This is a genomic window from Micromonospora sp. NPDC005707 (genome assembly GCF_040631005.1).
Classification (GTDB): Bacteria; Actinomycetota; Actinomycetes; order Mycobacteriales; family Micromonosporaceae; genus Micromonospora.
The window spans coordinates 223,877-338,205 of record NZ_JBEXYR010000002.1; the positions used below are offsets into that span (position 1 = coordinate 223,877).

At 73.4% G+C, this 114,329-nt stretch carries 99 protein-coding genes (1 of these 99 cut by a window edge); 40 read left to right on the forward strand and 59 right to left on the reverse strand.

The annotated features are described in order from the left end of the window. Positions 1-83: 83 nt before the first annotated feature. From ABZ452_RS03590 to ABZ452_RS03605, 4 genes are all read right to left on the reverse strand, one after another. Positions 84-794: an ABC transporter permease gene (locus tag ABZ452_RS03590; protein ID WP_357938555.1), complete on the reverse strand. Its 711-nt coding sequence runs from the start codon at positions 792-794 to the stop codon at positions 84-86. Positions 795-861: 67 nt separating this feature from the next. Further along, positions 862-1,815 carry an ABC transporter ATP-binding protein gene (locus ABZ452_RS03595; RefSeq protein WP_357938557.1) on the reverse strand — a complete coding sequence of 318 codons (954 nt, stop codon included), beginning with the start codon at positions 1,813-1,815 and terminating at the stop codon, positions 862-864. Continuing rightward, positions 1,812-2,693, reverse strand: coding sequence for an ABC transporter permease subunit (locus ABZ452_RS03600; protein ID WP_357938559.1), 882 nt, complete (start codon positions 2,691-2,693; stop codon positions 1,812-1,814). Before ABZ452_RS03600 ends, ABZ452_RS03595 begins: the two co-directional genes overlap by 4 nt. Beyond that, positions 2,686-3,600, reverse strand: coding sequence for an ABC transporter ATP-binding protein (locus ABZ452_RS03605; protein ID WP_151464732.1), 915 nt, complete (start codon positions 3,598-3,600; stop codon positions 2,686-2,688). Before ABZ452_RS03605 ends, ABZ452_RS03600 begins: the two co-directional genes overlap by 8 nt. Positions 3,601-3,850: 250 nt before the next feature. Between ABZ452_RS03605 and cysC the strand changes: the two genes are divergently transcribed. The 3 genes from cysC (at position 3,851) to galT (ending at position 7,389) form a co-directional block, all read left to right on the forward strand. Next, on the forward strand, positions 3,851-5,380 hold the full coding sequence (gene cysC / locus ABZ452_RS03610) for an adenylyl-sulfate kinase (RefSeq protein ID WP_357938561.1): 1,530 nt from the start codon (positions 3,851-3,853) through the stop codon (positions 5,378-5,380). A 150-nt stretch (positions 5,381-5,530) separates the two neighbouring features. Then, a complete protein-coding gene (locus tag ABZ452_RS03615) occupies positions 5,531-6,319 on the forward strand; it encodes a DeoR/GlpR family DNA-binding transcription regulator (RefSeq protein ID WP_357938563.1) in 789 nt (262 codons plus the stop codon). Beyond that, entirely contained in the window at positions 6,316-7,389 is a 1,074-nt protein-coding gene (galT, locus tag ABZ452_RS03620) for a galactose-1-phosphate uridylyltransferase (protein ID WP_357938565.1), read from the forward strand. The genes ABZ452_RS03615 and galT overlap by 4 nt, the downstream gene beginning before the upstream one ends. Positions 7,390-7,647: 258 nt before the next feature. Here galT and ABZ452_RS03625 read toward each other — a convergent pair whose 3' ends face one another. Further along, the gene (locus ABZ452_RS03625) at positions 7,648-8,865 is read right to left on the reverse strand and encodes an NADP-dependent isocitrate dehydrogenase (protein ID WP_151464737.1); all 1,218 of its coding nucleotides are present in this window, start codon (positions 8,863-8,865) and stop codon (positions 7,648-7,650) included. A gap of 135 nt (positions 8,866-9,000) precedes the next feature. Between ABZ452_RS03625 and ABZ452_RS03630 the strand changes: the two genes are divergently transcribed. Then, on the forward strand, positions 9,001-9,816 hold the full coding sequence (locus ABZ452_RS03630) for an MBL fold metallo-hydrolase (RefSeq protein ID WP_357938568.1): 816 nt from the start codon (positions 9,001-9,003) through the stop codon (positions 9,814-9,816). Positions 9,817-9,952: 136 nt separating this feature from the next. Here ABZ452_RS03630 and mdh read toward each other — a convergent pair whose 3' ends face one another. Both mdh and ABZ452_RS03640 read right to left on the reverse strand, forming a co-directional pair. Next, entirely contained in the window at positions 9,953-10,903 is a 951-nt protein-coding gene (gene mdh / locus ABZ452_RS03635; protein ID WP_357938570.1) for a malate dehydrogenase, read from the reverse strand. A gap of 100 nt (positions 10,904-11,003) precedes the next feature. Then, the gene (locus ABZ452_RS03640; protein WP_357938572.1) at positions 11,004-11,867 is read right to left on the reverse strand and encodes a bifunctional methylenetetrahydrofolate dehydrogenase/methenyltetrahydrofolate cyclohydrolase; all 864 of its coding nucleotides are present in this window, start codon (positions 11,865-11,867) and stop codon (positions 11,004-11,006) included. A gap of 411 nt (positions 11,868-12,278) precedes the next feature. Here ABZ452_RS03640 and ABZ452_RS03645 point away from each other — a divergent pair, with 411 nt between their 5' ends. The 5 genes from ABZ452_RS03645 (at position 12,279) to ABZ452_RS03665 (ending at position 18,055) form a co-directional block, all read left to right on the forward strand. Beyond that, positions 12,279-13,886 (forward strand): ABC transporter substrate-binding protein, encoded by a 1,608-nt coding sequence (locus tag ABZ452_RS03645; RefSeq protein WP_357938574.1) that lies wholly within the window; start codon positions 12,279-12,281, stop codon positions 13,884-13,886. A 146-nt stretch (positions 13,887-14,032) separates the two neighbouring features. Further along, positions 14,033-14,971, forward strand: a complete 939-nt coding sequence (locus ABZ452_RS03650) for an ABC transporter permease (RefSeq protein WP_357938576.1) — start codon at positions 14,033-14,035, stop codon at positions 14,969-14,971. A gap of 72 nt (positions 14,972-15,043) precedes the next feature. Further along, positions 15,044-16,000: an ABC transporter permease gene (locus ABZ452_RS03655; RefSeq protein ID WP_357938578.1), complete on the forward strand. Its 957-nt coding sequence runs from the start codon at positions 15,044-15,046 to the stop codon at positions 15,998-16,000. Between the two features lie 5 nt (positions 16,001-16,005). Next, the gene (locus ABZ452_RS03660; RefSeq protein ID WP_357938580.1) at positions 16,006-17,043 is read left to right on the forward strand and encodes an ABC transporter ATP-binding protein; all 1,038 of its coding nucleotides are present in this window, start codon (positions 16,006-16,008) and stop codon (positions 17,041-17,043) included. Beyond that, a complete protein-coding gene (locus tag ABZ452_RS03665) occupies positions 17,027-18,055 on the forward strand; it encodes a dipeptide ABC transporter ATP-binding protein (RefSeq protein ID WP_357938582.1) in 1,029 nt (342 codons plus the stop codon). Before ABZ452_RS03660 ends, ABZ452_RS03665 begins: the two co-directional genes overlap by 17 nt. A gap of 69 nt (positions 18,056-18,124) precedes the next feature. Here the strand turns inward: ABZ452_RS03665 and ABZ452_RS03670 are convergent, their stop codons facing one another. The 4 genes from ABZ452_RS03670 to purN form a co-directional block, all read right to left on the reverse strand. Beyond that, positions 18,125-20,758, reverse strand: a complete 2,634-nt coding sequence (locus tag ABZ452_RS03670) for a glycosyl hydrolase (protein ID WP_357938584.1) — start codon at positions 20,756-20,758, stop codon at positions 18,125-18,127. Positions 20,759-20,936: 178 nt separating this feature from the next. Next, positions 20,937-21,326, reverse strand: coding sequence for a hypothetical protein (locus ABZ452_RS03675; RefSeq protein ID WP_357938586.1), 390 nt, complete (start codon positions 21,324-21,326; stop codon positions 20,937-20,939). A 259-nt stretch (positions 21,327-21,585) separates the two neighbouring features. After that, entirely contained in the window at positions 21,586-23,157 is a 1,572-nt protein-coding gene (gene purH / locus ABZ452_RS03680; protein WP_357938588.1) for a bifunctional phosphoribosylaminoimidazolecarboxamide formyltransferase/IMP cyclohydrolase, read from the reverse strand. Further along, a complete protein-coding gene (gene purN / locus ABZ452_RS03685; RefSeq protein WP_357938590.1) occupies positions 23,154-23,774 on the reverse strand; it encodes a phosphoribosylglycinamide formyltransferase in 621 nt (206 codons plus the stop codon). The genes purH and purN overlap by 4 nt, the downstream gene beginning before the upstream one ends. A gap of 250 nt (positions 23,775-24,024) precedes the next feature. On the opposite strand from purN, the gene ABZ452_RS03690 reads away from it, so the two are divergent. Further along, positions 24,025-24,609, forward strand: coding sequence for a hypothetical protein (locus ABZ452_RS03690; RefSeq protein WP_357938592.1), 585 nt, complete (start codon positions 24,025-24,027; stop codon positions 24,607-24,609). Between the two features lie 60 nt (positions 24,610-24,669). On the opposite strand, the gene ABZ452_RS03695 is transcribed toward ABZ452_RS03690, so the two are convergent. After that, positions 24,670-26,010 (reverse strand): DUF6350 family protein, encoded by a 1,341-nt coding sequence (locus ABZ452_RS03695; RefSeq protein WP_357938594.1) that lies wholly within the window; start codon positions 26,008-26,010, stop codon positions 24,670-24,672. A 159-nt stretch (positions 26,011-26,169) separates the two neighbouring features. Between ABZ452_RS03695 and ABZ452_RS03700 the strand changes: the two genes are divergently transcribed. Continuing rightward, the gene (locus tag ABZ452_RS03700) at positions 26,170-26,439 is read left to right on the forward strand and encodes a DUF4190 domain-containing protein (RefSeq protein ID WP_357938596.1); all 270 of its coding nucleotides are present in this window, start codon (positions 26,170-26,172) and stop codon (positions 26,437-26,439) included. Between the two features lie 57 nt (positions 26,440-26,496). Here the strand turns inward: ABZ452_RS03700 and sucD are convergent, their stop codons facing one another. The 3 genes from sucD to ABZ452_RS03715 all read right to left on the reverse strand — a co-directional run bounded on the left by sucD (position 26,497) and on the right by ABZ452_RS03715 (position 30,262). Next, on the reverse strand, positions 26,497-27,384 hold the full coding sequence (sucD, locus tag ABZ452_RS03705) for a succinate--CoA ligase subunit alpha (RefSeq protein ID WP_357938598.1): 888 nt from the start codon (positions 27,382-27,384) through the stop codon (positions 26,497-26,499). Positions 27,385-27,386: 2 nt separating this feature from the next. Further along, positions 27,387-28,565 (reverse strand): ADP-forming succinate--CoA ligase subunit beta, encoded by a 1,179-nt coding sequence (gene sucC / locus ABZ452_RS03710; protein ID WP_151465740.1) that lies wholly within the window; start codon positions 28,563-28,565, stop codon positions 27,387-27,389. Positions 28,566-29,857: 1,292 nt separating this feature from the next. After that, the gene (locus ABZ452_RS03715) at positions 29,858-30,262 is read right to left on the reverse strand and encodes a cobalamin B12-binding domain-containing protein (protein WP_357938600.1); all 405 of its coding nucleotides are present in this window, start codon (positions 30,260-30,262) and stop codon (positions 29,858-29,860) included. Between the two features lie 386 nt (positions 30,263-30,648). Between ABZ452_RS03715 and ABZ452_RS03720 the strand changes: the two genes are divergently transcribed. Then, on the forward strand, positions 30,649-31,359 hold the full coding sequence (locus ABZ452_RS03720) for a M23 family metallopeptidase (protein ID WP_357938602.1): 711 nt from the start codon (positions 30,649-30,651) through the stop codon (positions 31,357-31,359). A 250-nt stretch (positions 31,360-31,609) separates the two neighbouring features. Then, positions 31,610-32,392, forward strand: coding sequence for a M23 family metallopeptidase (locus tag ABZ452_RS03725; protein WP_357938604.1), 783 nt, complete (start codon positions 31,610-31,612; stop codon positions 32,390-32,392). 61 nt (positions 32,393-32,453) lie between these two features. Here the strand turns inward: ABZ452_RS03725 and pcrA are convergent, their stop codons facing one another. Beyond that, positions 32,454-34,898 (reverse strand): DNA helicase PcrA, encoded by a 2,445-nt coding sequence (gene pcrA, locus ABZ452_RS03730; RefSeq protein WP_357938606.1) that lies wholly within the window; start codon positions 34,896-34,898, stop codon positions 32,454-32,456. A 289-nt stretch (positions 34,899-35,187) separates the two neighbouring features. Between pcrA and ABZ452_RS03735 the strand changes: the two genes are divergently transcribed. Next, positions 35,188-35,541 carry a chorismate mutase gene (locus ABZ452_RS03735; RefSeq protein ID WP_357938608.1) on the forward strand — a complete coding sequence of 118 codons (354 nt, stop codon included), beginning with the start codon at positions 35,188-35,190 and terminating at the stop codon, positions 35,539-35,541. 83 nt (positions 35,542-35,624) lie between these two features. Here the strand turns inward: ABZ452_RS03735 and ABZ452_RS03740 are convergent, their stop codons facing one another. The 5 genes from ABZ452_RS03740 to ABZ452_RS03760 form a co-directional block, all read right to left on the reverse strand. Beyond that, on the reverse strand, positions 35,625-36,641 hold the full coding sequence (locus ABZ452_RS03740) for a dipeptide ABC transporter ATP-binding protein (protein WP_357938610.1): 1,017 nt from the start codon (positions 36,639-36,641) through the stop codon (positions 35,625-35,627). After that, complete coding sequence (locus tag ABZ452_RS03745; RefSeq protein ID WP_357939086.1) at positions 36,634-37,662, reverse strand: ABC transporter ATP-binding protein; 1,029 nt, start codon at positions 37,660-37,662, stop codon at positions 36,634-36,636. The genes ABZ452_RS03740 and ABZ452_RS03745 overlap by 8 nt, the downstream gene beginning before the upstream one ends. A 25-nt stretch (positions 37,663-37,687) precedes the next feature. Next, positions 37,688-38,671, reverse strand: coding sequence for an ABC transporter permease (locus ABZ452_RS03750; RefSeq protein ID WP_357938612.1), 984 nt, complete (start codon positions 38,669-38,671; stop codon positions 37,688-37,690). Beyond that, the gene (locus ABZ452_RS03755; RefSeq protein ID WP_357938614.1) at positions 38,664-39,590 is read right to left on the reverse strand and encodes an ABC transporter permease; all 927 of its coding nucleotides are present in this window, start codon (positions 39,588-39,590) and stop codon (positions 38,664-38,666) included. Before ABZ452_RS03755 ends, ABZ452_RS03750 begins: the two co-directional genes overlap by 8 nt. Positions 39,591-39,737: 147 nt before the next feature. Beyond that, entirely contained in the window at positions 39,738-41,381 is a 1,644-nt protein-coding gene (locus ABZ452_RS03760) for an ABC transporter substrate-binding protein (RefSeq protein WP_357938616.1), read from the reverse strand. Positions 41,382-41,834: 453 nt separating this feature from the next. Between ABZ452_RS03760 and ABZ452_RS03765 the strand changes: the two genes are divergently transcribed. Further along, positions 41,835-42,545: a PIG-L deacetylase family protein gene (locus ABZ452_RS03765; protein ID WP_357939088.1), complete on the forward strand. Its 711-nt coding sequence runs from the start codon at positions 41,835-41,837 to the stop codon at positions 42,543-42,545. A gap of 21 nt (positions 42,546-42,566) precedes the next feature. On the opposite strand, the gene ABZ452_RS03770 is transcribed toward ABZ452_RS03765, so the two are convergent. Then, entirely contained in the window at positions 42,567-43,247 is a 681-nt protein-coding gene (locus ABZ452_RS03770) for a response regulator transcription factor (RefSeq protein ID WP_357938618.1), read from the reverse strand. 2 nt (positions 43,248-43,249) lie between these two features. Then, a complete protein-coding gene (locus ABZ452_RS03775; RefSeq protein WP_357938620.1) occupies positions 43,250-44,491 on the reverse strand; it encodes a PspC domain-containing protein in 1,242 nt (413 codons plus the stop codon). Positions 44,492-44,680: 189 nt separating this feature from the next. Here ABZ452_RS03775 and ABZ452_RS03780 point away from each other — a divergent pair, with 189 nt between their 5' ends. From ABZ452_RS03780 to ABZ452_RS03790, 3 genes are all read left to right on the forward strand, one after another. Further along, positions 44,681-46,492, forward strand: a complete 1,812-nt coding sequence (locus ABZ452_RS03780; protein WP_357938622.1) for a PspC domain-containing protein — start codon at positions 44,681-44,683, stop codon at positions 46,490-46,492. Continuing rightward, positions 46,489-47,124 carry a hypothetical protein gene (locus ABZ452_RS03785; RefSeq protein ID WP_357939111.1) on the forward strand — a complete coding sequence of 212 codons (636 nt, stop codon included), beginning with the start codon at positions 46,489-46,491 and terminating at the stop codon, positions 47,122-47,124. The genes ABZ452_RS03780 and ABZ452_RS03785 overlap by 4 nt, the downstream gene beginning before the upstream one ends. A gap of 172 nt (positions 47,125-47,296) precedes the next feature. After that, entirely contained in the window at positions 47,297-48,544 is a 1,248-nt protein-coding gene (locus tag ABZ452_RS03790; protein ID WP_357938624.1) for a phosphatidylserine decarboxylase, read from the forward strand. Positions 48,545-48,601: 57 nt separating this feature from the next. On the opposite strand, the gene ABZ452_RS03795 is transcribed toward ABZ452_RS03790, so the two are convergent. The 3 genes from ABZ452_RS03795 to ABZ452_RS03805 form a co-directional block, all read right to left on the reverse strand. Next, positions 48,602-49,540, reverse strand: coding sequence for a CDP-alcohol phosphatidyltransferase family protein (locus ABZ452_RS03795; RefSeq protein ID WP_357938626.1), 939 nt, complete (start codon positions 49,538-49,540; stop codon positions 48,602-48,604). A gap of 345 nt (positions 49,541-49,885) precedes the next feature. After that, complete coding sequence (locus ABZ452_RS03800) at positions 49,886-50,797, reverse strand: NUDIX domain-containing protein (RefSeq protein WP_357939091.1); 912 nt, start codon at positions 50,795-50,797, stop codon at positions 49,886-49,888. 149 nt (positions 50,798-50,946) lie between these two features. Next, the gene (locus ABZ452_RS03805) at positions 50,947-51,894 is read right to left on the reverse strand and encodes an NUDIX domain-containing protein (protein WP_357938628.1); all 948 of its coding nucleotides are present in this window, start codon (positions 51,892-51,894) and stop codon (positions 50,947-50,949) included. 144 nt (positions 51,895-52,038) lie between these two features. On the opposite strand from ABZ452_RS03805, the gene ABZ452_RS03810 reads away from it, so the two are divergent. Continuing rightward, positions 52,039-52,398: a PspC domain-containing protein gene (locus tag ABZ452_RS03810; protein WP_357938630.1), complete on the forward strand. Its 360-nt coding sequence runs from the start codon at positions 52,039-52,041 to the stop codon at positions 52,396-52,398. A gap of 7 nt (positions 52,399-52,405) precedes the next feature. On the opposite strand, the gene guaA is transcribed toward ABZ452_RS03810, so the two are convergent. Beyond that, on the reverse strand, positions 52,406-53,959 hold the full coding sequence (guaA, locus tag ABZ452_RS03815) for a glutamine-hydrolyzing GMP synthase (RefSeq protein ID WP_357938632.1): 1,554 nt from the start codon (positions 53,957-53,959) through the stop codon (positions 52,406-52,408). A 68-nt stretch (positions 53,960-54,027) separates the two neighbouring features. Then, positions 54,028-55,725 (reverse strand): GMC family oxidoreductase, encoded by a 1,698-nt coding sequence (locus ABZ452_RS03820; protein WP_357938634.1) that lies wholly within the window; start codon positions 55,723-55,725, stop codon positions 54,028-54,030. A 142-nt stretch (positions 55,726-55,867) separates the two neighbouring features. Between ABZ452_RS03820 and ABZ452_RS03825 the strand changes: the two genes are divergently transcribed. Next, positions 55,868-56,980 carry an LCP family protein gene (locus tag ABZ452_RS03825; protein WP_357938636.1) on the forward strand — a complete coding sequence of 371 codons (1,113 nt, stop codon included), beginning with the start codon at positions 55,868-55,870 and terminating at the stop codon, positions 56,978-56,980. 1 nt (position 56,981) lies between these two features. On the opposite strand, the gene ABZ452_RS03830 is transcribed toward ABZ452_RS03825, so the two are convergent. From ABZ452_RS03830 to guaB, 4 genes are all read right to left on the reverse strand, one after another. Continuing rightward, entirely contained in the window at positions 56,982-58,439 is a 1,458-nt protein-coding gene (locus ABZ452_RS03830) for a M1 family metallopeptidase (protein WP_357938638.1), read from the reverse strand. 91 nt (positions 58,440-58,530) lie between these two features. Next, the gene (locus ABZ452_RS03835; protein WP_357938640.1) at positions 58,531-59,925 is read right to left on the reverse strand and encodes a M1 family metallopeptidase; all 1,395 of its coding nucleotides are present in this window, start codon (positions 59,923-59,925) and stop codon (positions 58,531-58,533) included. 73 nt (positions 59,926-59,998) lie between these two features. After that, positions 59,999-61,117, reverse strand: coding sequence for a GuaB3 family IMP dehydrogenase-related protein (locus ABZ452_RS03840; RefSeq protein ID WP_357938642.1), 1,119 nt, complete (start codon positions 61,115-61,117; stop codon positions 59,999-60,001). A gap of 30 nt (positions 61,118-61,147) precedes the next feature. Beyond that, positions 61,148-62,710, reverse strand: coding sequence for an IMP dehydrogenase (gene guaB / locus ABZ452_RS03845; RefSeq protein WP_357938644.1), 1,563 nt, complete (start codon positions 62,708-62,710; stop codon positions 61,148-61,150). 197 nt (positions 62,711-62,907) lie between these two features. Between guaB and ABZ452_RS03850 the strand changes: the two genes are divergently transcribed. Beyond that, positions 62,908-63,312: a DUF5319 domain-containing protein gene (locus ABZ452_RS03850; RefSeq protein WP_357938647.1), complete on the forward strand. Its 405-nt coding sequence runs from the start codon at positions 62,908-62,910 to the stop codon at positions 63,310-63,312. Between the two features lie 9 nt (positions 63,313-63,321). Here the strand turns inward: ABZ452_RS03850 and ABZ452_RS03855 are convergent, their stop codons facing one another. Next, on the reverse strand, positions 63,322-64,137 hold the full coding sequence (locus ABZ452_RS03855; RefSeq protein ID WP_357938649.1) for a response regulator transcription factor: 816 nt from the start codon (positions 64,135-64,137) through the stop codon (positions 63,322-63,324). A gap of 256 nt (positions 64,138-64,393) precedes the next feature. Here ABZ452_RS03855 and ABZ452_RS03860 point away from each other — a divergent pair, with 256 nt between their 5' ends. Next, the gene (locus tag ABZ452_RS03860) at positions 64,394-64,777 is read left to right on the forward strand and encodes a WhiB family transcriptional regulator (RefSeq protein WP_357938651.1); all 384 of its coding nucleotides are present in this window, start codon (positions 64,394-64,396) and stop codon (positions 64,775-64,777) included. A 364-nt stretch (positions 64,778-65,141) separates the two neighbouring features. Here the strand turns inward: ABZ452_RS03860 and ABZ452_RS03865 are convergent, their stop codons facing one another. The 3 genes from ABZ452_RS03865 to groES form a co-directional block, all read right to left on the reverse strand. Beyond that, positions 65,142-66,827, reverse strand: a complete 1,686-nt coding sequence (locus ABZ452_RS03865) for a molybdopterin-dependent oxidoreductase (protein WP_357938653.1) — start codon at positions 66,825-66,827, stop codon at positions 65,142-65,144. A gap of 124 nt (positions 66,828-66,951) precedes the next feature. Next, positions 66,952-68,595: a chaperonin GroEL gene (gene groL / locus ABZ452_RS03870; RefSeq protein WP_357938655.1), complete on the reverse strand. Its 1,644-nt coding sequence runs from the start codon at positions 68,593-68,595 to the stop codon at positions 66,952-66,954. Between the two features lie 70 nt (positions 68,596-68,665). Next, complete coding sequence (gene groES / locus ABZ452_RS03875; protein ID WP_018222648.1) at positions 68,666-68,980, reverse strand: co-chaperone GroES; 315 nt, start codon at positions 68,978-68,980, stop codon at positions 68,666-68,668. Positions 68,981-69,292: 312 nt separating this feature from the next. Here groES and ABZ452_RS03880 point away from each other — a divergent pair, with 312 nt between their 5' ends. Further along, positions 69,293-70,519 carry a methyltransferase domain-containing protein gene (locus ABZ452_RS03880; RefSeq protein WP_357938657.1) on the forward strand — a complete coding sequence of 409 codons (1,227 nt, stop codon included), beginning with the start codon at positions 69,293-69,295 and terminating at the stop codon, positions 70,517-70,519. A 1-nt stretch (position 70,520) separates the two neighbouring features. Here the strand turns inward: ABZ452_RS03880 and ABZ452_RS03885 are convergent, their stop codons facing one another. After that, the gene (locus tag ABZ452_RS03885; RefSeq protein ID WP_357938659.1) at positions 70,521-70,787 is read right to left on the reverse strand and encodes a helix-turn-helix transcriptional regulator; all 267 of its coding nucleotides are present in this window, start codon (positions 70,785-70,787) and stop codon (positions 70,521-70,523) included. 64 nt (positions 70,788-70,851) lie between these two features. On the opposite strand from ABZ452_RS03885, the gene map reads away from it, so the two are divergent. From map to ABZ452_RS03920, 7 genes are all read left to right on the forward strand, one after another. Next, complete coding sequence (gene map, locus ABZ452_RS03890; RefSeq protein ID WP_357938661.1) at positions 70,852-71,667, forward strand: type I methionyl aminopeptidase; 816 nt, start codon at positions 70,852-70,854, stop codon at positions 71,665-71,667. Positions 71,668-71,677: 10 nt separating this feature from the next. After that, on the forward strand, positions 71,678-72,157 hold the full coding sequence (gene ybaK, locus ABZ452_RS03895) for a Cys-tRNA(Pro) deacylase (protein WP_357938664.1): 480 nt from the start codon (positions 71,678-71,680) through the stop codon (positions 72,155-72,157). A gap of 222 nt (positions 72,158-72,379) precedes the next feature. Next, positions 72,380-73,480, forward strand: a complete 1,101-nt coding sequence (locus ABZ452_RS03900; protein ID WP_357938666.1) for a substrate-binding domain-containing protein — start codon at positions 72,380-72,382, stop codon at positions 73,478-73,480. A 107-nt stretch (positions 73,481-73,587) separates the two neighbouring features. Continuing rightward, positions 73,588-74,403, forward strand: coding sequence for an ATP-binding cassette domain-containing protein (locus tag ABZ452_RS03905; RefSeq protein ID WP_357938668.1), 816 nt, complete (start codon positions 73,588-73,590; stop codon positions 74,401-74,403). Then, entirely contained in the window at positions 74,400-75,659 is a 1,260-nt protein-coding gene (locus ABZ452_RS03910; RefSeq protein ID WP_357938670.1) for an ABC transporter permease, read from the forward strand. Before ABZ452_RS03905 ends, ABZ452_RS03910 begins: the two co-directional genes overlap by 4 nt. Before the next feature lie 26 nt (positions 75,660-75,685). Continuing rightward, positions 75,686-76,867, forward strand: coding sequence for an ROK family protein (locus tag ABZ452_RS03915; RefSeq protein ID WP_357938672.1), 1,182 nt, complete (start codon positions 75,686-75,688; stop codon positions 76,865-76,867). Positions 76,868-76,991: 124 nt separating this feature from the next. Next, on the forward strand, positions 76,992-77,729 hold the full coding sequence (locus ABZ452_RS03920; RefSeq protein WP_357938674.1) for a DUF4142 domain-containing protein: 738 nt from the start codon (positions 76,992-76,994) through the stop codon (positions 77,727-77,729). Positions 77,730-77,780: 51 nt separating this feature from the next. Here ABZ452_RS03920 and ABZ452_RS03925 read toward each other — a convergent pair whose 3' ends face one another. The 12 genes from ABZ452_RS03925 to ABZ452_RS03980 form a co-directional block, all read right to left on the reverse strand. Then, positions 77,781-79,535 carry an ABC transporter ATP-binding protein gene (locus ABZ452_RS03925; protein WP_357938676.1) on the reverse strand — a complete coding sequence of 585 codons (1,755 nt, stop codon included), beginning with the start codon at positions 79,533-79,535 and terminating at the stop codon, positions 77,781-77,783. Beyond that, positions 79,532-81,238 carry an ABC transporter ATP-binding protein gene (locus tag ABZ452_RS03930; protein WP_357938678.1) on the reverse strand — a complete coding sequence of 569 codons (1,707 nt, stop codon included), beginning with the start codon at positions 81,236-81,238 and terminating at the stop codon, positions 79,532-79,534. Before ABZ452_RS03930 ends, ABZ452_RS03925 begins: the two co-directional genes overlap by 4 nt. A 72-nt stretch (positions 81,239-81,310) precedes the next feature. After that, positions 81,311-81,565, reverse strand: coding sequence for a hypothetical protein (locus ABZ452_RS03935; protein ID WP_357938680.1), 255 nt, complete (start codon positions 81,563-81,565; stop codon positions 81,311-81,313). Positions 81,566-81,582: 17 nt separating this feature from the next. Beyond that, a complete protein-coding gene (gene tsaD, locus ABZ452_RS03940) occupies positions 81,583-82,629 on the reverse strand; it encodes a tRNA (adenosine(37)-N6)-threonylcarbamoyltransferase complex transferase subunit TsaD (protein WP_357938682.1) in 1,047 nt (348 codons plus the stop codon). A 5-nt stretch (positions 82,630-82,634) separates the two neighbouring features. Next, positions 82,635-83,087, reverse strand: a complete 453-nt coding sequence (gene rimI, locus ABZ452_RS03945) for a ribosomal protein S18-alanine N-acetyltransferase (RefSeq protein WP_355348082.1) — start codon at positions 83,085-83,087, stop codon at positions 82,635-82,637. Beyond that, positions 83,084-83,761, reverse strand: a complete 678-nt coding sequence (tsaB, locus tag ABZ452_RS03950; RefSeq protein ID WP_357938684.1) for a tRNA (adenosine(37)-N6)-threonylcarbamoyltransferase complex dimerization subunit type 1 TsaB — start codon at positions 83,759-83,761, stop codon at positions 83,084-83,086. The genes rimI and tsaB overlap by 4 nt, the downstream gene beginning before the upstream one ends. A 144-nt stretch (positions 83,762-83,905) precedes the next feature. Beyond that, positions 83,906-84,607, reverse strand: a complete 702-nt coding sequence (gene ung / locus ABZ452_RS03955; RefSeq protein WP_357938686.1) for a uracil-DNA glycosylase — start codon at positions 84,605-84,607, stop codon at positions 83,906-83,908. Positions 84,608-84,669: 62 nt separating this feature from the next. Next, positions 84,670-85,152, reverse strand: coding sequence for a tRNA (adenosine(37)-N6)-threonylcarbamoyltransferase complex ATPase subunit type 1 TsaE (tsaE, locus tag ABZ452_RS03960; protein WP_357939093.1), 483 nt, complete (start codon positions 85,150-85,152; stop codon positions 84,670-84,672). A 26-nt stretch (positions 85,153-85,178) separates the two neighbouring features. Further along, on the reverse strand, positions 85,179-86,270 hold the full coding sequence (locus ABZ452_RS03965) for an alpha/beta hydrolase (RefSeq protein WP_357938688.1): 1,092 nt from the start codon (positions 86,268-86,270) through the stop codon (positions 85,179-85,181). Positions 86,271-86,502: 232 nt separating this feature from the next. Continuing rightward, on the reverse strand, positions 86,503-87,621 hold the full coding sequence (gene alr / locus ABZ452_RS03970; RefSeq protein WP_357938690.1) for an alanine racemase: 1,119 nt from the start codon (positions 87,619-87,621) through the stop codon (positions 86,503-86,505). 73 nt (positions 87,622-87,694) lie between these two features. Beyond that, positions 87,695-89,164, reverse strand: a complete 1,470-nt coding sequence (locus ABZ452_RS03975; protein ID WP_357938692.1) for an NAD(P)H-hydrate dehydratase — start codon at positions 89,162-89,164, stop codon at positions 87,695-87,697. 64 nt (positions 89,165-89,228) lie between these two features. Beyond that, positions 89,229-89,597, reverse strand: coding sequence for a holo-ACP synthase (locus tag ABZ452_RS03980; protein ID WP_357938694.1), 369 nt, complete (start codon positions 89,595-89,597; stop codon positions 89,229-89,231). Positions 89,598-89,760: 163 nt separating this feature from the next. Here ABZ452_RS03980 and ABZ452_RS03985 point away from each other — a divergent pair, with 163 nt between their 5' ends. Both ABZ452_RS03985 and ABZ452_RS03990 read left to right on the forward strand, forming a co-directional pair. Next, positions 89,761-90,057: a type VII secretion target gene (locus ABZ452_RS03985; protein WP_357938696.1), complete on the forward strand. Its 297-nt coding sequence runs from the start codon at positions 89,761-89,763 to the stop codon at positions 90,055-90,057. Between the two features lie 215 nt (positions 90,058-90,272). Then, positions 90,273-91,907: an alpha/beta hydrolase gene (locus tag ABZ452_RS03990; protein WP_357938698.1), complete on the forward strand. Its 1,635-nt coding sequence runs from the start codon at positions 90,273-90,275 to the stop codon at positions 91,905-91,907. 65 nt (positions 91,908-91,972) lie between these two features. On the opposite strand, the gene glmS is transcribed toward ABZ452_RS03990, so the two are convergent. Continuing rightward, positions 91,973-93,886, reverse strand: a complete 1,914-nt coding sequence (glmS, locus tag ABZ452_RS03995; protein WP_357938700.1) for a glutamine--fructose-6-phosphate transaminase (isomerizing) — start codon at positions 93,884-93,886, stop codon at positions 91,973-91,975. An 841-nt stretch (positions 93,887-94,727) separates the two neighbouring features. On the opposite strand from glmS, the gene ABZ452_RS04000 reads away from it, so the two are divergent. The 3 genes from ABZ452_RS04000 to ABZ452_RS04010 are packed head-to-tail and all read left to right on the forward strand — an operon-like array spanning position 94,728 to position 97,579. Then, on the forward strand, positions 94,728-95,225 hold the full coding sequence (locus tag ABZ452_RS04000; protein WP_357938702.1) for an MmpS family transport accessory protein: 498 nt from the start codon (positions 94,728-94,730) through the stop codon (positions 95,223-95,225). A gap of 60 nt (positions 95,226-95,285) precedes the next feature. Next, complete coding sequence (locus tag ABZ452_RS04005) at positions 95,286-96,473, forward strand: pyridoxal phosphate-dependent aminotransferase (RefSeq protein WP_357938704.1); 1,188 nt, start codon at positions 95,286-95,288, stop codon at positions 96,471-96,473. Beyond that, positions 96,470-97,579, forward strand: a complete 1,110-nt coding sequence (locus tag ABZ452_RS04010) for a beta-eliminating lyase-related protein (RefSeq protein ID WP_357938706.1) — start codon at positions 96,470-96,472, stop codon at positions 97,577-97,579. The genes ABZ452_RS04005 and ABZ452_RS04010 overlap by 4 nt, the downstream gene beginning before the upstream one ends. A gap of 162 nt (positions 97,580-97,741) precedes the next feature. Here ABZ452_RS04010 and ABZ452_RS04015 read toward each other — a convergent pair whose 3' ends face one another. Next, a complete protein-coding gene (locus tag ABZ452_RS04015; protein ID WP_357938708.1) occupies positions 97,742-98,347 on the reverse strand; it encodes a PadR family transcriptional regulator in 606 nt (201 codons plus the stop codon). A 98-nt stretch (positions 98,348-98,445) separates the two neighbouring features. Between ABZ452_RS04015 and ABZ452_RS04020 the strand changes: the two genes are divergently transcribed. After that, positions 98,446-101,271, forward strand: a complete 2,826-nt coding sequence (locus ABZ452_RS04020; RefSeq protein WP_357938710.1) for an FtsX-like permease family protein — start codon at positions 98,446-98,448, stop codon at positions 101,269-101,271. 5 nt (positions 101,272-101,276) lie between these two features. Continuing rightward, complete coding sequence (locus ABZ452_RS04025; RefSeq protein ID WP_357938712.1) at positions 101,277-102,026, forward strand: ABC transporter ATP-binding protein; 750 nt, start codon at positions 101,277-101,279, stop codon at positions 102,024-102,026. Positions 102,027-102,086: 60 nt separating this feature from the next. On the opposite strand, the gene glmM is transcribed toward ABZ452_RS04025, so the two are convergent. From glmM to ABZ452_RS04065, 8 genes are all read right to left on the reverse strand, one after another. Then, the gene (gene glmM / locus ABZ452_RS04030) at positions 102,087-103,442 is read right to left on the reverse strand and encodes a phosphoglucosamine mutase (protein ID WP_357938714.1); all 1,356 of its coding nucleotides are present in this window, start codon (positions 103,440-103,442) and stop codon (positions 102,087-102,089) included. A gap of 116 nt (positions 103,443-103,558) precedes the next feature. Further along, complete coding sequence (rpsI, locus tag ABZ452_RS04035; RefSeq protein WP_088991922.1) at positions 103,559-104,023, reverse strand: 30S ribosomal protein S9; 465 nt, start codon at positions 104,021-104,023, stop codon at positions 103,559-103,561. Between the two features lie 20 nt (positions 104,024-104,043). Further along, on the reverse strand, positions 104,044-104,487 hold the full coding sequence (rplM, locus tag ABZ452_RS04040) for a 50S ribosomal protein L13 (protein WP_357938716.1): 444 nt from the start codon (positions 104,485-104,487) through the stop codon (positions 104,044-104,046). 191 nt (positions 104,488-104,678) lie between these two features. Further along, positions 104,679-106,052 carry a nitrate/nitrite transporter gene (locus ABZ452_RS04045; RefSeq protein WP_357938718.1) on the reverse strand — a complete coding sequence of 458 codons (1,374 nt, stop codon included), beginning with the start codon at positions 106,050-106,052 and terminating at the stop codon, positions 104,679-104,681. A 139-nt stretch (positions 106,053-106,191) separates the two neighbouring features. Beyond that, positions 106,192-107,148: a sulfotransferase gene (locus ABZ452_RS04050; RefSeq protein ID WP_357938720.1), complete on the reverse strand. Its 957-nt coding sequence runs from the start codon at positions 107,146-107,148 to the stop codon at positions 106,192-106,194. Between the two features lie 81 nt (positions 107,149-107,229). Beyond that, positions 107,230-107,523, reverse strand: a complete 294-nt coding sequence (locus ABZ452_RS04055; protein WP_357938722.1) for a hypothetical protein — start codon at positions 107,521-107,523, stop codon at positions 107,230-107,232. After that, complete coding sequence (locus ABZ452_RS04060; protein WP_355348026.1) at positions 107,513-107,773, reverse strand: DUF6364 family protein; 261 nt, start codon at positions 107,771-107,773, stop codon at positions 107,513-107,515. The genes ABZ452_RS04055 and ABZ452_RS04060 overlap by 11 nt, the downstream gene beginning before the upstream one ends. A 78-nt stretch (positions 107,774-107,851) precedes the next feature. After that, the gene (locus ABZ452_RS04065) at positions 107,852-108,547 is read right to left on the reverse strand and encodes a class I SAM-dependent methyltransferase (protein WP_357938725.1); all 696 of its coding nucleotides are present in this window, start codon (positions 108,545-108,547) and stop codon (positions 107,852-107,854) included. 146 nt (positions 108,548-108,693) lie between these two features. On the opposite strand from ABZ452_RS04065, the gene ABZ452_RS04070 reads away from it, so the two are divergent. The 3 genes from ABZ452_RS04070 to nirB all read left to right on the forward strand — a co-directional run. After that, on the forward strand, positions 108,694-110,802 hold the full coding sequence (locus ABZ452_RS04070) for a molybdopterin oxidoreductase family protein (protein ID WP_357938727.1): 2,109 nt from the start codon (positions 108,694-108,696) through the stop codon (positions 110,800-110,802). Next, positions 110,799-112,289, forward strand: a complete 1,491-nt coding sequence (locus ABZ452_RS04075) for an FAD-dependent oxidoreductase (protein ID WP_357938729.1) — start codon at positions 110,799-110,801, stop codon at positions 112,287-112,289. Before ABZ452_RS04070 ends, ABZ452_RS04075 begins: the two co-directional genes overlap by 4 nt. 76 nt (positions 112,290-112,365) lie before the next feature. After that, positions 112,366-114,329, forward strand: the 5' portion of a protein-coding gene (gene nirB / locus ABZ452_RS04080) for a nitrite reductase large subunit NirB (protein ID WP_357938731.1). 550 nt of this gene lie beyond the right edge of the window; only the first 1,964 of its 2,514 coding nucleotides appear in the window; its start codon is at positions 112,366-112,368; its stop codon lies beyond the right edge, outside the window.

Sequence of the window (114,329 nt, forward strand, 5' to 3'; positions counted from 1 at the left end):
GCGTCCACTTCGGACGCCGACACGGCGGGACCCCGCTCGACGCGCCCGGGTGGACGGCGTCGGGCGGGGCCCCGTCGTGCGGGTCAGCTCGTCTCGCCAGCCACGCTGAACGAGCGGAGGCGGTCCACCGCGAGGGCGGTGAAGCCGACCGCGATGAGCGCGCTCATCACGGCCGCGACCGGCACCGACACGTCCGTGGCGAGCATCTCGCTCGGCGCGATCCGGTCGGCGAGGGCGATCACGTACTGCTGGATGGAGAGCACCTTCGTGCCGCTCACGAAGTTGCCGAGCAGCCCCTCCCAGATCAGCACGTAGACGAGGCCGAGCAGCACCGGCCGCCGGGTGAGCAGGCTGAGCGCGACGAAGAACGCGCAGTACGCCAGCGACCCGATCGACGCGGCGACGGCGAGCGCCAGGCCGAGGCGTACCGAATGGGCGAGCACGCCCGCGACGTAGAGCGGCACGGCGACGGTGACCGCCGTGACGCCGGCGGCCACGGCCAGCTTCGGCAGGATGATCTGCCAGCGCGGCAACGGCTTGGTGAGGATGTGCACCACCGTGCCGTCGTCGATCTCCGCGCCGAGCACACCGGTGCCGACGATCAGCGCGACGACCGGCAGCACGACGGCCAGGCCGAGCCCGACCAGCACCGCCGGCCCCCACTCGCCCGGGTCGACGCCGAGCGAGCGGGAGAGGATCGCCAGCGCCAGCAGCAGCGCGGGCAGCGGGAGGAGCAGCAGGAACCGGCGCCGGCCGAACAGGCCGCGCGCGGTGATCCAGGAAACGGTCGACATCTCAGCCTCTTTCGTTCGTGACTGCGGGGCTCACTCGCTGCGCTCGTTCACTCCTCGCACTCACCGGTCAGCTCCCCACCAGGTAGGAGAAGACGCTCTCCAGCGATTCGTCCTCGGGCGTCAGTGACCGGACCCGGAGGCTCCGGGCCAGCGCGATCTTCGGCAGCGCCCGGGTGAAGGCGCCGTAGTCGCCGGCCTGCACGGTCAGCCCGTCCCGGCCCAGTTCCACGCCGGTCACCGACTCCTCGGCCATCAACGCGACCGCGAGGGCCCGGTCGTCGGTGGAGCGGACCCGGAACACGTGCGGCCGGTTGGTCATCAGCCGGCGGATGGTGCGGTAGTCGCCGGAGGCGGCCAGCCGGCCGGCGACCATCACCTGCACGGTGCCGGAGACCTGCTCGACCTCCTCCAGGATGTGCGAGCTGAACAGGATGGTCCGGCCGGCGTCGCCGAGCCGGTGCAGCAGGGCCATCATGTGCAGCCGCTGCCGCGGGTCCATCCCGTTGAACGGCTCGTCGAGCAGCAGCACCTGCGGGTCGTGCACCAGGGCGGCGGCCACCCGGGTGCGCTGCCGCATGCCCTTGGAGTAGGTGCCGATCTTCCGGTCCTGCGCGGCCTCCATCTCGACCAGCGCGATGGCCCGGCGGGCGGCTGCCTCCGGGTCGGGCAGCCGGTGCAGTTTGGCGCTCGCCAGCACGAACTCGTACGCGCTGAGGAAGCTGTGCACCGCCTCCCGCTCGCTGACCAGGCCGAGCCGCCGGTAGACCTCCGGGTTGCGCCAGGTCGGCGCGCCGTCGAGGGTGACCTCGCCCCGGGACGGGGAGAGGAAGCCGGCCATCATGTGCAGCAGGGTGGTCTTGCCGGCGCCGTTCGGGCCGAGCAGGCCGGTCACGCCGGGCCCGAGCCGCATGGTGACGTCGTTGACCGCCACCACGTTGCCGTACCAGCGGGAGACGCCGGCCAGGTCGAGGGTGGAGGCGGGGGTGGCCGGGGCCGCCGGCTCCGCGCTGATCGTGGTCATCGGGCGGCCACCTTCCGGTATCGCAGCAGCAGCAGGGTGACGCAGCCGGCCACCAGCAGCACGGCGGCGGCCACGTAGACCGGCCCGAAGCCGCCGATCTTGTAATCGGCCCCCCCGTTGGGGACGAGCAGGTCGCCGAGGGTGTACTCGCCGACGGCGTGGATCAGGGCGGTGGGCGAGCCGAGCATCGACAGCTCGTTGACCGTGCGGGACGGCATGATCGACAGGATGCCGACGATCGGGGCGGTCATCAGGAACACGGCCACGATGCCGCCGGCCGCGAACGCCCGCTTGCCGGTGAGCGAGGCGATGAGCAGCCCGACCGAGGCGAAGACCACCGCCCAGAGCGCCGCGTAGAGCAGGCCGGGCAGCAGGTCGAGCAGCTCGTCCCAGACCCCGCCCAGCCCGTCCTTGGTGGTGAACGCGGCGCCCAGGAACATCACGAGCTGCGGCGCCCCGAGCAGCAGCCAGAGCGCGGTGATCAGCGACCCGAGCTTGGCCAGGGCGTAGTCGCCGCGCGGCAGCGGGCGGGAGAAGTAGAGCGGCAGCACGCCGCTGTGCAGGTCGCGGGAGACCAGCTCCGGCCCGACCACTGCGACGAAGAAGATGACCAGCCAGCTCATCGCGTCGGCGAACTGGGCGTACGTCATGACGACCTGGCCGGTCTGGGTGCGTACGGCGGTCAGCCCGGCGGCGACGATCAGCACGATGCCCATCACCAGCCAGGGAAAGATCTTCGCCTTGGCGGAGCGGCCCAGCCCGAAGGCGGTGCGCAGGCCGTGCAGGTAGAGCGCGCCGAACACGTGCCGGCGGCCGAGCCGCGGGCCGGTGTAGCGCTGGTAGCCGATGTCGTGGATGACGCCGGTCGGCTCAGACATGGCTGGGCTCCCTCGTGGCGAAGAGTTCGGCCACCCGGTGCCGCCGCTGGTCGAGCCGGTGCAGCGGCAGGTCCAGCTCGGCGACCGCGCCGATGATCAGGTCGTAGGTGGCGTCGTCGGCGAGCGGGACGAGCAGCAGCCGCCCCTCCCGGGACACCGGCAGGTCGAGCGCGGCGAGCCGGGCGGCCAGTTCGTCCGTACCCTCGCTCACCTCGACGGCGAGCACGTCGGTGGCGGTGGTCATGGCGGAGATCCGGTCGGCGCGCAGCAGCCGGCCGCCGTCGATCGCGACCAGGGTGTCGCAGATCCGCTCCACCTCCCCGAGCAGGTGCGAGCAGACCACCACCGAGATGCCGAACTCGGTGCCGATCCGGTGGATCAGGGCGAGCATGGCGTCCCGGCCGGCCGGGTCGAGGCCGTTGGTCGGCTCGTCGAGCAGCAGCAGGTCGGGGTCGTGCACCAGGGCCTGGGCGAGCTTCACCCGCTGCTTCATGCCGGTGGAGTAGCCACCGACGGCCCGGTGCCGCTCCTCGTGCAGCCCGACGTGGCGCAGCGCCTCGGAGGCCCGCTCGCGGGCGACCGTGCGGGGCAGCCCGCTGATCCGGCCGAGGTGGGTGACCAGTTCGGCGGCGGAGAGGTCGGGCGGGAGGGCGTCGTGCTCGGGCATGTAGCCGACCCGGGCGCGGACGGCCGCGGGGTCGGTGGTGGGGTCGAGGCCGAGCACGGAGACCCGACCGCTGGTCGGGGCGAGCAGGCCCAGGAGGATCTTGATCAGGGTGGACTTGCCGGCGCCGTTGGCGCCCACCAGCCCGATGATCCCCGGCTCGACCGACACCGTGAGGTCGGCCAACGCGGTGACCCGGCCTCCGTACGTCTTGGTCAGCGACTCGGTCGCGAGCAGTGTCACCCGGCAAGCGTAGGGAGCACGCGGCCCTCCTGGTATCGGGAAACGCTCGGGGTTGCCCCTGATTCCGCCCCGACGGGGGCCGACCGGCCGGGCGGACCGGTCCGTCCGGCCGGCGGAGCGCCGAGGACGGCCGCTGGCACCGCACCGGGACGGCCGGTTTACCGGCCGGTGACCGGGAGGTGGAGTGGCGCTCTCGACCGATCGCCGGTGGGCTGAGAAACTGTGTGCCGGCCGGTGAGTTGGGGGTTTCATGAGCAACGGGTGGGTGCTGCCCGAGGACGTTCTGCGGGATGCGCCGGCGTACGCGCCAAGGCCCGGTGAGCTGGCCGATCTGGAGTTGCTGCTGACCGGGGCGTACGCCCCGCTGGCCGGCTTCATGAGCCGGGCCGACCTGGCCTCGCTGGGCCGGCGGGGCCGGCTCGCCGACGGCACGCCGTGGCCGGTGCCGGTGACGCTGCAGGTGCCGGCCGCGCTCGCCGACGGGCTGGTGCTGGACGACCCGCTGCGCCGGGCGCTGGTGCTCACCGACGGCGAGGGCGCCCCGGTGGCCGCCATGGACGTCACCGACGTCTGGCCGGTGCGCGAGGGCGCGGCCGGCGTGGGTGGCGCCGTACGCCGGCTGGGCGACGGTGGGCACGGGCCGTTCCAGCGGCTGCGGCGCAGCCCGGAGGAGGTCCGGGGGCTGCTGCCCCCGGGGCGGGTGCTCGGCGTCTTCGCCGACCGTCCGCTGCACCGGCCGCAGCTCGCGCAGATCGCGCACGCCGCCCGGACGCTCGGCGCGCACCTGCTGGTGCTGATCCCGGTGGGCGAGGAGGCGACCGGCGGGCTGCCGGCCGAGGCGCTGGTTCGCAGCGTGTTCGCCGCCCGCGACCGGATGCCCCCGGCCACCCTCGTGGCGGTGCCGCTGGCGAAGCGGCGCGACGAGATCAGCGACGCGCTGCTCCGGGCCCGGGTCGCCGCCGCCTACGGGGTGACCCACCTGCTCTCCACCGAGGGCATGCTCTCCGGGGCGGGCCTGCGGGTGCTGGTGCCCCGCGAGCTGGCCTACGACAGCCGCGACGGGCAGTGGCGCTGGCGGGAGGACATCCCGCCGCGCAACCGGAAGCTGGCGCTCAGCCAGGCGGAGATCGACGACCTGCTGGACCGGGGCTTCCCGCTGCCCGAGTGGCACACCCCGCCGGCGGTGGCCAAGGAGCTGGCCCGGGCCCGCCCGCCGCGGCGGCACCGGGGTCTGGTGATCTTCCTGACCGGTCTCTCCGGCTCCGGCAAGTCGACCATCGCCCGCGGGCTGGCCGACCACCTGCGCGAGGGCGGCGACCGGACCATCACGCTGCTCGACGGCGACGTGGTGCGCCGGGAGCTCTCGGCGGGGCTGGGCTTCAGCAAGGCCGACCGGGATCTCAACGTGCGTCGGATCGGCTGGGTGGCCGCCGAGATCGCCCGGCACCGGGGGGTGGGCATCTGCTGCCCGATCGCCCCCTACGCCGCCGCTCGGGCCACCGCCCGGGAGATGGCGCACGCCGCCGGGGCCGGCTTCCTGCTGGTGCACGTGGCCACCCCGCTGGAGGTCTGCGAGCAGCGCGACCGCAAGGGCCTGTACGCGCGAGCCCGGGCCGGCCTGCTCACCGGGATGACCGGGATCGACGACCCGTACGAGGAGCCGACCGACGCCGACCTGGTGGTGGACACCACCGACATGACCGTCGAGGAGGCGGTCCAGCGGGTCATGGAGCACCTCACCGAGACGGGTTGGGTGGAGCCCCGCCTCCAGCCGGCCTGATCCGGCACGACCGACCGCCGCCGTCCCGCCCCGGGACGGCGGCGGTTCCGCGTTCGCTTCCGTTGTCCCCCGCTGCGCGGTAGTGTTCGTCTTTGTTGGAACACGTTCGACCACGTGGAGACGGGTCGGGATTCGGGGGGTGACGGCGGGGTGCTGGCGCGACAGCGGCAGGCGGTCATCCTGGAACGGGTCCGCGCCGCCGGAGGCGTCCGGGTCACCGAGCTGGCCACCGAGTTCGGCGTCTCGGACATGACCATCCGGCGCGACCTGGAGACGCTGCACGACCAGGGCCTGCTCGCCAAGGTCCACGGCGGGGCGACGCTGGCCGGCCCCGGCTCGACCGACGAGCCCGGCTTCCGCGCCAAGTCGGTCCGCCAGTCCGTCGAGAAGGCCGCCATCGCCGGCCGGGCCGCGGAGCTGGTCCGCCCCGGCGCCGCGATCGCGCTCTCCGCCGGCACCACCACCGCCGAGCTGGCCCGCCGCCTGACCGACGTACCCGGCCTGACCGTGGTGACCAACTCCCTGCCGGTGGCCGAGATCCTGCACGTCGGGGGCCGGCCGGACCAGACCGTCGTGCTCACCGGCGGGGTGCGCACCCCCTCGGACGCGCTGGTCGGCCCGCTGGCCGTGGCCGCGATCGGCGCGCTCCACCTGGACCTGCTGTTCCTCGGCGTGCACGGCATCAGCGAGCGGGCCGGGTTCACCACCCCCAACCTCATGGAGGCGGACACGGACCGGGCCCTGGTGGCGGCCGCCGACCGGCTGGTGGTGCTCGCCGACCACACCAAGTGGGGCACGGTCGGCATCTCCTCGATCGTCGGCCTGGACGCGGCGGACGTGCTGGTCACCGACGACCGGTTGGGCGCCGACGCGCGACGGGTACTCGAGGACAGGGTGGGCGAACTGGTGATCGTGCCGGGCATGGAGGGGGCGGAGTGAAGCGTACGCAGATCGAGCTGGCCGACGGCCGCGAGTTGATCTACTTCGACGAGCGGGACGACGCGGTCCGCGACCAGCCGGATCGGCGCGAGCTGCCACCGCCCCCGCACGCGTCGCAGCTCCGGTACGACCCGCTGACCGACGAGTGGGTGGCGGTCGCGGTGCACCGGCAGACCCGCACCTTCCTCCCGCCGGCAGACCAGTGCCCGCTCTGCCCGTCCCGGGGCGACCGGCTCAGCGAGATCCCCGCCCCCGACTACGACGTGGTCGTCTTCGAGAACCGGTTCCCGTCGCTGAGCCAGCGGGTCGCCGAGGAGCCGGCCGAGATCACTCCGTTCACCCCGGTCCGCCCCGGGCGCGGCAAGTGCGAGGTGGTCTGCTTCACCGACGACCACAACGCCTCGTTCGCCAGCCTCTCCCCCGGCCGGGTGCGGACCGTGCTCGACGCCATCGCCGACCGCACCACCGCGCTGGGCGAACTGCCCGGGGTGGAGCAGATCTTCCCGTTCGAGAACCGGGGCGTGGAGATCGGCGTGACCCTGCACCACCCGCACGGCCAGATCTACGCGTACCCGTTCGTCACGCCGCGGACCCGGACCATGCTGGCCGCCGCCCGCCGGCACTTCGAGCGCACCGGGGGCAACCTCTACGCCGACGTGCTCGCCGCCGAACGCGCGGCCGGCGACCGGGTCGTGGCGAGCAACGAGCACTGGACGGCGTACGTGCCCGCGGCGGCCCGCTGGCCGTTCGAGGTGCACGTGGCCCCGCACCGCCCGGTGCCGGACATCCCGGCGCTGGACGACGCCGAGCGGGACGCCTTCGGGCCGCTCTACCTGGACGTGCTGCGCCGCTTCGACGGGCTGTTCGACCTGCCGATGCCCTACATCGCCGCCTGGCACCAGGCCCCGGTGCACGTCGACCGGGAGTTGGGGCACCTGCACCTGCAGCTGTTCAGCATCCGGCGCGCCAAGGACAAGCTGAAGTATCTGGCCGGCTCCGAGTCGGGGATGGGCGTGTTCATCAACGACATCGCCCCCGAGCGGGCCGCGGAACTGCTCCGGGCCGCCTGACCTCCCGCCCCACAACAGGGCGCGGGGGGCCCGGGACAGGGCCCCCCGCAAGGGAAGGGACGGCTGGCTGTGCGTGACAGCCGGGAAGGCTGGCTGATCGGCGCTCAAGCCGCGAGGCGACCGCGGTCAACCTTCCTGGACGGGACTGGCATCACGTCCACCCTGCTCAACGAGGCGTGCCCGCCCCGGGTGACGCCACCGTACGGACACGACGGAGCCCGCCGGCAGGTGCCGGCGGGCTCCGGTCGAGCGTGCGGGTCAGGCCGACAGCTTGCGGGCCAGGTTCTCGTCGAGCGCGTTCATGAACTCGTCGGTGGTCAGCCACGGGGCGTCCCGCGAGATGAGCAGCGCGAGGTCCTTGGTCATCTGGCCGCCCTCGACGGTCTCCACGATGACCTGCTCCAGGGTGTTGGCGAACTCGGTGACCGCCGGGGTGCCGTCCAGCTTGCCCCGGTGGGCCAGGCCCCGGGTCCAGGCGTAGATCGAGGCGATCGGGTTGGTCGAGGTCTTCTCGCCCTTCTGCCACTGCCGGTAGTGCCGGGTGACCGTGCCGTGCGCCGCCTCGGCCTCGACGGTGCGGCCGTCCGGGGAGAGCAGGACGGAGGTCATCAGACCCAGCGAGCCGAAGCCCTGCGCGACGGTGTCGGACTGCACGTCACCGTCGTAGTTCTTGCAGGCCCAGACGTAGCCGCCCTCCCACTTGAGCGCGGCGGCGACCATGTCGTCGATCAGCCGGTGCTCGTAGGTGATGCCGGCGGCGTCGAACTCGGCCTTGAACTCGTTCTCGAACACCTCGGCGAAGATGTCCTTGAACCGGCCGTCGTACGCCTTGAGGATGGTGTTCTTGGTGGACAGGTAGACCGGGTAGCCGCGGTCCAGTCCGTACCGGAACGAGGCCCGGGCGAAGTCCCGGATCGACTCGTCGAAGTTGTACATGCCCATGGCGATGCCGCCGCCGGAGAAGTTGGCGACCTCCATCTCCATGGGCGCCCCGCCGTCGGCCGGCGTGTAGGTGACGGTCACCTTGCCGGGGCCGGGCACGACGAAGTCGGTGGCCTTGTACTGGTCGCCGTGCGCGTGCCGGCCGATGATGATCGGCTTGGTCCAGCCCGGGACGAGCCGCGGCACGTTCGACATGATGATCGGCTCGCGGAAGACCACGCCACCGAGGATGTTGCGGATGGTGCCGTTCGGCGACCGCCACATCTTCTTGAGGCCGAACTCCTCCACCCGGGCCTCGTCGGGGGTGATGGTGGCGCACTTGACGCCGACGCCGTGCTCCTTGATGGCGTTGGCGGCGTCGACGGTGACCTGGTCGTCGGTCTCGTCGCGGTGCTGGATCGACAGGTCGTAGTAGTGCAGGTCGACGTCGAGGTAGGGCAGGATCAGCTGCTCCCGGATCTGCTTCCAGATGATCCGGGTCATCTCGTCGCCGTCGATTTCCACGACCGGGTTGTTTACCTTGATCTTCGCCATCGGCCGGCGCTCCTCTCGGGGGACACGTGCTCAAGCAGTACGAGCGTACTGGAAACTGACCGGGGCTCCCCAGCCGGCCTCACCCCGCCGGAGAACGGGGTCGCCCGGGACGGGCCGCGGTGACATCCTTCCCGGATGCCGCTCACTCACACGGTCGGGTCTATCACGGTCACCGCCCTGGTCGACGGGGCGGGTCCCTTCTTCCAGCCGCGCGTCGAGGCGTTCCCGGACGCCACCGCGGAGCAGTGGCGCGAGGCCGACCGGCGGGACGCGGACACCGCCACCCCGGACGGTCGCTGGTGGCTGCCGTTCCGCGCGTTCGCGCTGCGTACCGGGGACGGGCCGGTCACCCTGGTCGACGCGGGGATCGGCCCGGCCGACGCGCTCGCCGCGAGCTGGGCGCCGGTGCCCGGCCGGCTGCCGGCCGAGCTGGCCGCCGCCGGCATCGACCCGGCCGACGTCCGCACCGTGGTGCTCACCCACCTGCACACCGACCACATCGGCTGGGCGGGCCCGCTCTTCCCGAACGCGGACCACCTCGTGCAGCGCGCCGAGCTGGCCGCGCTGGAGCTGTTCCACCCCGAGCTGCCGGCCCGGCTCCTGGGGCCGCTGCGCGCCGCCGGCCAGCTCCAGGTGGTCGACGGCGACACTACCCTGACCCCCGGGGTACGCGTGCTGAGCACCCCCGGGCACACCCCCGGCCACCAGTCGGTGCTGGTCGACGACGGCGACGACCGCCTCCTGGTGACCGGCGACCTCCTGGTCCACACCCTGCAACTGATCGACCCCACCCTGGCGTACGCCCACGAGGAGGACCCCGCAACGGCGGCCACCTCTCGAACGAACCTCCTGAACACCCTGGCCCCGGTAACCCTGGCCACCCCCCACCTGGGCACCCCCTTCACCCCCCACCCCGTCCCCGCGCCGCCCGCCCACCCCGACCCGCGTTGATCATGAAGTTATTGCCGCGACATGCCGGTGCGGACGGCAATAACTTCATGATCAACGCCGTGGGGCGGGGGCCGGCCTGGATGTGCGGAAGGGCGGGCCGGCGTCTGCCGGCCCGCCCTTCGGCGGTGGTTCTGGGTCACATGTTGGCTACGTCGGCCTGCTTCGCGCGGACGGCCTCGGCGGCCGCCTTGAGGGCGGCCAGCTCGTCGGCGTCCAGGTCGGTCTCGACGACCCGCTTGACACCCTCGGCGCCGATCTGGGCCTCGACGCCCAGGTAGACGCCGGAGATGCCGTACTGCCCGTCGACCCAGGCGCAGACCGGCATGACGTCGCCGGAGTCCTCGGCGACGGCCTTGGCCATCCGGGCGGCGGCGGCCGACGGGGCGTAGTACGCCGAGCCGGTCTTCAGCAGCGCGACGACCTCGGCGCCACCGTTGCGGGTCTTGACGACCAGCTCCTCGATCTGCTCGGCCGGCATGGCCTCGCGCAGCGGCTTGCCGTCCACGGTGCTCTTCGACGGGACCGGCACCATGGTGTCGCCGTGCGAGCCCAGGGTCAGGGTCTTCACCGACTTCACCGGTACGTTCAGCGCCTCGGCCACGAAGTTGGTGAACCGGGCGGTGTCCAGCATGCCGGCCTGGCCGAGCACCCGGTTCTTCGGGAACTGGGTGGCGAGCTGGGCCAGCGCGGTCATCTCGTCGAGCGGGTTGGAGACCACGATGACGACGGCGTTCGGGGCGTACTTGGCGACGTTCTCGGCGACCTGACGGACGATCTTGGCGTTGGTCTCCAGCAGGTCCATCCGGCTCATGCCCGGCTTGCGGGGCAGGCCGGCGGTGATGACGACGACGTCGGAACCCTCGATGGCCTCGTAGCCCTCGCCGTTCGGCCCGGTGGTGACGCCGACGACCTTGGTCTCGAAGCCCTCGACGGCACGCGACTGGTTGAGGTCCAGCGCGAGACCCGCCGGCTTGCCCTCCACGATGTCGGTGATCACGACGGTGTCGAAGACGTCGTACTCGGCCAGGCGCTGTGCGGTGGTGGAGCCGTAGAAGCCGGCCCCGACGACAGTGACCTTCTTACCCATGGTCGTCCCACTCCCTGATACCAGTCGGTTTTCCGGACCGTATCAGCCATCCTGGCACCGATCGGGCCAGGGGCGGACGGTTATGACGTGCCTGGGCGGCTCAGTCCTGCCGCTCGGCCCGCTCGACGACGTTGGTCAGCAGCATGGCCCGGGTCATCGGGCCGACCCCGCCGGGCATCGGCACGAGCTTGCCGGCGACCCCGGCCACCTCGGGGTCGACGTCGCCCGTGTAGCGGCCCTTGCCGTCGGCCCCGATCACCCGGGTGATGCCCACGTCGACCACTGTCGCGCCCGGGTTGACCATGTCGGCGGTGAGCAGCCCCGGCACGCCGGCCGCGACGATGACGATGTCGGCCTCGCGGGTCTGCGCCGCGAGGTCCAGGGTGCCGGTGTGGCAGAGGGTCACGGTGGCGTTCTCGCTGCGCCGGGTGAGCAGCAGGCCGAGCGGCCGGCCCACGGTGTTGCCCCGGCCGACCAGCGCGACCTTCGCGCCGCGCAGCGGCACGTCGTGCCGGCGGAGCAGCTCGACGATGCCGCGCGGGGTGCAGGGCAGCGGGGCGTCGTAGCCGAGCACCAGCCGGCCCAGGTTGACCGGGTGCAGGCCGTCGGCGTCCTTGTCCGGGTCGATCATCTCCAGCGCCCGCTGGGTGTCCAGGTGGGCCGGCAGCGGCAGCTGGACGATGTAGCCGTGGCAGCCGGGGTCGGCGTTCAGCTCGGTGAGCACCGTGTCGAGCTGCTCCTGGGTGGCGTCGGCGGGCAGCTCGCGACGGATCGAGGCGATGCCCACCTCGGCGCAGTCGCGGTGCTTGCCGTTGACGTACGCCTGGGAGCCGGGGTCCTCGCCCACCAGGACCGTGCCGAGCCCGGGGGTGATGCCGCGCTCCGCCAGCGCCTTGACCCGTGCCCGCAGTTCGTCCTTGATCTCCGCCGCGGTGGCCTTGCCGTCCAGGATGGTCGCCGTCACGAATGGATCGTCTCACGCCCCGCACCCGGGCCGGCCGACGACAGCGAAGGGTGACGAACTGTGACGTGGGCTAAGTCACGGACAGTCACCAATTGTGGATCGCACCACACGCCGGATCGGGCGGCCGGGACCGGATGGGACGGCCCGGACAGAGCCTGCGGATCCGCCCGAGCGCACCGCAACCGCACCGGACGGCGCGGCCGGGCGGTAGCAGAAGCCCTGGCAGCCCGTCTGCGAGGTATCGCGTAGCAGGCCGGTCCGCCGACGACAACCCCCGCCCGCACGTTCTGTTATCGGTTCGCAACGCTCTCGTTGTCGATCGGGTCGATCGCGACCTACCGTTACCGCTCGTTGCGCAGCGTCACCCAGCGCCGGGCCTGACTGCGCAGCGTGAGGAGATAAGGAGAGTTCATGCGTGTTCGTAGACTCGCCGCCTGGGCAGCCCTCCCGCTCGCGGTGACGCTTGGCCTGGCGGCCTGCGGCAGCGGCGGGAACGGCGGATCGAGCGGCAGCGGCCAGGATTCGGCGGTCAGCATCCAGATTTCCGAGCCGCAGCACCTGGTTCCGACCAACACCACCGAAACGTCCGGCTCGCAGGTGCTCGCCGGTCTGTTCAGCCCGCTCGTCGACTACGACGCGCAGAACAAGCCGTACGAGGTCGCGGCCGAGTCGGTGACGCCGTCCGACAACAACAAGGTCTGGACGATCAAGCTCAAGGACGGGTTCACCTTCCACAACGGCGAGAAGGTCACGTCCGACGACTACATCAACGCCTGGAACTACGGCGCGTACGCGCCCAACGGTCAGGGCGCCAGCTACTTCTTCGAGAAGATCGCCGGCTACCAGGACCTGCAGGGCGACAAGCCGAAGGCCAAGACGATGTCCGGCCTGAAGAAGGTCGACGACCTGACCTTCCAGGTGACGCTCTCCGAGCCGTACATCGACTTCAAGTCCATGCTGGGCTACACCGCGTTCTACCCGCTGCCGGAGGCCGCGTTCTCCGGGCCGGGCGTGCTCAAGGACTCGTACGAGCAGGCGCCGATCGGCCAGGGCCCGTTCAAGATGAAGGGCACCTGGCAGCACGACAGCAAGCTCGACGTCGAGCGCTACGACGCGTACCCGGGCGAGAAGCCCAAGGTCAAGGACGTCGAGTTCCGGGTCTACCAGCAGCTCACCGCGGCGTACTCGGACCTGCAGTCGGACAACCTCGACGTGCTGCCGACGATCCCGACCGAGAACCTGAGCACGGCGCAGAGCGACCTGGGCGACAACTACCAGACCAGCCCGATGTCGTCGTTCCAGTTCCTGGCCTTCCCCACCTTCGAGAAGGACTACAGCAAGCCGGACGTGCGCAAGGCGATCTCGATGGCGATCGACCGTGACGAGATCACCAAGTCGATCTTCAAGGGTTCGCAGCAGTCGGCCCGCTCGTTCGTCTCGCCGGTCCTGCCGGGCTACCGGGACAACACCACCGGTGCCGCGGGCCAGTTCAACCCGACCGAGGCCAAGAAGCTCTACCAGGCCGCCGGCGGCCCGTCGAAGATCACCATCTCCTACAACGGGGACGGCGGTCACAAGGACTGGGTCGACGCGACCTGCAACCAGCTCAAGGCCAACCTGGGCGTCGACTGCGTCGGCTCGGCCGAGCCGAAGTTCGCCGACCTGCTGACCAAGGTCGAGAAGAAGCAGCCGGTGGGTCTGTTCCGCATGGGCTGGGTCATGGACTACCCGTCCATGGAGGACTACCTCGGCCCGCTGTACAGCACCAACGGTTCGTCGAACTACTACGGCTACAGCAACCCGGAGTTCGACCGCCTGGTCAAGGAGGGCGCTGCCGCGCCCACCCAGGCAGAGGCGATCAAGAAGTACCAGCAGGCCGAGGACATCCTGGCCAAGGACATGCCGGTGATCCCGCTCCGCTTCGGCGAGAACGTGTACGGGCACTCCAGCAAGGTCCAGAACGTCCAGATGGACCTGTTCCAGCGGGTCAACCTCGTCAAGATCGAGGCGGCCAGCTGAGCTGACCACGGCACGGGCCACCCGGAGCGATCCGGGTGGCCCGAGCACGTGGCCGCCGGGGCCGGAGGGCACCGGCCGCCAACTTCCGGTACGCCAGAGATGTCATCCTGCGCCCCTTTCGCGCTTTTCCGGAGAGACTGGCAAGCATGTTCCGCTTCATCCTGCGGCGCCTCCTGCAGATGGTCCTCGCGTTCTTCGGGACCACGCTGATCGTCTATGCGCTGATGTTCGCCGGGCAGGGCGACCCGATCCAGGCCCTCGCCGGGGAGCGGCCGGTGACGGCGGCCCAGCGGGCATACCTGACGCAGAAGTACCACCTGGACCAGACCGGCGTGGGCGGCTTCTTCTACCGCTACCTCGACTACGTCAAGAACCTGCTCCAGGGCGACCTGGGCCAGTCGCTCACCGGCCGGCAGATCGGCGACATCCTTCAGCAGGCCTGGCCGGTCACCGTCCGGCTGGCGCTCATCGCGCTCGCCGTGGCCATCATCTTCGGCGTCACCGCCGGCGTGGTCGCCGGCATCCGGCGGGCAAGCATCTTCGACAACTCGACGCTGGTGCTCACCCTGCTCGTGCTGGGCATCCCGACCATCGTCCTGGCACCGATCGCGCAGTACTTCCTCGGCGTCAAGTGGCAGCTCTTCCCGCCCACCGCCGGGGCCCAACCGAGCCTCTACGCCCTGCTGCTGCCCGGCATCGTGCTCGGCTCGCTGTCGCTGGCCACCGCCCTACGGCTGACGCGCACCTCGGTGGCGGAGAACCTGCGCGCCGACTACGTCCGGACCGCCCGCTCGAAGGGCCTGGTCAAGCGGCGCATCGTCAGCGTCCACGTGCTGCGCAACTCGCTCATCCCGGTGGTGACCTTCCTCGGCGTCGAGCTGGGCAACCTGATGAGCGGCGCGATCATCACCGAGGGCGTGTTCAACATCCCCGGCGTGGGCTTCAACCTCTTCCGCGGCATCCGCACCGAGGACGGCCCGCTGGTGGTCGGCATCGTCAGCGTGCTCGTCGTGGTCTACCTGATCTCCAACCTGGTGGTGGACGTGCTCTACGCCGTACTCGACCCGAGGATCCGCTATGAGTGAGCGCAGCGAACGAATCGCCGACGCAGTGTGCCGGGTCGCTCCTGACCGCGCCGAGCCGAGCGAGGTGCGGGCATGAGTGACTTCGAGACTGTCGCGGCCACGGAGAACCAGGCCGCGCGGCGGGGCGTCTCCGGCGAGCCGGGCGCCCCCAACCAGGTCGGTGCGCCGCAGAAGCCGCGCAGCCTGGCCGGCGACGCCTGGCGGGACCTGCGCCGCAAGCCGATCTTCTGGATCAGCCTCGGCCTGGTCGTGCTGATCACCGCGATGGCCGCCGTGCCGTCGCTGTTCACCGCCAACGACCCGCGTGACTGCCTGCTCTCCCGGCAGCACGCCGGGCCGTCCGGCGGGGCCATCTTCGGGTACGACTTCCAGGGCTGCGACGTCTACGCCCGGGCGGTCTACGGCACCCGGGCCTCACTGCTGGTGGGTGCCCTGGCCGCGCTGGCCACCGGCGTGATCGCGCTGGTCGTCGGCATGGTCGCCGGCTACTTCGGCGGCTGGGTGGACGCGGTGCTCTCCCGCGTGATCGACATCGTGCTCGGCATCCCGCTGCTGCTCGCCGCGATCGTGCTGCTCAAGCGGCTGAGCACCAGCAGCGACAACGTCCGGCTGTTCGCGGTGATCTTCGTGCTGGCGGTGCTCGGCTGGACCACAGCGGCCCGGGTGGTCCGCTCCTCGGTGATCACGGCCAAGGAACAGGACTACGTGGCCGCGGCCCGGATGCTCGGCGCCGGCAACGGCCGGATCATGTGGCGGCACATCCTGCCGAACGCGCTCGCCCCGGCGATCGTGGTGCTCACCATCGCGCTCGGCTCGTTCATCGCCGCCGAGGCGACGCTGAGCTTCCTCGGCATCGGCCTGAAGGCCCCGACCATCTCCTGGGGCCAGGACATCGACGGCGGGCGCATCCACATGCGGGAGGCGGCGACCCCGCTGATCGTTCCCTCGGCCTTCCTGGCGCTGACCGTGCTCGCCTTCATCATGCTGGGCGACGCGATCCGCGACGCCTTCGACCCGAAGCTGCGGTGAGACCCATGACCCAGTCCGCTGTCCACCCCACGCCGGCTTCCCCCACCCCGCCCGGTGGCCACCTGCTCGAGGTACGGGACCTGCACGTCGAGTTCCGCACGACCGAGGGCGTGGCCAACGTGATCAACGGGGTGACCTACCACCTCGACGCGGGCGAGACCCTGGCCGTGCTCGGCGAGTCCGGCTCCGGCAAGTCGGTCACCGCCCAGGCGATCATGGGCATCCTGGACACGCCCCCGGCGTTCGTCCGCTCCGGCCAGATCCTCTACCAGGGCCGGGACCTGCTGACCCAGTCCGAGAAGCAGCGCCGGCAGGTGCGCGGCAAGGAGATCGCCATGATCTTCCAGGACGCGCTCTCCGCGTTGAACCCGGTCTTCCCGGTCGGCTGGCAGATCGGTGAGACGCTGCGCCAGCGCGAGGGGATGTCCCGGGGCGACGCCCGGCGGCGGGCCGTCGAGCTGATGGACCTCGTGAAGATCCCGGCCGCGGCGAAGCGCCTCGGCGACTACCCGCACCAGTTCTCCGGCGGCATGCGCCAGCGCGTCATGATCGCCATGGCGCTCGCCCTGGACCCGAAGGTGCTGATCGCCGACGAGCCGACCACGGCGCTCGACGTCACCGTGCAGGCCCAGATCATGGACCTGCTGGCCGACCTGCGCCGCGACCTCAACATGGCGATGATCCTGATCACCCACGACCTCGGCGTGGTCGCCGGCGTCGCGGACCGGATCGCCGTGATGTACGCCGGACGGATCATCGAGCACGCCGACGTGCGCTCGCTGTACCGGGCGCCGGCGCACCCGTACACCAAGGGGTTGCTGGAGTCGATCCCGCGCATGGACGTCCGCGGCCAGGCGCTGTCGACGATCAAGGGGTTGCCGCCGAACCTCATGCGGATCCCCTCCGGCTGCCCGTTCCACCCCCGGTGCCCGTACGTGCAGCAGGTCTGCGTGGAAGTGGTGCCGCACGACCTGGTCCTCGGCGACGGCCGGACCAGCGCGTGTCACTTCGCGCAGGAGGTCCGTGATGACAGCGCCCGCTAGCCCGACCAAGGTCCGCGGCGAGACGATCCTCTCCGTCGACAACCTGGTGAAGCACTTCCCGATCAGCCGGGGCGTGCTGTTCCAGAAGCAGATCGGCGCGGTCAAGGCGGTCGACGGGGTCAGCTTCGAGCTGCGCCGCGGCGAGACGCTCGGCGTGGTCGGCGAGTCCGGCTGCGGCAAGTCGACCCTGGCCCGGCTGCTCATGCGGCTGGAGACGCCGACGTCGGGCCGGGCCACCCTGGAGGGCCGGGACCTGTTCAAGGCGTCCGGCTCGGAGCTGCGCCGGCTGCGCCGCAACATGCAGATGGTGATGCAGGACCCGTACACCTCGCTGAACCCGCGGATGACGGTCGGCGACATCATCGGTGAGCCGTTCGAGATCCACCCGGACGCGACGCCGAAGGGCAGCAAGCGGAAGCGGGTGCAGGAGCTGCTGGACGTGGTCGGGCTCAACCCCGAGCACGTCAACCGCTACCCGCACCAGTTCTCGGGCGGCCAGCGGCAGCGCATCGGCATCGCCCGGGCGCTCGCCCTGCGCCCCGAGGTGATCGTCTGCGACGAGCCGGTCTCCGCCCTGGACGTCTCCATCCAGGCCCAGGTCATCAACCTGCTGGAGCAGCTCCAGGACGAGTTCGGGCTGTCGTACATCTTCATCGCGCACGACCTGTCGGTGGTCCGGCACATCTCGGACCGGGTCGCGGTCATGTACCTCGGGAAGATCGTGGAGATCGGCACCGAGGAGGAGATCTACGACCGGGCCACCCACCCGTACACCCAGGCGCTGCTCTCCGCCGTGCCGGTGCCCGACCCGGACGCCCGCGAGGAACGGACCATCATCCGGCTCGCCGGGGACGTGCCCAGCCCGGCCGACCCGCCCTCGGGCTGCCGGTTCCGCACCCGTTGCTGGAAGGCGCAGGAGGTCTGCGCCACCCAGGAGCCGCTCACGGTGCGCCGCGCGGCCGACCCGCACCCCTCGGCCTGCCACTTCGCCGAGGTACGCCCCGGCGCCTGAGCTCCCGTCCCGACGGAGGCCCCGTCCCCCGGAGGAAGGGGGGACGGGGCCTCCGCACGGGGTGCCCGGTCAGAGCTGGGCGAGGGGGAACGTCCAGATGCCGCGGCCGTGGGTCGCGACGTAGACCGAGTTGTCGGCCGCGTTGTACTCGACGTCCATGCCGACGGTCAGCGGCAGGCCGGAGCCGAGCCGCTGCCAGCCGGTGGCGCCGGGAGCTCGGTAGAAGGTGGCCAGGTCGGTGGCGAGCACCAGCGCGCCGGTGGACAGCTCCTTGATCGAGCTGGCCGGCACGTCCGGCAGGTTCGCCGAGACGTCCTTCCAGGTCGCGCCCGCGTCGGTGGTCTCGAAGACGTGGCCGATGCCGGCGCCCGGCCCCTCGGTGAACCGGCGGGAGAAGCCGTTCACCGCGAGGTAGGCGTGCGACGGGTTCGCCGGGTCGATCCCGACGCCCTGGAGGAACCGGTTGGGGAAGTCACCCGGCAGGGTGACCTGGTGCCAGCTCGCCGGGTCGGTGACCCTGCCGACCGCGAGGCCCCGGGCGAAGCCGGCGTTGTTGCACGGGCCGCACCAACCGACGTACGCCGTGCCGCCGGAGACCGCCACCGAGGTGGCGGTGTGGCCGGCGCCCAGGTCGAAGACGTTGGTCCAGCCCCTGCCGTCCTGGATCGCGTAGCCCTTGGTGTTGACCCAGACGTGCTGGCCGCCGGCGACCCAGACGTTCGCGTCGTGGTCGTCGGGCGCGAACGGCGCGATGAACCGGGCCAGCTCGTCGCCGGGCGCGTTGGTGTACGGCTGGATGTCCCGCGAGGTGGAGTCCGCCGGCGTGCCCGAGCCCGTGTTGGCGTTGCAGTTCTCGGTCACCCGCATGGCCAGGTTGGTGTACTCCTGGACCTGCCGGCAGCCGTTCGCCGGGTCGGCCTGGGAGTCGCCGCCGTCACCACCGAAGTGCGACCCCATCACGGTGTCGCCGGGGCGCAGGATCGAGGTGCCGTTGTCCTGCAGACCGCCGGAGACGACGGTGCCGGCCTTCGCCGGGTCCCTGCCCAGCGCCACCGAGTAGTACTGGAGGGCGTCGATGGTGCCGTCGTTGAGGCTCTGCCAGTCGGTGGCGTGCCCGTCCTTGTCGGTCTTCCCGTTGATCGGCCGCCGGTAGACGCCGCCGTCGTTGCCGACGTAGACGAAGCCGTTGCCCACGGCCACCGAGTGCTGGTCGGAGTGGGTGGTCTTGTTACAGGTGTTCTGGGCGTCGTGGATGTTCCAGCAGGCGAAGTTGAAGTTCCAGTACGGGCCGACCGTCTTCCAGTTGGCACCGGCGTCGGTCGACTCGTAGACCTCCTCCAGGCCCGCCCAGAGGTGGTTCGGGTTGGCCGGGTCCACCGCGAGGAACTGGTTGTACCAGGCCTGGATGCCCGGGCCGTAGCCCTTGCCCATCACCGTCTGCTTGAGCGCCGAACCGGAGTTGCCCAGCTTCGACGAGACGGCGATCTTGTTCCACGGGCCGGCCGGGTTGCCGGTGTTGGAGACGTAGATGCCGTCGAGGTAGCTGTTCACGTTGCCGGCGGGCTTGTTCAGCAGCTTCGGCGACTGGTTGATCGCGTAGAGCTTGCCGCCGTCGGCGGAGAAGGCGAACGTCACGTAGCCGATGTCGTCGGCCGGCATGGCGCCGGTCGGGTTGACCTTCGCCCAGCCGCCCGCCGTGTAGTCGGCGGTCTCGTAGAAGCCGTTGTACGTGTCACCGGACCGCCAGGCCGAGGCGACCACCACGTGCTTCGGGTTGCGCGGGTCCTGGGCCACGTCGTTGACGATGTTCTTGTACGCGGCGTTCGCGTCGCCCGCGTTCGCCCCGCCCGGCAGGTAGCTCGGGTTCGGCGCGAACTCCAGCTTCCAGGCGCCCGACGTGCTGCCCATCGCGTGCGAGAACAGGCCCCGGTTGGTGGCGACCCAGACCTTGCCGTCGAAGAAGCGCAGCTTGTTGATGACCGTGCTCTCCAGCTCGGTCCCGCCGACCCGGTCGGTCGCCTTGAACGCGCCCGACTTCGGGTTGGCCAGCCGGTAGACGCCGGCACCGACGTACGAGGTGCCGCCGGTGTTCCCCTCGCCGGTCGCGTACCAGAGCGAACCGTCGCCGGCCAGCACGATGTCGCCGCTCGACAGGGTGGGCAGCGCGTCCGTGATCGGCGTCCAGCTCCCGCCGCCGATCGAGGAACGCCACACGCCGCCGTCGGCGCCGGCCGCGTACACGTGGCCGCTGTTGTCCGACGCGAGGCCGGTGATCCGGCCGGTGACCAGGCCCGCGCCCCCGGACGAGTTGGACGCGTAGTCGCGGTAGCGCGGGTCGTCGCCGTCGTACCTGATGTTCGTGACCTCGCGCCAGCTGCCCTTTGTGGTGGGCAACGCGTTGAGCTGGCTCAACGCGTTGGCGTACGCCCCCGGCGCGACGATGCCCGGGGCGTAGCGGGCCTGGGCGAACTGCTCGGCGATGGTGCGGGCCTCGAAGGCCTCCTCGCCGGCCTCCTCCGACGACTCGCCGGCGGCCATCTCCATGAACTCTCTGGGGTGCCAGGGCATGTTGGCGCCCGGCTCGTCGGCCAGGCCCAGCTTCTCCTGCACCTCGTGGTTGGTGGCGACCACGCCACCGAGCGCGGCGGTGAGCACCAGCGCGCCCGCTATTGTCGCCGGCTTGCGCCAGCGGGATGTGGACATGTGAATCCTCCCGGATTCGAGGGGGGTGCCGGGCCGGCGGGCCGGGACCGAAGACGATGGATGGGTGGCGCGCTCCGGCGCCTACCGCGGTCGGACGGTCGCGTCCGCGAGGGACCCCGGGCCCGGCGGAACGCCCGGACGGACCTCGGGTCACGTCCGGTGGGCGGCGCGGGCAGAGTCAGGCGGAAGCCGGTGGGCCGCGGGTGGCCAGGGTGCCGCGCGGCGGCAACGGGAGGGCCTGCTGGCGGCAGGCGATCGCGACGGCCACCCGCTCGGGCGTGCCGCCGACTCGCGGGGGCTCGGCCGGAAGGACGTCGTCCGGTCCGTCGCCGGCGGTGACGCCGGCGCGGTGGTCACCGCAGGGTCCGCCGGAGAACTCCGTCCGCAGCTCCGACGGAGCGTGGCTGTCCGGTGGGAGGACGGCGTGGCCGCCGTGGTGGATCGACCGGTGCGCGGCGGTGACCACCGCGCCGGGGTGGTGGCTCTCCGCGCAGGCGGGCGCGCCCAGGCCGGCCAGGACGAACGCCAACGCGGCAACGACGGTGCTCAACCGGTCGAGTGCGCGCATGGGCAAACCTGTCCGAGGCGGAGGCCGCTCGAGCGGGCGGCGCGACGGCCGCGGGGCGGGAGCGAATCGAGCAGAGAACGGGGAGGATCGATCGCTTGCTGCGGGACAACGCTAGCAACAACCTTCACCACCCGGCAACGGTGGACGGTCGTCCTTTCGGCTGGTCAGCCGTCCACTCGTGACATCGCTCGGACCGGGGCGGGCAACACATGAAACAGGGGCGCGGCCGGCCGGCCGCGCCCCTGTTCCGGGTCGCGGATCAGTGGAAGAAGTGCCGGGTGCCGGTGAGGTACATGGTCACCCCGGCCTCCTTGCAGGCGGCGATGGTCTCCTCGTCGCGGATCGAGCCGCCGGGCTGGACGATGGCCCGGACGCCGGCCTCGATGAGGATCTTCGGGCCGTCGGCGAACGGGAAGAACGCGTCCGAGGCGCAGACCGAGCCGCGGGCGCGCTCGGCGCCGGCCCGGCTCACCGCGAGCTGCGCCGAGTCGACCCGGTTGACCTGGCCCATCCCGACGCCGACGGTGGCGCCCTCCCGGGCCAGCAGGATCGCGTTGCTCTTCACCGCCCGGACCGCCCGCCAGGCGAACGCCAGGTCGCGGAGGGTGGCCTCGTCGGCCGCCTCGCCGGTGGCCAGCGTCCAGTTCGCCGGGTCGTCGCCCGCGGCGTCGATCCGGTCCCGCAACTGCACCAGCACCCCGCCGGTGACCTGCCGCCACTCGGCCGGCAGCGGGTCGAACTCGGGGGCGCGCAGCAGGCGGATGTTCTTCTTGGCCCGGAGGATCTCCAGGGCGCCCTCGTCGAAGCCGGGCGCCACCAGCACCTCGGTGAAGATCTCCGCGACCTGCCGGGCCAGCTCCGCCGAGACCGGCCGGTTGACCGCGATGACACCGCCGTACGCGGACACCGGGTCGCAGGCGTGCGCCCGGCGGTGCGCCTCGGCCACGTCCGCCCCGACCGCGATGCCGCACGGGTTGGCGTGCTTGATGATCGCCACCGCCGGCTGCTCGGGGAAGTCGTTCGCGGCCCGCCAGGCGGCGTCGGCGTCGACGTAGTTGTTGTAGGACATCTCCTTGCCGTGCAGCTGCTCGGCCTGGGCGAGGCCGGCCGGGCTGGCCGGGTCGGCGTAGAGGGCGGCCGCCTGGTGCGGGTTCTCGCCGTAGCGCAGCACCGACTGGCGGCGCAGCGCCAGCCCGGCGAACGCCGGCCACCCGTCGGCGGCCGGCGCCAGATCCCGGGCGAACCACTCGGCGACGGCCACGTCGTAGTCGGCGATGTCGGCGAACGCGCGGGCCGCGAGGGCCCGGCGCTGGGCCAGGGTGAAGCCACCGTCGGCGAGCGCGGCCCGCAGCGCCGGGTACGCCGCCGGGTCGGTCACCACGGCCACCGATGCGTGGTTCTTCGCCGCGGCCCGGACCATCGCCGGACCGCCGATGTCGATCTGCTCGACGCACTCGTCCTGGCTCGCGCCGGACGCGACCGTGGCCTGGAACGGGTAGAGGTTGGAGACCAGCAGGTCGATGCCGGCGATGCCGTGCTCGTCGAGCTGGGCGACGTGCGCGTCCTTGCGCAGGTCGGCGAGAAGGCCACCGTGGATCTTCGGGTGCAGCGTCTTCACCCGGCCGTCGAGGATCTCCGGGAAACCGGTCACCTGCTCGACCGGGGTCACCGGCACGCCCGCGCCGGAGATCGTCGACGCGGTGCTGCCGGTCGAGACGATCTCCACCCCCGCCTCGTGCAGGGCCCGGGCCAGCTCGACCAGCCCGGTCTTGTCGTAGACGCTGACCAGCGCCCGCCTGATCGGGCGCCGAACGTCCTCAGTGGCACTCACGGGATGGTGACCTTTCTGCCGGTGATCGTCCAACCTTCACGGACCAGCCGACCGACGTGCTCGACGAGCTGGCGCCGCTCGGCGGACTTGATGCGCTCGGTGAGCGTCTCCTCGTCGTCGTCGTCCCGCACCGGCACGGCGACCTGGGCGACGATCGGGCCGGTGTCCATTCCGGCGTCGACGAAGAACAGGGTGGCCCCGGTGACCTTCACGCCGTACGCGAGCGCGTCCCGAGGGCCGTGGATGCCGGGGAACGCCGGCAGCAGGGTGTTGTGCGTGTTGAGGTAGCGGTCCCCGAACGCCGCCAGGAACTGCGGGCCGACGAGCTTGAGGAAGCCGGCGCTGATGACCAGATCCGGCCGGTGCTCGGCGACCCGGGCGGTCAGCGCCTTGTCCCAGTCCTCGCGCGCCGGGTGGTCCTTCAGCCGCTCGACGAAGGTCGGCACGCCGGCCGCCGCGGCCCGGTCCAGACCGGCGATCCCGTCGCGGTCGGCGCCAACGGCGACCACCCGGGCCCCGTACGCGGGGTCGGCGGCGGCGTCCAGCAACGCCTGGAGGTTGCTGCCGGAGCCGGAGACGAGGACGACGAGGCGGGCGACGGACGCGGGCTCGGTCACCCGGCAACCCTATCGGGCAGGCGGGGGCGTCCGACGCTCGGGCGGCGCAGCCGCTGGTGATCTCCCTCGTGGCGCCGGCACGATACGCTGCCGTCGCCCGGTGCCGTGCGTACGCCCGCCCGGGCGTCGGCATCGTGACTGACCCTGGTCCCGGGCCCGTGTGCCGCGGCGTCCCGTGTCCGGGCGGAATGATGAGCGGCTACAACCCGACCATGGACCGTCGACCCCCAGTTTGAGGAGCGCTCCGCACATGCAGCCCGGTTACCCCGGTCAGGACCCGCACGGCCAGCAGCCGAACCAGGACCCGACCTCCCCCCAGTACGACCCGTACGGCCAGCAGCCGCAGGCCCCGCAGTACGGGCAGCAGCCCACGTCGGGGCAGCCGTACGGGCAGGACCCGTACGCCCAGCCGCCGCAGGCGCCGCAGTACGGGCAGCCGACCTCGGGCCAGCCCTACGGCCAGCCGACCTCCGGCCAGCCCTACGGGCAGGACCCGTACGCGCAGCAGCAGCAGCCGTACGGCGCCGCGCCGCAGTACCCGCAGGCCGGCTACCCGACCGGCCAGGGCGGCCAGAACAACACCCTCGGCCTGATCGGCATGATCGCCGGTATCGCCTCGATCGTGCTCGGCCTCTGCTGCCCGATCATCGGCATCCCGGCCGGCATCGCCGGCGTCGTGCTCGGCGTGATGGGCCAGAAGAAGGTCCAGGCGGGCGAGGCGAGCAACGCCGGCCAGGCCAAGGCCGCCCTCATCTGCGGTGGCATCGGTGTGATCATCGGCATCATCAACGCCATCGCCGGCGCCGCGATCAACCTGAGCAACCTCGGTTCCTGAACCGGCTCCACGAAGGGGCGTCCGGCACCGCCGGTCGCCCCTTCGCCGTTTCCGGCGCGGTCAGTGCTCGTCGCGGCGGGGCGGCGCCTTCGGACGCGGCGGGGCGGGGGTGCGCGTGAGGCTGCGGCCGGCCGCGGCGCCGAGGAGGGCGCCGACGGCGACCACCACGGTGGCCACGCCCGCCACCGGCCAGGCCGCCGGACCGATCTCGGCCAGCCGGCCGCCGCCGAGCGGGCCGCCGGAGGCCGCCGCGGCCAGGCCCAGCAGCAACCCGGCGACCGGGCCGGCGAGCGCCGCCGGAACCAGCAGGGCGGACCACCGGACCGGCGCGCGGTCCTCGGCCGCGAGCCGCAGCAGCCGCCGGGCCAGCAGCCAGCCGGCCGCCATGGCCGCCAGCACCGGCACCGCGAGCAGCGCGGCGCCCAGCCCGTCCACCGGGCCGCGCGGCAGGCCGGCCAGCAACGGTACGGCCGGCAGCGCGCCCACGGAGACCTCGCTGGTGCGCACGGCGGTGTCGGTGCCGACCGCGAACCCGGGACCGAGCAGGTAACTGACCGACCAGACGGTGGCGTTGGGCGCATAGGCGAGGCTGACCAGGGTGATGCCCGCCTGACCGGCCACCCCGGTCCGGTACGCCCCGATCATGTCGGCGGCGTCGCCGCCGCCGGTGGCCACGGCCAGCCCGGCGGCCCCGGCGCCCGCGCCGAGCAGCAGCAGGACGGCGACCAGGCCGGTGCGCACGCCGTCGCGCAGCGCTGCCGGGGACCGGCGGGTCAGCAGCACCCAGACACCGGTGGTCCGTAGCGCGCCGACCAGGGCGGCGAGCCCGCCGAGGACCGCGAAGGTCAGCCCGGCCCGGAGCGGGGACACCCGCAGCCCGCCCGCGCCGACCGCGAGCGCGGCGAGGGCGCCGAGCACCCCGTACCCGATGCCGACCGCGACCGCGACGGTGAGCGCCCGGCCCGGCGAGCGGTGGCCCCGCGCGCCGATGGCCCTGCTCACGTGCACTCCGGCGCGGGTGAGCCGCCAGACGGCGAGCGCGGTGAGGGCGAGCGGCGCCAGGCCGAGCGGCCCGGCGGAGGTCTCCAGCGGCACCCCGTGCCCGAGCAGCCAGCCGACCAGGCCGGCGCGCAGCGCGCCGGGCAGCGCGCCGGGCAGCGAGCCGGCGTCCTCGCTGAGCTGGGCCAGGCCGAGCACCAGGGTGACCGGCAGCCACGACGTCACGGCGGCCCAGAGGGCCGCCACCCCGGCGGCGACGGGCAGCGGGGCCCGGCCGCGCGGCGGTTCGCCCGACCGGGGCGCGGGCACCCTCGGCGCCGGCCGGGCACGGCCGCTCGGCCGGGCGCCGGCGACGACCTCGTCGGCGGGGTGGCGGGGCTGGTCAGGGGTGACGCGTGACATCGGCTCTACTCTGGCATGCCGCGCGGGCAACGGCAGTCCGATACCGCCCCGGGACCGCGGCGAGTTCCCTGATCCACCGGCTCGACGGCGCCGATCCGGTTTAGCCTCGGCCCAGGACGCGACCTTTCCTGTCGCGGCACAGACCGCTCGGAGGAAGCCGTGAACGCTCCGTATCCGCCGCCCCAGCCGCCACCGGCCGCCGGCCGGGACCGCACCACCCTCTGGGGCGTCCTGGGGATCATCACCGGCCTGCTCTGCTGCGGCATCCTGGGCATCGTCTTCGGCTACCTGTCGATCCGGGACGCGAAGCGCTTCGGCAAGTCCCCGCTGCTCGGCTGGCTGGCCATCGCCTTCGGCGTCATCAACCTCATCGCCAGCGCCATCATCCGGTCCCGGGGCAACTACTACTCGCCCTACTGGTACCGGTAGGAAGCGTGAGGGGGCCGACCGGACCCGGTCGACCCCCTCGGCACGTCAGGCGACCGCTCAGCGGCCGGACATGATCTCCCGCATCAGCTTGGCGGTCTCGGTCGGGGTCTTGCCGACCTTCACGCCGACCGCCTCCAGCGCCGCCTTCTTGGCGTCGGCGGTGCCCGCCGAGCCCGAGATGATGGCGCCGGCGTGGCCCATGGTCTTGCCGGGCGGGGCCGTGAAGCCGGCGATGTAGCCGACCACCGGCTTGGTGACGTTGGCCTTGATGAACTCGGCCGCCCGCTCCTCGGCGTCGCCGCCGATCTCACCGATCATGACGATCGCGTCGGTCTCCGGGTCCGCCTCGAAGGCGGCCAGAGCGTCGATGTGGGTGGTGCCGATGATCGGGTCACCACCGATGCCGACGCAGGTGGAGAAGCCGATGTCCCGCAGCTCGTACATCATCTGGTAGGTCAGCGTGCCGCTCTTGCTGACCAGGCCGATCCGGCCGGAGCCGGTGATGTCGGCCGGGATGATGCCGGCGTTGGACGCGCCCGGCGAGGCGATGCCCGGGCAGTTCGGGCCGATGATCCGCGTCCGCTCACCCTGGGCCACGTTGTACGCCCAGAACGCGGCGGTGTCGTGCACCGGCACGCCCTCGGTGATCACCACGGCCAGGTCGATGCCGGCGTCGATCGCCTCGACCACCGCGGCCTTGGTGAACTGCGGCGGCACGAAGATGACCGTGACGTCGGCCCCGGTCTCCTTCATGGCGTCCGCGACGGACGCGAAGACCGGCAGCTCGGCGCCGTCGAAGTCGACCTTCTGGCCCGCCTTGCGCGGGTTGACGCCGCCGACGACGTTGGTGCCGGCGGCGAGCATCCGCCGGGTGTGCTTGGAACCCTCGGAACCGGTCATCCCCTGCACGATGACCTTGGAGTCCTTGGTCAGCCAGATAGCCATTGTCAGACCCCCGCAGCTGCCAGCTCGGCGGCCCGCTCGGCCGCGCCGTCCATGGTGTCGACCCGCTGGATCAGCGGGTTGTTCGCGCCGTCGAGGATCGCCCGACCGGCCTCGGCGTTGTTGCCGTCGAGGCGGACGACGAGCGGCTTGGTGGCCTTCTCGCCGCGCTGCTCGAGCAGCGCCAGGGCCTGGACGATGCCGTTGGCGACCGCGTCGCAGGCGGTGATGCCGCCGAAGACGTTGACGAAGACGCTCTTCACCGACGGGTCGGAGAGGACGATCTCCAGGCCGTTCGCCATGACCTCGGCGCTCGCGCCGCCGCCGATGTCGAGGAAGTTCGCCGGCTTGACGCCGCCGTGCCGCTCACCGGCGTACGCGACCACGTCGAGGGTGGACATGACCAGACCCGCGCCGTTGCCGATGATGCCGACCTCGCCGTCGAGCTTGACGTAGTTGAGGTCCTTCTCCTTGGCGGCCTGCTCCAGCGGGTCCACCGACGCCTGGTCGACCAGCGCCTCGTGGTCCGGGTGCCGGAACGCGGCGTTCTCGTCGAGGGTGACCTTGGCGTCCAGCAGCAGCAGCTTGCCGTCCTTGGTCGTGGCCAGCGGGTTGACCTCGACCAGCGTGGCGTCCTCGGCGACGAACGCCTGCCACAGCTTGACCGCGACCTCGACCACCTGGTCGGCGACCTCGGCCGGGAAGCCGGCCGCGCTGACGATCTCGCGCGCCTTGGCCTCGTCCACGCCGGTGTTGGCGTCGATCGGGGCCTTGACGACCTTCTCGGGGGTCTCGGCGGCGACCTGCTCGATGTCCATGCCGCCGGCCACGCTGGCGATGCAGAGGAAGGTGCGGTTCGCCCGGTCGAGCAGGTACGAGAAGTAGTACTCGTCGGCCACGTCCGCGGTCACGGTGATCATGACCTTGTGGACCGTGTGACCCTTGATGTCCATGCCGAGGATGTCGGTGGCGCGGGCCACCGTCTCCTCCGCGCCCTCGGCCAGCTTCACGCCGCCGGCCTTGCCGCGGCCACCGACCTTCACCTGCGCCTTGACGACAACCCGGCCGCCGAGGCGCTCGGCGATCGCGCGGGCCTCCTCCGGGGTAGTGGCGACGCCGCCGGCGAGCACGGGCAAGCCGTGCCGCTCGAACAGGTCCCGCCCCTGGTACTCGTACAGGTCCACGATTGCGCGTCCCGTCCCGTCTCCGCGGCGCGCCGTCGCGCCGCCACCAGCGTTGGAAAATCAGTTTGACGCCTGTCATCAGATGAGACAGGCCATTTGCCGCAGCCTAACGAGATGGGAACCGGCGGCAACCGAGCGGGTGCACGGTGTGCGGTAATGCACAACCACCACTGCCTCACGCCGGGGTCAGCCCACCCGGCAGCGACCGGCCGCGTACCCGACCACGGCTCGCATCATCGTCCTCGGTCCGGTCGGCGTGGTTGCTCGTCCGGGCTCCGGTCGGCGTGGTCGACCGTGGCGGGCCGGCCCCCGGAACGCGGGCCGTCAGCCGTCCGGGGGATGTTGGGGAAGGGGCGTAACCCCCTGTTCAGGGCGTCGTTGAGTCTGATGTCGGAGCGCTGGTAAGGCGCGACGACGGGAGCGGCCGATGCCCTGTCGGTCGAGGGGTGGCGGCGGGGCATCGTGCATAGAGGGGCCGGACGTGTGAGGGGTGCGTCCGGCCCCTCCCCCTGTCTGCATTACCCCCGACCCGGCCGCACATCGCCGCACATCGCCGACCGCAGCCCGGAAGTGGGCCTCACCGAGCCTGGCGGCCTCGGCATCAGCTCCTGAGCCGCTGCCAACTTGATGTCGTAAACGACTCACGCCTGGATCGCCCGCCGACGGCGCCGAGCCGAGCCGAGCCGAATGACATCAGCTCAGGCCCGTTGGAAGACGTGATGGCGCAACGGCGCACGCGCGGATAACCCGCGGACCGCCTGAGCGTCGATGACGTCAGCTCGAAAGGCTCCGAAGGAGAGCCACCGGGCCCGATCCGTTCACGTCATCAAGTTTGTAGCGGCCGACCGACGGCCTGAGGTTTGCGGCGGCCGGCCGACGGCCTGCACCCGACCGCATGGCCTGCCGGGCCGGCAGGGGCAGGGGCACGCACCCCATCCGCAGCGGGCCGACCGCATGGCCCGCCGGGCCGGCAGGGGCAGAGGCAGGGGCACGCACCCCATCGGCAGCGGGATGGAAGTCAACTCCTCCGAAGCCGCATCCGCACCGTTGGGAGGGACATCGCCAGTAGGAGACGCCAGCACAGACGTCGGACGCCACCAGGAAAGGCGAGCATCCTGGACACGCCGTCGCCGGCCGAGCAGCAGGTCAGTCCGGACGTCGCGCGCGGGCGCCGGCATCGGGGGACGCCAGCACGGACGCAGACGCCACCGGCGGGAGACGCGGAACGCCACCTCCGAGAGGAGACGCCCCGCGGGGAAGGGACACCGTCAGGGGGCGTCCGGGCCAAAGGGTCAGGCGACCGGCTGGGCGACGTTCTCCCGGACCCACTCCACGATCGACTGGGTGGTGGCGCCCGGCGTGAAGATCTTGGCGACGCCGAGCCGCTGGAGTTCCGGGAGGTCCGCGTCCGGGATGATGCCGCCGCCGAAGACGACGATGTCAGTCGCGTCGCGCTCGGCGAGCAGCTCGAGGACACGCTTGAAGAGAGTCATGTGCGCGCCGGAGAGCACCGAGAGGCCGACGGCGTCGGCGTCCTCCTGGATCGCGGTCTCCACGATCTGCTCCGGGGTCTGGTGCAGGCCGGTGTAGATGACCTCCATGCCCGCGTCGCGCAGGGCACGGGCGACCACCTTCGCGCCCCGGTCGTGGCCGTCCAGGCCGGGCTTCGCGACGACGACCCGGATACGAGAGCTCATCAGCGCACACCTTTCACCGGCTCCGGCACTCCTGACCTGAACGAACGGTAACCCGCCCCGCCCGGCGCCGGGAACCCGGGCTGCGCCTTACCGCCCGGCCCGTCGCGCGGGAAGCCGGACACCTCCGCCGAACGGTCACTGTCCGCGACGAACGGGCGGTTGTCGGGCCACCCGACCGGCGGCACGAGCTATGACAAGAAGGGATGGAAACGGACAGAACGAAACGCCAATTCGGCGCTTCAGCTTGTGACGGGAGTGGCAGTTGGCTAACGTGTCCACGGTTGTCATCAGGTCCACGGACGGGTGACGACGCGACACCGGAGGTTCGACCGAGCTTCACCGAACGGTCCGAGGTCGCATCGGATCCCCGACAACGGAGGGTGTGCGTGCGCCAGCGCCTGTCGTCTGAGCCCGATAGATATCGCGGCCGCCGCCGCGTACCCACCCCCCCGCGGAGCCGCTACGCGGCGGTGGTGACCACCGCCTTCGTGGGAGCCGGCATCGTCGCCCTCGGCGCGAACGCCCTCCCCGACGCCAAGAGCGTCAGCCCGTCGGTCCTCGACGAGCTCAAGCAGGCCTCGATCACCAGCCAGGACGCCGCGGCCCGGGCCGACAGCGCGGACCGCGCCAGCCGTGACGAGCGCGCCGGCAAGACGGCCGCCGAGCAGGACACCTGGCTGCTCCCCCTGCACGGCTACGACTTCCAGTCGCCCTACGGCATGCGTTGGGGCAAGCTGCACACCGGCATCGACCTGGTCGCGCCCGAGGGCACGCCGTACCGGGCGATTCACGACGGCCAGGTCACCAAGGCCGGCTGGTTCGGCGGCTACGGCTACGCGGTGATCGTCCAGCACGCGGACGGCAGCGAGGCCATCTACGGCCACTCCTCGGCGGTGAGCGTCAAGGAGGGCCAGCAGGTGAAGGCGGGCGACCAGCTCGGCCTGGTCGGCAACACCGGCCACTCCTACGGTTCGCACCTGCACCTGGAGATCCATGTCAACGGCGAGCCGCGGGACCCGGTGCCGTGGCTCAAGGAGCGCGGAGTGGACATCCAGCTCGAAGTCGAGGCAATCTACAGCGAGGTAGCCGCGTCCTGACGCTCCGCATCGCCCGTTGACCGCCCGGATCAGTCGATCCGGGCGGTTTCGTCTGTGCGGAAGTCTGCTGGGTCACAGCGAAGAATGTGGGCGGCGCCACAGCGTCGCATGATCCTTTTTGGCGGTAAATCGCCCAGCTCGGTGCAAACTCGGGCAGGTGTGGTCACGCGCCTCGCCCGTCCTCCGGAACCCCGTACCCGGCGCGACCCGGGCCGACACCAGTATTTCGAGGTCACGTGCCCCTCGACTGATGAAGGTTTCCGTGCAGGAAGACAGCTCCATCCAGAACGAGAACACCTCGGACATCGCTCCCGCCCGGCACCGGCGCCAGCGCCCGGCCCGGCGTACCGCATATCTGGTCCTCGGCGCGGTGGCCCTGCTGGGCCTCGGCGTCGGCGGCGTCTCCGTCGCCACCGCCGGGCACGGTGCCCCGACCCCCGCCGCGGTCGACTTCGACGCCCAGGCGCGCGCTGAGGCCGCCGCCCGCGCCGATCGTTCCGTCCGCGAATCGACCGCCCCGGTCACCCCCTCGGCCAGCGCGTCGCCGAGCCCGAGCGCGGCCAGCCCGAAGCCGACGAAGGCCGCCGCGGCCAAGCCGAAGCCGAAGCCGAAGAAGACCACCAAGCCGAAGCCGGCCTGGGTCATCCCGATGAAGGGCGCCGAGATCACCTCCTGCTACGGGCAGCGGTGGGGCACCCTGCACGCCGGCATCGACTTCGCCATGCCGTCGGGCACACCGATCCACGCCGCCGCGGCGGGCACCGTGGTCAAGGCGGGCGACGTCGGGGACGGCTACGGCAACTCGGTGTTCATCGACCACGCCAACGGCTACCTGACCCACTACGCCCACCAGAGCCGCCTGATCGTCGGCGTCGGTGACAAGGTGAAGGCCGGCCAGGTCATCGGCTACGAGGGCGCCACCGGTGACGCCACCGGCCCGCACCTGCACTTCGAGGTGCACAAGGGCGCCATGTGGAACCAGATCGACCCGGCGCCGTTCCTGCGCGCCCGGGGCATCAGCGTGGCCTGCTGACGGGCCACGGCACGAGGGAGGGGCCCGGTCCGGCACGCCGCCGGGCCGGGCCCCACTCAGCTCAGAGCTTGTCGATCGGGGCGTGCCGGAGGACCAGCCACATGGTCTGGTCGCCGAAGTCGATCTGCGCCCGCGCGCCCGGACCGTGCCCCTCCACCGCCAGCACCCGGCCGAGGCCGTAGCGCTGGTGGTTGACCCGGTCGCCCACGGAGACCTTGGGTGCCTGCTTCAGCTCGCTCGCGGTGGCCAGCCGGCTCGCGTCCACCCCGAGCCGATTGGCGAGCTGGGTCGCCTTGGGCGTCCCCCCGGTGAAACCGCCCCGCCCGCCGGGCGCGCGGTCCGCCCGGCCGCCGACGCCGCCGCCCCCGCCACCCCACGAGGTGTACGACCCCTCGGTGCGCTCCCAGCGGACCAGCTCGGTCGGCAGCTCCTCGAGGAAGCGCGACGGCGGGTTGTAGGCCGGTGCACCCCAGGCCGAACGGGTGACCGCCCGGGACAGGTAGAGGCGCTGCCGGGCGCGGGTGATGCCCACGTAGGCCAGCCGCCGCTCCTCCTCCAGCTCGCGGGTGTCGCCCAGCGAGCGCAGGTGCGGGAAGACGCCGTCCTCCAGGCCGCTCAGGAACACCACCGGGAACTCCAGCCCCTTGGCGGTGTGCAGCGTCATCAGAGTCACCACGCCCTGGTGGTCCGGGTCGTCGGAGGGGATCTGGTCGGCGTCGGCCACGAGCGCCACCTGCTCCAGGAAACCGGCCAGGGTGGCCCGCTCGTCCTCCTCGCCCAACGCCTCGATCCGCTCGGTGTACTCGCGGGCGACGCTGACCAGTTCCTGGAGGTTGTCCACCCGGCCGGCGTCCTGCGGGTCGAGGCTCTCCTCCAGCTCGGCCAGGTAGCCCGAGCGGGTCAGCACGGCCTCCAGCACCTCCTCCGGGGTGCCGCTGGCGGCCAGCTCACGCGCCTCGTCGAGCAGCGCGACGAACTCGGCGATGCCGTTGGCGGCCCGGGTGGAGATGCCCGGGGCGTCCTTGGCCCGGCGCAGCGCGGCGCCGAAGGAGATCCGGTCGCGCCCGGCCAGCGCCTCCACGCACGCCTCGGCGCGCTCGCCGATGCCGCGCCGCGGGGTGTTGAGGATCCGGCGCAGGCTGACCGTGTCGTCGTCGTTGACCACCGCGCGCAGGTAGGCCAGCGCGTCGCGGACCTCCTTGCGCTCGTAGAAGCGCACCCCGCCGACCACCTTGTAGGGCAGGCCGACCCGGATGAACACCTCCTCGAAGACGCGGGACATGGCGTTGGTGCGGTAGAAGACGGCCACGTCGCCCGGGCGGGTGTCGCCGGCGTCGACCAGCCGGTCGATCTCCCGGGCCACCCAGTCCGCCTCGGCGTGCTCGGTGTCGGCCACGTAGCCGACGATCTGCTCGCCGGCCCCGGCGTCGCTCCACAGCCGCTTGGGCTTGCGGGAGGTGTTCCGGTCGATCACGGCGTTGGCGGCGTTGAGGATGGTCTGGGTGGAGCGGTAGTTCTGCTCCAGCAGGATCGTCCGGGCGTCGGTGAAGTCGCGCTCGAACTCCAGGATGTTGCGGATGGTGGCGCCGCGGAACGCGTAGATCGACTGGTCGGCGTCACCGACCACGCAGAGCTCGGCCGGCGGGATGCCCTCGGTGCCGGAGACGAGCTCCTTGATCAGCACGTACTGGGCGTGGTTGGTGTCCTGGTACTCGTCGACCAGCACGTGCCGGAACCGGCGCCGGTAGCTCTCCGCGACGTGCGGGTGCGACTGGAGCAGGTGCACCGTCGTCATGATCAGGTCGTCGAAGTCGAGCGCGTGCGCCTCGCGCAGCCGCCGCTGGTAGAGCGTGTAGGCCTCGGCCAGCGCCCGCTCGTTGGGGCCCTTGGCCCGGCCGGCGAACTCCTCCGGGTCGACCAGCTCGTTCTTCAGGTTGGAGACCTGGGCGGCCAGGCCGCGGGCCGGATGGCGCTTCGGGTCCAGGTCCAGCTCGCGGGCGACCAGCTGCATGAGCCGGCGGGAGTCGTCGGCGTCGTAGATCGAGAAGGTGGACTTGAGGCCGGCGTGCTCGTGCTCGGCGCGCAGGATCCGGACGCAGGCCGAGTGGAAGGTCGACACCCACATCAACCGGGCGCGCGGGCCGACCAGGGCGGCCACCCGCTCCTTCATCTCACCGGCGGCCTTGTTGGTGAAGGTGATCGCGATGATCTCGCCGGGGTGCACGTCCCGCGCGGCGAGCAGGTAGGCGATCCGGTTGGTCAGCACCCGGGTCTTGCCGGAGCCGGCGCCGGCCACGATGAGCAGCGGCGAACCGGCGTGGGTGACCGCGTCCCGCTGGGGACCGTTCAGGCCGGCCAGGAGGGCCTGCGGGTCCGGCCGGGCCGACGGCCTCGCGGCGCGGCGCGGCGACGGGCCGGAGTCGTCGTGGGCCCCGGGCCGGTGCGGCGGGGTCGCCCCGGGCTCCGGCGCGGGCGGGGACGCGGGGATGTCGAAGAGAGGATGCATCGCACCGGAAGTCTATGCCGACCGCCGGACACTTCCCGCCCGCGCGGCCCCGACGGGACGGCGGCGTCACGTCCCACCTGTTGGCGGGTTTCCTTGCGCCGCGGGCCCGGAGGTCGGCATACTCGACGGCGTGTTCGGTCAGCGCTTCTACTTTTACTACGGCACCGGGAGTCCGGCAGCCGTGGGTCGCGCCTGATCACAGACCTACGAAAGCCCCGGGCTCCTGGAGCCCGGGGCTTTTCCGTCCCCGGGATCCGGGTACCGGGCCCGAGCCCCGAGGGGTACGACGATGATGACTGACGTGGTGGAGTCCAGCGGCAGCCTGGCGCCGCACGACCGGCCCGCCGGCGGTGACCCGACCGGGGCCGCGGCGGCCCGGACCGGCACCGACGACTCGGCGGCGGCCGAGCGGATCAGCGAGATCCGGGAGCGGATCGACGAGATCGACCGCACCCTCATCGCGCTCTGGCAGGAGCGGGCCGCGCTCTCCCAGGAGGTCGGGGCCACCCGGATGGCCTCCGGCGGCACCCGGCTGGTGCTCTCCCGGGAGCGGGAGATCCTGGAGCGGTTCCGCGAGGCGCTCGGCGCGGACGGCACCCAGCTCGCGCTCCTGCTGCTGCGCGCCGGCCGCGGACCGCTGTGAGGGGTCCCGGCGGCGCGGAGTCGCCGGATACGACGAACCGCCTGCCGGCGTCGAGCTGACGCCGGCAGGCGGTCCGGGGTGGGTCAGGCCGCCTCGTGGGTGGCGACGATCTCCCGCTTCTCCGCGAAGTGGCAGGCGCTCGGGTGGTCCGAGCCGCGCCGGATCTGGAGCAGCGGCACCTCCTGGGCGCAGACGTCCTGCGCCTTCCAGCACCGGGTGCGGAACCGGCAGCCCGAGGGCGGGCTGACCGGCGAGGGGACGTCACCCTGGAGCCGGATGATCGCCTTGCTCTCCCGCACGGTCGGATCCGGCACCGGCACCGCCGACAGCAGCGCCTGGGTGTACGGGTGGGTCGGGCGCTCGTAGATCTCGTCCTCGGTGCCGACCTCCACCATCTTGCCCAGGTACATCACGGCGACCCGGTCGGAGAGGTGACGCACGACCGACAGGTCGTGGGCGATGAAGACGTACGAGAGACCGAACTCGGCCTGGAGCTTCTCCAGCAGGTTCATCACCTGCGCCTGGATCGACACGTCCAGGGCCGACACCGGCTCGTCGCAGACGATGACCTCGGGCCGCAGCGCCAGCGCCCGGGCGATGCCGATGCGCTGCCGCTGGCCGCCGGAGAACTGGTGCGGGTACCGGTTGATGTGCTCCGGGTTGAGGCCGACCAGGTCGAGCAGCTCCTTGACCTTGTCCCGGCGGGACCGCCGCGGCGCCACCTCGGGGTGGATCTCGAACGGCTCGCCGATCAGGTCACCGACCGTCATGCGCGGGTTCAGCGAGGTGTACGGGTCCTGCATCACCAGCTGGATCTGCCGGCGCAGGCGCCGCAGCGCGCCGCCGGAGAGCTTGGAGATGTCCTGGCCCTTGTAGAGCACCTGGCCGGCGGTCGGCTTCTCCAGGTTCATCAGCACCCGGGCCAGCGTCGACTTGCCGCAGCCGGACTCGCCGACCACGCCGAGGGTCTCTCCAGCCTTCAGTTCGAAGGAGACGCCGTCGACGGCCTTCACCTGACCGATGGTCTTCTTGAACACCACACCCCGGGTCACGGGGTAGTGCTTGACCAGGTCACGGACCTCGATGATGTTCTCAGTCACGGTTCACGAGCTCCTCGGCGAAGTGGCAGGCGCTGGCCCGCCCGCGGCCCAACTGCAGCAGCGGGGGCACCTTCTCCCGGCACACCGGCTGCGCCATCGGGCAGCGCGGGTTGAAGGCGCAGCCCGGCGGGATGTTCATCAGGTTCGGCGGGAGGCCCTTGATGGTACGGAGCTCCTGCCCCTTCTCGTCCATCCGCGGGATCGAGTTGAGCAGGCCGAGGGTGTACGGGTGCGCCGGCTTGGCGTACAGGTCGTACACGTCGGCTTCCTCGACGATCCGGCCGGCGTACATGACCGCGATCCGGTCCGCGACGTCGGCGACCACGCCGAGGTCGTGGGTGATCAGGATCATGCCCATCTGCCGCTCCCGCTGGAGCTCGCCGAGCAGGTCCATGATCTGGGCCTGCACGGTCACGTCCAGCGCGGTGGTGGGCTCGTCGGCGATCAGCACCTCGGGGTCGAGCGCCAGCGACATGGCGATCATGGCGCGCTGCCGCATGCCACCCGAGAACTGGTGCGGGTAGTTGCTGTACCGGCCCTTGGCGTTCGGGATCTTGACCTGGTCGAGCATCTCGATCGCGCGCTTCTTGGCGTCCGAGCGGCTCATGCCGCGCCGGATGCGGAACTGCTCGGCGATCTGGAAGCCGACGGTGAAAACCGGGTTGAGGGCGGAGAGCGAGTCCTGGAAGATCATCGCAATGCCTTCACCACGGATCCGGCGCCGCTGCTCGGTGGACATCTTGAGCATGTCCTTGCCGTGGAAGCGGACCTGGCCTCCGGTGACGAAGCCGGGCGGGGTGTCGAGGATGCCCATGATGGTCTGCGCGGTGACGCTCTTGCCGGAGCCGGACTCGCCGAGCACGGCGAGGGTCTCCCCCGCCTCGACGTGGTACGTCACCCCGTTGATGACCTTGGCGACACCGTCCCGGGTGCGGAACTCCACCCGCAGACCGTCGACCTCGAGCAGGCGGCCGGAGGGGCGGCCGGATCCGTCGGCGCCCGGCGCGGACTGCTCGGACACGAGAATGTCGGACAACTCAGTTCCCCTATCGAAGCTTCGGGTCGAGGGCCTCGCGGACCGCCTCACCGAGCATCACGAAGCTCAGCACGGCGACGACGAGGAACGCGGAGGGGAAGAACAGCAGGAACGGCGAGACCCGGATGTAGTTCTGCGCCTCGCTGATCATGATGCCCCAGGAGACCACCGGGCTCTTCAGGCCGATGCCCAGGAAGGACAGCGTGGCCTCCGCACCGATGAACGAGCCGACCATGATCGTGCCGTAGACCAGCAGCGGGGCCAGGCAGTTCGGCAGCAGGTGCTTGAGGATGATCCGGCCGGTGCCGGCGCCCAGCGCGCGGGCCGCCACGATGTAGTCGGCCTCCTTGGTGGCGAGCACCGAGGAGCGCATGAGGCGCATCACGACCGGCCAGCTCAGCACGGTCAGGGACATGATGACCAGGCCCATGATCGTCCACTCACCGTTGTCGGTGCCCGAGCCGTTGAACGTGGTCAGGATGACGATCGAGCCGAGCACGAACGGCAGGCCGAAGAAGATGTCCGCGATCCGGGAGAGGAGCGCGTCCACCCAGCCGCCGCGGTAGCCGGCGATGATGCCCATCGCGCCACCGAACAGCAGGGTGCCGATGGTCGACAGCAGCGCCACCACGATCGAGGCGCGGGCGCCGTAGATCACCCGGGCGTACACCTCGCGGCCCTGCACGTCGTAGCCGAACCAGGCGTCGGCCGACGGCTCGACCCGGCTGCGGGACAGCGCGCCGTTGACGGCGTCGCCGGAGGTGAACAGCGACGGGAAGGCCGCCATCACCACGAAGAGCACGATGAACGTGGCGGAGATCCAGAACAGCGGCTTGCGGCGCAGGTCGCGCCAGGCGTCGCCGAGGAGGCCGCGGGGCTTCTCCCGCTTCGCGCTCTCCGGCAGGCCGGCGTTGACGGGTGCGCCGGAACCGGCCTCGGTCGGCATGGTCGCGGGCGGCGTCGAGACGATCGACGCGGTACTCGGGTCACTCATAGCGGATCCTCGGGTCCAGGGCGGCGTAGAGCAGGTCCACCACCAGGTTCATCACGAGATAGACGAGCACCAGCACCACCACGATGCCGACAACGGTAGCGCTCTCCTTGGTGACGATCGCCCGGAGCACCTGGCGGCCGATGCCGTTGATGCCGAAGATGCCCTCGGTGATGATCGCGCCGCCCATCAGGGCGCCGAGGTCGGTGCCGAGCAGGGTGACGACCGGGATGAGCGAGTTGCGCAGCAGGTGCACGCCGACGACCCGGCGCATGGGGAGGCCCTTGGCGATGGCGGTGCGGACGTAGTCGGCCCGCCGGTTCTCGGCGATGCTGGTTCGCGCCACCCGGGCGATGTACGCCATCGAGGCGCTACCGAGCACGAAGCCCGGCACGAGCAGCTCGCTGAACCGCATCTCGTTGGAAACGGTGGGGTGGATGATGCCCCACTTGACGCCGAGGAGCCACTGGAGCACGAAGCCGATGACGAAGACCGGCAGCGCGATCAGGAAGAGGGTGGAGATCAGGACCAGGTTGTCCAGGAAGCCGTTACGCCGGAGACCGGTGAGGACGCCCGCGCCGAGACCGATGATGGCCTCGATGGCGAGCGCGACCACCGCCAGCTTCAGGGTGTTCGGGTACGACGTGGCGATGATGTCGCTGATCTCGCGACCGCCGAACGTGATACCGAAGTCGCCCTGGAAAAGGTTCTTCATGTAGCTGGCGTACTGCACCCAGATCGAATCGTCGAGATGGTACTTCTCGGTCATCATGGCCCGGTAGTTCGGGGGGCAACCGCGGTCACCGCACTTGCCGGCGAAGGGGTCACCGGGCACCGACCAGACGAGCCAATAGATCAGGAACGTCGTACCGATGAAGACCGGCACGAGTTGCAGCAGCCGTCTCACAAGATAACGGCCCATGGGGTGGTCCTCCAGACAAGGGGGCGCGTCGGACGGCCGACACGGATGGTGACAACGTGCGAGGGGTTTGTTGTACACCCCCTCGCGGAACGGCCCCGGGTCGGGCTCACCGGTAGGCGAGCCCGACCCGGGGTCAGACCGTTCGGATCAGAGCTCGACCGAGGTGATGTCGAGCTCGCCGACGTTGGTCAGCTCCATCTTCTTGATCTTCTCGGAGTGGCCGGACTGCTGGCCACCGAAGTAGATCGGCATCGACGGGACGTCATTGTCGATGAGCTTGACGGCCTCGGCGAACTTCGCGTGGGCAGCCTTCAGGTCGGGGGCCGCGGAGGCCTCCTTCGCGAGGGCGTCCACCTGCGGGTTGCTGTACTTGCCGTCGTTCGAGGAACCGCCGGTCACGTAGAGCGGGTTGATCCAGTTCTCCACGTCCGGGTAGTCCTGCTGCCAACCGGCCCGGTAGGCACCGGTCATCTTGTAGGCGTTGATGTTCGCCCGGAAGACCGCGAAGGTCGGCACACCGACGGCGACGGCGTCGATGTTCAGGTTGGTCTTGATCTGCTGGGCGACGGCCTCCATCCACTCCTTGTGGCTGGCGTCCGCGTTGTACGACAGGGTCAGCTTGCCCGTGAAGCCACCGGCCTCCTGGAGCAGCTGCTTGGCCTGCGTCGGGTCGAACTTGCAGGAGGTGCAGTTGCCCGGCTCGGCGCCCGGGGTCAGCGGGTTGGCCCAGCTGTCGGCCGGCTTGCGGTTACCGAAGAAGATCTTGTCGGTGATCTCCTGGCGGTTGATCGACAGCGAGATCGCCTTGCGCAGCTTGGCGTTCTGGAAGCGCTTGTCGTAGATCGGGAAGGCGATGATGCCGGTCGACGGGGTGGTCGACGAGATCGCCCGGTCGCCCAGGTCGGTCTTCCACTTGTCACCGGCCAGCGAGGAGACCGGGACCTGCTGCTGGAAGTCCAGGTTGCCCGACACCAGGTCGTTGTAGGCCGCGGTGTCGTCCTGGTAGATCTTGACGGTGACGTCCTTGATCTTCATCTTGTCGCGCAGGCTGTAGTCGTCGAAGCGGGTGAGCTTGATCTCGACGTCGTCCTGCCAGGAGACGAGCTTGACCGGGCCGTTACCGATCGGCTTCTTGCCGAACTCCGCCGGGGTGGTGGAGAAGAAGGCGTCCGGCAGCGGCATGAAGGCGCTGTAGCCGAGCTTGGTCGGGAACACGGCGGTCGGCGCGGAGAGCGTGACCTCGAAGTTCCAGTCGTCGATGACCTTCAGGCCGGAGAGCTCCTTGGCCTTCGGCTCCTCGGCCTTCTTCGGGCCGTCCGGGCCGTCCGGGTCCTCGGTGTAGGTGTCGGCGAAGCCCTGGATGTCGGAGAAGAACGAGGCGTTCTGCGCGCCGTTCGGGCCGTACGCCGCCCAGTTCCAGGCCTTGACGAAGCTCTCGGCCTTGACGGTGGTGCCGTCGTGGAACTTGGTGTTCTGCTTGATCTTGATCTTGAAGACCTTGGAGTCGCTCGTCTCGATCGACTCGGCAAGCAGGTTCTGCGGCGCCCCACCGTTGTTGGGGTACTCGACCAGACCGCTCCACATCCAGTCAATGATCTTGCCACCACCGGTCTCGGTGGTGTTCGCCGGAACCAGGGGGTTCTCCGGCTGGGTGCCGTCGATGACGATCGCGCCGTCCTTGCTGGCGCCGGCGTCGCCACCGTCGTCGTTGCCGCTGGAGCAGCCGGACGCGATGAGCGCGAATGCCGCGCCCACCGCGAGCGCGCCGCTCGCCCGCTTCGAGACTCTCATTCCGAGGGGCCTCCTCTTTCTAACCTGGTTCCGTCGTGGGTTTCACGCACGTGTGGGGGTGACACCGCCGACGACCCGAACCACAGGGCGCCGGTTTACCGCAGAGGAAATCGGGACACCCCAGGGGTACCGATCCGCCGGGCGCCACACCCTTCGACGCAGACACCGCGCAGGGTCGACGGCCACGCGCGGCGCTAGGAGGCGGCGTCACGTGGTCGGTGGGCCCGACGGGGTGCCTCACACCGGGGGGTGAGGTGCTGCCACTGTGACACTCACCAGCCCTTTGCGTGAAGGTGCCGTTATCAAGACGTTAGTTGCCCGCCACGTTGCCGATACTTGAGAAAAGATCATGAAACGCCCGTGTCGCACCGGGCTGAACAGGTAAGACACGACCAGACGGGGCGAGACCACCCGCGTAGGCTCAGCGCCGTGAGCTTCCCCGCGTCCGCTCCGGTGCTGCCCGACGTCCGTCGGGCCCTCGCGGTTTTTGCCCATCCGGATGATGTCGACTTCGGCTGTGCGGGCACCATCGCCGGCTGGGTGGATGAGGGTATCGACGTGGCGTACCTCATCGCCACCCGGGGTGACTCCGGCGGCTTCGACGACACGCCGCGCGCGGAGATGCCGGCCCGGCGGGAGGCGGAGCAGCGGGCCGCGGCCGCCGCGGTCGGCGTGCACCGGGTCGACTTCCTCGACGGCCACACCGACGGCATCCTCACCGCCAGCCTGGCGCTGCGCCGGCAGATCAGCGCCGCGATCCGCCGGTTCCGGCCGGACCGGGTGCTGACCAGCTCGCCGCTGCGGCGCTGGGAACACCTGACCGGCCCGAGCCACCCCGACCACCTGGCCGTCGGCGAGGCGGCCACCTGCGCGGTCTATCCCGACTCGCGCAACCGCTTCGCCTTCCCGGAACTGCTCGACGAGGGGCTGGAGCCGTGGGTGGTCCGGGAGATCTGGTACGCGGGCGGGCCCGACCCGGACCACGCCGTCGACGTGACCGACCGGATCGACCGCAAGACAGCCGCGATGGAGGCGCACCGGTCGCAGACCGCCCACCTGGACGTGCCGACCTGGATCCGGGACCGGCTCACCACCGTGGCCGACAACGCCGGCCTCCCGTCCGGCCGGCTGGCCGAGGCGTTCACGGTGCTGCGCACCGAGTGACGCCCCGGCCCGGCGCGACGGTCAGACCAGGCGGCGGTCGGCGGCCCAGCGGGACAGCTCGTAGCGGTTGGACATCTGCAGCTTGCGCAGCACGTTGGAGACGTGCGTCTCGACCGTCTTGATCGAGATGTACAGCTCCCGGGCGATCTCCTTGTACGCGTATCCCCGGGCGAGCAGCCGGAGCACCTCGCGCTCCCGGTTGGTGAGCTGGTCCAGCTCGGGGTCGGCCACCGGCGCGTCCGGCCGGGCCGCGAAGGCGTCCAGCACGAAGCCGGCAAGCCGCGGGCTGAACACGGCGTCCCCGTCGGCCACCCGCCGGATCGCGTCGGTCAGTTCCTCCGGCGAGATGGTCTTCGTGACGTAGCCCCGGGCGCCCGCCCGGATCAGCCCTATCACGTCCTCGGCGGCGTCGGACACGCTCAGCGCGAGGAACCGCACCTGCGGGTGCGTACGCCGCATCGCCTCCAGCACCGCCCGGCCGCCGCCGTCGGGCATGTGCACGTCGAGCAGCACCACGTCCGGCTGCATGGCGGCGATCCGGCTGACCGCCTCCGCCACCGTGCTGGCCTCGCCGACCACCTCGACGCGGGCGCCGAGCTCGGCGCGGACGCCGGCCCGGAACATCGCGTGGTCGTCGACGAGGAACACCCTGAGCCGCCCGTCCCGGGGCGCCGCGCCCTCGACCGGTTCCTGCTCGGCCATGATCATCTGTCCCTTTCCGCCGTGGAGCCGGAGCCGCTGATCGGCAGGATCAGCCGGACCTCGGTCCCCTCTCCCGGCTCGGACCGGATCTCCGCCCGGCCGCCGTGCCGCTTCATCCGTCCGATGATCGAACCCCGGACACCGTGCCGGTGATCCTCCACCGTATCCGGGTCGAAGCCCTTGCCCCGGTCCCGCACGAAGGCGCTCACCTGCTCCGGCTCCACCTCGGCGTAGAGCGACACGGTGGTCACCTCGGCGTGCCGGGCCGCGTTGACCAGCGCCTCACGGGCCGCGGCGACCAGCGCACCGACGCGCTCGTCGGTCTCGCGGTCGCCGACCACCACCGTCTCCACGGTGATGGCGAACGTGTCCTCCACCTCGGCGGCGGCCTGCTCCAGGGCGGCCGCGAAGCGTTCGGTCGGTGACGCGGTCGGCTTGTAGAGCCAGTTCCGCAGCGACCGCTCCTGGCCCCGGGCCAGCCGCTGCACCGTCTTGACGTCGGTGGCGTTGCGCTGGATCAGGGCGAGGGTGTGCAGCACCTGGTCGTGCACCATGGCGGCCAACTCGGCCCGCTCCTGCTCCCGGATCCGCCCCTCGCGCTCCGAGCGGAGCTGGTTCCAGGTGCGCCAGAGCACCGGGCCGGTCACCACGCCCACCCCCGCCAGGCCGACGAGCGCGAAGATGATGCCGTTGAGCACCGCGTCGAAGTTCTGCGCCGGCGAGTAGACCGCCGCCACGCCGATGATGCCGACCGCGACGAGCACCCCGCCGCCGATGAAGCGCAGCACGAACGAGCGCCGGTCGCTCTCCTCCACCACCGCGCCCAGCCAGGGCACCGCCATCGAGCCGCCCCACTGCCGGCGACGCTCGGGCGCGGACTGGTGCCAGATCACCCCGGCGCCGACCGCGATGATGGCGACCAGCCAACCGGCGGTGCCGGCCGCGCCGACCGAGTCGAAGGCGACGACCTGGAGCAGCAGCACGCCCAGCCCGATCGCCACGAAGGGCAGCAGCTGGGCGAGGTCGCGGCGGGGCGGGACGGCGGTGTCGCCGGGCCGGGGCGGGACGACCGCCCAGAAGGCCGCGTAGAGCAGCAGCCCGAGCCCGCTCAGCCCGAGCAGCACCATGAAGGCCACCCGGACCCGGAGCACCGAGATGCCCAGGTGTTCGGCGAGGCCGGCGGCCACCCCCGCGGCCAGCCGGTGCTCGGTGGCCCGGTAGAGGCGCGGGGGGTGCGGGGTCACGGTGCTGCTGATCGGAGGCTCCCGGGTCGCGGACGGTGTGCCGGCGGCGGCCGACGAACCGATCGTCACACGGCCGGACCGCCGGGGACCACGGGGACGCCCCGGACATCCTCGGCCCCGGGATCTCAGGGTGGGGTCAGGGTCGGGTCCTGAGGACGCTCGGGCGGCCGGGGCAGCAGGATCGGAGTCATGACCGAGGAAGCTGCCCGTCCGCCCCGCCCCGGGGCGGCAGCACAGGACGGGCCACCGCCACCCCCGCCGGGGCCGGCGCCCACCGCCGCCGGCGCCACGGCGCCCCCGCCGTTCGGGTCGACCCCGCCGCCCACCGGCGGCGCGCCGTTCGCCGACCCGCCACCCACCGGGTACGCCCCACCGCCCGGCGCCGCCGGCTTCACCTCGCGGTACGGGCTGGTCCGCCCCCGCGAGGGCCGCTACCTGGCCGGCGTCTGCGCGGCGATCGGCCGGGCCACCAACACCGACCCGGTGCTGTGGCGGGTGCTCCTGGCCGTGCTGGGCTTCTTCGGCGGCATCGGCATCCTGGTCTACGTCACCGCATGGCTGATCATCCCCGGCGAGGGGGACACGGCCTCACCGGTCGAGTCGATGCTCGGCCGCGGCCGGTCCAGCATGTCCCCGATCACCGTGATCGTGCTCAGCATCGTGGTCGCGGTCGGCTTCGGCTACGTCGTCACCAACGGGTTCCGGGCGATCCTGCTCGGGGCGGTGATCCTGATCGGCGGCGCGCTGCTGCTCAACCGCGACCAGCGCGGCCCGGCGACCCGGATGGCGGCGCCCGGCGCACCCCCCGGACCGCCGCCGGGGCCGGTTCCCCCGGTGGCCTGGCCGGCGCCGCCGGCCGCCGCGCCCGCTCCCGACGTGCCGGCCGCCGCCGGACCGGTCCCGCCGCCCGCGGCCCCGTCGGCACCCTGGCCCGGCGCGCCGACGTCGGCCGCGCCGGCCCCGTGGTCCAACGAGCCGGCCGGGGCGTCGCCGTGGTCCGGCGAGCCGCCGGTCACCGCCCCGCCCGCCGCCCGCCCCGAGCCGGGGTACCCGCCCGCGCCGGTGTCCGCGGCGAGCTGGCCGGCGGCGAACGTCGCCCGGCCCGCCTGGTCCGAGCCGGAGCCCACCGCGGCGCGGCCGCCGGCCGTCCCGGGCAGCCGGGCCGGCGAGGCGTGGCCATGCGCCGAGGCGACCGCGGCGTGGTCCGCCGCGCCGACGGCCGGCCGTCCCTACGGCGAGCCCGTCGCCGTGCCGCCGCCCGCCCCGGTGGGCGCGCCACTGCCGCCGGGTGGCTACCGGCCACCGTTCGCCCCGCACGGCCCGTACGCCGGCTCGACCCCGCCCGCCCCGCCGGCGCCGGTGCGCCCGGCCCGGCCGCCGAAGCGGCCGAAGGAGCGCTCCGCGCTCGGCGCGGTCACCTTCTCGCTGATCTTCCTGGCGCTGGGCGTGGTCGCGATGCTCGACCTGCTCGACGTCTTCCCGGTCGGCGCGGCCGGCTACTTCGCCGCGGTGCTGGCCACCATCGGGCTCGGACTGCTCGTGGGGACCTGGTTCGGCCGGGCCCGCTGGCTGATCGCACTCGGTCTGGTGACCGCGGCGGCGCTCGGCATCGCCACCGTCGCCGACTCCTACGACCGGGTCCGCGGGATCGACGGGAACGTCACGTGGGCCCCGGCCGACTACCGCGACCTGGCCGACCGGTACGAGAACAACTTCGGCGACGCCGTGCTCGACCTGCGCGCGGTCGACTTCGACAAGAAGGACACCCAGGTGACCGTCGAGGTCAACTTCGGCAAGGCCACGGTGGTCGTACCGCCGAACGTCGACGTCACCACTGTGGCCGACGTGAACGCGGGTGACGCCAACGTCTTCGGCCGGCGGACCGGCGGGCTGAACGGCCGCCAGTGGGAGAACACCGACCTCGGGCCGGACGGCCGCGGCGGCGGCACGCTGCGCCTGCTGGTCCACGTGAACGCAGGAAATCTGGAGGTGACCCGATGAAGGCTCACCGCACCGACATCGTGTCGTTCGCCTTCGGGCTGGCCTTCCTCGGGCTGTCCGCCTGGTGGCTGCTGGCCCGGATCCTCGGGCTGGCACTGCCCCCGGTGGGTTGGTTCCTGGCCGGCGCGCTGATCCTGATCGGACTGCTCGGGTTGGTCGGCGCGCTGCGCTCGGGCCGGCACACCGAGGCGGCACCGGCGGAGTCGACCGTGTCCGCCCCCTACGAGACCGGCACGCCGGCCGGTGCTGGACCGGCCGGCGAGGCCGTCGCCCCCACCGGCGAGGAGGCGGACGAGTGGGCCACGGACGCCGTGGCCGACGCGCCGCTCGCGGCGCGGGAGGACCGCCCGTTCGACGAGGAGCCACGCTGGTCGCCCGGTGCGCCGGAGGTCGGGAGCGATCGGGTGACCCGCGAGCTGCCCCCCGTCGAGCCGGCGCCGCAGGACCGCGCCGAGCCGGCGACCCGCGAGCTGTCCGCCGCCGAGGAGCGCGACGGCACGACCCGCGAGCTGCCCGCCGCCGAAGAACGGGACGACACGGCCGGGCCGGCCACCCGGGAGCTGCCGGTGGTCGACGAAGCGGCGGACCGGCCGGGGGGCGGCCCGCGTACCGGTGGGGACGGACCGGGCTGACCGCGGCGGTGCGGGCCGTCGCCGGCGCCGCCTATGCTGGCTGGTGGAGATCTCGCCTCCGCCGGCCGGCCCAACCGTGGCGCCCCGGTCGCGGCCGGGGCGCCCGGTCGGCCGGGTCGCCCGGGTCGGTTCCGCCGCCTTCCGTCTCTACCTCGTCAGGAGCCCGTCCGAGATGACCCAGTCCCCCGCCGTACGCGTCACCGGTCCCGCCGGTGCGGTCCGCGTCGGCGAGCGCGCCGCCCGCACCCTCGTCAGTGAGTTCGCCCGGCGCAACGACGCGAAGGCCGGCCTGCTGGTCGGCGCGACCCCGGAGTCCGCGGTGCTGGCCGCGGCGATCGAGGCGCTGCTCCCCGGCGACCGGCTCACGGTCGTGCCGGCGGAGGGCGCCTCCGCGGCCGCGCTCCGCGCGCACGTGACGGCCCAGGGCCGCTGGGTGGCCGACCGGGTACGCGTGGTCGACACCCTCGCCGAGGCGGACGCCGCCGCGGTGGTGATCGCGGCCGAGCCGTTCACCGGCACCGCCGAGGAGGCCCGCACCGCCGTCGACGGGCTGGCGAAGTACCTCGCCGAGGGGGCCGTGCTGAGCGTGGCCGCGCCGCTGTTCCGCACCGAGGGCGCCGGCGCCGAGCTGGACCGGCAGGGCGTGCTGCACGGCGTCCGCACCGACCTGGTGCTGCGCAACTCCCCGCCGGTACGCGTGCACCACCTGCGCTCCACTCCGGCGCCGGCGGCGCTGGCCGCGTCGCTCTCCCCGGCGTACCGGCCGTCGAGCGTGCCGCTGACCCGGAGCATGCACATCGACTCCAACGGCGTGGCCGCCGCCGGCATCACCCTGGGCCTGGCCGCGCTGGCCCGGGCCGCCCGGCCGAAGTCCAAGCTCTGGCTGCTGCCCGCGCTGGCCGCCGCCCCGGTGGCGGCGTTCTTCCGGGACCCGGAGCGGGATGTGCCGGAGGACCCGTCGGCCGTGGTCGCCTCGGCGGACGGTCAGGTCCTCTCGGTGCAGCGGCTGCACGACGAGCGCTTCGGCGACGGTGAGTGGCTGCGTATCGCGGTCTTCCTGTCCGTGCTGGACGTGCACGTCAACCGCTCGCCGGTGGCCGGCAAGGTGGTCGACTACTTCGTGGCCGACGGCGGCTTCGTCAACGCCATGAAGCCGGACGCCGAGCACAACGTGGCCGCGTACACGGTGCTGGACACCGACCACGGCACGGTCGTGGTGGCGCAGCGCACCGGGCTCATCGCCCGCCGGATCGTGCAGCGGGCGCCGGTGGGCGCGCTGCTGGCCCGGGGCGAGCGGTTCGGCCTGATCCGGTTCGGCTCGCGCACCGACGTCTACCTGCCGGCCGACGCCGCCGAGCCGCTGGTCGGCCCGGGCGACAAGGTGGTCGGCGGTTCGACGGTCATCGCCCGCTGGAGCTGATCCCACGGACGCGAAAAGGGGCGCCGCTTTCGCGGCGCCCCTTTTCGGTGGTACGGGTCAGGCGGTGCGGCGCTGGCGCAGCCAGAGAACCGGGCCGCTGACCAGGTAGCCCACCACCACGAGGGCGAAGGTGAGCCGGATGTCGACCAGCGCGCCGACCACCGGGGCCAGCCAGAGCCACGGCGGCAGCTTCACCAGCCGGGCGAGCTTCGCGTAGGGGAAGCTGGAGACCATGGCGAAGGCGAGCAGCGCCACGCCGGCGACCATGACCAGGCCGGAGACCGGCACCCCGATCGCCACGGTCAGGGCGAGCACGGCGGCCGCCATGGTGGTCGGCACGCCGCAGAAGAAGCGGCCGTCCTTGGGCGAGACGTTGAACCGGGCCAGCCGGATGGCGGCGCAGGCCGCGACCAGGGCGCAGGCGACCGCGGCGGCCGCCGCCGGCACCGAGCCGGCCAGCGACGCGTAGACCACGACCGGTGCGGCGAGGCCGAACGAGCACATGTCGGCCAGCGAGTCCATCTGCGCGCCGAACGGGCTGGCCACGTTGAGCTTGCGGGCCAGCGCCCCGTCCAGGCCGTCGAACGCGACGCAGGCGATCAGGCAGATCGCCGCGACCCGGACCTCGCTCTGCATGGCCAGGAAGATCGCCAGCATGCCGAGCATGAGGCTGCTCAGGGTGCAGGCGTTGACCAGGGCGAACTTCGCCCGGCGGGCGGCGGTGCGCTCGCCCGGCAGCAGCGGGATCGACATGGCCGGCGACTCGTCGACCGGCGTGGCCGGGCCGAGCGCCGGGCTGACCGGCATCACGGCCTCGACCTCGGCGTCGTAGCGGACGGCCTCGACCTCGGCGTCGTAGCGGCCGTAGCGGCGACGCTGGCGGTCGGACCAGCGGTGGTCGGGGGTGACCAGGTCGGTCCCGGTGACGGCGCCGCCGTCCCGGCGGCCCACCCGGACCAGCAGCACCTGGCGGGCGAACGTGCTGCTGCGGCGCAACCGGCCCGCCCAGCGACGCCCTGCGGGGCGCGGACTGTCAGTCGTACGACGCCGGCGCCATGGGGCTCTCGGCACGTTTCCTCCATCACCGGATCGGGTGACCGCCACGCGGGCGGGTGTCCGGCTGTCTCGTGCCGGACCTTTCGGGCCCGGCAGCCCATTTGCGGAGTACACCATTGCACAGGGGATAGGGGGTTGGCGATAGCTGCCGGCGGTACTTATAACTCTCTTAACCGCGCGAACCGCTCAGTTATTCCCATCTCGGGCCTCATCGCCCGTTTTCGTCGGCCATTCCCTGTCACCGACTGTACCGGAGGCGGCCCACGGCGGCTCGGCGAGCGGGTGTCACCTACCCCGATGTCCGGTTGCCCGGGCCGCCACCTCGGTCATCCGCAGGCCGCTGACCTGGTCCGGCGCGAACCAGGCGGCGCGCGCCGTGGAGCCGCCCGCGAGCTCGGTCACCACGGCCTCGGTCGGAGCATCCACCCGGACGCGATAGACGACCCGTACGCCGTGCCAGTCCAGCGGCCGCCCCTCGGGACCGAGCGCCGCCGGGTTGTGCAGGTTGTCCACGGCCAGCAGGTCGACCACCCGGCCGAGCTGGCCGGCCTCCTCGACCAGTTCGCGGAGCAGGCCGGCGGCCGGCTGCTCGCCGTGGTCGGTCCCCCCGCCGGGCAGGTGCCAGCTCCCGGCGCCCGGATAGCCGTCGGCGATCATGGTGAGCAGCACCCGCCCGGCCGGGTCGGTGACCAGCCCGTACGCGGCGAAGCGCTGCCGCCGGTCGGCGTCCGGGACGACGGGACCGGGGGGCAGCTCCCGGGGCAGGCCCGCGGGCAGGGGCGACACCGGCACCCCGAGCAGCTCGGCGGTGAACGGCATCAGCGGCACCGCCGCCGCCTCGTCCGGGGTGAACCAGCCCAGCTCGTCGCTGCCGCCGGTCACCTCCGGCCGCAGGTCACCGCCGCGCACCTCGACCTCGAAGATCAGCCGGTCGGTGTGCATCGCGACACCGTCGGACGGAAAGACGGCCACGTCGGCGACCGCCGCCCGGACCCGGCCCGCCGCGACGGCCAGCCCGGTCTCCTCGGCGAACTCGCGCTCGACGGCCCGCGCCGGGTGCTCGGCGTGCTCGATCCCACCCCCCGGCAACTGCCACACCCCCGGGTACGGGCCGCGTTCCGATCCCCGCGCCAGCAACACCCGCCCGCCGCCGTCACGCAGCACCCCGTAAGCCCCGATCCGCCGCCGCTCCCGCACCCGCACCCGCTCCCCTCGTCCCCTCGTCCACTCACCCCGTCGATCATGAACTTATTGCCCGCCGGATCGGCGTGTCCTGGCAATAACTTCATGATCACCGAGCGGGGGCCGGGGGCCCGGGGTGGGGTGTGGGGTGGGGTGGGGTGGGGTTAGAGGAGGTGGGCGGCGTGGACGGCTTCGGCTGTTACCTCTGTCAGGCGGTCGGTGGGGAGGGCGCCCAGTTCCTCGCGGCGGAACCAGCGGGCCTCGCAGGTGGAGCCGCCGACGTCGGCCACCGTGGGCGGGGCGGGCTGGTCGACGACCACCCGGTAGAAGGCGCGTACGCCGTGCCAGTCGATCGGGTAGCCCTCCGGGCCGAGCGAGGCGGCGTCCCGGTGGCTGGCCACCCCGAGCAGCTCGACCAGGCGGCCGGTCTGGCCGGTCTCCTCGACCAGTTCCCGGATCAGCGCGGCGCCCGGCTGCTCGCCGTAGTCGGTGCCGCCGCCGGGCAGGTGCCAGCAGCCGGCGCCCGGGTAGCCGTCGGAGACCCGGGTGAGCAGCACCCGCTCCTCCGGGTCGGTCACCACGGCGTACGCGGCGAAGCGCTGCGCCCGGTGCAGCCCGTCCGGGCCGGGGACGGCGTAGAACGAGGGGAACTCGGGGACCTCCTCCGGCACGATGTCGTCGGTGGAGGTGGGCAGGCCCAGGGCGCGCGCGGCGAACGAGCGCAGCGGCAGCTCCCGGGCCTCGTCGAGGGTGAACCAGCGGGCCAGGTCGGTGGGGCGGTCGATCCGGTCGGCGAGCGTCCCGCCCCGCACCGACACCGTGTAGAGCAGCCGGTCGGTGTGGATCGTGATGCCGCGCTCGGGCAGCGCCCGCATGTCGGCGAGGACGTCCTGCAGGGCCGCGACGGCGACCGAGAGCCCGGTCTCGGCGGCGGTCTCCCGGACGACGGTGTGCTTGGGGTCCTCACCGTGGTCGACCGCCCCGCCGGGCAGCGACCACGTGCCGGGGGTGCCGGAGCGCTCCGATGCGCGGACCAGCAACACTCGGCCGTCTGAATCAGCACAAACTGCGTATGCCGCGATCCTGCGGAGCGGCTCCAGCAAGGTGGTCACGGGAGGAAATTCTCCCCGGATGCCGTGACCGACATCGAAAAGAGTCAGATTCCTGACTCTTGGCTGGCGCCTCAGGGACGCGTCAGGGTAGGAGTCCGGGCGGTCACCGAGGTCGCCCGCCGGACCGCGCGGGACCGTGGAGACATGACCTTCACGAACCCCTCCCAGGCCCCGTACAAGCAGCTCCGCCGGCCGGTCACGGACCGGATGGTGGCCGGCGTGGCCAGCGGCCTCGGCCGCTACTTCGCCGTCGACCCCACCCTCGTGCGGGTGGCCTTCGCGGTGGCCACCGTGCTCACCGGCGGGATCGCCGCGCTGGCGTACCCGATCATGTGGTTCCTGATGCCCGAGGAGCCGGCGGGCGCGCCCGCGTGGCCGCACCCCCCGGGCACCGCGCCCGGCTGGCCGCCCGTCCCGCCGACGGCCCCGGGGCCGCACGCGGCGCCGGCCACGCCGGAGCCGGCGCCCCGGCCGGCGCCTCAGCCGCCGATGCCGCCGGCCTGACCCGGCGTCACTCCCACTCGATGGTGCCCGGCGGCTTGCTGGTCACGTCCAGGACCACCCGGTTGACCTCGGCGACCTCGTTGGTGATCCGGGTGGAGATCCGGGCCACCACCTCGTAGGGCAGCCGGGACCAGTCGGCGGTCATCGCGTCCTCGCTGGAGACCGGGCGCAGCACCACGGGATGTCCGTAGCTGCGCCCGTCGCCCTGCACTCCGACGCTGCGCACGTCGGCGAGGAGCACCACCGGGAACTGCCAGACGCCCCGGTCGAGGCCGGCCGCGGTGAGCTCCTGCCGGGCGATCAGGTCGGCCTTGCGGAGCACCGCGAGGCGCTCCTCGTCGACCGCGCCGATGATTCGGATGGCGAGGCCCGGGCCGGGGAACGGATGCCGCCAGACCATCGCCTCGGGCAGCCCCAGCTCCAGACCGAGCGCGCGGACCTCGTCCTTGAACAGCGTGCGCAGCGGCTCGACCAGGGCGAACTTCAGGTCCTCCGGCAGCCCGCCGACGTTGTGGTGGCTCTTGATGTTGGCGGTGCCGGTGCCGCCGCCGGACTCCACGACGTCCGGGTAGAGGGTGCCCTGCACCAGGAACTCGACGTCGCCGTGCGCGGCGATCTCCCGGGCGGCGGCCTCGAAGACCCGGATGAACTCCCGGCCGATGATCTTGCGCTTCTGCTCGGGGTCGATCACCCCGGCCAGCGCGCCGAGGAACCGCTCGCGGGCGTCGACCACCTTGAGCTTGATCCCGGTGGCGGCGACGTAGTCCTTCTCCACCTGCTCGGCCTCACCCGCACGCAGCAGGCCGTGGTCCACGAAGACGCAGGTGAGCTGGTCGCCGACGGCCTTGTGCACCAGCGCCGCGGCGACCGCCGAGTCGACGCCGCCGGACAGGCCGCAGATGACCTCCTTGTCGCCGACCTGCGCCCGGATCCGGGCCACCTGCTCGTCGATGATGTTCTCGGGCGTCCAGGTCGGCGCGATGCCGGCGATGTCGTGCAGGAAGCGGGCCAGCATCTCCTGGCCGTGCGCGGTGTGCCCGACCTCCGGGTGGAACTGCACCCCGGCCCGGCGGCCGGCCAGGTCCTCGAAGGCGGCGACGGGCGCGCCCGCCGACTCGGCGGTGACCGCGAAGCCGGCCGGGGCCTCCGTGACGCAGTCGCCGTGGCTCATCCACACCGGCAGGTCGTCGGGGAGGTCGCGGAGCAGCACGCCGGCCTCGGGGCGGGCGTGCAGCGGGGTGCCGCCGTACTCGCGGTTGCCGGTGCGCGCCACGGTGCCGCCGAGCGCCTGCGCCATGGCCTGGAAGCCGTAGCAGATGCCGAAGACCGGCACCCCGGCGTCGAACATCCCGGCGTCGATCTGCGGGGCGTCCGGCGCGTAGACGCTGGACGGGCCGCCGGACAGGATGATCGCGGCCGGGTCCTTCGCCAGCATCTCGGACACCGGCATGGAATGCGGGACGATCTCCGAGTAGACCTTCGCCTCGCGGACGCGGCGCGCGATGAGCTGGGCGTACTGGGCTCCGAAGTCCACCACGAGGACGGGGCGAGGCGTGCTCATGTGCAGCAACCCTACCGACAGTCACCGCCGTGGCGGGCCGCGCCCCGCCGTGTCGTGTCCCGCACCGCTCAGGGACGCAGCGCGGCGGGGGCGTGGGCCGGTACGGCGGGCTGCTTCGGCGCCACCGGGGCGAGCCGGCGGTAGGGCGCGCCGAGCGGCGGCCGGGGGTCCTCCTCCCCCCGATTGGGCCAGAACGACATGGCCCGCTCCGCCTGCGCGGTGATCGTCAGCGACGGGTTGACGCCCAGGTTCGCCGAGACCGACGCGCCGTCCACCACGTGCAGCCCCGGGTGACCGTGCACCCGGTGGTACGGGTCGATCACCCCGCGCTCCGGGCCGTCGCCGATCACCGCGCCGCCGAGGATGTGCGCGGTCATCGGGATGTTGAACGGCTCGGTGACCGCCCCGCCGGGCGTGCCGTCGATCTCGTCGGCGAGCAGCCGGACCGCCTCGTTGCCGGCCGGGATCCAGGTCGGGTTGGGCGCGCCGTGCCCCGGGCCGGAGACCAGCCGCCGGCCGAACCGGCCCCGCCGGTAGCGGGTGGTGAGCGAGTTGTCGGCCGACTGCATGACCAGGGCGATGACGGTGCGCTCGGACCAGCCGCGCACCGAGAGCATCCGGGCCGCCAGCCCGGGTTGCCGGACGATGCTGCCCAGCCAGCGCCGGACCCGGCGGGGACCGCCGTCGACGAGCAGCGACTGGAGCAGCCCCATGGCGTTGGAGCCCCGGCCGTAGCGGACCGGCTCGATGTGGGTCTGCGGATCGGGGTGGAACGAGCTGGTGATCGCCACCCCCTCGGTGAAGTCGAGACCGCGCCGCCGGGCCTGGCCGGACCCGACCGAGGCGCCGAGGATGGCCTCGGAGTTGGTGCGGGTCAGCTCGCCGAGCCGGGGCGACAGGTGGGGCAGCGCCCCGGTCGCCTTCATCTCGTGCAGCAGGCGCTGGGTGCCCAGCGCGCCGGCCGCGAAGACCACCTGGTCGGCGTGGATCACCTGGCGGCGCTTGCGCGCCCAGGCGCCGGTGCGCTCGGTGTGCACCTCGTAGCCGCCGTCGCCGGCGGGGCGTACCGCGGTCACCGTGGTCAGCGGGTGGACCTGCGCCCCGAGCCGCTCGGCCAGCCAGAGGTAGTTCTTGACCAGGGTGTTCTTCGCGCCGTGCCGGCAGCCGGTCATGCACGAGCCGCAGTGGCTGCACCCCGTCCGGTCCGGCCCGACCCCGCCGAAGTACGGGTCGGGCACGCGCTCGCCGGGGCGGCCGATGTGCACGCCCACCGGCGTCGAGTGGAAGGTGTGGCCCACCCCCATCCGCTCGGCCACCGCCCGCATGGCCCGGTCCGCGGCGGTGTGCACCGGGTACGTGGTGACGCCGAGCATCCGCTTCGCCTGGTCGTAGTGGCGGGCCAGTTCGTCGCGCCAGTCGGTGATGTCCCGCCACTGCGGATCGGCGTAGAAGGCGTCCAGCGGCTCGTAGAGGGTGTTCGCGTAGACCAGCGAGCCGCCGCCCACCCCGGCGCCGGCGAGCACCAGCACCCCGCCGCCGGCCTTCCGGTCGGCCGAGCGGAGCAGGGTGATGCGCTGGAGGCCGTAACAGCCGAGCTTCGGGGCCCACAGGAACCGCCGCGCCTGCCAGGAGGTGCGGGGGAACTCGTCGTCGGCGAAGCGCCGGCCGGCCTCCAGGACCCCGACGGTGTAACCCTTCTCGGCCAGCCGGAGCGCGGTGACGCTGCCGCCGAAACCGGACCCGATGACGACCACGTCGTACCGCATGCACGCATCATTACCGACCGGTAGCTATAGCGCCAGCGAGAGTTTTTCGCAGATCATGCAGAGCGCTCGATGACACGGGATTCCCGCGCAACCAACAGCCCTCCGTCGCGCGTCGAGTGGAAGACGGGGGAAGGAGACCACGATGACGCGTCGACGGTTGCTGCTGGGACTGGCCGCCCTGGTGGCCGTGGTGCTGGTCGCCGCCGGCGCGGTGGTGACCACGCGGCTGGTCTCCCGCCCGTCGCCCGGCCCGGTCGCCGGGCCGGGCACCCCGAGCCCCTCCACCGCCGCGCCGACCACCCCGGCCCCGGTGACCTCCAGCCCCACCCCGCCGCCCGGCGCCGACCTGAAGGGGCCGCTCAACCTGCTGCTGGTCGGGGTGGACACCCGGATCAGCGTGCCGGGCTGGGAGCCGCACGCCGACTCCGTGCTGGTGCTGCACGTGCCGGCCGGCCTGGACCGCGCGTACCTCTTCTCGCTCCCCCGCGATCTGGTGGTCGACATCCCGGCCTACCCGAAGGCCGGCTACCGGGGCGGCCGCACCAAGCTCACGCACGCCATGAGCTACGGCAGCCGGGTCCCCGGCGACAAGAAGCACCCCAGCACGGCACAGGGGTACGAGCTGCTGCGCACCACGGTCAGCCGGTACACCGGGCTGCGCATCGACGCCGGCGCGGTGATCACCTTCGGCGGGTTCGACAAGCTGGTCGACACCCTCGGCGGCGTGGACCTCTACGTCGACCAGCGGGTCGCCTCCATCCACCGCCGGCCGGACGGGCGCTACCGGGACCGGGCCGGCAGCACCTACACCGGGCCGCAGATGGTCTACCAGCCCGGCAACCGGCACCTGACCGGCTGGCAGGCGCTCGACTACGCCCGCCAGCGCTACACGGCCGGCGGCGACTACACCCGGCAGCGGCACCAGCAGCAGCTGATCCGGGCGCTGGCCCGGAAGATCCTCGACCAGGGGCTGGCCCGCGACCCGGACCGGGTCGAGCAGGTGGTCGCCGCGCTGGGCAAGACCCTCGTGTACGTCGGCGGCGGCCGCCGGCTCGTCGACTTCGCGTACGCCCTGGGCGGCCTGCCGCCGGAGAAGTTCGTCCTGGTCGGCCTCCCCGGCGACGGGGTGGGCAGCGGCGCGTCCTACCGAGGCGAGCAGCTGCGCCCGGTGGGCCGGCAGTTCCTCGCCGCGCTGCGGGGCGGCGGCGCCGACGACTTCCTGGCCGCGCACCCCACGCTGCGGGTGAAGAACTGACTCAGAGCGGCTTCGGGGTCGGCGGGCGCTCGGTGCCGTAGAGCCAGGCGTCGAAGAGCTTGCCGAGCTTCTTGCCGGAGACCCGCTCGGCCAGCGCCACGAACTCGTCGGTGTTGGCGTTGCCGTTCTTCTTCTCCGCCGCCCAGGTGCGCAGGATGGTGAAGAAGGCGCTGTCGCCGACCGCCACCCGCAGCGCGTGCACGGACATCCCGCCCCGCTCGTAGACCGACCGGCCGAACAGGTTCGCGACCCCCGGCTTGCCCGGCGGCGTACGCCAGACCTGGCTCGACGTGGTCCCGTACTTCTGCTCGAAGGTGTGCTGGACGGTGGCCTCACCGGCGTGCTCGGCCCAGAGCCACTCGGCGTACGTGGCCAGCCCCTCGTTGAGCCAGATGTCCTGCCAGCGCTCGACGGAGACGCTGTCGCCGTACCACTGGTGGGCCAGCTCGTGCGCGACCACGCCGGTGTTGTCGCCCTGCCGGAAGAACCCGGCCGAGTAGACGGGCCGGCCCTGCGTCTCCAGCGCGTACCGGATCCGATCGTCGGCGACCACCACCCCGCCGTACGCGTCGAACGGGTACGGCCCGAAGATGCTCTCCAGGTAGTCGGCCACCTCGACGGTCCGCGCGATCGACCGGTCCGGCGCGCCCTCGGCCACCCGGGTGGTGACCGCGCTGTACACCGGCCGTCCCCTGTGCTCGCCGGTGGTGACCCGGAACTTCCCGATCGCCACCATGGTCAGGTAACTGGCCATCGGGGCGCCCTCGGACCAACGCCAGGTCGTCCAGCCGCCCTTGGTGCTCCGCCCCTTCGGGACGCCGTTGCTGACGGCGGTGAGCCCCTTCGGCACGGTGATCTCGAAGTCGTAGGTGGCCTTGTCGGAGGGGTGGTCGTTGAGCGGGTACCAGGTGCTCGCCGACTCGGGCTGGCCCAGCGCGATCGCGCCGTCGGCGGTGTGCAGCCAGCCGCCCTCACCGAGCACCTCGTTGTCCAGGGCGGCCGGCTGGCCGTCGTACCGGATCTCGGCGACGAAACCGTTGCCGGAGGTGAGACCGGTGGCCGGCGTGACGACCAGCTCGTCGCCGGACCGGCTGTGACCGGCCCTGGTCCCGTCCACGGTGACCGACCGCACCGTCAGCCCGGCCAGGTCCAGGTTGAACGCCGACAGGTTCGCGGTCGCCGTGGCCCGCAGCGTGGTGGTGCCGGTGAGCCGGTCCGTCGCCGGGTCGTAGCGCACCTGGACGGTGTAGTGGGCGACGTCGTAGCCGCCGTTGCCGTAGCTCGGGAAATAGGAGTCGCCGGCGCCGGGCGCGCCGGGCGCGAAGCTGCGCTCGGCCGTCGGGCTGGGCGCCGTGACCCCCGGCGTCGCCCGGTCCGACCCGGTCGCACCGCAGCCGGCGAGCAGCAACGCTCCACAGAGCAGCAGCCCGAGCCGTCGTCGTCCGCCGCGCCGCGCCATCGCTTCGATCCCTCCCGGAGCAGGTACCGTGGCGGCCCTGCCCGGGGCCGCTCCGCCCGCGGCAGCCTACCCAGGATCGATCACGTCCGCGTCACGGCAGGGCCGGCGGGCTCGCCCCGATCAGCCAGGCGTCGAAGAGGGGACGCAGCGGCTTCCCGGCCGTCCGCTCGGCGTACCCGATGAAGTCGGCCGTGGTGGCGGTGCCGTTCCGGCGCTCGGCGAGCCAGCCGCGCAGGATGCCGAAGAAGGTCGCGTCGCCGACCGCGCGGCGCAGCGCGTGCACGGCCAGCGCGCCGCGCTGGTAGACCGCGTCGCCGAACATCGCGGCGCGGCCCGGGTCCACCGTGGGCTTGCTCCAGTCGGTGACCGCGTACCGGTCGGTGAAGGCCCGCTCGACGGCGCGCCCGCCGTCGTGCTCCACCCAGAGCCATTCCGCGTACGTGGCGAAGCCCTCGTTGAGCCAGAGGTCACTCCACCGGGCCACCGAGACGCTGTCGCCGAACCACTGGTGGGCCAGCTCGTGCGCGACGACCTCCGTGTTCGGGCGGGTGCCACGGAAGAAGCCGGGCCCGTAGACCGGCCGGGACTGGGTCTCCAGCGCGTACCGGATGCGGTCGTCGGCCACCACGATCCCGCCGTACGCGTCGAACGGGTACGGCCCGAAACGGCCGGCCAGGAAGTCGGCGATCTCGCCGGTGCGGGCCACCGACGCGGCGGCCGGCCCGTCGGCGGGCAGGGCGGCGGCGACGGCCGTGATCATCGGTTTCCCGGCGTGGGTGCCCGTCGCCACCCGGTAGTTCCCGATCACCAGGGTGGACAGGTAGCTGGCCATCGGGCTGGCCTCGGACCAGCGCCAGGTGGTCCAGCCGTCCCTGCTCCCGGTCCCCCTGGGCACCCCGTTGCTCAGCGCGGCGAGCCCGTCCGGGACGGTCACCTCGATCTCGTAGGTGGCCTTGTCGGAGGGGTGGTCGTTGACCGGGTACCAGGTGCTCGCCGACTCCGGCTGGCCCAGCGCGATCGCCCCGTCCCCGGTGGCCTGGAAGCCGCCGTCGCCCAGCTCCGCGCTGGGCAGCGGCTCGGGCACCCCGCCGTACGTCACCTCGACGCTGAACCGCTGCCCGGCCGGCATTCCGTGCGCCGGGGTGACGATCAGCTCGGCGCCGTCGCGCCGGTGCTTCGCCGGGGCGCCGTCGACGCGTACCCGGTCGACGGTCAGGCCGGCCAGGTCGAGCTGGAACCGGGACAGGGCCCGGGTGGCGGTGGCGGTCAGGACGGCCTCGCCGGTGAGCCGGTCGTCGGCGGGGTCGTAGCGCACCTTCAGCGCGTAGTGCCCGACGTCGTAGCCGCCGTTGCCGGACCCCGGCACGTACGGGTCACCCACGTCCGCCGCGCCCGGGCGGAACCGCCCGTCGTCGTCCCCCGTGCAGCCGCCGGTCAGCACCGCGACGGCGAGCGCCGCCGCGCCCCACCGCCGGCCCCGCGTCATCCGCCGAGCCTAGACGCGCGACGGCGCGGGCGGGACCGGAACGCCCACCCGCGCCGTCGCGTCGCTCACCAGGTCAGCGGTCGAGGACCAGGCCGACCTTCTGGAACTCCTTGAGGTCGCGGTAGCCGCACTTGGCCATCGCACGGCGCAGCCCGCCGAACAGGTTGAGCTGGCCGTCCGGCTCGTCGGCCGGGCCGAAGAGCAGCTTCTCCATCGAGCCGAGCGGCTCACCGGCCGCCTCGAACGCGCCCCGCGGCAGCGACGGGTGGCTGGCGGCCGAGTGCCACCAGGCCCCGCCGGCCGGGGCCTCCTCGCAGAGCGACAGCGGCTCGCCGAGCATCACGGCGTCCGCCCCGCAGCCGAGCGCCTTGGCGATGTCGCCGGAGGTCTGCATGTCGCCGTCGGCGATCAGGTGCACGTACCGGCCGCCGGTCTCGTCGAGGTAGTCGCGGCGGGCCGCCGCGGCGTCGGCGATGGCGGTGGCCATCGGCACCCGGATGCCGAGCACCGACTCGGTGGTGGACCAGTCGTCGCCGCCGATGCCGACGATGACGCCGGCCGCGCCGGTGCGCATGAGGTGCAGCGCCGTCTTGTAGTCGGTGCAGCCGCCGACGATGACCGGCAGGTCGAGGTCGGCGATGAACTCCTTGAGGTTCAGCGGCTCGTCGGTGGTGGAGACGTGCTCGGCGGAGACGATGGTGCCCTGGATGACCAGGATGTCCACGCCGGCGTCGAGGATCACCGGGGCGAGCGCCAGGGTGTGCTGCGGGGAGACCCGGACGGCCACCGTGCCGCCGCCGTCGCGCAACTCGCGGACCCGCTCGGCGATCAGGTCGGGGCGGATCGGCTCCGCGTAGACCTCCTGGAGCCGCTTGGTGGCCCGCGCGTCCTCGTCCAGGCCGGCCAGTTCCTCCAGCACCTTGGCCGGGTTCTCGTAGCGGGTCCAGAGCCCCTCGACGTTGAGCACGCCGAGGCCGCCGAGCTGGCCGAGCCGCACCGCCGAGGCGGGGCTCATGGTCGCGTCGGAGGGGTGCCCGACGCACGGGATGCCGAACTGGTAGGCGTCGAGCTGCCACGCGGTGGAGACGTCGTCGACGTCCCGGGTGCGGCGGCTCGGCACGATGGCGATGTCGTCCAGGTGGTAGCCGCGCTGCGCGGTCTTGCCCAGCCCGATCTCGACCACGTCACGCATGGGGGACTCCAGGTGGTTGGGGGTGGTGGGTCAGCGGGAGTGGTAGTTGGGCGCCTCGACGGTCATCTGGATGTCGTGCGGGTGGCTCTCCTTGAGGCCGGCCGCGGTGATCCGGATGAGCTGGCCGCGCTGGTGCAGCTCGGGGATGCTCTCGGCACCGGCGTACCCCATCGCCAGCCGCAACCCGCCGACGAGCTGGTGGGCGACCTGGGCGAGCGGCCCCCGGTACGGCACCTGGCCCTCGACGCCCTCCGGGACCAGCTTCTCGTCGCTGGTCACGTCCTGCTGGAAGTAGCGGTCCTTGGAGTACGACTTGGCCTGGCCGCGGGACTGCATCGCGCCGAGCGAACCCATCCCCCGGTACGCCTTGTACTGCTTGCCGTTGATGAAGAGCAGCTCGCCGGGGCTCTCCTCGCAGCCGGCGAGCAGGCCGCCGAGCATCACGGTGTCGGCGCCGGCCACCATGGCCTTGGCGATGTCGCCCGAGTACTGGATGCCGCCGTCGCCGATCACCGGGACGCCGGCCGGACGGGCCGCCCGGGCGGCCTCCATGATGGCCGTGATCTGGGGTACGCCGACCCCGGCGACGATGCGGGTGGTGCAGATGGCGCCCGGGCCGACGCCCACCTTGACGCCGTCGGCGCCCGCGTCGACCAGCGCCTTCGCGCCGGCGTAGGTGGCGATGTTGCCGCCGACGATGTCGACGGCGACGTCCTTCTTGAGGCGGGCGACCATCTCCAGCACGGCTCGCTGGTGGCCGTGCGCGGTATCCACGATCACCACGTCGACACCCGCGTCGACCAGGGTCCGGGCCCGCTTGTACGCGTCCTCGCCCACGCCGATCGCGGCGGCCACCCGGAGCCGGCCGGCGTCGTCCTTGGTGGCGTCCGGGTACTGCTCGCTCTTGGTGAAGTCCTTGACCGTGATGAGCCCGCGCAGCTTCCCGGACTCGTCGACGATCGGCAGCTTCTCGACCTTGTGCTGGCGCAGCAGGCCCAGCGCCTCGTCCTTGCTCACCCCGACCCGGGCGGTGATCAGCGGGGTCCGGGTCATGATGTCGCGGACCGGCGTGGCCGGGTCGGAGACGAAGCGCATGTCGCGGTTGGTCACGATGCCGACCAGCTGGCCCTGCCCGTCGACCACGGGGACGCCCGAGATCCGGTAGCGCCCGCAGAGCGCGTCGACCTCGCGCAGGGTGTCGTCCGGGCTGGCGGTCACCGGGTTGGTGATCATGCCGGACTCGGAGCGCTTGACCAGGTCGACCTGGAGCGCCTGGTCCTCGACGGAGAGGTTGCGGTGCAGCACGCCGATGCCGCCCTGCCGGGCCATGGCGATCGCCATGCGCGCCTCGGTGACCGTGTCCATGGCGCTGGAGAGCAACGGGATGGTCAGCTCGACGTTGCGGGTGAGCCGGGTGCGGGTGTTCACCCGGCTCGGCACCACGTCCGACTCGCCCGGCTGGAGGAGCACGTCGTCGAAGGTCAACCCGAGCGGCACCACCCGGGCCGAGCCGGCGGGCAGCTCGGGCAGGTGACCGCCCAGCTCACCGCCGTCGCGGCCGGCCGGGATCTCGGTGCTGGGCGAATTCTCCACGATTGCTCCCCTGAGCTGGTCGGACGGGCTGCAGCGAGGCGGCGCGCGCGGGCACCGGCGCACGCCGGCATGACGGCGCGTCGCTTCATCGTACCCATTGAGCTGGTCCGCCCCCGGCAGCGGCGGGCCGGGGTAGGCGGCGCCACAGGGAGTCCCGGGGGCGGACTTTCCGGTGGGTCGGGGACTACGGTGAGGGGGTGCACGACGAGCCCATCGACCCGTTCAACGGCGACCCGGCCGATCCGGCTGCCGGTCTGCACGACCCGCGCGAGGACGACGCGCTCGACCCGCTGACCGAGGTCGAGCGGCAGGACGTCCTTGAGGATCTTGCCGACCTGGAGATCTACCAGGCCCTGCTGCAGCCGATCGGTGTCCGCGGCCTGGTCATCGAGTGCGAGGACTGTCGGGAGCCGCACTACTTCGACTGGGACCTCCTCCGGGGCAACCTGCGCCACCTGCTCGACTCGGGGCGGCCCCGGGTGCACGAGCCCGCCTACGACCCCGACCCCGACCACTACGTGAGCTGGGACTACGCCCGCGGCTACGCCGACGGCGTGCACGACACCCTCACCGAGGGCACCGACGACTCCGCCGAGGAGTGAGCGGCCGGCTCAGGCGACCAGGCCGGCCCGGAAACCGGCGGCCACGGCGTGCGCCCGATCGCGCGCGCCGAGCTTGCGGAACAGCCGGCGGGCGTGCGTCTTGACGGTGTCCTCCGAGACGAACAGCTCCCGCCCGATCTCCGCGTTGCTCTTCCCCTCGGCCATGCCGAGCAGCACCTGAAGCTCACGCTCCGTGAGGCCGATGGCGCTGCGCGGGGTGCGCGCCGGCCGCTGCGGGCCACCCGCCGGCGCGGGCTCCGCCTCGGCCGCCGCCGGGTCGGCCGGGTCCTCGCCGCGCTGCACCGGGACCACCGTGGGCCCTCCACCGGGACCCTCCGCCGACCCCGCCGGCCACGCGGCCCCCGCGGGGGTACGCCCCGGCGCCGCCGACCGGGCCGGCCCACCGACCGCCGCGGCGTCCCGGGCCGGGTCGGTGACCCGGTGCCGGTTCGTGCGCCCGGGGGCCGAGAGCAGCAGCAGCGCCTTGGCAACCGCGCTGGTCAGGTCGTGGTCGGCGTTCTGGATGAGGCCCCGCGCCCCGGCGCTGATGGTGGCCGCGGCGGCCTCCGACTCCTCGGCGCCGAGGAGCAGCACGGTGGCCTGCGGGGCGCGGGCGAGCACCCGGCGGACGAAGCCGGCGCTGTCCGGCCGGGTGAGGGCGGTGTCGGCGAGCACCACGTCGACCTGGCGCTCGGCGAGCCGCAGCATCACCTCGGGATCGGAGACGGCCGTCCGGAGTACGCCGGACAGCCCGAGCCGCGCCGCCGCGGAGGTCAAATGCTGGGCCGCGAGTGGTGTCCGAACGCACACGAGAACGCTACGCACAGTGGTCTCCTCTCCGACTCAGAGCAGACCACGACGGGGTGTGCTCGGGAGGAGGTTCCGGGCAATCATCCGAACTTTTCCGGCAGATGGGGCATATGCCGCCAACTGTCCGAGGTTTTCGATCACAGATGTGTGAGCGCGGGAAAGCCCGGGTACCGAGGGGTCACTCCGGAGACGGTGTCCCGCGCGGACCACCGCACCGGTAGGAGCTGGCCACGAAGATTCTCCGCGGTGCCGCGCGGGAGGAGGGGTGCTGATGTCGAACGTACGCAGGCTGCCCGGACCCATTGTCGACCTGTGGGACTGGCAGCGGCTCGGTGCCTGCCGCGGCCGGGACAGCGCGCAGTTCTTCCACCCGGACGGCGAGCGCGGCTCGTCGCGGCTGCGCCGCGAGTCCGGCGCCAAGGCCGTCTGCCGCGCCTGCCCGGTGCGCGCCGAGTGCGCCGCGCACGCCCTCTCGGTCCGCGAGCCCTACGGCGTGTGGGGCGGCTTCAGCGAGTCGGAGCGGCTGCGGCTGCTGGCCCTCGGCTGGGAGGACCTGGCCGACCGCCGGCAGGCCCGGGTGGACGTCGCCCGGCTGGAGGCCCGCCTCGGCCGGCCGCACAAGTCCGCCGTCCCGGACCAGCGCAAGATCGCCTGACGGCGACCCCGACCACCGCGACGCCGCGCCCCTCTCCCGGGGCGCGGCGTCGCCGCGTCACCGCCGAGCGGTCCTGCCGGCGTCGTCCGCCCGGCCCCGCTGCGGGCCCAAGAGGACCCGGCGGTGACTACGAACTTGATGACGTAGGTGAGTCGCCCGACCGGGACGACCACGGCCGCCGCCCTACGAACCTGATGACGTCGATGAGTCCGCCGGTGGAGTGGATGCCCGCGCGTCTGAGTCGTTCACGACATCAAGTTCGTAGCGTGCGACGAGGACCCTGCCGACCCGTCGGGCGGTGACCCCGGGCCACCCGTCGGCGGTTCACCGTGGCGGCCCTGTCACAGCGTTGTGGGGGCGGGGATCAGCCGACCTTGACGGGGACGGTGTGCCAGCCGGTGGCACCGTCCGGTGCGACCGGGCGCCGCTGCTCCGGCTGCGTCTCCCCGGTGGCGTCGGTGGCCCGGACCTGGAGCGTGTGGTCGCCCGGGGTGGCGTCCCACCGCCACGACCACTGCACCCAGGTGTCCACCGAGACGGTCGGGGCCAGGGTGGCCTCCCGCCAGGGGCCGCCGTCGACGCGTACCTCGACCTTGCGGATGCCCCGGTGCTGCGCCCAGGCCACCCCGGCGACCGTGACCGGGCCGGCGGTGAGCGGGTTGCGCCGGCGCGGCGTGTCGATCCGGGACTGCGTCCTGATCGGCCCCTGTGCCGACCACCCGCGCGGCACCCAGTACGCGTCGAAGTCCGCGAAGCTGGTCAACTCCAGCTCGGTCACCCACTTGCAGGCCGAGACGTACCCGTAGAGGCCGGGCACCACCACCCGCGCCGGGAAGCCGTGCTCGACCGGCAGGGGCTCGCCGTTCATCCCGACCGCGAGCAGCGCGTCCCGCCCGTCCCGCAGCACCGCCGTGGGGGTGCCGCAGGTCCAGCCGTCCACCGAACGGCCGACCACCTGGTCCGCTCCCTCCTCCGGCTCGACCTCGTCCAGCAGCTCCCGGATCGGCACGCCCAGCCAGCGGGCGTTGCCGATAAGGTCCCCGCCCACCTCGTTGGAGACGCAGGCCAGGGTGACGTAGCGCTCGACCATCGGCCGGGCGAGCAGGTCGTCGAAGCTCAGCTCGATCGGTTTGCGTACCCGGCCGTGGATGCGCAGCCGCCAGGTCGCCGGGTCGACCTGCGGCACCACCAGCGCGGTGTCGATCCGGTAGAACTCCCGGTTCGGGGTGACGAAGGGGGCGAGCCGGCTCACGGACAGGTCGGCGCCCGCCGGCACCGGTGGGGCGGGCGCCGCCGGGGCGGGCAGCCGCACCGCCTCGCGGGCCGCCGAGACGCCCCGCCGCCCGGCCAGCCAGTGCCCGCCGAGCCCGGCCACCGCTGCCGTGCCGGCCAGCAGGCCGACGCCACGCAGGAACCGGCGGCGCGACTCGTGGTCGCCGCCGTCGAGCGGCTCCCACCCGGCCGGACTCTCGTCCCGCGCGAGCGCAGCGACGGCCGGCGGCGGCTCGGGCGGCTTTGGCGCGGGCCGCTTTGGCGCGGAAGGCGTAGGCGCGGAAGGTGCGGGCCCGGAAGGCCCTGGCTCCGGCGCGGCTGGCGAGGGCCGCGGCCCGGCGCCCTCTCCGAGCGGACCCGCCACGAAGGCCCAGAGCGTCAGGGCCCCCAGCAGGCCGCCGACCAGGGAAGGCAGCGCGTCGAAGGCGTTCGCGCCGGCCCGGGTGAGCGCGGCGGTCACCCCGAGGGCGGCGAACGCGGCGATGCCGACCAGGCCGATCCGGAGCCGCCGGGCCGCCAGCACGCCGATCAGCGCCGCGATCGCGGCCAGCAGCACCGCCGTGCCGACCAGGAGGGCGAGCTTGTCGTACGTGCCGAAGACCGCGATGGCGAACTGCTTGAGCGGCTCCGGCACCACGTCGACGACCAGCCCGCCGACCGCGATGAGCGGGGCGGACCGGGGGCCGGTGAGGACGGCCACCGGTTCGGCGACGCCGATCGCGACGGCCGCGGCGGTCACCCCGGCCAGCGCGGCTCGACCGCGCGACATGGTGCTCACGGCGACCAGTGTCGTCGGTCGGAGCGGGCGACCGCCAACCTCGTCAGCGTTCCGTAAGCAGATACGGGTCAGGGCACACCGCCGGCTGGCGGTGTGCCCTGACGTCAGGCCGTACGACTCGGGATCAGAAGCCCGGGCCGTGCTGGTGGCCGTGCCCGTGGCCGTGGCCGTGACCGGCGTCGGCCGGCTCGGCCTTCTCCGGCTTCTCCACCACCAGGCTCTCGGTGGTGAGCAGCAGGCCGGCGATCGAGGCGGCGTTGGTGACCGCGTTGCGGGTCACCTTCACCGGGTCGAGGATGCCGGACTTGACCAGGTCGACGAACTCGCCGGTGGCGGCGTCGAGGCCGTTGCCCCACTCCTTGCCGGCGACCTTCTGCACCACGACGTAGCCGTCGTGGCCGGCGTTCTGCGCGATCCAGCGCAGCGGCTCGACCAGCGCCTTGCGCACGATCGAGACGCCGACCTTCTCGTCACCGGTGAAGCCCAGGTCGTCGTCGAGCACCGGCAGGATCTGGGCCAGGGCGGCGCCGCCACCCGGGACCGTGCCCTCCTCGACCGCGGCCTTGGTCGCGGCGATGGCGTCCTCGATGCGGTGCTTGCGCTCCTTCATCTCGACCTCGGTGGCCGCGCCGACCTTGATCACCGCGATGCCACCGGAGAGCTTCGCCAGCCGCTCGGCCAGCTTCTCCCGGTCCCACTCGGAGTCCGAGGCCTCGATCTCCTTGCGGATCTGGGCGACCCGGTCGGCGACCTCGGCGGCCTGGCCGCCACCGTCGACGACCGTGGTGTTCTCCTTGTCGACCACGACGCGACGGGCGGTGCCGAGCACCTCCAGGCCGACCTGGTCGAGCTTGTAGCCCAGCTCCGGGGCGACCAGCTCGGCGCCGGTCAGGATCGCCATGTCCTGGAGCATCGCCTTGCGGCGGTCGCCGAAGCCGGGGGCCTTCACGGCGCAGACCTTGATGGTCTTGCGGATCGCGTTGACCACCAGCGTGGACAGGGCCTGGCCCTCGACGTCCTCGGCGATGATGAGCAGCGGCTTGTTGTTCTGGAGAACCTTCTCCAGCAGCGGCAGCAGCTCCTCGATCGCCGAGATCTTCTGCGTGGTGATCAGGATGTACGGGTCCTCCAGGACCGACTCCTGCCCCTCCACGTCGGTGACGAAGTTCGGCGAGATGAAGCCCTTGTCGAACTGGAGACCCTCGGTCACCTCCAGCTCGGTGATCAGAGCAGAGCCCTCCTCGACGGTGATGACACCGTCGCGGCCGACCCGCTCCATCGCCTCGGCGATCAGCTCGCCGATGGTGCTGTCCTGCGCGGAGATCGTCGCGACGTGCGCGATCGACTCCTTGTCGGCCACCTCGACGGCCCGGCCGAGCAGCGCCTCGGAGACCTTGGCGGCCGCCGCGTCGACGCCCCGCTTGAGGCCGGTCGGGTTGGCCCCGGCGGCCACGTTGCGCAGGCCCTCGCGGACCATGGCCTGGGCCAGCACGGTCGCGGTGGTGGTCCCGTCGCCGGCGACGTCGTTGGTCTTGGTCGCCACCTCCTTGACCAGCTGCGCGCCGAGGTTCTCGTACGGGTTGGTGAGCTCGATCTCCTTGGCGATCGTCACGCCGTCATTGGTGATCGTGGGCGCACCAAACTTCTTGTCCAGGACGACGTTGCGCCCGCGCGGGCCGAGTGTGACCTTGACCGCGTCCGCGAGGGCGTTGACACCGTGCTCCAGCAGGTGCCGGGCGTCGTCCGAGAAGCTCAGGATCTTCGCCATCTGTATCCCTTCGAAGCGACGTTGCCCCGGCCCGGCGAGCCGGACCGGGGCAACGACACTGATCGGTTGCTTACTTCTCGATGACCGCGAGGACGTCGCGGGCGGAGAGCACCAGGTACTCCTCGCCGGCGTACTTGACCTCGGTGCCGCCGTACTTCGAGTAGAGGACGGTGTCGCCGACCTTGACGTCGATCGGCACGCGGTTGCCCTTGTCGTCGATCCGGCCCGGGCCGACAGCGAGGACGGTGCCCTCCTGCGGCTTCTCCTTGGCGGTGTCGGGGATCACGATGCCCGAGGCGGTGGTGGTCTCGGCCTCGTTCGCCTGGACCACGATGCGGTCCTCGAGCGGCTTGATCGCAACCTTGGTCGCGGTAGTCACGGGCATACCCTCCTGGGGTACTTGGTGTCGTTGCCGGTCGGCACGCCGACCAGCGTCAATCTGCCACATGCCACCGGGCGGGGCCGTCGTCGCGGGTGCCGGTCCGCCTGGCGCTCAACCCCCGGACACCAGGGCCCGGGCGTTGGCACCCTCAGGGTGAGAGTGCTAATCGCAGGTTATTCCTCGGCTAGCACTCCGTCAAGGAGAGTGCCAACGCGCCGCGCCTCGTGTCGCGTCATCCGGCCGGACCGGAGTCGACGACGACGGGCCACGAGGGGTCCGGGGCGGTCGGCCGGGGGTGGCCGGGAGAATGCCCGGGTGGACCTGGAACAGTTCGCCGCCCTGCGTACCCCCGAGGGGTCGGCCGCGCTCGACGCGGCGGCGCGGGTGGCCGGCGGCGACCCGCTGACGGCGGCGGCGGCGCTCCGCTCCGCCGGGGTGCCGGCCGGGCTCGCGGCGGCGGCGTTGACCCAGGCCGAGCTGCGCCGCCGTGCCGTGGGCAAGTTCGGCCCGGCGGCGGCCGGGATGTTCCTCACCCGGGCCGGCCTGGAGCAGGCCACCCGGGGGGTCGTGGCGCGGCGCCGGGCGGAGCGCCTGCGCGCCGCGGGCGTCGCCACCCTCGCCGACCTGGGGTGCGGCCTCGGGGCGGACGCGCTCGCCGCGGCCCGCGCCGGCATCCGGGTGTACGGCGTCGAGGCCGACCCGGTGACCGCCGCGATGGCCGCCGCGAACGCCGAGGCGGCCGGGCTGGGCGACCTGTTCACGGTGGAGTGTGGGGACGCCACGGCGTTCGACGTGGGCCGGGTCGACGGGGTCTTCTGCGACCCGGCCCGCCGGAAGGCCGGCACCGGCCGGCGCATCTTCGACCCGAACGCCTACTCGCCGCCCTGGGACTTCGTCACCGGGCTGGCCGAGCGGGTGCCGCACACGGTGGTGAAGGTGGCCCCGGGACTGGACCACGCGCTGATCCCGGCGGGCGCCGAGGCGGAGTGGGTGAGCGTCGACGGCGACCTGGTCGAGGCGACGCTCTGGTGCGGCGCGCTGGCGGCGGTGCCCCGCCGCGCCACCGTGCTCCGCGAGAAGGACGGACACCCACCCGACGCCTCCGGCGGAGCGGGGGTCGCCTCCTACCAGCTCACCGGCACCGGTGACGCCGAGGCGCCGGTGGGCCGGCCCCGCGGCTTCCTGTACGACCCGGACCCGGCGGTGGTGCGCGCGCACCTGGTCGCCGAGCTGGCCGGCGAGCTGGACGCGACGCTGGCCGACCCGAGCATCGCCTACCTGTACGGCGACGAGGCCCGGCCGACCCCGTTCGCCCGCTGCCTGGAGATCACCGACGTCCTGCCGTTCTCGCTGAAGCGGCTGCGCGCCCTGCTGCGGGAGCGCCGGGTCGGCCGCGTGGAGATCCTCAAGCGCGGCTCGGCGCTGGAGCCGGAGAAGCTGCGCCGGGATCTGCGGCTGGCCGGCGACGCGGCGGCCAGCCTGGTGCTGACCCGGGTGGCCGGCGCGCCGACCGTGCTGCTCTGCCGCCCGGTGCCCGGCTGAGTCAGGACGCCTCGCGGACGCGCAGGTCGGCCAGCCACACCTCGGCCAGGTCGCTGAGCGCGACGCCGAGGACCTCGCTGAGGCAGACCACGGTGCCGAACGCGGGTGCCGGAAGCCGGCCCACCTCGATCTTGCGCAGCGTCTCCGGCGAGATGCCGGCCGCCACGGCCACCTCGACGAGGCTGCGGTCGCCTCGCGCGACCCGGAGCGCCGCCCCGAGGCGTTGCCCCGCTGCGACCTGTTCCGGCGTGAGCGGTGGGCGAACCATGCCAGCAGGATAGACCCCGGCCGCCGTGGTATAAAAATACCGCAAGAGAAGGGGAGGGTTGATCGTGATCGAACTCAAGTCCGCCGAGGAGATCGACCGGATGGCCGTGACCGGCCAGTTCGTCGGCGAGCTGCTGGCGGAGCTGCGTGAGGTCGCCGCCGTCGGGGTCAACCTGATGGACCTCGAGCACCACGCCCGCCGCCGGATCAAGGAGCGTGGCGCGGCGTCCTGCTACTGGGACTACACGCCGTCGTTCGGCCGCGGCCCGTTCCGCAACGTCCTGTGCCTCTCGGTCAACGACGCCGTGCTGCACGGCCTGCCGCACCACTACGCCCTGCGCGACGGTGACCTGCTGAGCATCGACATGGCGGTCGGGATCGACGGCTGGGTCGCCGACTCCGCGCTGTCCGTCGTCGTCGGCACTCCCGCCCCGGACGACCTGAAGCTGATCGAGGCCACCGAGGTCGCGCTGGAGGCCGGGATCGACGCGGCGCAGGCGGGCAACCGGATCGGCGACATCTCCGCCGCCATCGCCGGGGTCGCCGGCCGCTACGGCTACCAGGTCAACAACGAATTCGGCGGCCACGGCATCGGCCGCACCATGCACGAGGCCCCACACGTGCCCAACACCGGCCGCTCCGGCCGGGGCATGAAGCTCAAGCCCGGCCTGACGATCGCGATCGAGCCGTGGTTGTGCCGCGGCACCGACAAGATCAGATTCGACGAGGACGGGTGGACGATCCGGTCCGCGGACGGCTCGCGCTCGGCCCACTCCGAGCACACCGTCGCGATCACCGAGGCCGGCCCCCGGGTGCTGACCCGCCGCTCCGGGCACAGCAGCAGGCCGGGCGACCGCACCGGGCAGGCTGCCGCGGGTTAGTTTGTCGCTCATGGCGGGACAGGGCACTCCGGCGACGGCACTGTTGACCAAGCGGAAGATCGCGCACAGCACCCACCCGTACGACGTCTCGCCGGACGCCCCGAACTACGGCGCCCTGGTCGCGGCGGCCCTCGGGGTGCCACCGGCCCAGGTGTTCAAGTCGCTGGTCACCGAGGTCGACGGCGCGCTGACCGTGGCGGTCGTGCCGGTCACCGGCGAGCTGGACCTCAAGGCCCTGGCCGCGGCGGCCGGCGGCAAGCGGGCGGCCATGGCGGACCGGACGGTGGCGGAGCGGGCCACCGGGTACGTCCGCGGCGGGATCAGCCCGCTCGGCCAGCGCAAGCGGCTGCCCACGGTCGTCGACGCCTCCGCGCTGGAGCATCCGACGGTCTACGTCTCGGCGGGGCGCCGCGGCCTGCAACTGCAGCTCGCCCCCGCCGACCTGGTCGCGCTGACCGGTGCCGTCACGGCGCCGATCGCCACCCGCTGAGCCACCTCTCCCCGGGTCGGCTGGGAGCGTTTCCGCACGCCACCCGGGGGAGCGCTCTCCGCACGGTGACGGCGGGGTGTCACTTGCGTTGCTGAATTGTTACTGCCGCCAACAAACTTCTGACCTCGGCTCCCTTGCGCGACTTCGGCGGGGAGGAATACGTTGCCGGGCACAACAAAACACCGACAACAACTCCCCCAACCCCCGAAAGGACCCATGCATATGCGCAAGGGCTTCCTCACCTTCGCGGCCGTCGGTCTTCTCGCGACCGGCAGCATGGCCGCCTGTGGTGACAACGGCGGTTCCGACCAGGCCGGCGGCTCGACCGACAAGAAGCCGAAGATCGGCGTGATCCTCCCCGACAGCAAGTCCTCCGCCCGGTGGGAGGGCGCGGACCGCAAGTACCTCAAGGAGGCGTTCGACGCGGCCGGCGTGGAGTCGGACATCCAGAACGCCCAGAACGACAAGAACGCCTTCCAGACCATCGCCGACCAGATGATCACCAACGGCGTCAACGTGCTGATGATCGTCAACCTGGACTCCGGCACCGGCAAGGCCGTGCTCGACAAGGCCAAGTCGCAGGGCGTCGCCACCATCGACTACGACCGGCTGACCCTGGGCGGCTCCGCCCAGTACTACGTCAGCTTCGACAACGAGGCGGTCGGCAAGCTCCAGGGCGAGGGCCTGAGCAAGTGCCTGACCGACAAGGGCGCCAAGAACCCGTCGATCGCCTACCTCAACGGTTCGCCGACCGACAACAACGCGACCCTGTTCAAGAACGGGTACGACTCGGTGCTCAAGCCGAAGTTCGACTCGAAGGAGTACACCAAGGTCGCCGACGACTCGGTGCCGGCCTGGGACAACGCGCAGGCCGCCACGATCTTCGAGCAGCAGCTCACCAAGGCCGGCGGCAAGATCGACGGGGTGCTGGCCGCCAACGACGGCCTCGGCAACGCGGCCATCTCGGTGCTGAAGAAGAACAAGCTCAACGGCAAGGTCCCGGTGACCGGTCAGGACGCCACCAAGGAGGGCCTGCAGAACATCCTCCTGGGCGACCAGTGCATGACGGTCTACAAGGCGGTCAAGAAGGAGGCGGACGCCGCCGCCGAGCTGGCCATCGGGCTGGCCAAGGGCCAGAAGAAGGACACCGGCCAGACCGTCAAGGACCCGGAGGGCGGACGGGACGTCCCGGCCGTGCTGCTGGAGCCGAAGGCGATCTACAAGGACAACGTGAAGGACGTCGTGACGGACGGCTACGTCACCAAGGACGAGCTCTGCACCGGCAACTTCGCCAAGCTCTGCACCGACGCCGGCATCAGCTGACCCATCCCCCCGCACCAGGCGGCGCCGCCCGGCACGGACACCCGTGCCGGGCGGCGCCGACGCCGGACGGGATCCGAGACCTCCCCTCCGTTCCCAAGGAGAACCCCGTGTCCGCAACCCCCCTGCTGGAGCTACGCGGGATCGACAAGAGCTTCGGTCCCGTCCAGGTGCTGCGCGACGTGGCCTTCGCCGCGTACCCCGGCGAGGTGACCGCGCTGGTCGGCGACAACGGCGCCGGCAAGTCGACCCTGGTCAAGTGCATCAGCGGCATCCATCCCACCGACGGCGGCGAGTTCCACTTCGACGGCCGGCCGGTGAGCATCAACAGCCCCCGGGACGCCGCCGCGCTGGGCATCGAGGTCGTCTACCAGGACCTCGCGCTCTGCGACAACCTCGACATCGTGCAGAACATGTTCCTCGGCCGGGAGAAGCGCAGCGGCATCGTGCTCGACGAGCCGACCATGGAGCAGATGGCCGCCGAGACCCTGGCCGGGCTGAGCGTGCGGACCGTCAAGTCGCTGCGCCAGCACGTGTCCAGCCTCTCCGGCGGCCAGCGCCAGACCGTGGCCATCGCCAAGGCGGTGCTCTGGAACAGCCGGCTGGTCATCCTGGACGAGCCGACCGCCGCCCTCGGCGTCGCGCAGACCGCCCAGGTGCTGGAGCTGGTCCGCCGGCTCGCCGACAACGGCCTGGCCGTGGTGCTCATCTCGCACAACATGAACGACGTCTTCGCGGTCTCCGACCGCATCGCCGCGCTCTACCTCGGCCAGATGGTCGCCCAGGTGAAAACCAGCGACATCACGCACGCGCAGGTGGTCGAGCTGATCACCGCCGGTCGCTCCGGCGACCTCGGCCTCGCCGATTCGGGCAGCAACGGCACCGGCGCCGCGCCCGCCGACACGACTCCAGGAGCCGTCCGATGACCACCACCGCCGTCAAGAGGGAGGGCCCCGCCGCGGTCACGCCAGCGCCCACCGTCGGCACCCACCTCAGCAACTACTGGCGCCGGGTACGCGGTGGCGACATCGGCGCGCTGCCCGCCGTGTTCATGCTCCTCGCGCTCGCCGCCGGCTTCTCGATCGCCCGCCCGACGTTCTTCACGGCCGGCAACTTCGCCAACCTGTTCACCCAGGGCGCCGCGGTCACCCTGATCGCGATGGGCCTGGTCTTCGTCCTGCTGCTCGGCGAGATCGACCTCTCCGCCGGCTTCGCGAGCGGCGTCTGCGCCGCCATCCTGGCCAACGTGGTGACCGAACTCGGCTACCCGTGGTACGTCGCGGTGCTCGCCGCCGTCGCCACCGGCCTGGCGATCGGCATCGGGCTCGGCCTGCTGGTCGCGAAGGTGGGCATCCCCTCCTTCGTGGTCACCCTGGCCGGCTTCCTCGCCTTCCAGGGCATCGTGCTGATGCTCATGAAGGAGGGCTCCAACATCTCGGTGCGGGACGACGTCCTCCTCGCCATCGCCAACCGCAACCTTCCCACCGCGCTCGGCTGGGCGCTGGCCGCGGTGGCCGTCGCCGGGTACGGGGCCGTGCAACTGCTCCGCCACCGCAACCGGGCCGCCCGCGGCCTGCTCACCGACCCGTTCGCGGTGGTGGTGGCCCGGATCGCCGGCCTCGCGGTCATCCTTGGCGCCGCGGTCTACGTGCTCAACCTGGAGCGCAGCCGCAACGTGCTGGTCGTCTCGCTCAAGGGCGTGCCGATCGTGGTGCCGATCATCGCGGTGCTGCTGGTCGTCTGGACCTTCGTGCTCCAGCGCACCAGCTACGGCCGGCACGTCTACGCGGTCGGCGGCAACGCCGAGGCGGCCCGCCGGGCCGGCATCAACGTCGACCGGATCCGCATCTCCGTCTTCGTCATCTGCTCCACGATGGCGGCGATCGGCGGCATCGTGGCGGCCAGCCGGGCCAACTCGGTCGACCCCAACACGGGTGGCAGTAACGTACTGCTCTACGCCGTCGGCGCGGCGGTGATCGGCGGCACCAGCCTCTTCGGCGGCAAGGGCCGGGTCCTCGACGCCGTGCTCGGCGGCGCGGTGGTCGCGGTCATCGACAACGGTATGGGACTGATGGGTTACAGCTCGGGCGTGAAGTACGTGGTCACCGGCGTGGTGCTGCTCGCCGCCGCCACCATCGACGCGCTGTCCCGCCGGCGGGCCGCCGCGACCGGCACCCGCTGAACCCGGCACGGAACATGACGGTGGCGATGCGCGCGGGACCGAGCCAGGACGAGATCCGCCGGCAGAACCTGGGCGCACTGCTCCGGTACGTGCACGTGCGCGGCGCCACCAGCCGCGCGGAGCTGACCACCGCGCTCGGCCTCAACCGCAGCACCATCGGCGCGCTGACCGCCGACCTGGCCGGCGTCGGTCTGGTCAGCGAGGGGACGCCGAAGGAGACCGGCCGGGCCGGACGACCGTCGCTGGTCGTCCGGCCCGAGTCGGCCCGCGTCTACGCGTACGCGTACAGCGTCGAGGTGGACCGGCTGCGGGCCGCGCGGGTCGGGCTCGGCGGTGAGGTGCTCGACCGCCGCGAGCTGGAACGGCCGCGGAACCTGGTCGCCGGGGACGCCGCGCCGCTGCTGGCCGACGCGGTCCGGGAGATGCACCGGGCCGTGCCGGCCGACTCGATGTGCGTCGGGGTCGGCCTGGCGGTCTGCGGCATGGTCCGCCGCGAGGACGGGCTGGTCCGGCTCAGCCCGACCACCGGCTGGGTGGACGAGCCGATCGGCGCGGCGCTCGCCGCCGAGCTGGGCGTCGACGTGCCCATCACCGTGGGCAACGTGGCCGACGTGGCCGCCTTCGCCGAGCACGCCCGGGGTGTCGCCGCGGGCTGCGACAACGTCATCTACCTCTACGGGGACGTCGGTGTCGGTGCCGGCATCATCGCGGGCGGGCGGCGGCTCACCGGGCACGGCGGCTACAGCGGCGAGGTCGGCCACATGGTGGTGGTCCGCGACGGGATGCGCTGCGACTGCGGGCGGCGCGGCTGCTGGGAGACCGAGATCGGCGAGCACGGGCTGCTCCGCGCCGCCGGCCGCTCCGACGCCCGGGGCCGGGAGGCGCTGCTGGCCGTCTTCGACGCGGCCGACCGGGGCGACGCGCGGGCCCAGACCGCCGTGCGGCAGGCCGGCGACTGGCTCGGCTTCGGCGTGGCCAACCTGGTCAACATCTTCAACCCCGAGATGGTGATCTTCGGCGGCACCATGCGCGACCTCTACCTGGCCGCCGCCGCCCAGGTGCGCAGCCGGCTCAACTCCAACGGGCTGCCCGCCTGCCTGGAGCACGTGCGGCTGCGCACCCCGAAGCTCGGTGACGACGCGGCGCTGATCGGCGCCGCCGAGCTGGCCTTCGAACGCCTCCTCGCCGACCCGCTCGACGTCGGCTGACCGCCCGCCGGAACCGGTGAACTGAAACGGCTCGTGATCCGTACCAGTGGTCGGACGGACGGCCGCGGGGGCGGCCGTCCGCGCCATCCCGCGTACCGGTCCGGACCGAGGAGGCACCGCAACCATGGCACCGCTGGAATCCGCACGCCGCCGGCTGGCGCACCGGGTGATCCTGCTGCTCGTCGCGCTCGGCGCGGGGATCGGCGTCCTTCCCGGCGCGGCACAGGCCGCACCCAACCCCGTTGTCCAGCTCAACGCCGCCGACATGACGCTGCTCAACGGCGTACGGCTGGCGGGGCTCTGGGAGATGCCGGCCGGGCAGATGGCCGCCGAGAAGGGCCAGTCGAAGCGGGTACGGGAGATCGGCGCGGAGATCGCGCGACAGCACGGCGTCCTGGACCAGCTCGTGGTCGAGGCCGCGAACAAGCTGGGCGCCACCCTGCCGACCACACCGACCACCCAGCAGCAGGGCTGGCTGACTGAGATGCAGAACGCCACCGGCGCCCAGTTCGACCAGATCTTCGTGACCCGGCTGCGGGTCGCGCACGGCAACATCTTCCCGGTGATCGGCGCCGTCCGGGCCAGCACCCGGGATCCGATCGTGCGCAAGCTCGCCGACCAGACGAACACCTTCGTCACCAACCACATGCTGATGCTGGAGAGCACCGGGCTGGTCCGCTGGCAGCAGCTCCCGCCTCCCGCGATGCCCCCGGCGCAGAGCGATTCGCTGATCGCCGCGGCCGGGGCCAACGTCGGCAGCAACGGCGGGATCCAGGTCAGCACCACCGTCGTGTGGGCCGTCTTCCTGCTCGCCCTGTCCACCGGCGGCTACGCGACCTGGCGGCTGCTGCGCCGCTCCTGACCGCGCCGCCCGCACGGGGCCCCCACCGGTGTTCCGGTGGGGGCCTTCCGCTCAGCCGTGCCAGGACCGCCAGAGGGCGGCGTAGGAGCCGCCGGCCGCGACCAGCTCGTCGTGCGAACCCAGCTCGGTGATCCGGCCGTCCTCGACCACCGCCACCCGGTCCGCGTCGTGGGCGGAGAACAGCCGGTGCGCGATGGCGATGACGGTCCGGCCCTGGAGCACCGCGGCCAGCGAGCGTTCCAGCGCCCGGGCCGCCCGCGGGTCGATCAGCGAGGTGGCCTCGTCCAGCACCAGGGTGTGCGGGTCGGCGAGCACCAGCCGGGCCAGCGCGACCTGCTGCGCCTGGGCCGGCGAGAGCGGGTGCCCGCCCGCGCCGACGCGGGTGTCCAGCCCGTCCGGCAGCGCCTCCGCCCAGTCCCGCGCGTCGACCGCGGCCAGCGCCGCCCGCACCTCGGCGGGCCCGGCGTCCGGGCGGACCATCGCCACGTTGTCGGCGAGGGTGCCGATGAAGACGTGGTGCTCCTGGCTGACCAGCGCGACGTGGGTGCGCAGCTCGGCCAGGGGCAGCCCGGACAGCGGCCGGCCGTCCACGGTCACCGTCCCGGCGCGCGGCTCGTGCACCCCGGCCAGCAGCCGGCCCAGCGTGGACTTGCCCGCGCCGGACGGGCCGACCATGGCCAGCTTCTCCCCCGGCCGGGGCACCAGGGTCACCCCGTGCAGCACGTCGTGGCCGGCGCGGTACGCGTACCGGACGTCGTGGGCGGCGAGCCGCCCGTCGTCGCTGACCGGCCGCCGGTCGGGCGACGCGCCCCCGGCCGGCCGGTCGGCGGGTTCGGCGGCCACGCCGAGCAGCCGGGCCAGCGAGGCGCCGCCGACCTGGAACTCGTCCAGCCAGGAGAGCAGCCGGTCGACCGGGTCCACCAGCTGCTGGGCGTAGAGGGTGGCCGCGGTGACCTGCCCGAGGCTGGCCCAGCCCTTCAGGTAGAACCAGCCGCCGAGCAGCAGCGTGCCGGCCACCGGCAGCACGTAGCCGATCTCGGCGATCGGGAAGAACACCGTCCGCAGGTTCAGGGTGTAGTACTCGGCCGCGTACGACCGGCGGATGTCGGCATCGGTGCGGGCCCGGCGGCGGGCCGCCTGGCGCAGCGCCTCGGTGGTCCGCGCGCCCTCGACCGTCTCGCTGATCCCGTCGGTGATGTCGGAGTACGCGGCGTTCTCCCGCAGGTAGCCGGCGGGAGCCCGGCGCAGGTACCAGCGGGTGCCGGCGACCAGCATCGGCACCGCGAGCAGACAGGGCAGCACCAGCAGCGGGCCGGTCAGCACCAGCGCGCCCAGGATCAGCAGCACGGTGACCGCCGCGATCAGCGTCTCCGGTGCGGCGAACCGGACCGTCCGGGACAGCGCGGCGACGTCCCGGGACGTGCGGGTGAGCAGGTCGCCGGTGCCGGCGCGCTCCACCGTGGACAGCGGCAGGGCCAGCACCCGGTCGACGAACTCCTCGCGCAGCTCGGCGAGGACCCGCTCGCCCAGCCGGGCCGAGGCCAGGTGGGCGAAGCGGACCAGCACCGACTGGGCGACCACGAAGCCGGCGATGGCCAGGGCGATCCGGTCGACGGTCACCGCGCCGACCCCGCGCGAGATCCCCTCGACCAGGTCGCCGAGCAGCCGGGGCGCGACCAGGCCGGCGGCCGCGGCGAGAGCGTGCAGGCCGAGCGCGGCGGCCAGGCCGCGCGGGTGGCGGCGGAACAGCTCCCGCGCGTACCGGCGGACCTGCTGCGCGTCGGCGACGGGCAGGGCGTTGCTCACCGGTCCTCCTCCCGGCTCACCGTGGCCCGGTACCGGGGCTCGGCGGCGAGCAACTCGTCGTGGCGGCCCTCGGCGACCACCTTGCCGTCCTCCACGAAGACCACGTGCTCGGCGCGGCCGAGCACCAGCGGGCTGGTGGTGCAGACCAGCGTCGTCCGGCCGCGTCGCGCGGCGGCCAGCCGGTCGGCGATGCGCGCCTCGGTGTGCGCGTCCACCGCGCTGGTCGGCTCGACCAGGATCAGCGTCTCCGGGTCGGCGACCAGCGCCCGGGCCAGCCGCAACCGCTGCCGCTGCCCGCCGGAGAACTCCCGGCCGCGCTCGGCGACCGGGCCGTCCAGGCCGCCGGGCAGCGCCTCGACGATGTCCGTCGCGCTCGCCGCGACGAGCGCCGCCTCGACCGCGCGGGAATCCGCCCGGTCGTGCGGGTCCAGCTCCGTGCGGAGCGCGCCGCTGAACAGCTGCGCGTCGTTGTCGGCCACCAGGATCCGCTCGCGCACCGTCGCCAGCGCCACGTCCCGCAGCGGTACGCCGTGCAGCGTCACGTCCCCGTCGGCGTACCGGCCGAGCCGGTCGGCGATCTCAGTGGCGTCCTCGGGCGCGGTGGCGGCCAACGCGGTGAGCCGGCCCGGCCGCAGCACCAGCCCGGAGCGCACGTCCACCAGCTCGCCCGGCCCCTCGGGCACCGGCACCGGGCGCGCCGGGTCGGTGAACTCGGGGGCGAGGCGGAGCAGCCGCACCACCCGCCGGGCCGCCACGTGCCCCCGGGTCAGCTTGTCGGCCGCCTCGGTGAGGTTGCGCAGCGGGCTGACCAGGAACGCCGTGTAGCCGTAGAAGGAGACCAACTGGCCGGCGCTGATCTCGCCACGCAGCGCGAACCGCGCCCCGAGCCAGGTCACCAGCACCACGAAGACGCCGGGCAGCAGGATCTGCGCGGCCTGGATGAGCGACTCGACCCGGGCCACCCGCAGGCCGTCGGCCCGCAGCGCCTGGGACTGCTCCCGGTAGCGGGCGCCCAGCACCGGCTCCCCGCCCACCCCGCGCAGCACCCGCAGCCCGGAGACGATGTCGCCGGCCCGGGCGGTCAGCTCACCGGTCGACTCCCGGTACGCCGCCTGCTGCCGGTGCAGCGGCCGGATGAGCAGCGCCACCAGCCCCATGAGCAGCGGCACCCCGAGCACCACCACGAGGCCGAGCGGCACGGAGGCGGTGAGCAGGATCACCGACACGGTGGCGATCGCGACCACCGCGCCGGTGCCCCGGGCGGTGATGTCGACCGCGCTGCCGATGTGCTCGATGTCGGCCGTACCGATGCTCACCACCTCACCCGCGGCGACCCGGCGGGGCAGCGCGGCGCCGAGCCGGTTGGTGGCGTCCACGGTGACCTGCACGGTCCGGTAGGCGGCGCCGAGCCAGTTGTGCACCGCGCAGCGGTGCCGCAGGATGCCCGTCGTCGCCTGGACGACGCCCAGCCCGAGCAGGACGAGACCCCAGCGGAGCAGGGCGTCCGGGTCACGGTGGGCCAGGCCGGCGTCGATGGCCCGGCCGACGGCGGCCGGCATCAGCGCCTGGGCCACCATCCAGGTGACGCCGAGGGCGATGGCGCCGCCGAAGAGCAGGGGGTGCCGACCGGCGAGCCAGACCAGGTAACGGGTGGCGGACCGGGTGTCGGGGGCGCCGGGATCGCCGGCGGGTGAGAAACGCATGACCACCCGACGCTAAGTGCCGCGCCGGGGTGGACGCCAACCAGTTTCCCGCCGGTCAGGCGGCCCGCCGGGTCAGCGATCGACCTGCGTGAAGTCCCAGCTGTGCGGGGGCCGGGCGACCAGCCGCATGGGCGGCTCGGGCAGCTCCCGCGGGCTGCTCCGCCACCTCGAGATCACCACCACCCGGTGGTCCGTGGAGGAGAACACCTCGCTGGACAGGTGCAGCGGTTCGTGCTCGAACTCGGGCAGCGCGGTCTCGCACACCCAGGTGATCAGGTCGGCGAACCCGTACGGCTCCGCCTTCGCCTCCCACATCCGGACGATCACGTCGGTCCCCTCCCGCCTCAGACGCTGACCACGGTCAGCGGCATGGCGGAGTCGGCCGGCAGGTCCAGCCGGCTCGGGGCGACGCCCGCGGCGACCAGATGCGAGCCGAGCGCGGCCACCATGGCGCCGTTGTCGGTGCAGAGCTTCGGCCGGGGCGTACGCACCCGGACGCCGTGCTTCGCCGCCCGGTGCTCGGCCATCGCCCGCAGCCGCGAGTTGGCCGCCACCCCGCCGCCGATCACCAGCGTGTCGATGCCGCTGCTGCGGCAGGCGTCCAGAGCCTTGCCGACCAGCACGTCGCAGACCGCCTCCTGGAATGACGCGGCCACGTCGGCCACCGGCACCGGCTCGCCGGCCCGCTGCCGCGCCTCCACCCAGCGGGCCACCGCCGTCTTCAGGCCCGAGAAGGAGAAGTCGAAACGGTGCCCGGCCAGGTCCTTGGGCGCGGTCAGCCCGCGCGGGAACGCGATCGCCGCCGGGTTACCGGCCCGCGCCTCCCGGTCGATGAACGGGCCGCCCGGGAAGGGCAGCCCGAGTAGCCGGGCCACCTTGTCGAACGCCTCGCCGGCCGCGTCGTCGATGGTCGCGCCGAGCGGCGTGACCTCCCGGGCCAGGTCGTCGACGCGCAGCAGCGAGGAGTGCCCGCCGGAGACCAGCAGGGCGATGGCCGGCTCGGGCAGCGGACCGTGCTCCAGGGTGTCCACGGCCACGTGCGCGGCGAGGTGGTTCACCCCGTACACCGGCTTCTCGGCGGCCACCGCGTACCCCTTGGCGGCGGCGACCCCGACGAGCAGCGCGCCGGCCAGGCCCGGCCCGGAGGTCACGGCGATCGCGTCGATGTCGGCGATCGTCACCCCGGCCTCGCGCAGCGCCCGGTCCATGGTCGGCACGATGGCCTCCAGGTGGGCGCGGCTGGCCACCTCGGGCACCACGCCACCGAACCGGGCGTGCTCCTCGACGCTGGAGGCGAGCGCGTCCGCCAGCAGGGTGTGCCCGCGGACGATGCCCACCCCGGTCTCGTCGCAGGAGGTCTCGATGCCGAGGATCAGTGGTTCGTCAGCCATGCGCGTCAGTCCTCGTTGCGCTGCATGACCAGCGCGTCGGTGTTGCTCGGTTGGTAGTAGCCGCGGCGCACGCCGATCGGCTCGAAGCCGTACATCGCGTAGAGCCGCTGGGCGGGGGCGTTGTCCGCGGCGACCTCCAGCAGCGTGCTGCGCACCCCGCGCCGGGCCGCCTCGGCGAGCAGCGCCTCCAGCAGCAGCCGGCCAATCCCCCGGCGCTGCGCGTCGCGGCGGACCGCGATGTTCTGCACCCAGGCCTCGTCGGGCGGGGCCACCATCAGCCCGGCGTAGCCGAGCACCGTGCCGTCGTCGTCGGTGGCGACCAGGTAGTGATGGCCGTTGGCGAGCTCGTTCCAGAACATCGCCGGGGACCACCGCTCGGCGCCGAACAGGTCCGCCTCCAGGGGCAGCACCTCATCGACGTGCCACCAGCGGAACCGGCCCAGTCGAACCTGGCTCATTGAAGCACCGGCTTGTGGCCGGTGGCCGCGACCGCGTCCGGGCGGCGCAGGTAGAGCGGGGTGAGCAGTTCACCGGGGGCGCCCGCGCGGATCCGCTCGGCGGCCAGGCGGGCCAGCGCCACGGCGTCCGGGTACCGGGGCTCCTTCCGCACCGGCAGGCCGAGGACGTCGGCGTACCGGTGCGCGCCGTCACCGACCGCCACCGTGACGGCCAGGTCCCGGGCCCGCCCGGCGGCGACCGCCGGGGTGTCCACGTTCGGCCCGGCGATGCGCTGGCCGGCGCCGTCGTAGACGGCCCAGTAGACCTCCCGGCGCCGGGCGTCGCTGGCCGCCAGGACCGGCTCGCCGGCGGCCGCCGGGTGACCGATCCCGTCCAGCGAGCAGACCCCGTAGGTGGGGATGCCGAGCACCTGGCCCATGGTGGCGGCCGTGACGAGGCCGACCCGCAGCCCGGTGAACGGCCCGGGGCCGAGCCCGGCGACGATCGCGGCCAGGTCGGCGGGGCGGGCGTCGACGTCGGCCAGCACCGCGTCGACCTGCGGGGCGAGCAGCTCGCCGTGGGCCCGCGCGTCGACCGTGCACCGCTGCGCGCGGGCCGCGACGCCGTCCGCCGAGACCTCGACCAGCGCCGCGGTCACCGCGGGCGTCGAGGAGTCCACCACGAGTACGAGCACGGTATGCCAGCCTAGTCGCCGCCCCGGTTACCGGCGGTGACGCCCCTCCCGCCTCCCGGCTCGGCTCGCTCGCCGTCCGGCCGCTCTCCCGCCAGGACGGCAGGACTGCGCCGCGGGCCCGGCCGGCGAGCACCGCGCCGACGGTCAGCCGGCGGTGCGTTCCCAGTCGACGGTGGGCAGGCCGGCGTCGGCGAGGGCCTTGTTGGCCGCGCTGAACGGGCGGCTGCCGAGGAAGCCGCGCGGGTTCATCGGGCTCGGGTGGCCGGCCTCCAGCACCACGTGCTGCGGGTTGGTGACCAGGGCCGCCTTCTTGCGCGCGTAGCCGCCCCAGAGCAGGAAGACCACCCGCTGGTCGAGCGCGTCCAGGGCCCGGATGGTGGCGTCGGTGAACTCCTCCCAGCCCCGGTTGGCGTGCGAGCCCGGAGTGGCCTGCCGGACGGTCAGCACCGCGTTGAGCAGCAGCACGCCCTGCGCCGCCCAGCCGCTCAGGTTGCCGCCGGCCGGCTTCGGCACGCCCAGGTCCTCGCCCAGCTCCTTGAAGACGTTGCGCAGCGACGGCGGCACCGTGACCCCCTCGCGCACGCTGAAGCTCAGCCCGTGCGCCTGCCCCACCCGGTGGTAGGGGTCCTGCCCGAGGATCAGCACCCGGGTCTCCGCCGGCCCGCACAGCCGGTAGGCGGAGAACAGGTCCTCGACCGGCGGGAAGACGGTGCGGGTGGCGTATTCCCCGGCGACGAACTCGGCCAGCGCCGCGGTGCGGGCCGGGTCGAGGTGCGGAGTGAGCGCCGTCCGCCAGGCGTCCGGCAGGAGCGCCAGCAGGTCGAGGGTCGGAGCGTCGTCGGGCATCGGCAACCTTTCACCGCGTCGGATCGGTCCCCGGCACTGTAGGCAGCGGGTGTGACAGCCGGTCAGTCCAGGGTGGCCAGCCGCCGGGCCCAGTCGCCGCCGACCGGCTCCAGGCTGACCACCCGGGTGTCGTCGTCCCGCCGGTCGATGCGCACCCGCAGGTGGGCGTCGACCAGCTGCTCGACCATCCCCTCGCCCCACTCGACCACGGTGACCGCCTCGTCCACCGAGGCGTCCAGGTCCAGGTCGTCGATCTCGGCGCGCGGGTCGGCCGACTCCCCCAGCCGGTACGCGTCGGCGTGCACCAGGGACACCCGGCCACCCCGCGCCGGATCCGGCCGGTGCACCCGCGCTATCACGAAGGTCGGCGAGGTGATGTCGCCGCGCACGCCGAGGCCGGCGCCGATGCCCTGGGTCAGCGCCGTCTTGCCAGCGCCCAGCGGGCCGCTGAGCAGCAGCAGGTCACCGGCGCGCAGCACACCGGCCAGCCGGCGGCCGAACTCGTGGGTGTCGTCGATCGTCTTCAGCTCCACCACCACGCTCACCGCGTCACCCGGCTCACTCCTCGCGCTCACAGCGCCTCCAGGAACCTCTCCAGCGCCGCGTTCACCTCGTCGGCGTGCTCCAGCATCACCACGTGCCCGCTGTCGTGGATCTTCACGAACTCGGCGTGCGGCAGCCGCCGCACGATCTCCTCGGAGTGGGTCACCGGCGTGATCATGTCCTTGTCCCCCACGATCACCAGCACCGGCGTGCCGGCCAGCGCCGCCAGCGCCGGGAACCGGGAGTGGGTGGCCAGGGTGCGCAGGTAGCGGGTGACCGTGTCGGCCGAGGTGCGGGAGTTCATCGTCTCGACGTACGACACCAGGGCCGGGCTGGGCTTCGGAGTGCCGAAGCCGTACCTGCGAGTGAGCAGCCAGGCGACGTTGGACGTCGACTTGCGGGCCTTGTCGATCACCGTGCCGCCGTACCGGGTGGCGTTGCTCATCATGTAGATCACCGGCGCGCCGACCCGACCGAGCAGCGCGGGCGCCACCAGCTTCGTCTCCGCGAGCAGCCCACCCGAGGTGGCCATCAGCACCGTGCCGACCACCCGGTCACCGAACAGCTCCGGATAGAGCTCGGCCAGCGCCATGATCGTCATGCCGCCCATCGAGTGGCCGACCAGCACCAGCGGCCCCTCCGGCGCCACCTCGTCGATCACCCGCCGCAGGGTGTGGCCCAGCGCGGCCAGGTCGTAGTCGCCGCCCTCCAGCTTCCCGGAGCGGCCGTGCCCGGGCTGGTCGTACGCGACGACCCGGTAGTCGCCGCGCGCGGCGAGCATCTTCCGCTGGAAGTGGAACGTGCCCATGTCCAGGCAGAAGCCGTGCACCAGCACCACGGTGGGGTGCCCGGCGACCGGGCGGGTCGGCTCGACCACCTCCACGTGGATGTCCGTGCCGTCCGGCATCTCCAGCAGGTACGCGGCGTCGTGGCGCAGATCGCCGAAGACCTCGTCGGCGCAGGGATCCGCGGGGTCGGACTTGAGGCGGCGGACCAGGACCCGCTCGCTCACCACCCCGGCGGCGAGCCCGGCGGCGGCCACACCGAGCGCGGCGCCGACCACCCCGGCGACCCGGCCGGCGGCGGTCCGCGGCCGGGGAACCCGGAACCGCTGACTCACTGTGCCGCCTCGATTCGCGACCGCGGGGCTCGCAACCCCGGCTCACTCCTCGCGCTCACAGTGCAGCCTCGGCTCGCGACTGCGGGGCTCGCAACCCCGGCTCACTCCTCGCGCTCACAGTGCAGCCTCGGTTCGCGACTGCGGGGCTCGCAACCCCGACTCACTCCTCGCGCTCACAGTGCAGCCTCGGCTCGCCACTGCGGGGCTCGCAACCCCGACTCACTCCTCGCGCTCACGGCCGCTCGCCGTCGTAGACGCGCGGCACCCGGACGCCGCCGAACCGGGTCACGATCTCGTAGTTGATGGTGCCGACCGCCTCGGCCCAGTCGTCGGCGGTGGGCTCGCCGTCCGCGCCGCTGCCGAAGAGCGTCGCCACGTCCCCGGCGGCCACCTCGTCCTCGCCGCAGTCGATGACGAACTGGTCCATGCAGACCCGCCCCGAGATGGTCCGCCGCTTGCCGCCGAGCTGCACCGGGCCGGTGTTCGAGGCGTGCCGGGGCACCCCGTCGGCGTAGCCGAGCGGGACGACCGCCAGGTTCGCCTCCTGCTCGGTGAGGTAGGTGTGGCCGTAGGAGACGCCGGTGCCGGCCGGGACGCGCTTGGTCAGCATCACCCGGGCCCGGGCGGTCATCGCCGGGCGCAGGCCGAACTGCTCCCCCTCGATCGGCGAGAGGCCGTAGACAGCCAGGCCGGGCCGGACCAGGTCGAAGTGGGTGTCCGGGCGGGTGAGCGTGGCCGCCGAGTTGGCGAGGTGTCGGTAGCGGGGGCGCAAGCCGGCCCGCTCCACCATCTCCAGCCCCTCGTGGAACACCGCCAACTGCCGGTCGGTGGTGGGGTGGCCGGGCGAGTCCGCGTAGACGAAGTGGCTCCACACGCCGACCACCTCGACGAGGCCGTCGGCCTGGGCCTTCGCGGCGGCCTCCAGCAGCGCCGGCCAGTCGGCCACGGTGGCCCCGCCGCGGGACAGCCCGGTGTCGATCTTGAGGTGCAGCCGGGCCGGACGGTCCGCCCGCCGGCCCGCCTCGATCATCTCGTCGAGCTGGATGAGGCTCGCGCAGCCCAGGTCGACGCCGACCGCGACCCCGTCGTGCAGGGGCAGCCCCGGATCGAGGAGCCAGGCCAGCACGGGCGCCGTGACCCCCTCCTGCCGCAGCAGGAGCGCCTCGTCGAGGGTGCAGACGCCGAGCCAGTCCGCCCCGGCGTCGAGCGCCGCGCGGGCCGCCGGAACCATGCCGTGGCCGTAGCCGTCGGCCTTGACCACCGCCATCAGCTCGGCGCTGGCGCCCGACTTGAGCCGGGCCACGTTCTCCCGGATCGCGTCCAGGTCGACGCGTACCTCCGACTGCCACATGCCCTCAGCCTACTTCCGCCGGTGATCACCATGGTCGCGAGCCGCGCGACCGGCCCGTCGGCCGCCGCCCCGGTCAGGGCAGTCGGGCCAGCACCGGTCGCAGCGCGGTAGCCACGTCGGGTGCGGTCACCGGACCGCCCCGCGCCGCCTCCCGGCCGGCCAGCCCGTGCAGGTACGCCGCCGCGGCGGCCGCCCGCTCCGGGGCCAGCCCGGCGGCGAGCAACGAGCCGAGCAGCCCGGCCAGCACGTCCCCGGTCCCTCCGGTGGCCAGCACCGGGGTGCCGGTCGGGTTGACGTAGGCGCGGCCGTCGGGGGTGCCGATGATCGTGCGGTCGCCCTTGAGCAGCACCACCGCGTTCATCCAGGCGGCCAGCCGCAGCGCCGCCCCGACCCGGTCCGAACCCGGGGTCTCGCCGCACAGCCGGGCGTACTCGCGGTCGTGCGGGGTCACCACGATCGGCGCGTCCCGCCCGCGCAGCCGGTCCGCCAGCTTGCCGTCGACCAGCAGGGTGAGCGCGTCGGCGTCGAGGACCGCCGGCACCGGCGCGGCGAGCACCGCGCGCAGTGCGGCGGCGGACTCCTCGCCGGTGCCCAGCCCCGAGCCGCAGATCCAGGCCTGCACCCGGCCGGCGTCGGCGACCCGGTCGGTGGCGATCACCGACGGGTGCTGGTGCAGCACCTCCGCGCGGGCGCCGCCCGCGTAGCGGACCATGCCGGTGGGGCCGGCCAGCGCGCCGCTGACCGACAGCACCGCCGCGCCCGGGTAGGTGGCCGAGCCGGTTGCCACCCCGACCACGCCCCGGCTGTACTTCTCCGAGGACGGGCCGAGCCGGGGCCACCAGTCGACCAGGTCGGACCACTCGGTGACGCGCAACGCCGGGGTGCCGCGCAGCCACGGCCTCAGCCCGATGTCGACCAGCTCGACGTGCCCGGCGAGCGGCGCGGCCGGGCCGACCACCAGGGCCGGCTTCAGCGCGCCGAAGGCGACCGTCACGTCGGCGCGCACCGCGCAGGGCCGGCCGGAGGCGGTGAGCGGCACATGCCCGGTGTCCACGGCGACGCCGCTCGGCACGTCCACCGCGACCACGGTGGCCCGCGTGCCGTCCCGCCCGATCCGCTCGGCCAGGCTCGCGGCGAGCTGGTCGGCGGTCTCCCGGAGCCCGCCGGTGCCGCCGATCCCGACGATCCCGTCGAGCACCAGGTCGACCACGGCCGGTGGCCGGTCGACGACGCGCCCGCCGGCGGTCCGCAGCGCGGCCAGCCCCTCGGCGTGCGCCCGGCCGGGGGTGAGCAGCAGGGCGGCGACCGCCGCTCCCCGGCGGGCCAGGTGCGCGCCCGCGTAGAGGGCGTCGCCGCCGTTGTCGCCGGAGCCGATCAGCAGCAGCACCCCGGCGCCGTAGACGCCGCCCCGCTCGCCGAGCAGCAGCGCGCACCGGCGGGCCAGCCCGGCGGCGGCCCGCTGCATGAGCGCCCCGGGCGGCAGGGTGGCCATCAGGCCCGCCTCCGCCGCGCGTACGTCCGCGACCCGCCACACCGGTCTCATGCCACCCCGTCCCGTCCGTCTGTCCCGTTCGTCCCGGACCGGCCGACCGACCCGCCGGGTCGGCTCACTGTTCCGCGACCACCATGGCCGACGCGATCCCGCCGTCATGCGACAACGACAGGTGCCAGCGGTTGATCCCGCGCTCGGCCGCCGCGGCGGCCACCGTGCCGGACACGGTCAGCCAGGGGCGGCCCTCCGGATCGGAGGCGACCTCACAGTCGTGCCACTGGAGCCCGGCCGGCGCGCCGAGCGCCTTGGCCACCGCCTCCTTGGCCGCGAACCGGGCCGCCAGGGACTCGGGCGAGCGCGGACCGCCGGAGCGGGTGGACCGCTCGGCGTCCGTGAAGAGGCGGCCGGCGAGCGACGGCGTGCGCGCCAGCGACCGGGCGAACCGGTCCACCAGCACGACGTCGATGCCGACAGCCACGATCACGGACTCACCCTACCGGCGCGCCGGGCCGTGGATCGGTCGTGGACAACCCCTGTGGAAAACCCGTGATACGCCCGACCGCCCGTTGTCCACAGGGCCGGCGCAGGTGGTCCGCCGATCCGTAGCGTCCCGGCTGTCCGTCCGCCAGGTCGCAGGGAGGTCGCCGATGGGCGAGGAGCCGTTCAGCGTCGAGCCGGAGCTGTTGCGCGGGGTGGCCCGGGAGCTGGCCGACGACGCCTACCGGCTGGCCCGCGGGCCGGCCACCGAGCCGGGCCTGGTGGTGCCGGCCGACGGCTGGCGGGCCGGGGTGACGCTGGCCGAGCTGGAGGCGGCGGCGCAGCGCTGGTTCGGGTCGCTCGCCGCGCGGGTGGCGGCCACCGCCGAGGCGCTCCGGGCGGCCGCCGACGGCTACGAGGCGGTCGACGAGCGGGCCGCCCGCCGTCTCGCCGGGCTCCCCCGATGAGCAGCGCGGCCGGCTCCCGGGCGGCGGGGCGGGGCGGCCGAACGCCGGGCGGGGCCGTGGCGGCTCCGCTCCGCTCCCCGGCCGGCACCGTCGTGCCCCTGGCCGGGAGGCCCCGCCCCCCGGCCGGCACCATCGCGCCCCCGGCCGGGGCGCCCGCGGGCCGGCCGGCTGGGCGACCGCGCCCGCCTGCCGGACTCCGTGGGCAGGCGGCGCAGGTGCCGTCGACCGGGCTCCGCCAGCGGGCCGCGGAGGAACCCGTCGGCTACGCGCAGCTCTGGCGGGCCGACCCGGGGGCCTGGGCCGCGGCGGGTGCGGCGTGGCGGGGGCTGACCGGCCCGGTCCGGCGCCGGGCCGACGGGCTGAGCGCCCGGCTCGGCGCGCTGCGGACCGGCTGGTCGGGCACGGCCTCGGACACCGCGCAGGGGCGGATCGGCGAGCTGCGCACCGCGCTGACCGACCTGCTGCCCGCGCTCATCGAGGTCGACCAGGTGCTTGCCGAGTTCGCCGCCCGGGTGGCCGCGGCCCGGGCCCGGCTCGGCGCCGCCGTGGCGCACGCCGATGCCGGCGGCCTGCTCGTGGACCGGGCCGGGGCGGTCCGGCCGGATCCGGCCCGACCCCGGCCCGCCTGGCTGGTCGGTCCGGCGGTGGCGCAGGCGGGTACCGAGATCCGGGGGGCGCTGGCGCTGGCCGGGGCGGCCGACCGGGAGGCGGCCGGCCGGCTGGCGGAGCTGGCGGCGGGGGCCGTGACCGGCTGGGTGAGCGTCCCGCCGGCCTGGCGACCGTCGGCCGGGGCCGGGCCGGCCGAGGTGCGCCGCTGGTGGGCCGGCCTCACCCCGGCCGAGCGCCGGTGGCTGGTGAGCCGCGAACCGGACCGGGTCGGCCGCCTCGACGGGGTGCCCGTGGCGGCCCGCGACCAGGCCAACCGGCTGGTGCTGGCCCGGCGCCGGGCGGAGCTCGTGGAGCGGCGCGCCGGGCTGCTGCGCGCGCGGCCGGCCGGGCCGCTCGAACTGGCCCGGCTGGCCCGGCTCGCCGCGGTGGAGGCGGCGCTGCGCGGCCTCGACGGGCTCGGCGAGCGGCTGGCCGCGCCCGGGGCGCCGCGGGCGTACCTCCTGGGGTTGGATCCGGCCGGGGACGGGCGGGCCGTGGTGGCGCTCGGCAACCCGGACCGGGCCGGCGCGGTGCTGACCTACGTGCCGGGGATGACCGCGGACCTCGCCGACGCCCCGGGCGAGCTGGGCCGGGCCGCCCGGGTGCTGGACCGGTGCGCAGCGCTCGACCCGGGCACGGAGGCGGCGGCCGTGCTCTGGCTGGACTACGACGCGCCGGACTTCCTGCACGAGGCGGCGCGCGGGCGGCAGGCCGAGGACGCCGGGCCGGCCCTGCACCGGTTCCAGGAGGGGCTGCGTGCCTCGCACGAGGGGCCGCCCGCCCGGCAGACCGTGCTGGGGCACAGCTACGGCTCGGTGGTGGTCGGCACGGCGGCCCGTGACCACGGGCTGAGCGCCGACGCCCTGGTCTTCGTGGGCTCTCCCGGAGTGGGCGTCGACCACGCGGCCGAGCTGCGGATGCCGCCCGGCCAGGTGTGGGCCGCCACCGCGCCGGACGACGTGATCCGGCTGGCCCGGCCGCCCGACGAGCTGGCCCGCCGAGCGGTGCTGGCCGGCACACCGCTCGGCCCGGCGGCCGCGCTGCTCGACCCGCATGACGACCGGCTCTGGTTCGGCGAGGACCCGAGCTCCCCGGGCTTCGGCGGCCGGCGCTTCCGCAGCGGGCGCCACGGGCACGCCGGCTACTGGGACCCCGGCAACCCCGCGCTGGACGGGATGGCGCGGATCGTGCTGGGCCGATGACCGCACCGGGGCCGGAAACGGCGCGGCCCCTCCGCCGTGGGACGGAGGGGCCGCGACCGGGTCGACTACTCGACGGTGACCGACTTGGCCAGGTTTCGGGGCTGGTCGACGTCGTGACCGCGGGCGGCGGCGATCTCGGCGGCGAGCACCTGGAGCGGCACGGTGGTCACCAGCGGCGCCAGCAGCGTCGGCGTGCGCGGCACGTAGATCAGGTGGTCGGCGTAGCGGACCACCGCCTCGTCGCCCTCCTCCGCGATCACGATGGTGCGGGCGCCGCGGGCGCGCACCTCCTGGATGTTGGAGACGACCTTGTCGTGCAGCATGCCCCGGCCGACCGGCGACGGCACGATGCAGATGACCGGGGTGCCCTTGTCGATCAGCGCGATCGGGCCGTGCTTGAGCTCGCCGGCGGCGAAGCCCTCGGCGTGCATGTACGCCAGCTCCTTGAGCTTCAGCGCGCCTTCGAGGGCCACCGGGTAGCCGACGTGCCGGCCGATGAACAGCACGGTCGGCTCCGACTTCAGGTCGCGGGCCAGCTCGCGGACCGGCTCGATGCGGTCGAGCAGCTCGCGCAGCTTGCCCGGCATCTCCTGGAGCTGGGACACCACGGCGCCCACCTCGTCGGCGAACTTGATCCCGCGCACCTGGGCCAGGTGCAGGCCGATCAGGTAGCAGGCGACGAGCTGGGTGAGGAACGCCTTGGTGGAGGCGACCGCGATCTCCGGCCCGCCGTGGGTGTAGAGCACGGCGTCGGACTCGCGCGGAATGGTCGAGCCGTTGGTGTTGCAGATGGCCAGCACCCGGGCCTTCTGCTCCTTGGCGTGGCGCAGCGCCATGAGGGTGTCCATGGTCTCGCCGGACTGCGAGATCACCACGATCAGCGTGGACCGGTCCAACACCGGGTCGCGGTAGCGGAACTCGCTGGCCAGCTCCACCTCGCAGGGGATCCGGGTCCAGTGCTCGATGGCGTACTTGGCGACCAGCCCGGAGTGGTAGGCGGTGCCGCAGGCCACGATGAAGATCTTGTCGACGTCGCGCAGGTCCTGCTCGCTGAGGCGGACCTCGTCGAGGGCGATCTCACCGCTCTCGGTGAGCCGGCCGAGCAGCGTGTCGGCGATGGCCTGCGGCTGCTCCTCGATCTCCTTGAGCATGAACCAGTCGTAGCCACCCTTCTCGGCGGCCGACGAGTCCCAGTCGATGTGGAAGTCCTTGCCGGTCGCGGGCTGGCCGGCGAAGTCGGTGATCTCGATGCTCTCCGGGGTGATCAGGACGATCTGGTCCTGGCCCAGCTCGACCGCGTCGCGGGTGTGCTCGATGAACGCGGCCACGTCGCTGGCCAGGTAGTTCTCGCCGTCACCGCGGCCGACCACGAGGGGCGAGTTGCGCCGGGCGCCGACGACCGCGCCGGGGATGCCGGCGTCGACGGCGAGCAGCGTGAAGGCGCCCTCCAGCCGCTGGCAGACCAGCCGCATGGCGGAGGCGAGCAGCTGCGGGCTGTCGACCTCGCCGGCCGAGCGCAGGTCGGCCAGCGAACGGGCGAGCAGGTGCGCGGCGCACTCGGTGTCGGTGTCGCTGGTGAACTCGACGCCGTCGGCCTCCAGCTCGGCGCGGAGCTTCGCGAAGTTCTCGATGATGCCGTTGTGGATCACGGCGACGCGGCCGTCCGGGGAGAGGTGCGGGTGGGCGTTGCGGTCGGTCGGGCCGCCGTGGGTGGCCCACCGCGTGTGGCCGATGCTGGTGGTGCCGTCGCCGATGCCGATCGGGCTGGCGGCGCAGGACTCGGGGTCGGCGGCGGCGCGCTCGGCGAGAACCTTCTCCAGGTTCGCCAGCTTGCCGGCCTTCTTCTCGATCAGCAGCTCGTCGTCGCAGACGACGGCGACGCCCGCCGAGTCGTAGCCGCGGTACTCCAGCCGCCGCAGTCCGTCCAGCACGATGCCGAGCGCCGGGCGCGCACCGGCGTAACCCACGATTCCACACATGGTCCGCAGCCTAACCCAGTTTCGCTCACCACGTGTGCTCGGAAGCCGGGTAAACGATCACTGAATTTGAGCGAACCGGTGAGCGGATGGCGAGGATCGGACAAACCTCGCATCCAGCCGCGGCCACCCTGGCCCATCGATGGACGGGTCCGGGAGGACCGCGCGCACGGGGGACGCGAGGTCTGGTCGTCGGGCCGTACATTGAGGGCCCCCGGTCGGTGCGACGCCTCCGACCACGCCCGTCCCGCGGTCGTCCGCGCCGGCCCCTGCGAGCTGAACGATGTCCGAGACGACCCCCACCCCCGAACCGGGGCACAGCGGCGGCCCGAGCGACCCGACCGCTCCGGAGCCCACGACCTGGAGCCCGCCGGACCCGCTCGCCGCTCCACAGCCCTGGGCGCCACCCGCCCCCTGGGCCCCCGAGCCCTGGACCCCCAGCCCGTGGGCCGCGCCCGGGTCCGCTCCGCCGGGCGGGCCGGCGGGCCCGTGGTCCCAGCCCGGGTACGCCGCGCCGGGCGCCGCCGGGGCACCCGCTCCCCCGGGGCCGGGTGCGGACCCGACGACAGCGCCGGGCCCGGCTGGTGGCACGACGCCGGGAGCAACGCCGGGCCCGGCCGGCTGGGCCACCCCGGGAGCAGAGCCGCCGTTCCCCGGTCCGCACGCCCCGGGCGGCACGGTGCGCCAGCCCGCCCCGCCGGGGCATCCGGCCGGCGCCCCGGGGGCGGCGCCCGCACCGCCCTGGCCCGGCGGCTCTCCCGGGTCGGGATGGCCGCCGGCCGGCTACCCGCCGCCGTACGCGTACCCGACGGGAGCGCCACGCCGGTCGACCGGCGGGTGGATCGTGGCCGTCGTGGTGACCGTGGTCATCGCCCTGGTGCTCGCCTTCTGCGGCTGCGTCGGCCTCGGCGTGCTCGGCAGCTTCGTCGACGACTCGGCCACCTCGGGCCAGCCCTACGAGCCCGACTTCGACGAGCCGGGATTCGGCGAGCCGGACGGCGGCCCCGGCGGGGAACCCACGCCCACGGAGGCCGCGCCGCCGGTCCCCGCCACCACCCCGTCCGGCGGGCGGGGCCGCTTCACTGTGGTGTACGAGGTCACCGGCACGGGCGCGGCGAACGTCGACTTCTACGACGCCAACGGCGACTTCCTCCACGTCGACGGGATGCAGCCACCGTGGCGGCTGGCGTTCACCGCCGACGACCGGAAGCGGGTGCAGATCGTCGCCCTGCCCGATGACCAACGTCGCGACGGGCTGACCTGCCGGATCACCATCGACGGGAAGGTCGTCTCCCGGGATTCGAGCGCCACGGGAGGGATCGCGACCTGCTTCGGGTGGTGACACCGGCGGCGGGTGGGCGGTGGTCTTGCGGCGCGGGCGCCGGGCCGTAGGCTGGCCGGCGTGACGACGACCGATCCGCTGGTGGCCCGGATGCGGCCGTTCGGCACCACCATCTTCGCCGAGATGTCCGCGCTGGCCGTGCGCACCGGCGCGGTCAACCTCGGGCAGGGCTTCCCCGACACCGACGGCCCGCCGGAGATGCTCGCCGCGGCCGCCGAGGCGCTGCACACCGGCCACAACCAGTACCCGCCGGGCCCGGGCATCCCGGCGCTGCGCGCGGCCGTCGCGGCACACCAGCGCCGGTTCTGGGGCCTGGAGTACGACCCGGACGACGAGATCGTGGTGACGGCCGGCGCCACCGAGGCGATCGCGGCGAGCATCCTCGCCCTCTGCGAGCCGGGCGACGAGGTGGTCTGCTTCGAGCCCTACTACGACTCGTACGCGGCCTCGATCGCCCTGGCCGGCGCGGTCCGCCGCCCGGTGACCCTGCGTCCCGGCGCCGACGGCCGGTACGCCTTCGACCCGGCGGAGCTGCGCGCCGCGTTCGGGCCGCGTACCCGGCTCGTGCTGCTGAACACCCCGCACAACCCGACCGGCAAGGTGTTCACCGCCGACGAGCTGGCCCTGGTCGCCGAGCTGTGCCAGGAGCACGGCGCGTACGCGGTGACCGACGAGGTCTACGAGCACCTGGTCTTCACCGACGCCGCCGCCCCGCACCTGCCGCTGGCGACGCTTCCCGGCATGCGCGAGCGGACGCTGCGCATCTCCTCGGCGGGCAAGACGTTCTCCTGCACCGGCTGGAAGGTCGGCTGGGTGAGCGGCCCGGCGCCGCTGGTCGCCGCCGTGCTGCGGGTGAAGCAGTTCCTCACCTTCGTCAACGCCGGGCCGCTGCAACCGGCCGTGGCGGTCGCGCTCGGCCTGCCGGACACGTACTTCGCCGGCTTCCAGGACGGGATGCAGCGGCGGAGGGACCAGCTCGTCGCCGGGCTCACCGACGCCGGGTTCGGGGTGCTGGCGCCCGAGGGGACGTACTTCGTCACCGCCGACGTCACCCCGCTCGGCGGGCGGGACGGGGTGGAGTTCTGCCGCTCGCTGCCGGAACGCTGCGGCGTGGTGGCGGTGCCGACCCAGGTCTTCTACGACGACGCGGAGGCGGGCCGGCGGCTGGTCCGGTTCGCGTTCTGCAAGCGGCCCGAGGTGCTCACCGAGGCGGTCACCCGGCTGCGCCGGCTCAAGGAGGACGCATGACCGACGCGTACGCCGAGCGGATGCGCCGGCTCGCCGCCCAGCGCGACTGCGACACGGTGCTCTCCGGCGTCCGGCCGACTTCGGTGCGGGAGCAGCTCGCGGCGCTCGGTGCGGCCGTCCCCGACGACCTGCTGCCGGACTTCTACGGCGAGGGCGGGGCGGTGGACCAGCTCGAACGGCGGGTCACCGAGCTGCTCGGCGTCGAGGCGGCGGCCCTCTTCCCCACCGGCACCATGGCCCAGCAGGTCGCGATGCGCTACGGCGCCGAGCTGACCGGTCGGCACGCCGTCGGTCTGCATCCGCTCAGCCACCCGCTGGTGCACGAGCGCGACGCGTACGCGGTGCTCGGTGGCCTGCGGGCGGTGCGCACCACGGCGGCGCCGCGCAACCCGACGGCTGAGGAGGTGGCCGCGCTCGACGAGCCGATCGGCACGCTCTTCCTGGAGCTGCCGCTGCGGGACGCCGGGTTCGTGCTGCCGGCCTGGGACGAGCTGGTGGCGGTGGCCGGCGCGGCCCGGCAGCGGGGCGCCCGGGTGCACCTGGACGGGGCCCGGCTCTGGGAGTCCACCGTCCACCTCGGGCACTCGGCGGCCGAGATCGCGGCTCTGGCGGACAGCACGTACGTCTCGTTCTACAAGTCCCTGGGCGGCCACTCCGGCGCGGCGCTGGCCGGCGACGCCGAGCTGGTGCGGTACGCCCGCGCCTGGCGGCACCGGTTCGGCGGCACCCTGTTCCAGCAGTGGCCGGCGGCCCTCGCCGCGCTCGCCGGGCTGGAGGGGGAGCTGCCGCGGCTGCCCGGCTACGTGGCGCACGCGAAGGTGGTGGCCGAGGCGTTGGCCGCCCTGCCGGGCGCCCGGGTCCACCCGGCCCCGCCGCACACCCATCAGTTCCGGCTCTGGCTGCCGCACCCGGCGGAAGCGCTGGACGCCGCCAACCTCGCGCTCGCCGAGGAGGAGAAGGCGTGGTTCGCCGGCGGCTGGCGGGACACCGAGGTGCCCGGCCTGGCGCTGACCGAGGTGACGGTGGCCGGCCCAGCCCTGGAGCTGGGCCGCGACCAGGTCCTCGACCTGGCCGACCGGTTCCTGCGCCGGGTGGCGCGCCGCTGACGCCGGCCTGACGGCCCGCCGGCGCACCTGCGGGGTCGGGCAGCGCCTAACCCCGGACGCGCCTCACCTACCGCGCCGGGCAGCGCCTGGCCCGTGACGCCCGCCGGCGCACCCTGCGAGTCGGGCGGCGCCCCGGTCGACGGCGCTCCGCCGACCGGCGGGTCAGCCCGCGGAACGGGCCGGGCCGGCGTCCGCTGCCGGCGTCGCCGGGCCCGGCCGGTCTGCCGCCAGGGCCCGGAGCGCGGCACCCCCGTCCGCGAGCAGCGCCGACTCGGCGTCGTCGACGAAGGCGAGGTCCGCCTCGACGTGCCGGGCGGCGGCGGAGAGCAGCAGCCGGACCACCGGGTCCTCGGAGCGGCGGCGCAACCCGTCGAGGTTGCGCAGCTCCCGCATGAGGTGGCCGCGCTGGTTGGCCAGCACGGTGCGGACGGTGGTGGCCTCGCCCGACCGGGCGGCGGCGGTCACCTTGAGGAAGAAGTCGTCCCGGAAGCCGCCGCTGCGCGGGCTGGGTTCGGCGAGCCAGCGATCGAGGTCGGTCCGGCCGGCCTCGGTGATCTCGTAGACCACCCGGTCCGGCTTAACCGGCTGGGCGTGCCGCTCGGCGACCACCAGCCCGTCCCGGGACAGCCGGTCGAGGATCTGGTAGAGGTGCCCGATGTTGAGCGGCCCCCACTGCGGCCCGACCGCCGCCTCGAAGGCGCTCTTGAGCTCGTAGCCGTAGCTGGGGCCGCGGGCGAGCAGGGCCAGGACCGCGTGCTGGATCGCCACCGTCTCCTCCGATCCGGTTCCGGACAGGCGCCCCGGAGGGGCCTTGCATTGTCACAATGTATCGCGCACAGTGTGAGTCAGCACACGGGGAGGCGCGAATGTTCCACGTCATCTGGGGGCAGCTTCGCGGCCGTGCGGGGCGGTCGGTGGCCCTGCTGGTCGGCGTACTGGTGGCGACCACCGGGTTCGTCGTCCTGACCGGGGCCACCACAACCTCCCGACTGGCCGTCACCGGCACCGTCGAGCGGAACACCGAGGCGGCGTACCAGATCCTCGTCCGTCCGAAGGGGACGCGCACTCCGCTGGAGGTCGAGCGGCGGCTGGTCCGCCCCAACTACCTCTCCGGCCTCTTCGGTGGCATCACCACGGGCCAGTACGAACAGGTCAAGGCGGTGGACGGCGTCGACGTGGCCGCGCCCATCGCGATGCTGGGCCACTCCACCGCACCGGTGCCCATGTCGTTCGACGTCACCGACGCCGTCGACCGGAGTCTGGACCGGCAGGTGATCCGCGTCGACCCCACCTTCGTGGCCGAACGCGGCCTCTCCACCGCGCCGGCCAAGCCGCGCTACGTGTACGTGACGAAACACCGCCTCATCTACCCCCGCTTCGACGGCCAACTGTCCGAGCAGGTGCCCTACACCGACGGCAGTTCGTACGCCTGGGACGACGTGTGCGGGCCCGTCCCGCGGGAGGTGTTCCCGGGCGGGGCGAGCCGCCCGATCTGCGATCCGATGTTCGGCGGCCTGCAGGGCAGCCCGGCCACCCTCTCCGAACGGGAGGTGTGGAGCCTGGACACGGTGCGGCTGCTGCCGGACGGCCGGTTCGAGGCGGCCAACGGCCTGCTCACGCCGGGCACCTCCCCCAGCACCACAGACCGCCTGGTGCTCACCTACCAGCTGACCGTGCCGTTGCTGATCGCCGCCGTCGACCCCGCCGCCGAGGACCGGCTCGTGGGGCTGGACGCCGCCGTGGTCAGCGGGCGGCCGGTCCGGGCCGACGACGCGGTGACCGAGCGCCGCGGCGGCACCATGATCATGCGGACCGCACCGGCGCTCCTCACCAACCGTCCCTTCTTCGACAGCACGATGCGCGTCCGGTTCACCCGGCTGCCCACGGCCCGGCCGGCCACGGTGCCGGCCATCGACCTCGAGCAGACCTTGGGCCGCGCGACCGGGATCCCGGCCGGCTCCGCCGAGGTCGACGCGGGCGCCGGCTACCGCGCCCAGCTGACGAAGGGGATCGACGAGGAGAACTGCTGCCGCGGCCAGTTCCAGCGGGTCATCCAGGCGGGGCCGGTGACCTACCACGAGCTGCCCGACGGCACCCTGCGTGCCGACGCGGTGCCGCCCGCGGACCCCGAGGTGTACGGCAACCGGGCCACCTACAACTACCTGCCCCGGCCCTGGCTGGCCGAGGACACCGGCTCCCGGCCGGTCCGGGCCCTCGCCGGGAAGGAAGGTGGCGCGGCCACGCAACTCCACCAGTGGCAGGCCGTCGGGGTGTTCGACCCGGAGAAGCTGGCCGGCTTCGGCGACGCGGGCACGGTCCCGCTGGAGACGTACGCGGCGCCGCGCGCCGAGGGCGCGGACGACCGCAGCCGTGCCGCGCTCGGCGGACGGGCCCTCGAGCCGAGCGGCAATCCGGCCGGCTACCTCTCGGTGCCGCCGCTGGTGCTCACGAACCTCGCCAGCGTGCCGAAGCTGCTGGAGGGCAGCAACAGCCCGCAACGCAGCGCGCCGATCAGCGCGATCCGGGTCCGGGTCGCCGGTGTGGACGGATACAGCGAGCACGCCGCGGAGCGGGTCCGGCTGATCGCCGAGCAGATCAACCGGGCGACCGGCCTGGACGTCGACATCACGCTGGGCTCGTCCGCCGCCCCGCGGACCGTGGAGCTGCCGGGCGGCGCGTTCGGCCGCCCCGACCTGCGGCTGACCGAGAACTGGTCGGCGCTGGGTGTCGCCTCGACCATCGTGCAGGCGGTGGACCGCAAGAGCGCCGTGCTGTTCCTGCTCGTGCTGGTGGTCTGTGTGCTCTTCCTCGGCAACGCCGTCTCCGCCGCCGTCCGGGACCGCCGCTCCGAACTGGCCGTGCTGGCCTGCCTCGGGTGGCCGGCCCGCCGGATCGGGGCACTCATCCTCGGCGAGGTCGCCCTGCTCGGCCTCGCCGCCGGGCTGCTGTCGCTCGGGCTCGCCGTACCGCTCGGCGCCGCCCTCGGCATCGGCGTCGACTGGCGGCGGGCGTCGCTCGCCGTACCGGTGGCGCTGCTGCTCGCGCTGGCCGCCGGCCTGGCGCCCGCGCTGCGGGCGGCGCGCTCCCACCCGGCCGCCGCGCTCCGCCCGCAGGTCGCCACCGCCCGGTGGATACGCCGGCCCCGCACCCTGTTCGGGCTGGCCCTGGCCAACCTGGTCCGCACCCCCGGGCGCACCCTGCTCGGCGCCGGCGCCCTGGCCATCGGTGTGGCGGCGCTGACCCTGGTGGCCGCCGTCGGGTACGCGTTCCGGGGCGCCATCGTCGGGACCCTGCTCGGTGACACGGTCGCGCTGAGCGTGCGCGGCGCCGACGCGCTGGCCGCCGGCGCGACCGTGCTGCTCGGCGCCGCCGCGGTCGCGGACGTGCTCTACCTCAACATCCGGGACCGGGCGGCCGAGCTGGCCACCCTGCGCGCCACCGGCTGGACCGACCTCGCGCTCGGCCGGCTGGTCGGCTACGAAGGGCTGCTGCTCGGCGGGCTCGGCGCGCTCGCCGGCGCCGGGCTGGGCACGGGCGGGGCGGCCTGGCTGGTCGGGGACGTCCCGGGCGCGCTGGTGCTGGTCGCCGCGCTGACGGCGGCGGGCGGCGTGCTGCTCACCGCCGGCGCGGCGCTGGCGCCGGCCGCGCTACTGCGCCGGCTACCCACCGCACGACTGCTGGCAGAGGAGTGAGAGCCATGGACGAGAGCACCGCCGGTAGCCGCGTCGAGGTCGCGGGCCTGGTGAAACGGTTCGGGGCCGGCGCGGAGCGGATCACCGCGGTCGACGGGGTCGCGCTGGAGATCACCGCCGGCTCGGTGGTGGCGCTGACCGGGCCGAGCGGTTCGGGCAAGTCGACGCTGCTGCACCTGATCGGCGCGATCGAGCAGGCCGACGACGGCACCGTGACGGTCGACGGGGTGGACGTGACCAGCCTGCGCCGGGCCGCGCTCGCCCGCTACCGGCAGCGCGTCGGGTTCGTCTTCCAGCGCTACCACCTGCTGCCCGCGCTCACCGTGCTGGACAACGTGATCGCGCCGGTCCTGCCGCGCCGGGGCCGCGCCGATCACGTGAGCCGGGCCCGGGAGCTGCTCGACGCCGTCGGCCTGGCCGGCCGGGAACGGGCGCTGCCGGCGCAGCTGTCCGGCGGCCAGCAGCAGCGGGTGGCGATCGCCCGGGCCCTGATGGGCTCGCCCGGCCTGCTGCTCGCCGACGAGCCCACCGGCAACCTGGACTCGGCCACCGGCGCCCAGATCCTCGACCTGCTGCTCGGCCTCCGCGACCGGCACGGGATGACGATCCTGCTGGCGACCCACGAGCGGGCCGTCGCCGCCCGCTGCGACCGGTTGATCCGGCTCGGCGACGGCCTGGTGGTGGAGGACGTCGACCTCACCGACGGTGAGGACCCGTCCACCACGTACGCCCGGGCCAGCACGCTGCGCCTCTGAACCCGGATTCACCGGGTGCCCGGCCGGGCCGGGCGGGTGACGGCCGCGCGAGCGGCCGGATCAGGCGACCGGGCTGGCCGTGCGCACCTGCTCGGCGATGCGCTCGGCCACCGAGCGGGCGGTCGACTCGGTGGCCGCCTCGACCATGACGCGGACCAGCGGCTCGGTGCCCGACGGGCGGAGCAGCACGCGGCCGGTCTCGCCCAGCTCGGCCTCGGCCCGGTCCACCTCGGCGCGGACGGCCGGCGCGGCGGCGCCGACGGTGCGGTCACCGACCGGCACGTTGATCAGCACCTGCGGCAGCTTGGTGACCACGGCGGCCAGGTCGGCGAGGGACGTGCCGGTGGCGGCCATCCGCGACATGAGGTGCAGGCCGGTGAGCACACCGTCGCCGGTGGTCGCGTACGCCGGCATCACGATGTGTCCACTCTGCTCGCCGCCGAGCGCCAGGCCGGAGGCCCGCAGCTCCTCCAGCACGTACCGGTCGCCGACCTTGGTCTCGACCAGCCGGATGCCCTGCGCGGACATGGCCAGCCGCAGGCCGAGGTTGCTCATCACGGTGGCGACCAGGGTGTCCTGGGTCAGCTCGCCGGCCTCGCGCATGGCCAGGGCGAGGATCGCCATGACCTGGTCGCCGTCGACCTCCTCGCCGTCGGCGGTGACCGCGACGCAGCGGTCGGCGTCGCCGTCGTGGGCGATGCCGAGGTGCGCGCCGTGCTCGACCACAGCGGCGCGCAGCGCCTCGATGTGGTTGGAGCCGCACTCGTCGTTGATGTTGAGGCCGTCCGGCTCGGCGTAGATGGCGATCACCTCGGCGCCGGCCTCCCGGTAGGCCACCGGGGCGACCTCGGCGGCCGCGCCGTTGGCGCAGTCGACCACGACCTTGATCCCGTCCAGCCGGTGCGGCACGGTGCCGACCAGGTGCTGGACGTAGTGGTCGGCGCCGTCGAGCAGGTCGTGCACCCGGCCCACCCCGGCGCCGATCGGGCGCTCCCAGGCGGTGGTGGCGTTCGCCTCGACGGCGGCCTCGATCCGCATCTCGATCTCGTCGGGCAGCTTGTGCCCTCCGGCGGCGAAGAGCTTGATGCCGTTGTCCGGCATCGGGTTGTGCGAGGCGGAGAGCATGACGCCCAGGTCGGCCTTGGCCTCGGCGGTGAGGAACGCCACCGCGGGGGTGGGCAGCACGCCGACCCGGACCACGTTGGCGCCGGCGCTGGTCAGCCCGGCGACCACGGCGGCTTCCAGCATCTCGCCGCTGGCCCGGGTGTCCCGGCCCACCACGGCGAGCGGCGGATGGCTCTTGTCGGTCTCGGCCAGCGTGTGGGCGGCGGCCACCGCCACCGCGAGCGCCAACTCCGGGGTGAGATCCGCGTTCGCCCGCCCGCGTACACCGTCCGTGCCGAACAACCGGCCCATACCCGCCAACCTCCGATGAAACTGCCGTTGAGAGGAGAAAGCGGAACGGCCGGGCCACCTCCCGGAGTGGGAGGCGGACCCGGCCGTCCGTCAGAAGTACAAGGCGCTGGTGGTGATCAGCGCTTCGAGTACTGGGGAGCCTTACGGGCCTTCTTGAGGCCGTACTTCTTGCTCTCCTTGACCCGGGCGTCACGGGTCAGGAAGCCGGCCTTCTTCAGGGCCGGGCGGTCGTCGGGCTCGCTGACGATCAGCGCCCGGGCGATGGCGAGCCGCAGCGCGCCAGCCTGGCCGGTGGTGCCGCCGCCCCGCAGGTTGGCGATCACGTCGAACGCCTCGGGCTTCTCGGCGGTGACCAGCGGGTCCTTGATGAGCTGCTGGTGCACCTTGCTCGGGAAGTAGGCCTCGAGGTCGCGGCCGTTGCAGGTGATCTTGCCGCTGCCCGGAACGATGCGGACCCGGACGATGGCTTCCTTGCGCCGACCCACGGTCTGGATCGGGCGGTCGCCACGAGGCGCGCGCGCGACGGGCGCCGGCGCCTCGGTGGCCTCGGGGGCGACCTCGGTGGCGGTGATGTCGGTCATGCTGCTTCCTTCGCCCGCGCTCACTGCGCGATCTGCTTGATCTCGAACGGCACCGGCTGCTGCGCGCCGTGCGGGTGCTCGGCACCGGCGTAGACCTTCAGCTTCTTGAGAACCTGACGGCCCAGCTTGTTGTGCGGAAGCATGCCCTTCACGGCCAGCTCGATGGCCCGCTCGGGCCGCTTGGTCAGCAGCTCGTCGTAGCCGACCCGCTTCAGACCACCCGGGTAGCCGGAGTGGCGGTAAGCGATCTTGGTCTGCCGCTTGTTGCCGGTCAGCGCGACCTTGCCCGCGTTCACGATGACGACGAAGTCGCCCGTGTCGACGTGCGGCGCGAAAGTCGGCTTGTGCTTACCACGCAGCAGCGTGGCGGCGTGGGTCGCGAGGCGGCCCAGCACGACATCAGAGGCGTCGATGACGTGCCACTGACGCTCGATCTCACCCGGCTTCGGGCTGTACGTACGCACAGGTCTACCTTGTCTCGTCGTCGGTCTGGGGTCGCGCGCCGAGGTGACCAGGCGCGCACGAACGACCAAGCGTACCTGATGCGGCACGCCTAAGAATGTCGTACAACAGCAGGCAACGATACCCGGCCGTGCGGCGGCAGGTCAAAACGGGGTCTCGCCCCGCGTGGCCTGCGCCTTTCCCATGGCGCGGGTCACACGCCGGACAGCTTACGCGGCCCCGGCCGCAGGTACACCGCCCAGGTGACCACGAAACAGAGCGCGTACCAGCCGACGAAGGCCAGGTAGGCGGCGTCGGCGGCGCCGGCGGCCAGGAACGACTGCCGGAACGCCACGTTCACCAGCACCCCGCCCGAGGCGCCGACCGCCCCGGCGATCCCGATGAGCGCCCCGGAGAGCCGCCGGGCCCGCCGCTCGGCCGCCTCCCGGTCCCCGGTCAGCTCCGCCTCGGCGGCCGCCCGGGCCCGGAAGATCGCCGGGATCATCTTGTACGTCGACCCGTTGCCGATGCCGGAGAAGACGAAGAGCGCCAGGAACCCGGCCAGGTAGAGCGGGAAGGACCGGTCCCGGGCGGCGTACAGCACCAGACCGGCGCCGGCGGCCATCGCCACGAAGTTCCCGAACGTGACGCGGGCCCCGCCGAGCCGGTCGGCGAGCTGGCCGCCGAACGGCCGGACCAGCGAGCCGATCAGCGGCCCCAGGAAGGTCAGCCAGGCGGCGTCGACCGGGGTCGGGAACCGGTCGTGGAACTGGAGCTGGAGCACCTGCCCGAAGGCGAAGCCGAAGCCGATGAACGAGCCGAAGGTGCCGATGTAGAGCAGGGACATCACCCAGGTGTGCGGGTCGCGGGCCGCCGCGCGCAGCGCGCCCGGCTCGTTGCGCGCACCGGGGACGTTGTCCAGCCGGCGCGCCGCGACCAGCGCCGCGAGCACGATGAGCGGCAGGTAGACGGCCGGCACCAGCCGGGGGTACGCCGCTCCGGCGGTGGCCAGCACCGCCAGGCCGACGAGCTGCACGGCCGGCACGCCCAGGTTCCCGCCGCCGGCGTTGAGCCCGAGCGCCCGGCCCTTGAGCCGCTCCGGGAAGAACAGGTTGATGTTCGCCATGGAGGAGGCGAAGTTGCCGCCGCCCACGCCGGTCAGGCAGGCCAGCACCATGAGCGTGGCGTACGACACGCCGGGCTCGATCAGCACCGCCATGGGCACCGCCGGCACCAGCAGCAGCAGCGCGCTCACCACGGTCCAGTTCCGCCCGCCGAACCGGGCCACCGCCAGGGTGTACGGCAGCCGCAGCACCGCCCCCAGGGCGGCCGGCACGGCGGTGAGCAGGAACTTCCCGGCCGGGTCGATGCCGTACTCGGGGCCCAGGAAGAGCACCATGACCGACCAGAGGCTCCACACGGAGAAACCGACGTGCTCGGCGAAGATCGAGACGTACAGGTTGCGGCGGGCGACCGGCGCCCCGGTCGTGGCCCAGAACTCCGGGTCCTCCGGGCGCCATTCGGTGATCCGTCCCGGGCGCCCGGCGGCGGCCGGCGCCAGGGTGGTGGGGGAAGCGAGCGTGCTCACGGGAACTCCTCCTCGTCGGTGACGAGGGGGACGCTAGGAACGGGCGGTTTCCCCGCCGTGCCCGCCGCGCGTCGGTGGGGGAACGAAGATCGCACGGCCGTTTCGGTGTGCGTGTGAAGGGGTCGGGATCTGGCGGCCGCTAGGCGTATCCCATGGCGGGGATGACACCGTCGAGCGCCCGTTCGACGAAGTCGCGGGTCCCCGGGTCGAACTGGTCGTTGCGATGCTCCACCCGGTGTGACTGGAACGTCGACCTGGTCGCGAAGTCGTCGACACCGAGCAGTTCGAACAGAGCGCGGCGCTGCTCGGGCCAGTCGGCGGCGAGATCCTCGGCCCGCACCTCCACATATCGCCTGTCCGTGAGATCGACCGTGGCCTTCCAGGCGAGCCATCGCTCATAGACCGGTCTGAGCCAGGCGAGCGCGCCGTCGACCGTGGGCGGGGCCCACGGCTGGTCGACGTGTGACGCGACCACCGCGACCGGGTGGCGCTTGATGTGGACGATGGTGGCCTCGGGGACGAGCTCCCAGAGGAAGTCCATGCACAGAAGGTTGAACGGTGTCTTCTCGCACCAGGTCGGCTTTCCCGCGTCGGCGGCGGCTCCACCGAACATCGTGTCGACCACGCGACGAAGGATCTCGAGCAGTTCGCGCCGATCGCTGAAATACCTCGGAATCACCCGCCGGTGGCTCCGCGGCTCGAACGGCCCGGCCGGCCAGTCGGAATGCCCGGCCCCTACCACGGGCGCGGACTCGTCGAACGCGCACGCCACGAGCTGCGGCCACAGCCGTCCCACCGCGTCCCGGTAGCGCCGCTCGCCGACGACCTCGGGAACGGTCCTGCCCCGATCGTCGCGCCTGCCGGGCACCCGCACCGTCAGGAGGTCGCTCAGCCTGCGCAGGGCGTCCTCCCCCACGATCGAGTCACACCGGACCGTGAGTGCGTCCGCCAGGTCCCGCAGGCCACCCGGATCGACGATGAACCGCGTCTCCATCGGAATCCGGTGGATCTGCGGGTGCTCCCCGAGAATGTCCGCGAGCTGCGACGTTCCCGAACGGCCGGTACCCGCTACGAAGACCGGCGAGGGGGCGGACATGGCGATCAGTCAAGCCCCGGCGCCGCGCCCACGCAACGGAAATACCCACCGGTGTGGCGACCTGCTGGCGGCGCCGCCGGCTCAGATCTCCTGGAGGATGCGCAGCGCGCGGCCGACCCGCTGCATGGTCTCGGTGTCGGCCACGTCGACGCACTCGGTGAACCACTTCTTCATGGGCGAGGAGAGCCGGTCGGGCATCACCACGTAGCCGCCCATCGACACGGCCAGGGGTGAGTCGCGCAGCAGCGACTCCTCGACCACCTCGACCACGATCACGATCGGCACCGCGGTGGAGTTGTAGACGTCGGAGCTGATGACCAGGCCGAGCCGTTCCCGGGCGCCGGAGATGCGCCAGACCTCTCCCCTACGCAACACGCGGGCGCCCGCCGCCGAACAACGCGTCGTCGACGAGCGCGGCCTCCTGGGCGTCGGCCAGCGCGGCGGACTCCAGGTCGAGGCCGGCGCGGGCGACCGCCTCGGCGTGCGCGGTGAAGACCTCGCGCAGCGCCTTCTCCCGGGCGGCCTGGTCCATCCAGGCGGAGAGGGAGAGCCCTTCCCGCTTGGCGAACCGGCGCGCCTCCTCGATCGTCTCGTCGGAGAACGACAGTGTCACCTTGGCGGTCATGCCGGAGAGATTACCCACTGGTATGACCGCCAGTCATCCCCGCTCGCACCGGTCGGTGAACCGGACACCCGGCCACGCTCAGGGACGGCGCCCCCCGAACACCGCGAACCGCCACTCCTTGAAGAAGCAGTCCACGTCGGCCAGGCCGGCGTCGGCGAGCCAGCGGCACTGGTCGGGCACCGGCGCCGGCCGGTCGTGCCGCATGCGCTCCCGAGCCCCGGCGATCTCCGCGGCGTCCGAGCCCAGCTCGGTGATCCGGGCCGTCCAGACCTCGTCGTAGCGCCGGTCCAGCGCCGGCGTCGGGTCGGCCACCTGCTCGGCGTTGACGAAGACGCCGCCCGGCACCAGCGCCTCGGCCGCCCGCCGGTAGAGCGCCCGCTTGCCGTCGTCGTCCAGGTGGTGGATGGCCAGCGCGGAGACCACCGCGTCGTAGCGGCCGGCGGGCAGCGGATCGGCCAGGTCGGCGAGCACGGTGCGGTGCGGCACCCCGCGCGCGGCCAGGTGGCCGGCGGCCACCGCGAGCATGCCGGGCGCGCCGTCGACCAGGGTCAGCCGGACCCCCGGCACCGCCGCGGCCAGCAGCAGGGAGAGCAGACCGGTGCCCGCGCCCAGGTCCAGCACCTCCGGGGTACGCCCCGCGGCGAGCGCCGCCCGCAGCGGCGGCGCGGCCACCTCGACGGCCGTGCCGTAGAAGGCGTCGAAGCAGGGCACCAGCCGGCGCCGGGCCGCGTCGTAGCTCCCCGCCACCGCGTCGAAAGCGTCCGCCACACTCATCGCGTCTCCCATTATCCGAGAATCTTGTCCCACATTCTAGGTTCTGGCGACCGGCTCGTCACTCCCGTGCGGTGTGAGGTGCTCTTGACAGGACCGAAACAGAGGGGACCCGGAGCGGAAACCGCCGGCCGGCACGCTTCCCGAACATGACAGACGGTGCACGCCTGGCGACGCAACCGGGGGTACGGCCTCGGGAGGCGGCCACGCACTGCCCGTACTGCGCACTCCAGTGCGGCATGGTGCTGCGGCAGACCGCGGGACGCGTCGAGGTCACGCCCCGCGACTTCCCCACCAACCGCGGCGGCCTGTGCCAGAAGGGCTGGACCGCCGCCGACCTGCTCGACCACCCGGACCGGCTGACCACCCCGCTGCTGCGTGACCGGCCCGGCGGTGAACTGCGCCCGGCGAGCTGGGACGAGGCGCTCGACCGGATCACCGGCGGGCTGCGGGCGATCCAGGAGCGGCACGGGCGGGACGCCGTCGCGGTCTTCGGCGGCGGCGGGCTGACCAACGAGAAGGCGTACGCGCTGGGCAAGTTCGCCCGGGTGGCGCTGGGCACCCGGCACATCGACTACAACGGACGCTGGTGCATGTCCTCGGCCGCCGCGGCCGGGATGCGCGCCTTCGGCGTCGACCGGGGGCTCCCCTTCCCCCTCGCCGACCTGGGCCGGGCGGACACCCTGCTGCTGGTCGGCGCCAACCCCGCCGAGACCATGCCGCCGCTCATGCGCCACCTCGCCGACCAGCGTGCGCGGGGCGGCCGGCTGATCGTGGTCGACCCCCGGCTCACCGCGACCGCCCGCCAGGCGGACCTGCACCTGCAACCGCTGCCCGGCACCGACCTGGCGGTGGCCAACGCGCTGCTGCACATCGCCCTCACCGAGGGCTGGCTCGACCGGGCGTACGTGGCCGACCGGACCACCGGCTTCGACGAGGTCCGGCGGACCGTTGCGGGCTGCTGGCCGGCCGAGGCGGAGCGCCTCTCCGGAGTGCCGGTGGCCGACCTGGAGGCGACCGCCCGGGCCCTGTCCACCGTGGACCGCGCGGTCATCCTCACCGCCCGGGGCGCCGAGCAGCACGCCAAGGGCGTCGACACGGTCACCGCGTTCATCAACCTGGCGCTCGCCCTGGGCCTGCCCGGTCGCCCCGGATCCGGGTACGGCTGCCTCACCGGGCAGGGCAACGGGCAGGGCGGCCGGGAGCACGGGCAGAAGGCCGACCAGCTCCCCGGCTACCGGCGGATCGACGACCCGGCCGCCCGGGAGCACGTGGCCGAGGTCTGGGGCGTCGACCCGGCGGCGTTGCCCGGTCCGGGCGTACCGGCCTATCAGCTCCTCGACTCGCTCGGCACCACGCACGGCCCGCGGGCGCTGCTGGTCTTCGGGTCCAACCCGGTGGTGTCCGCGCCCCGCGCGGCCCGGGTCGAGTCCCGCCTGCGCGACCTGGACCTGCTGGTGGTGGCCGACTTCCTGCGCTCCGAGACCGCCGACCTGGCCGACGTGGTGCTGCCCGTCGCCCAGTGGGCCGAGGAGGACGGCACCATGACCAACCTGGAGGGCCGGGTGCTGCGCCGCCGCGCGCTGCGCGAACCACCCCCCGGCGTCCGCACCGACCTGGCGGTCCTCGCCGCCCTCGCGGCCCGCCTCGACGCCCCCGGCGCATTCCCCGCCGACCCGGCGGCGGTGTTCGAGGAGCTGCGCCGTGCCTCGGCCGGCGGGCCGGCCGACTACGCCGGGGTCAGCTGGGACCGGATCGACGCCGACACGGGCGTCTTCTGGCCCTGCCCGGACGAGGACGGGCCGGACACCCCGCGCCTCTTCGCCGACCGGTTCCCCACCCCGGACGGCCGCGCCCGCTTCCGCGCGGTGACCCACCGGCCGGCCGCCGAGCCGGTCTGCGCCGACTACCCGCTGCACCTCACCACCGGCCGGGTGCTCGCCCACTACCAGTCCGGCGCGCAGACCCGGCGGGTCGCCGCCCTGCGCCGGGCCGCCCCCGGCGCCTTCGTCGAGCTGCACCCCGACCTGGCCGGCCGGCTCGGCGTGGCGGAGGGCGAGGAGGTCCGGGTGGTCTCCCGCCGGGGCGAGCTGCGCGCACCGGCCCGGCTCAGCCCGGCGATCCGGCCGGACACCGTCTTCGCGCCGTTCCACTGGCCCGGCGCGGCGCGGGCCAACTCGGTCACCAACGACGCCGTCGACCCGGTCTCCGGGATGCCCGAGTTCAAGATCTGCGCCGTCCGGGTGGAGAGGGCATGACCGAGCGCATCGTCATCGTGGGATACGGCATGGCGGGCGCCCGCCTCGCCGCCGAGCTGCACGCCCGGGGCGGGGACCGGAAGGTGACCGTGCTCGGGGCGGAGCCGCACCGGGCGTACAACCGGATCCTGCTCTCCACCCTGCTCGCCGGGAAGATCGACGAACCGGACGTGGAGCTGGTCGAGGTCGCCGGGCAGGGCGCGGACGTGCGCACCGGCGCCGAGGTCACCGCCGTCGACCGGGCGGCCCGGGAGGTACGCACCGCCGACGGCGACCGGCACGCCTACGACCACCTGGTGCTCGCCACCGGCAGCCGGGCCCTGGTGCCGCCGCTGCCCGGGCTCGACCCGCTCCCCGACCGGGTGGTCCCGTTCCGCACCCTGGACGACTGCCGGCGGATCCTCGCCGCCGCCCGGGGCGCCCGCAGCGCGCTGGTGCTCGGCGGCGGGCTGCTCGGGCTGGAGGCGGCCCGCGGGCTCGCCACCCGGGGCCTCGACGTGACCGTGGTCCACCCGGTCGGGCACCTGATGGAACGGCAGCTCGACGAGCCGGCCGGTGCGGTCCTCGCCGGCACCCTCGCCGGGCTCGGGGTACGCACCCGGCTCGGGGTCACGGCGACCGGAGTGACCGCCGACGCGCACGGCGTCCGCCTCGACCTCGGCGACGGCGACCCGCTCGCGGCCGACCTGTTGGTCCTCTCCTGCGGCGTACGCCCGGACACCGCGCTGGCCTCCGCCGCCGGGCTGGCCGTCGACCGGGGCGTGGTGGTGGACGACCGGATGCGCACCAGCGACCGGCGGATCTCCGCCATCGGGGACTGCGCCCAGCACGACGGGACGCTGACCGGGCTGGTCGCCCCGGCCTGGGCGCAGGCCCGGGTGGTGGCCGAGGTGCTGACCGGCGACGACCCGCTGGTCCGCTACCGGCCGCGTCCCGTGGTGACCCGGCTCAAGGCGGCCGGGATCGACCTGGCCGCCATGGGCGACGCCGCCGGCGCGCCGGCCGGGGGCGGGCCGGTCGAGGAGCTGACCTTCGCCGACCCGGCCCGGGGCACGTACGCCCGGCTGCGGATCCGCGACGAGCGCCTGACCGGGGCGATCCTGCTCGGCGACAACCCGGCGGTCGGCACCGTGGTGCAGCTCTTCGACCGGGGCGCGCCGGTGCCGGCGGACCGGCGCTCGCTGCTGCTCGGGCGGGCGTTCGGCGCCACCCCGGCCACCCCCGCCGCGTCCCCGGCGCTGATGCCGGACGCGGCCACGGTGTGCCAGTGCAACGACGTCAGCAAGGGCGCCCTGGTGGCGTGCTGGCGCGCCGGCGCCCGGACCGTCGCGGAGCTGTCCGCGGCGACCCGGGCCGCGACCGGCTGCGGCGGCTGCCGGGACGCGGTGGCCGGGATCGCGGGGTGGCTGGCCGAGGTCGATCCGGCGGCGGGACACCAGGAACGGTACGCGGGGATGGACCGCGACACGGTGGAGGTGACGCGATGAGCGGGCGAAGCGAGCGAATCAGGAAGCTCAGTGCGACGGTGCCTCATGACGGCACGCAGCGAAGCGGAGTGCCGGCATGAGCGGCGACAGGCTGGTGGTCGTCGGCAACGGCATGGTCGGGCAGCGCTTCGTCGAGGCGCTGCGGGCCCGGGACCGGGAGCGGCGCTGGCGGGTCACGGTGCTCGCCGAGGAGCGGCGGCCGGCGTACGACCGGGTGCGGCTCTCCGCCTTCTTCGACGGGGTGAGCGCCGAGGAGCTGAACCTGCACACCCCCGACGACGGGGTGGAGCTGCGGCTGGGCGATCCGGCGCTGGCGCTCGACCGGGCGCGTCGGGTGGTGCGGACCGCGGCCGGCGAGCACCCGTACGACGCGCTGGTGCTGGCGACCGGCTCGTCGGCGTTCGTACCCCCGGTCGACGGCACGGACCTGCCGGGCGTCTTCGTCTACCGGACGCTGGACGACCTGGCGGCGATCCGGGCGCACGCCGGGGGCCGCCGCACCGGTGCCGTGATCGGGGGCGGGCTGCTCGGCCTGGAGGCGGCGAACGCGCTGCGCCTGCTGGGCCTTTCCACCAGCGTGGTCGAGTTCGCGCCCCGGCTCATGCCGGCGCAGGTGGACGAGGCGGGCGGGGCGATGCTCCGCCGCTACGTCGAGGAACTGGGCGTCACCACGTACCTCGGGGTGGCCACCAGCGCGCTGCGCCCCGGCCCGGACGGGGCGGTCGGCGCGCTGGAACTCTCCGACGGGCGCACGGTCGCGGCGGACCTGGTCGTGGTGGCCGCCGGCATCCGGCCCCGGGACGAGCTGGCCCGGGCGGCCGGGCTGCCGCTCGGGCCGCGCGGCGGGGTGCTGGTCGACGCGGGCTGCCGGACGGTGGACGAGCGGATCTGGGCGGTCGGCGAGTGCGCCGCCGTGGACGGCGCCTGCCACGGCCTGGTCGCCCCCGGCTACGCGACCGCCGAGGTGGTCGCCGATCGGCTGCTGGGCGGGGCGGCCACCTTCCCCGGCGCGGACACCGCCACCAAGCTCAAGCTGCTCGGGGTGGACGTGGCCTCGTTCGGCGACGCCCACGGCGTCACCCCGGGCTGCCTGGACGTCACCTTCACCGACCCGGCCACCCGCGCGTACGCGAAGCTGGTCCTCTCCGACGACGCGCGGACGCTGCTCGGCGGCGTGCTGGTGGGCGACGCGAGCGCGTACCCCACGCTGCGGGCGAGTGTCGGCGGGCCGCTGCCCGCTCCCCCGCTGGCGCTGCTGGCCCCGGCGGGCGGCGCGGGCGCCGGGGCCGGCGCGCTGCCGGCCGCCACGCAGGTCTGTTCCTGCAACGCGGTGACCCGGGCCGACCTCGACGCCGCGATCGCCGGCGGGGCCACCGACGTGCCGGCGCTCAAGGCGTGCACCCGGGCCGGGACGAGCTGTGGCTCCTGCGTACCGATGCTCAAGCAACTGCTCGACGCGGCCGGCGTGCGGCAGTCCCGCGCGCTCTGCGAGCACTTCGACGCCGGCCGGCAGGAGCTGTTCGACATCGTCCGGGTCCGGAGCATCCGCACCTTCTCCCAGCTCATCGCCGAGCACGGGCGCGGGCGCGGCTGCGACATCTGCAAGCCGGTGGTGGCCTCGATCCTCGCCTCGCTCGGCACCGGGCACGTGCTCGACGGCGAGCAGGCGTCCCTTCAGGACACCAACGACCACTTCCTGGCCAACCTGCAACGCGACGGCAGCTACTCGGTGGTGCCGCGGATCCCCGGCGGCGAGATCACGCCGGAGAAGCTCATCGTGATCGGCGAGGTGGCCCGGGACTTCCGGCTCTACACCAAGATCACCGGCGGGCAGCGGATCGACCTGTTCGGCGCCCGCGTCGAACAGCTCCCGCAGATCTGGCGCCGGCTGGTGGACGCGGGCTTCGAGTCCGGCCACGCGTACGGCAAGGCGCTGCGCACGGTGAAGTCCTGCGTCGGCGAGACCTGGTGCCGGTACGGGGTGCAGGACTCGGTCGGCCTGGCCGTCGCGCTGGAGCTGCGCTACCGGGGGCTGCGCGC

Bases quoted from the DNA above. Each gene is read 5' to 3' on its own strand.
- ABZ452_RS03715 (WP_357938600.1), bottom strand. From the start codon at position 30,262: ATGAGCTCTCGTATCCGGGTCGTCGTCGCGAAGCCCGGCCTGGACGGC.
- ABZ452_RS03725 (WP_357938604.1), top strand. From the start codon at position 31,610: ATGAAGGTTTCCGTGCAGGAAGACAGCTCCATCCAGAACGAGAACACC.
- guaA (WP_357938632.1), bottom strand. From the start codon at position 53,959: ATGAGCACGCCTCGCCCCGTCCTCGTGGTGGACTTCGGAGCCCAGTAC.
- ABZ452_RS03985 (WP_357938696.1), top strand. From the start codon at position 89,761: ATGGGCGAGGAGCCGTTCAGCGTCGAGCCGGAGCTGTTGCGCGGGGTG.
- ABZ452_RS03770 (WP_357938618.1), bottom strand. From the start codon at position 43,247: ATGGCCGAGCAGGAACCGGTCGAGGGCGCGGCGCCCCGGGACGGGCGG.
- ABZ452_RS04065 (WP_357938725.1), bottom strand. From the start codon at position 108,547: ATGAGTGTGGCGGACGCTTTCGACGCGGTGGCGGGGAGCTACGACGCG.
- groES (WP_018222648.1), bottom strand. From the start codon at position 68,980: ATGCCCGTGACTACCGCGACCAAGGTTGCGATCAAGCCGCTCGAGGAC.
- glmM (WP_357938714.1), bottom strand. From the start codon at position 103,442: ATGGGCCGGTTGTTCGGCACGGACGGTGTACGCGGGCGGGCGAACGCG.
- ABZ452_RS03835 (WP_357938640.1), bottom strand. From the start codon at position 59,925: ATGACGCGGGGCCGGCGGTGGGGCGCGGCGGCGCTCGCCGTCGCGGTG.
- glmS (WP_357938700.1), bottom strand. From the start codon at position 93,886: ATGTGTGGAATCGTGGGTTACGCCGGTGCGCGCCCGGCGCTCGGCATC.
- ABZ452_RS04025 (WP_357938712.1), top strand. From the start codon at position 101,277: ATGGACGAGAGCACCGCCGGTAGCCGCGTCGAGGTCGCGGGCCTGGTG.
- ABZ452_RS03670 (WP_357938584.1), bottom strand. From the start codon at position 20,758: ATGTCCACATCCCGCTGGCGCAAGCCGGCGACAATAGCGGGCGCGCTG.
- ABZ452_RS03780 (WP_357938622.1), top strand. From the start codon at position 44,681: ATGACCGAGGAAGCTGCCCGTCCGCCCCGCCCCGGGGCGGCAGCACAG.
- ABZ452_RS03885 (WP_357938659.1), bottom strand. From the start codon at position 70,787: ATGGTTCGCCCACCGCTCACGCCGGAACAGGTCGCAGCGGGGCAACGC.
- ABZ452_RS03735 (WP_357938608.1), top strand. From the start codon at position 35,188: ATGATGACTGACGTGGTGGAGTCCAGCGGCAGCCTGGCGCCGCACGAC.
- ABZ452_RS03915 (WP_357938672.1), top strand. From the start codon at position 75,686: ATGCGCGCGGGACCGAGCCAGGACGAGATCCGCCGGCAGAACCTGGGC.
- ABZ452_RS03930 (WP_357938678.1), bottom strand. From the start codon at position 81,238: ATGCGTTTCTCACCCGCCGGCGATCCCGGCGCCCCCGACACCCGGTCC.
- ABZ452_RS03665 (WP_357938582.1), top strand. From the start codon at position 17,027: ATGACAGCGCCCGCTAGCCCGACCAAGGTCCGCGGCGAGACGATCCTC.
- ABZ452_RS03750 (WP_357938612.1), bottom strand. From the start codon at position 38,671: ATGAGTGACCCGAGTACCGCGTCGATCGTCTCGACGCCGCCCGCGACC.
- ABZ452_RS04070 (WP_357938727.1), top strand. From the start codon at position 108,694: ATGACAGACGGTGCACGCCTGGCGACGCAACCGGGGGTACGGCCTCGG.
- ABZ452_RS03820 (WP_357938634.1), bottom strand. From the start codon at position 55,725: ATGCGGTACGACGTGGTCGTCATCGGGTCCGGTTTCGGCGGCAGCGTC.
- ABZ452_RS03790 (WP_357938624.1), top strand. From the start codon at position 47,297: ATGACCCAGTCCCCCGCCGTACGCGTCACCGGTCCCGCCGGTGCGGTC.
- ABZ452_RS03630 (WP_357938568.1), top strand. From the start codon at position 9,001: ATGCCGCTCACTCACACGGTCGGGTCTATCACGGTCACCGCCCTGGTC.
- cysC (WP_357938561.1), top strand. From the start codon at position 3,851: ATGAGCAACGGGTGGGTGCTGCCCGAGGACGTTCTGCGGGATGCGCCG.
- groL (WP_357938655.1), bottom strand. From the start codon at position 68,595: ATGGCGAAGATCCTGAGCTTCTCGGACGACGCCCGGCACCTGCTGGAG.
- ABZ452_RS04010 (WP_357938706.1), top strand. From the start codon at position 96,470: ATGACCGACGCGTACGCCGAGCGGATGCGCCGGCTCGCCGCCCAGCGC.
- ABZ452_RS03690 (WP_357938592.1), top strand. From the start codon at position 24,025: ATGCAGCCCGGTTACCCCGGTCAGGACCCGCACGGCCAGCAGCCGAAC.
- ABZ452_RS04020 (WP_357938710.1), top strand. From the start codon at position 98,446: ATGTTCCACGTCATCTGGGGGCAGCTTCGCGGCCGTGCGGGGCGGTCG.
- ABZ452_RS03755 (WP_357938614.1), bottom strand. From the start codon at position 39,590: ATGGGCCGTTATCTTGTGAGACGGCTGCTGCAACTCGTGCCGGTCTTC.
- rpsI (WP_088991922.1), bottom strand. From the start codon at position 104,023: ATGACCGACATCACCGCCACCGAGGTCGCCCCCGAGGCCACCGAGGCG.
- ABZ452_RS03625 (WP_151464737.1), bottom strand. From the start codon at position 8,865: ATGGCGAAGATCAAGGTAAACAACCCGGTCGTGGAAATCGACGGCGAC.
- ABZ452_RS04075 (WP_357938729.1), top strand. From the start codon at position 110,799: ATGACCGAGCGCATCGTCATCGTGGGATACGGCATGGCGGGCGCCCGC.
- ABZ452_RS03655 (WP_357938578.1), top strand. From the start codon at position 15,044: ATGAGTGACTTCGAGACTGTCGCGGCCACGGAGAACCAGGCCGCGCGG.
- mdh (WP_357938570.1), bottom strand. From the start codon at position 10,903: ATGGGTAAGAAGGTCACTGTCGTCGGGGCCGGCTTCTACGGCTCCACC.
- rimI (WP_355348082.1), bottom strand. From the start codon at position 83,087: ATGAGCCAGGTTCGACTGGGCCGGTTCCGCTGGTGGCACGTCGATGAG.
- ABZ452_RS03695 (WP_357938594.1), bottom strand. From the start codon at position 26,010: ATGTCACGCGTCACCCCTGACCAGCCCCGCCACCCCGCCGACGAGGTC.
- ABZ452_RS03600 (WP_357938559.1), bottom strand. From the start codon at position 2,693: ATGTCTGAGCCGACCGGCGTCATCCACGACATCGGCTACCAGCGCTAC.
- ABZ452_RS03650 (WP_357938576.1), top strand. From the start codon at position 14,033: ATGTTCCGCTTCATCCTGCGGCGCCTCCTGCAGATGGTCCTCGCGTTC.
- ABZ452_RS04050 (WP_357938720.1), bottom strand. From the start codon at position 107,148: ATGTCCGCCCCCTCGCCGGTCTTCGTAGCGGGTACCGGCCGTTCGGGA.
- ABZ452_RS03590 (WP_357938555.1), bottom strand. From the start codon at position 794: ATGTCGACCGTTTCCTGGATCACCGCGCGCGGCCTGTTCGGCCGGCGC.
- ABZ452_RS03675 (WP_357938586.1), bottom strand. From the start codon at position 21,326: ATGCGCGCACTCGACCGGTTGAGCACCGTCGTTGCCGCGTTGGCGTTC.
- ABZ452_RS03760 (WP_357938616.1), bottom strand. From the start codon at position 41,381: ATGAGAGTCTCGAAGCGGGCGAGCGGCGCGCTCGCGGTGGGCGCGGCA.
- ABZ452_RS03595 (WP_357938557.1), bottom strand. From the start codon at position 1,815: ATGACCACGATCAGCGCGGAGCCGGCGGCCCCGGCCACCCCCGCCTCC.
- pcrA (WP_357938606.1), bottom strand. From the start codon at position 34,898: ATGCATCCTCTCTTCGACATCCCCGCGTCCCCGCCCGCGCCGGAGCCC.
- ABZ452_RS03975 (WP_357938692.1), bottom strand. From the start codon at position 89,164: ATGAGACCGGTGTGGCGGGTCGCGGACGTACGCGCGGCGGAGGCGGGC.
- ABZ452_RS03910 (WP_357938670.1), top strand. From the start codon at position 74,400: ATGACCACCACCGCCGTCAAGAGGGAGGGCCCCGCCGCGGTCACGCCA.
- ABZ452_RS03660 (WP_357938580.1), top strand. From the start codon at position 16,006: ATGACCCAGTCCGCTGTCCACCCCACGCCGGCTTCCCCCACCCCGCCC.
- ABZ452_RS03785 (WP_357939111.1), top strand. From the start codon at position 46,489: ATGAAGGCTCACCGCACCGACATCGTGTCGTTCGCCTTCGGGCTGGCC.
- ABZ452_RS03645 (WP_357938574.1), top strand. From the start codon at position 12,279: ATGCGTGTTCGTAGACTCGCCGCCTGGGCAGCCCTCCCGCTCGCGGTG.
- ABZ452_RS03860 (WP_357938651.1), top strand. From the start codon at position 64,394: ATGTCGAACGTACGCAGGCTGCCCGGACCCATTGTCGACCTGTGGGAC.
- tsaD (WP_357938682.1), bottom strand. From the start codon at position 82,629: ATGGCTGACGAACCACTGATCCTCGGCATCGAGACCTCCTGCGACGAG.
- ABZ452_RS03840 (WP_357938642.1), bottom strand. From the start codon at position 61,117: ATGCGTGACGTGGTCGAGATCGGGCTGGGCAAGACCGCGCAGCGCGGC.
- ybaK (WP_357938664.1), top strand. From the start codon at position 71,678: ATGGCGGGACAGGGCACTCCGGCGACGGCACTGTTGACCAAGCGGAAG.
- sucD (WP_357938598.1), bottom strand. From the start codon at position 27,384: ATGGCTATCTGGCTGACCAAGGACTCCAAGGTCATCGTGCAGGGGATG.
- ABZ452_RS04060 (WP_355348026.1), bottom strand. From the start codon at position 107,773: ATGACCGCCAAGGTGACACTGTCGTTCTCCGACGAGACGATCGAGGAG.
- ABZ452_RS03900 (WP_357938666.1), top strand. From the start codon at position 72,380: ATGCGCAAGGGCTTCCTCACCTTCGCGGCCGTCGGTCTTCTCGCGACC.
- ung (WP_357938686.1), bottom strand. From the start codon at position 84,607: ATGCCCGACGACGCTCCGACCCTCGACCTGCTGGCGCTCCTGCCGGAC.
- ABZ452_RS03825 (WP_357938636.1), top strand. From the start codon at position 55,868: ATGACGCGTCGACGGTTGCTGCTGGGACTGGCCGCCCTGGTGGCCGTG.
- ABZ452_RS03830 (WP_357938638.1), bottom strand. From the start codon at position 58,439: ATGGCGCGGCGCGGCGGACGACGACGGCTCGGGCTGCTGCTCTGTGGA.
- ABZ452_RS03810 (WP_357938630.1), top strand. From the start codon at position 52,039: ATGACCTTCACGAACCCCTCCCAGGCCCCGTACAAGCAGCTCCGCCGG.
- ABZ452_RS03920 (WP_357938674.1), top strand. From the start codon at position 76,992: ATGGCACCGCTGGAATCCGCACGCCGCCGGCTGGCGCACCGGGTGATC.
- alr (WP_357938690.1), bottom strand. From the start codon at position 87,621: ATGTGGCAGTCGGAGGTACGCGTCGACCTGGACGCGATCCGGGAGAAC.